Source organism: Lactobacillus sp. ESL0703, from assembly GCF_029433435.1.
GTDB lineage: Bacteria > Bacillota > Bacilli > Lactobacillales > Lactobacillaceae > Lactobacillus.
The window spans coordinates 57,672-173,014 of the sequence record NZ_JAQTIB010000001.1 but is presented as its reverse complement, the minus strand read 5'-3'; the positions used below and the strand labels follow the sequence as shown (position 1 = coordinate 173,014).

Genomic DNA, 115,343 nt, shown 5'->3' with positions numbered 1-115,343 from the left:
AATTCTGCAAGATTTGCAAACTTGATTTCGCCTCGCGTATACTTGTACCATTTGATAATCATCTTTTCCCCGTATGCTTCTTGATCGAAGCCAAACAGGTTAGATTCAATAAAAATACGTTTACCTTCATTAATAGTAACATTGTAGCCAACACTGGTCATGGAATCATACCATTTGCCGCCAATGTTTGTTTTAGTTGCATAAACGCCCACTTTAGGTAAAACCTTGTTCTCAGTCCAAACCAAATTAGCAGTTGGATAGCCGAGCTTGTGACCATTTCGTAAGCCATGGCCAACAATTCCAGACATCACATACGGCGAACCTAAAAGCTGTGCTGCCAGCTTCATATCACCGCTACTAATTGCTCGTCTAATTTCCGTTGAACCAATTTTTTGACCATCATAAGTTTGCTTTGGCACATCAATAATCTTGAATCTACCCTTAGCAAATTTAGGAAAATTCTTCATATTGGCAATGTCTTTGGGGCCATAAGTGTAATCAAAGCCAGCAACAACAGTATCCGCTTTTAGCCGTACAATAATTTGATCGACGAATTCCTGTGCTGACAATTTACTAAAGCCGGTATTAAAATGCATCACAAGTAGGTAATCTACACCTAATTGTTCCATTTTGTAAGCTTTTTCATCTAGACTATCAATATAAACAACTTGTGACTTTTGATAAACTTCTTTTGGATGACGATCAAATGTCATTACGACAAGCGGCAACTGCTTCTCGCGTGCTGTTGTACGGGCTAATTCAATCAAGTGCTGGTGCCCGCGATGAACACCATCAAAAAAGCCCAACGCTAACACAATTTTACTTGGAATTAAATTTTCTTTAACTGGATGAGTTAAATGGATAATTTGCACAATAAGACCTTCATTTCACCTATTCATTTTGCAAGAGCATCAAGTCGGGACGGTACTTTTCTGCATCCTTTTGATAAATTGCCTTAACCTTATTATTGTATCGTAATGCAACCTGATTTGCATCAGTTTCTAAAGCAATCGCAGCGCCATTTTTCACTTTTAACCACTGACCTGTAGTCAAATCAACTTGCGGATAATTTTTAAAAAAAGCATCAATCGGCTGAATTAGTTGTTCAGCTTTCGCCGGATCGGCAATAATCTCATCCAAGCTAACTGCCTGATTAATGTCAAATCCTGAACTGGCTGTTCGCCGCAACTTACTCATCACAGCTGGCACACCCAGCTTCTGCCCCAAATCATTGACTAATGAACGTACGTAAGTCCCCTTACTGCATTCAATTGCAAAGCTGAATTCTTCTTGACCTTTTTCCGGATCAAAACTTGGTTGCCCCGTTAAATTATAAGCTAGAACGTCAACTTGTCTTTTAGGTCGTTCAACTTCAATTCCCGCACGTGCATATTCATATAAGTGCTTGCCATTAACACGTACTGCCGAGTAAATCGGTGGTACCTGCTCAATTCTACCAATGAACGACTGCATCCCTTGCTTAATCACATCTGCTGAAATTGGTTCAGTTACATTTTTAGTTGCTAGAGTTTTACCACTAATATCATAGCTATCAGTAGCATAGCCCAAAATGCCAGTACCCTCATACTTTTTGTTTTGCGCATGCATTAATTCAATCAGCTTAGTTGCTTGACCAATCGCAATTGGCAATACCCCAGTAACATCGGGATCAAGTGTTCCAGCATGTCCAATTTTTTTGATGTGCAAGGCCTTACGCAAATGATACACGACATCAGCGCTCGTCATTCCCGTAGCCTTATCAATTACTAAAATTCCGTTTAACATTTTTCAAACCTGTCTTCATTAAAAAAGCGCCACAAAGGCGCCCTTTTTAATTATTACGATCTGCTTCTTGCTTTTTTAAATCAGCAATTAACTTATCGATTTTACTACCATATTTAACAGAGTTGTCGCGCTTAAAAATCAATTCAGGAACTTTGTAAACCGTCAAAATTTGCCCAAGCAAGTGACGCATCATTCCCTTAGCCTTTTCTAAGCCGGCAGCAGCTTCTTCTTCTTTCTTAGGATTATCAGAGAGAATACTGTAATAAATAGTTGCATATGATAAATCATTAGTACATTCAACCGCAGTAATTGTAACATCATTGACACGCGGATCACGAATGTTTTTCCGCAAAATTTTGGTTAATTCACGGAGGATTTCTCCTTCAACACGACCAATTCTGTGCTTCATACTTTCCTCCCAGTAAAATTACTAATTAGGTTTAACCTCTTGTTGCTCGATTGCTTCAAGCTGATCACCAATCTTAATATCATTGTAGCCTTCAATTGTCAAACCACAATCGAATCCTTGCTTAACGATCTTGGTATCATCCTTAAAGCGCTTAAGTGATGCAACCTTACCTGAGTAAATTACAACACCGTCACGAATTAAGTTAACACTAGAGTCGCGAGTAACATAACCAGAATCAACAAATGAACCGGCAATTGTACCAACCTTAGAAACTTTCCAAGTTTCACGAACAGTCAAGTTACCAACAACCTTATCTTCATAAGTTGGTTCCAGCATACCTTGCATAGCGGCCTTCACGTCATCAATTGCCTTGTAAATAATGCTGTAAAGACGAATATCAACACCATCAGCTTCAGCTTGTGACTTAGCAGTTGCAGTTGGACGAACATTGAACCCAATGATGAAACCGTTAGAAGCTCCAGCCAAGGTAACGTCTGATTCGTTTACGGCACCAACACCTGAGTGAATAATGTTAACCCGAACACCTTCAACTTCAATCTTTTCAAGAGATTGTTGCAGAGCTTCTGCAGAACCTTGAACATCAGCCTTTAAGACAATGTCAACTTCCTTCATATTTTCTCTCTTCATTGTATCAAAGAGGTTATCTAAAGTAATATGTTGAACATTTTCACGTGATTGTTGCAATGCTTGTTGCGCTCTTTGTTCACCGACGCTACGAGCCGTCTTTTCATCGTCAAAGACAACTAACTTGTCAGCAGATTCAGGTACATCATTCAACCCAGTAATTTCAACCGGCATTGAAGGTGTTGCCTTTTCAATTTGTCGACCACGATCGTTAGTCATTACCCGAACACGGCCAAAGCGGTTACCAACAACAATTGGATCACCTGTATGCAAGGTACCTTGTTGGATCAGTAAATCGGCAACTGGACCGCGACCACGAGAAAGACGAGCTTCAACAACCGTACCGATTGCTTGTTGCTTAGGATCAGCCTTTAATTCCATCATGTCAGCTTGAAGCAAAATCATTTGCAATAATTCATCAACATTGTCGCCGGTCTTGGCAGAAATATTAACAAAGATTGTGTCGCCACCGTAGTCTTCTGGAATCAAGTTGTACTTCATCAACTGTTCAGTAACGTGTTGTGGGTTAGCTCCTGGTGCATCCATCTTGTTAATTGCAACAATGATTGGCACCTTAGCACTCTTAGCGTGATCGATTGCCTCAATTGTCTGCGGCATAACACCATCGTCAGCTGCAACAACCAAGACAACAATATCAGTTATTTCAGCTCCACGTTCACGCATGTTTGAAAAGGCAGCGTGTCCTGGAGTATCCAAGAAGGTAATCAAATGGTCATCAACATGAACTTGGTATGCACCAATCTTCTGGGTAATACCACCGGCTTCATGAGCTGAAACATGAGTATGACGTAACCGGTCAAGCAAGGTGGTTTTACCATGGTCAACGTGACCCATGATGGTAACAACTGGTGGACGCTTAATTTGGTTCTTTGATTCTTTAGAAGCATCCATCCGCTTGCTGTAAAGAGTGTCAATATCTGAAATATCTTCGTGAACCTTTTCTTCTGCGTTAATCCCATATTCAGCAGCGACCAATTCAATCGCATCTTTATCAAGAGATTGGTTTTGGTTGGTCATTACACCCAGCATAAATAATTTCTTAACGATTTCTGCTGGCTCACGGTGCAAAATTTTACCTAAATCTTGCGCATTCATCCCAACTTCGTATACCAAAGTTTCTGGTAATGGACGTTCTTTTCTTTGAGTAGGCTGCTTTTTAGGTGTTTGCTCTACTTGACGACGCTTATTCTTACGCTTACGTCTTTCTTGACGGTCAGAATGGTTATTATTGCCGCCAAAGGTTTGGTTTTTGCCCTTACGACCAGGTTTGCCAGAATTACGTGAAGTATAACCATTACCGCGACGCTTTTCTTCTTTAACTGGTTCAGGACCGGCATTATTAGCAGCTACTGGATGTTCTTGTTTAGCAGCTGGTTCATTATTCTGCTTCATTCGCGCTGGCGAAGGCTTAATAATCTTTGGACCAATCACTTTTGTTTCAGTTGCCTTTTCCTTAGCAGCTGGTTTAACTTCAGCTGCCTTATCACTAGCTTCAGTGGTTGCCTTAGGATTTTGCAAATGCTCATGATAAGCCTTGCGTGCCTGGTCGGCTTGCTCGTTTAAACTGCTTTGTTCAACACGTTGCTTTTGCTTTAATTGCTTGAGCAAGTCTTGTGCTGCTGGCTTTGCAGAGTGAGCACTTGAATTATTTGAGCGGCGATCCTGATTACGGTCTTGTGAATGACGATTGCGATCATCGCGATTGTTTGAACGGCGGTTGCCTTTGCGGTGATTATTAGTCTTATTACTAGTTTCGCCATCCTGCTTTTTCTCATTTTTACGAATGGAATTAACAGAAACTTTGATTTTACTGCTCTTTTTAGCAGTCTTCTCTTGCTTTTTAGCGGGAGCGGAGCTATGGAAACTACCCTTTAATTGACTTACTTGTGAATCTTCTAGTGATGACATATGATTTGTAACATCAAAGCCGAGGTCCTTTGCTTTTTTAACCACAACTTTATTATCGATGTCTAATTCTTTTGCAATTTCGTAAATTCTTTTTTTAGCCATCCAATCACACTCCTTCATTAATCTTTTGTACTAATGCCTTACAAAAACCCGCATCGGTTAAACCCAATACTTTACGTTCTTTACCAATTGTATGTGAAATCTCATCGCTGCTAAATTCAGTAATAACTTGAACGTCATTCTGCTCAGCTGCTCTAGTGATCTTCTCACTTGTATCGGCATGACTGTCATTAGCCAAAATAACTACCTTTATTTGCTTTGCTTTCAGGCCAACTAACACAATTTCAAGCCCAGAAACTAATTTTCCAGCTCTTTGTGCCAGACCCAGCAAATTTAATGCTTTTTGTCTATTTTGCAAATCTATTTATCACCAAACAATTCTTTTCTTGCCTTTTGATGATCTACATAGGAATAAAGCTCTTCATAAAACGAATCTGGTATTTTAGCCCCTAGACTTCGCTCTAAGACGCCTTTATCTTGTGCAAATTTAATTTTACTTGGATCTAATGATACATAGGCACCACGACCTGGCTTTTTACCGCTAGGATCAACTGCGACGTTCTTGTCCTTGTCAATCACAATCCGTACCAGCTCTTTTTTCGGCTGCATCGTATCAGTTAATAGATCTTTCCGCATTGGAATTTTTCTTTTTTTCAAAAGAACTCACCCCTAGACTTATTCTTCGTCTGGTTCTTCTTCAGACTCAGTAATATCTGCTTGCTCTTGTGCAGTATCAGCTTCTAAATTATCATCAGTAGCTTCGACTTCTTCTGCAACAGCTTCAGTTTCAAGATTTTCATCAATTGCATTGTCAGCTTCAACTTCTGCAGCTGCCTCATTGTCTTCATTGGCAGCCTTACTGCTTTCATCAACGAATTCAACTTCAGACTCTGGTCTAATATCAATCTTGTAACCAGTTAAGCGCGCAGCTAAACGAACGTTCTGACCTTTTTTACCAATTGCTAGTGATAATTGATAATCAGGAACAATTACAAGTGCACTCTTCTCATCTTCATTATCGCCAAATTGAACAGCAATTACCTCAGCTGGATTTAATGCATTGGCAATAAAGTCTGACGGATCTTCTTCGTACTTAACAACGTCGATGTTTTCACCGTCAAGTTCATTAACCACGTTTTGAACCCGGGCACCGCGTTGACCAACACAAGTACCAACAGGATCAATATTAGGATCGTTTGACTTCACTGCAATCTTAGTCCGATCGCCAGCTTCACGTGCAATTGAAACAATTTCAACGGTACCGTCAAAAATCTCAGGTACTTCTTGCTCAAATAGACGCTTGACCATATTGGGAGCAGTCCGTGAAACCGTAATTTGTGCACCCTTAGCATCAGAACCAACATGGGTTACTAAGACACGAATTTGGTCTTGAGGATTGTAAGTCTCGTTAGGCATTTGGTCATTATGCGGCATAACGGCTTCAACATTACCAATTTTAACATAAACGAAGCGATTATCACGTCTTTCGACTGTACCAGTAATCAGTTCATCCTCATATTGTGAATATTCATCAATAATATGATTCCGTTCTGCTTCACGTAAATGCTGCATAATAACTTGTTTAGCTGTTTGCGCAGCAATTCGGCCAAAGTCTTTTGGTGCAACTTCAAAACGAATTTCATCGCCAACTTCATAAGCCTTATTGATGTTCAAAGCATCTTTTAAACTATATTCAAGTCGTTCATCATGAACCTCATCAACAACAGTTTTAACTGCTAATAACTTGAAGTTACCCTTGCGTTCATCAAATTCAACTTCAACATTTTGTGCTTGATTATAGTTCTTTTTATAAGCAGCAACAAGAGCTGCCTTAATTGCTTCGACAATAACGTCTTGCTTGATACCTTTTGTCTTCTCTAAAGTAGCAAACGCCTCTAGCATTTCTTTAGACATAAGTTTAATCAGCCTTTCTAAAATTCAATTGCAAAACGGATATTTGCAATCAACTTGCGGGGAATAGTTAATCGTTTCCGTCTCGTCTTAATCTTTATTTCTAACTCGATTTCATCATCATTAAATGATTTGAGCGTTCCCTCATAATTCTTTTCACCATCGACCTTCTGATAAAGACCAACGTGAATATAATTATCAAGTGCTTTTTGCCAATCCTTTTTCGTCTTAATTGGTCGCTCAACACCGGGTGAAGATATTTCTAAAACGTAAGGTTCTGGGAATGGATCAGGCGTAATCTCATCAAGTTTAGCTGAAACTAATTCGCTAAGCCCAACAATTTCATCCATATCAATTCCGTTTTCACGGTCAACATATATTCTTAAATAATTTTGGCCTTTTTCTTTTACGTATTCAATGTCCACCAACTCATCGCTGCGCTGCGCAATTATCGGTTCAATTTCTGTAAGAACAAGATCTGTAACTTTCGCCAAATATTTTCCTCCGTAATAAAAAGAGTGAGCAAAAAAACCTGCTCACTCGAATTAATTATCCGAACTTCTTATTTACTATATCATATTTTGGCAGTAATCACAATTAATAGAACAAATTATTGCAATTGTTATCCCTCACGCATTGCCTTTATAGTTTTGATCTATTAATTAAAAAATACAATGATTAGGTTTATTTGGTATAGCATTATTTTCATTTTTTCTTGCACTAATATTCAATATCAAGATATAATTAGCTTTGAACATGTGGTGAAAGTCCTAAGGGCGGTGACTACTTGCTTTCTGAAAGAAGATGATGCCTATGGCATTTACTGGATTGATAATCCAATCTCTTAAAAAGAAAGGAGTAGTTAGGTATTCAATGAATACCCTTATAACAATCTATTTAAGCCTTTTTATTGTAGTTAATGCTTTGATACCAGTCATTCACTGTTTAAGTGACTTGACCGACGAAGCTACTAACTTAATTAGCTCGCTTGATAGATTGAAAATTGCTGTAAAGAAATTTAAAGCAAAAAAATAAGCCGTCTAGACTTGGAAGACTGACGGTTTATTCTAAAAATATAACCTATGGTAGTCACCGCTCTTAATGCGGGAACCCCTGTTTAGAAGTCCTATTGATAGTAGGACTTCTTTTTATTTACAGTAGTATTGTATCACAGTATGTAATATTTTGTAGTACAAATATTACTTTTACGTATAAAATAGCCAACTACAGTCACCATCATGCCTTGTAATTAGTTATCTTGTATGCAGTTATTGTAGCAGAACTTGACTATCATTAATAATCCCTTGATCCGACTTGGCAGCTTCGCCAAAGGACGCTTGAAATCACTTGTCGATTTAACGCCAGAATTTAATTCTTGATTAATCTACTCATTGCTACTTCGACATCTGCGTACGGCAGATAATTATCGCGGAACTTCTTGGCCTCACTCATCATTTGCAAGTGCTGGTCGGCAATGTCTTTTTCGGCCTTTTCAGTCTTAATATTCAATTGATTAGCCAAGTAGCACAGCATCGGCGCACAGTGAACGTGGTTATAAGCATACTTAAAATCTTTTTCAGGTCCATCTTCCTGCTCTATTTTGGTCAAATAATCCAGCCAATGCTGCTTTTCTGCTTTTGATTAGGAAAAGCAATCTGATTAGCAATCTTTTTGGTTGTAAAAAATGACCGCTTAGTCGTTAAAGCTTGAGTATTGTTGTTTGAATTAGCAAAATTACCGATAATCTGCTTTGCTTCTTTAATTGATAACATTTTTGTCAACCTCCTTAAAGTTACTCTTAACGCAAAAAGGTGCTTAGCAAAAGCTACGCACCTTTTAATTAAAATAATGATAACTGATTTTGGTCGGGCATTCCTTCCAAAACCCCATTATCTTCCAAATAATCCATAATTGTTTGCGAAACTTTGCCTCGTTTAGACAAATCTTCTTTCGACAAGAATTTTTGTTCCGTTCTAGCGGCAACAATCTGCTTAGCCGCATTGTTACCCAGTCCCGGTACGGCATTGAATGGTGCCAAAATTGTATGTTGATCGAGAATCTTAAAATTAGTTGCTTCTGATTGATTAATGTCAACCATCTTAATCTTAATTCCCCGCTCCAAACATTCATTGGCAATTTCCAATACTGTCAATAGACTCTTGTCTTTAGCAGAAGCATCATTACCCTTATTCTGAATATCAGCCATTGCTTTTTTGACCGTGTTTTTGCCATGGCTCATGGCAACTAAGTCAAATAAGTCAGCACGTACAGAAAAGTAAGCCGTGTAATAAATTTCTGGATAATACACTTTAAACCAAGCAATTCTGAGCGCCATCAAGATATAAGCTGTCGCGTGTGCCTTCGGAAACATGTACTTGATTTTAAGACATGACGGGATATACCAATCTGGAATCTTATCATTTTTCTTCAGAACGGCCATATCCTCATCACTAATTCCGCGACCATGACGCACCGATTCCATTGTTGAAAACGCAACTTCCGGCTTAACACCCCAGTGGATCAAGTCCATCATGATGTTGTCCCGACAACCAATTACATTTTTCAACTTGCAGGTTCCATCGTTAATTAGTTCTTCAGCGTTACCCAGCCATACATCCGTCCCGTGTGACAGACCAGAAATCTGTAATAATTCAGAGAACGTCGTCGGCTTTGTTTCTTCAAGCATTCCCCGAACAAATCTGGTACCAAATTCCGGAACACCTAGTGTTCCGGTTTCTGATTGAATTTGTTCCGGCTTCACGCCCAAAATCTTAGGACTAGAAAACAGCGACATCACACCAGGATCATCTGGCGGAATGGTCAAAGGATCAATTCCCGACAAATCTTGCAGCATTCTGATCATTGTTGGGTCATCATGACCCAAAATATCAAATTTTAAAATGTTATCGTGAATTGAGTGGAAATCAAAGTGAGTGGTCAGCCAAGCTGCATGCACATCATCAGCTGGATATTGAACCGGCGTAAAATCATAAATGTCCATATCATCAGGAACAACAACAATTCCCGCGGGGTGTTGTCCAGTAGTCCGTTTAACCCCACTGACCCCTGCTGCCAATCGGTCAAGTTCAGCACTGCGTAAGTTAAGCTCTTTTTCCTCATCATAGTGCTTGGCATAACCATAAGCGGTCTTGTCTGCCACCGTCGCAATTGTTCCCGCACGATAAGAATTATCCGGTCCAAACATAACCCGAATAAAGTTATGTGCTACTGGCTGATAGTCACCTGAAAAGTTCAAATCGATATCAGGAACCTTGTCACCATGGAAACCTAAGAAAGTCGCAAACGGAATATCTTGACCATCTTTGACTAATTCTGCACCACATTTTGGACACTTATCATCAGGCAAGTCATAGCCTGAACCATATTCACCATTTTCAAAGAACTTGGAATACTTACATTGCGGACACCGATAATGCGGCGCCAGTGGATTAACTTCCGTAATTCCAGACATTGTTGCAACTAAACTTGAACCAACAGAACCCCGCGAACCAACCAAGTAACCGTCCTTATTCGACTTGGCAACCAAACGCTGTGAAATCAAATAAATAACTGCATAACCATTAGAAATAATCGAATTTAATTCCATTTCCAACCGGTCTTGTACAATTTTAGGCAATGGCTTGCCGTAAAGTTCATAAGCCTTATCGTAAGTCAGTCGCTTCATTTCTTCATCGGCATTATCAATGTGCGGTGGGAACAAACCATCCTTGATTGGTGCGATTTCTTCAGTTGACGCCGCAATCTTGTTCGGATTAGTAATCACAATCTCTTTAGCAGCATCTTCACCCAGAAAACTAAAGGCATCTAACATTTCCTGTGTACTATAAAAATGCAGGTCAGGCTGCGGTTTATTCCGATCCGGATTACTTCTTTGAGCAGAAATCAAAATCGTGCGGTAAATGGCATCATGCTCTTCAACATAATGGGCATCCCCCGTAGCCACAACCGGCTTATTCAATTCCTTACCCAGCTTATAGATATTAGTTAAAATTTCTTCTAGTTCAGCTTCATCGCTAATCAAATGATCCACAATCATCTGCGCGTAATTTGCCGGTGGTTGAACCTCAAGATAATCATAAAACTTGGCCTTTTTACGTGCCTCATCATAACCTTTTTGCATCATCGCCACAAAAACGTCACCCTGCAGACAACCAGAACCATACAGTAAGCCCTCATGATATTGGGCGAGGTCAGATTTTGGTGTTCGCGGTATCCGGTAAAAGTCTTTGGTGCTGGCGATTGAAACCAGCCGGTACATATTTTTAAGTCCCGCCTGATTTTTAGCTAAAATTGTCATGTGTGACGGCCGCGCCCGCTTAAAGACTTGACCGCGTGCGGCATAATCATTCATCTTACCTAGGTCATCTTCATCAAACTTAGCCTTAAAGGCATCAAGCAGTTTAAACATCAAATAACCTGTTGCTTCGGCATCTTGATTAGCGCGGTGGTGATGTTCCAGTACAACATTGTACTTCTTAGCCAGCGAATCTAATGTATGTCTTGTCTGTTCTGGGTGCAATAAGCGCGATACTTCCAATGTATCAACAACTGGTTGGGTAATTTCCTCAAGGCCAGTTCTTCTTAACGCCGCGTTAACAAAACCAACATCGAATTGAACATTGTGGCCACATAATGGCCTGTCACCATAAAAATCTTGAAATTGTTTGATAACAACCGCTTCATCATCAGCTGCACTAACCATATCATCAGTAATCGAAGTCAAATTAATCGTTTGCTCACTTAATGGGTGGTGCGGATTAATGAACTTATCGAACCGGTCAATGACTTCACCGTCTTTCATCTTGACGGCACCAATTTCAATAATTGTGTCATAAACCGATGATAAACCAGTCGTTTCCACGTCAAAAATGACAAATTCTCGGTTTTCATACGTCATTGGCGCTGGATTTAGTACCAATAAAGCATGATCATCAATCATATTGGCTTCAACGCCGTAAACAATCTTAATCCCGTTTTTCTTACCAACGTTATAAGCTTCAGGGAAGGACTGCACATCGGCATGGTCAGTGATTGCAATTGCTTTTTGGCCAAATTTTTTGGCAGCTAAAATAAAGTCAGTTGCCGTATTCGTAGCATCAAGCTGGCTCATATTAGTATGAAGATGCAATTCAACCCGCTTTTCATCGCCCTGATACTTTTCGGTTCTGCCGACATGTTCGACAACTTCAAAGCTAGAAATATTGAACACAACATCATGCTGCCACTGATCGTCAGCAGCTGACCCCTGCATTTTAGCCCAAGTGCCGGGCTTCAAGTCCGCAACACTTTTAATTTGCTCTTTATCAGAGACAAACTTCTTAAAAGAAATCGAATCGGTATAATCTGTAATTTCACCAGTAAAAATAATTGCGCCAGATTTTAATTCCCGACTTTCGGTATTAAAAATATTACCTTCGATAACGACATTTCTAGTGCCGTCAACGACATCCTTAATTTGCGTGATTGGCAGGCTTTCATCCAGCTTGCGGTTGCCGTAGCGCGTCTTCTTTGTCGGATAAGCTTGCGATTTTGGCTTTTCTTTAGGTGGTGCCGCATTATACGCTTCTTGCATACTTTGTTCATGCTGCTCCTGCAATTGCTGCAGACTAGCCAAATTGCTTTGCGTGTTTTGCTCATCCAGCTGCGTTACAAATTTTAGGTTAAAGAAACCAAAGTCACGCATTTCTTCAGCTAACTGATCCAAGAATTTTTGCTCAATTAAACCATCAACCACTAGATTGTCAACGGGAATAATCCAACGCCCATCTTCTTTTTTGGGCTCGTGACTAGAGATAAATTCACGCGCTACCGGCTGTAAAATTTGTGAATTTTGAACCGCGTAACGCCAATAATCAGTCAGGTAATCGTCAGCACCATCTTGGGTACGGACAAAAAGACGCGTTTTGACAAATGAGGCAAAACTTGCATTAATTGCCTTGTTCAAAGCCGCATAGGTTTCAAATTTTAACGGCGTATTAAAAAGAACATGGATATCCCACTTATGTTCCTTAGCGTATACATCCACGTTCTCAATTTCACCTTTTTGAAGCAAATCATTATCTGCAAATTGCTCAGGAAAATGAATCTGCTCTAAAAGGTGTAAAAAAAGTTTGTTTTTATCAGTCACGAAAAATTATCCTAACTCTTTATTTACAAAACTATCTAATTCAGTAACTGCAATTTCACTAGACTTCTCATCGGTTGGGCGCTTAACTTCGACAATGCCCTCGCTAGCCTTTTTACCAATTATAATTCGAATTGGTGCACCAACCAAGTCAGCATCAGCGAACTTAACACCCGCACGTTCATTACGATCATCATACAATACATCATAATTAGCGCTGTATTTTTGCTCTAATTCTTCAGCTAGTTTAGTTTGTGCTTCATCCTTCATCTTCATTTGGACAATGTGCAAACTAAATGGCGCAATTTCTTTAGGCCAAGCAATACCGTGTTCTGTCGCATGTTGTTCTACAGCAGCTGACAACATTCTAGTAACACCGATACCGTATGATCCCATGATTACTGGCTGCGTCTTACCGTTCTGATCTAAGAAGTCAGCACCCATGGTCTCAGTATAATAAGTACCTAACTTGAAAATATGTCCAACTTCAATAGAAGTTGTAAATTTCAATGGTAAATGATCGACTGGATCAGGTTCACCTTCGTTAGCTACGCGAATGTCACCAAATTGATCGACCTTAAAGTCACGATCAAGGTTGACATTCTTTAATTGGTAACCAGTCTTATTAGCACCAACAACTACGTTGTAAAGGTTCTTCACTGTGTCATCAGCAACAATCTTATCAGCCCAATCAGCCTTAACTGGACCAACGCCGCCCTTGTTAGCACCAGTAATTGCTAGTAATTCTTCATCAGTTGCTGTTCTTAATGAATCAGCATCAAGTAAGTGCGTCAACTTGACTTCATTTACTTGCTTATCACCACGAATCAAAACTAGTACGTGTTCTTTTTCGTTAACAATGTAGAGAACACTTTTAACAATTCTGGTTGCAGGAACGTTCATAAAATCAACTAAATCAGCAATTGTTTCTTGATCTGGTGTAGCAACCTCAGACATTTCTTGCAATTCTTCTTGCTCTTGCTTAAAGGTATCGTCACTAATCGCCATTTCAAGGTTAGCTGAATAAGTACCAGTTTCATTAGTTGCAATAGTATCCTCACCAATTGCAGCAGGAGCTTGAAATTCAGTTGAGTTTTTACCACCCATTGTACCGGAATCGGCAATTACTGGGTTTACTTGAACGCCGCAGCGACGATAGATTGCTTCAAAAGCCCGCTTCTCATCATCAAATTGTTCATCAAGTTGTTCGCGAGTTGCTGCAAAGCTATATGCATCAAGCATGATAAATTCACGTCCCCGCAATAGACCAAAGCGTGGACGATTTTCATCACGGTACTTAGTTTGAATTTGGTACAGTGCAATCGGCATCTGCTTGTAGCTCTTAATGTTTTTAGCGACAATCTCGGTAAAAGTTTCTTCGTGAGTAGGTCCCAATAAACTTTCACGACCATGACGATCCTTTAAACGGAACATTTCTGGACCATACTTTTGTAACCGGCCTGATTCTTCCCAAAGTGAAGCCGGCAAAAAATGTGGCATGGACATTTCTGGCACATTAATCTTAGCCATTTCTTCTTCCATAATGTTCTCAGCCTTGCGTAAAACGCGATAGCCTAATGGTAAGTATGCATAAACACCAGCTGTAACTTGGCGAATATAGCCACCGCGCAACATTAATTGGTGACTTTTAGCCACAGCATCAGAAGGTGCCTCTTTCAATGTTGGCATAAATAATTTAGATTGACGCATTAATTTTCTCCCAAGAAAAATAAAAATTTTCTATTTAATAAATTTTCTATTTAATAAAGTAACGATAAATATCATTACCAGTAACCGCAATAATTAGAACTAACAATAAACCAAAGCCGATTAGTTCAACAATTGCTTCGTGATCTTCAGAAATTGGCTTTCTGCGGATAATTTCAATAATATTGAGCAAGAACTTACCACCATCAAGACCGGGAATTGGAATTAGATTGACAATTCCTAAGTTGATTGAAATCATTGCCAAGAAGGCAAGAATGTAAGAAAAGCCCATTTTAGAAACTTGTGAAGTTTCCGAATAAATACCAACTGGACCAGATAACTTGTTTAAACTAAAGTGTCTAAATAAGCCACCGACAGCATTAAAAATCATTCCTGTGGTAGATACAGCAGTATCCCAGCCACGCTTCAATTTTGCACTTGCATGCTCATCACCGCGTGCTAAAATCCCAATTTGATAGCTTGTTTGTCCCTGAGACTTAACAGCCTTTGGGCGCACCTTAACGACTTTCTTTTGGCCGTTTTCGATCAGAGTAATTGCAATTGTTTTTCCCTTACTTTGATCGACTTGTGCTGCAAGGTCGTTAAAAGAAGACGTTTGATGACCATTGATTGCAACAAACTTATCTCCGGGCTTAATCTTAGCAACTTGTGCCGGTGATCCCGGATTAACCTGCCCAATTGTTGTCGTTGCAGGGCCAGGAACTGTAAATGTCCAAATTAAAAAAACTATAAAGCCCAAAATGATATTCATTAAGGGACCAGCTATGTTAGTCGCAAGTTTTTGCCAGACATTTGCCTGTTGAAATTGAGTATCCCGCGGGGCAATTACTAATTCAGTCTTAGATTGATCGATGATTGTAGCATTATGATTAACCTGATACGTAACCAGCTTTTCTTCATCACCATTTTCATATCCAGTAATGACCAACTCGTCGACTAAGTCAGACTTAGTAACTTGAACAGGAATACCTTCAATTGGAATATCAGATTCTGAAGCATCAATTTTTACCACTTCATTCTGTTCGTTCAATTGTAAGATAACCGTCATCCCTGGATCTAATTTGGCCTCATCATCTTTACTTGCCAAACGTACATATCCGCCTAACGGCAGCCAACGAATTGTATAAGTAGTTGGATTGCGCCGCACTTGAAAAAGCTTCGGTCCCATTCCAATGGAAAATTCCCGCACCAAAATACCGCATTTTTTAGCGACAATAAAGTGACCAAATTCATGAACAAAAACAAGAATGCCAAATACAACTAAAAAGATTAGTATGCCCTTCAATAGAATTCTCCTAGTGCATAATACCTAACAAAGCAGCAACTACTGGTAATACAAATAGCATACTGTCGAACCGGTCCAAGATACCACCGTGGCCCGGCAAAATTTTACCAGAATCTTTTACACCGTAATAACGTTTATAAGCAGATTCTACCAAGTCCCCCATTTGTCCTACAATTGAAAGGAAGAAGGCAATGATAATCATTTGTACTTGTGGGTAACCTACTTTAACACAGTAGACGTAAATTGCCGCACAAATAACGGCACAAATAATTCCGCCGATTGAACCTTCCCAGGTCTTGTTCGGACTAATTACTGGCCATAGCTTATGCTTACCAGCCTTGCGGCCGATCATGTACGCACCAGTATCGGTCAACCAAACCACAACAAAGACATAGCACAAAAGGGCTAACCCGTTGTTACTGTTTCTAATGGCTGCCATATAGTGAAAACCTGTCCCAATGTACAGTGATGCCAATGTATAAACACCCACGTCATCAAAAGTCGTTTTATTTTTGGATAAAACTGTCCATGTCAGCATTAACATAATAACGGCAAAGTACATACCGTACTTTGACCAATGCCATGGCATTCCCTTAATGAAACTATCCGGCACAGCCCAAATAATGGTTGCTAATAATGCCAGCAAAAAATTAACTGACACCAGGATTTGTTTTTTCATTAAGAAAACTTCACTGATACCCACTGCAGCAAAAGCCACAGTCAGCCAGTCCATCCAAAGACCACCAGCGATAACAATCGGAATAAATAAAATTAAAGCAATAACTGCTGTAATAACACGTTGTTTCATATAAACTACCTAACTATCTGATTCATCAACTTTACCAAATCGGCGGTTGCGATTTTGAAACTCACTTACAAATTCTTGTAAGTCTTCTTCATTAAAGTCCGGCCAATTTTTAGGACTGAAGGCTAATTCCGAATAGGCTAACTGCCAAAGCAAAAAATTAGAAATCCGTTGTTCTCCTGAAGTTCTAATAAGCAAGTCAGGATCACGAAAAGCACCAAACTTAGCTGTCATCAAGCGCTGTGAGATCATTTCTTCGTCAATTTGCTCGCTAGAAATCGCGCCGCTTTCAATCATGCCGCCTAATTCCTTAACCGCCGAAGTAATTTCGCTGCGTGAGCCATAATTAAAGGCGAAGTTCAAAATTAAGCCGGTGTTATCAGCAGTTTCAGCCATTGCCCGTTGAACAACCTTATAAGTCTTGGGCGGTAATTGATCCAGGTAACCCATAATGTTCACCTTAACATTATTCGCCATTAACGTTGGCATAAACTTGTCAAAAAAGCGAACGGGTAAGTTCATCAAATAAGCAACTTCTTCTTTAGGACGAGCCCAATTTTCAGTAGAAAATGCATATAGCGACAAAACCTTAATGCCTAATTTGTCGGCAGCAAGTGTAATCCGCTCAACATTATTCATTCCCTCATGATGCCCAGCAACTCGCGGCTTACCTTGTTTGCGAGCCCAGCGGCCATTACCATCCATGATAATCGCAAGGTGATTTAATTGATTCTTTTCTGCCATTCTGCTTACTAACCTTCAGTAATTTCCGTCCGCTTTTTGTCAGCTACTTCATCAATTTTCTTAGTTGCATTGTCCGTAGCCTTTTGCACTTGCTTTTCTAAATTACGTTGTTCATCTTCAGTAATTTCGTCATCTTTTTGTTGCTTCTTCAAACTATTCATCGCATCGCGGCGAACGTTTCTGACAGCAATTTTTGCTTCTTCGGCTAACTTATTAACTTCCTTGGCGATTTCTTGACGTCTCTCACCAGTTAATTGCGGAATAACCAATCTGATTACCTTACCATCGTTAGCAGGTGTTAATCCTAAGTTTGAAGCAAGCAAGGCATGTTCAATATCGTCTAAACTGCTTTGGTCATATGGTGTAATCAATAATACACGTGGTTCCGGAATAGTCACACTGGACATTTGCGTAAGTGGCGTTGGCGCACCATAATAGTCAACCTTAACACTTTCTAAAATTGCGGCATTCGCAACCCCAGCCCGAATTGAGCCAAGATTCTTTTGAAAAACCGTAATTGACTTGTCCATATTTTCTTGGGCTTTTTTAATTGTTTCGTTATTCATTATTTACCACCTTCAATAACAGTCCCAATTGGTTCACCCATGACTGCCTTCTTAATATTTCCTTCAGTATTAACGTTAAACACAATAAGCGGTATGTTTGTATCCATTGATAGAGAGCTTGCTGTCCGATCCATTACCTTTAAATCTTTGGCAATTAAATCAAGCTGCGTTAGTTCTTGATACTTCTTAGCATTAGGATCAAGCTTAGGGTCAGCTGAGTAAACTCCGTCAACACCATTCTTGGCCATCAAAATGACATCGGCATTAATTTCAGCAGCACGCAATGCAGCTGTTGTATCGGTTGAAAAGTATGGGTTGCCTGTTCCACCACCCATAATTACAACGCGGCCCTTTTCTAAATGACGAATTGCCTTTCTTCTAATGTACGGCTCAGCAATTTGCCGCATTTCAATCGAGGTCTGTAATCTAGTTGGCACGCCAACATGTTCTAAACCATCTTGAAGAGCTAACCCGTTCATGATGGTTGCAAGCATTCCCATGTAATCAGCTTGTGAGCGTTCCATTCCTAGCTTTTCACCAGTTTCACCGCGCCACATGTTGCCGCCGCCGCAGACAATACCAATATCAACGCCTAAATCGTGAACCGACTTAATTTCTTGAGCTAAATGACTGATAACTGTGGGATCAATTCCTGATCCCTTATCACCAGCAAGAGCTTCACCGGAAATTTTTAAAATAACACGCTTATATTTAACTTTAGTCATAGTGACCTCCTCATCATCTAAATATTTTACCATATTAAGCATTAAATTGTCTGACGACAAAATAAAAGACAACAATTTTATCCAGAAAAAAAGAGAAGGCATTTACCCTCTCTTTTTAATTAACAAATAAATTACTTCATTTGTTCTTGTACTTCAGCAGCAAAGTCTTCTTGCTTCTTTTCGATACCTTCGCCAACTTCGTAACGGGTAAAGCTAACAACTTCGCCGCCTTCTGACTTAGCATATTCAGCAACAGTCTTGTCAGAATCTTTAACGTAAGGTTGGTCAACTAAACAAATTTCACTTAAGTACTTGTTTACACGACCTTCAACGATCTTAGGAATAATGTTGGCAGGCTTGCCTTCATTTTCAGTTTCCTTAGTAAAGACATCTTTTTGACGGTCAAAGTCAGCCTTTGGTACAGAATCTTTGTTCAAGTATTCTGGGTTGATTGCAGCAACGTGCATTGCAATGTTCTTAGCTGCTTCTTCATTTGCACCCTTTAAGGTAGCAAGAGCAACAATTGAACCACCGTTGTGCTTGTAAGCACCGAATACTTCGTCATCGTTCTTAGTCACTAAGTCGAATCTTCTTAAAGTAATCTTTTCACCGATAACTGCAGTCAAATTGGTGATTTCTTCACCAATTGTTGAGTCACCCATTGGTGCCTTTAATGCTTCTTCAACATTAGCTGGCTTAGCAGCAAGGATTGCTTTAGTCACATCATCAACTAACTTAATGAACTTGTCATTTGAAGAAACAAAGTCAGTTTCTGAATTGATTTCAACTAAAGCAGCAGTGTTGCCACTAAATGCATATTCAGCTAAACCTTCAGCAGCAATTCTGCCTGACTTCTTAGCAGCTTTAGCAACACCGTTTTCTCTTAAAATATCGATTGCCTTTTCAACGTCTCCATCAGCCTTTACTAAAGCCTTCTTGGAGTCCATCATACCAGCACCGGTACGATCACGTAATTCTTTAACTTGCTTAGCAGTAATATTTGCCATTGATGTGTCCTCCTAGTTTAGAAACAGTAACTTATTCTTTGTCTGAATCTTCTTCAGTAGTTTCTGCTTCTTCAACGTTTTCATCGTCAGCAGCACCGTTAGCCATTTCAACTTCAACGCTCTCGTCGTCATCGTCTTGACCTTGCTTACCTTCGATAACTGCGTCAGCCATCGCACCTGAAATAAGGCGGATAGCACGGATAGCATCATCGTTTGAAGGGATAACAACGTCAACTGGAGTTGGGTCAGTATTAGTGTCAACCATTGCGACAACAGGAATACCTAAAATGTTAGCTTCGTGAACAGCGATCTTTTCCTTCTTAGGATCAACTACGAACAAAACATCTGGGATTCTAGGCATATCTTCGATACCACCTAAGAATCTTTCAAGCTTGTCCATTTCCTTAGTCAAAAGTGAAGCTTCCTTCTTTGGCAGTACTTCAAAAGTACCGTCTTCTGACATCTTCTTTAAGTCCTTTAATCTTTGTACTCGGCTTTGGATAGTCTTCCAGTTAGTCAAAGTACCACCTAACCAACGTTGGTTAACGAAGTATTGACCAGCACGAGTTGCTTCTTCAGCGATTGAATCTTGAGCTTGCTTCTTAGTTCCTACAAAAAGAACTACGCCACCTTGTTGAGCAACAGCTCTAACAAAAGCATAAGCATCATCCAACATCTTGATTGTCTTTTGCAAGTCAATGATGTAGATACCATTTCTTTGAGTAAAAATGTAAGGAGCCATCTTTGGATCCCATCTTCTAGTTTGGTGACCGAAGTGGACACCAGCTTCAAGTAATTGTTTCATTGAAACTACTGACATAATAAATTCCTCCTATGGTTTTTTTCCTCTCAAGCGGTCATTTCAATATCTCGCCAAGTGTATGGCACCAAAATATTGATCGCTCTTGATGTGTTTTACCTGCATGCTCTATTTAGCACACCATAATAGAATACTAGATTTAGCTGTAAGATGCAAGACTAAAAATCTACTCTATGCTCGCGTAAAAATTTTTCTTTCCATTGTCTTGGATGATGTTTGAACCAATATTCGCGTTTAAGGGCTAAATTCTTATCAGTGAACTTCTCATGATAAATCATTTTAACAGGGCGTCTTACCTTAGTATATTTCGCACCCTTACCTGAATTATGGGCTGCCAGCCGCTTTTGTAAATTATCAGTAAAACCACCGTAAAAACTGCCGTCGCTGCATAATAAAACATAAAAGAAATAATCTTTACTCTTTTGTCTTTGTGCGCGATCCTCAGGCGTTTCACGAATAATACGCTGAATTGACGGCAAATAATTGCCTGCCCTGTCGTGAACTTCAATTGCGTCTTTTAAAACCAAACCATCACTAGCTGTATGCTTAACTGCTTCGATGATAATCAAATTGCTGTCATCGCCGCGATGCGAAACGAAAGGCTGAACAACTTTAATACTTAAATCGTGCTTCATACAAAAGTAGGCAATTTCGTTTAACCGCTCAGGCCGATGCACCATAAACAGCTTGCCCTTCATTTTTAATAAGCCACTAGCAACGGCAATTATTTCTTCAAGATTAATTAGAATTTCATGACGCGCAATTGCCTTTTTCGGATCCGGATTGACATCATGACCTTCTGGCACCTTAAAATACGGCGGATTAACAACCACTACATCATAAGAATCTTTGCGTAAAAAGTCGACCGCATCCTTAACATTTTTTTGGAAAACAGTTATTCGGTTTTCCATTTGGTTAAGCTCAACAGAACGCCGTGCTTGTGAAGCTGCCTCTGGCTGAATTTCTACCGCATCATATTTTGCCCGATTAAAATATGCCATATAAATGCTAGCCGCACAATTGCCCGCACATAAGTCAGCAACTTTTGAGCGATCTCGGATTGCTTCCTTAGCTAGTGATGCCAAAAGCAAAGTATCAAGTGAAAAACTAAATGCTGTTTTATCCTGAATAATCTTCAAGTCATCACTATACATATAATCAATTCGTTCATTATTGGCCAATTTCACCATAAAATTTTGTCCTCTCCCTGAGCTTTGTTATAATATTTTACAACAACTGGAGGAGTTTAATCATGTTTTATCATTTTATTCGCGCCGTTGCGCGATTTGTTATCTGGATTCTTAACGGTCATTTACATGTTTATCACAAAGAAAACATCCCCGAAGGCAACTATATCCTAGCTGCTCCACACCGAACTTGGTGGGAACCAATTTTATTCGCCTTAGCTGCCAGTCCGAAGGAATTCATGTTCATGGCCAAAATCGAATTATTTAAAAATCCAATTTTACGGTTCATTTTAACCCATGCACATGCTTTTGCCGTTGACCGCAAACATCCCGGCCCTTCAGCATTAAAAATTCCAATTAAGGGTTTAAAAAAAGGCGATTACTCATTAATTATTTTCCCATCGGGAACAAGACATTCAGCTGAACTCAAAGGTGGAACCTTGGCAATTGCCAAATTATCGGGAACGCCAATTGTTCCTGTTGTCTATCAAGGGCCGCTTACTTTCAAGGGATTGTTGAAACGCCAGCCGCTTGATGTCTGCTTTGGTAAGCCAATTCAAGTTGATCGCAAAACCAAATTAACTCACGAAAACGAAGCTGTCTTTGATGAACAATTAAAAAATGCTTGGGATCAAATCGATCACGAACACAATCCTAATTTTCATTACATTGCCAAATAAAAAAGATTGAATTCATTACGAGTTCAATCTTTTTTTGTTAGTGCTAGAATTAATAATATTTAAATGAACGGAGGAATTTTAAGTTGTTAGAAAAAACTTTTTACAAAATGATGCTCAACAAGTCATTTCCTTTTCCAATTAAGGTGACTTACTGGGACGGTAAAAGTGAAACCTACGGTAATGGCAATCCTGATATTGAAATTATTTTTAATGAAAAAATTCCAATGTCAGCAATCTCACGTAATGCTTCCCTAGCTCTAGGCGAAGCATACATGGATAAAAAAATCGAAGTTAAAGGCAGCCTGCAAAAATTGATTTGTGGTGCCTACGAAAGTTCAGAGAGCTTTTTACGGTCAAACAAGTTTCGCAAATTTTTGCCCGAACAAAATCATAATGAGGAACAAAGTGAAAAAGATGTCCAAAGTCATTATGATATTGGCAACGACTTCTATCAATTATGGCTTGATCCGACACTGACGTATTCTTGTGCGTACTTTACCAGTGACAATCATGATAATCTTGAGCAAGCACAAATTGCGAAGATCCATCATATCTTAAACAAACTGCATCCCGAAAAAGGCAAAACACTATTAGATATTGGCTGCGGCTGGGGCACGTTGATGCTCACTGCTGCTAAGGAATACGGCTTAAAGGTAACTGGCGTTACACTTAGCGAAGAGCAATACAAATTAGTACAAAAGAAAATCTACGACGAAAATTTGCAAGACGTAGCTGAAGTTAAACTTGAAGATTACCGTGAACTTGGTGACCAGCAATGGGATTACATTACTTCTGTCGGCATGTTTGAACACGTGGGCAAAGAAAACTTGGCCCAATATTTCAATGATGTTGCCAAATACCTGAAAAAAGACGGTGTTGCCTTAATCCATGGCATTACTCGTCAACAAGGCGGTGCAACTAACGCTTGGCTTAATAAGTACATTTTCCCAGGTGGTTATGTTCCCGGTCTAAATGAAAATATTTCGCACATTATTGCCAGCGGTATGCAGGTTGACGATGTCGAAATGCTTCGGCGCCATTATCAACGCACAATAGAAATTTGGGACAGTAACTTTAACGCACACCGTGAACAAATTCAAAAGCTGATGGGCGAGCGTTTTACCCGCATGTGGGACTTATACTTACAAGCCTGTGCTGCCTCATTTAAATCCGGTAATATTGACGTCATTCAATATTTGATTACCAAAGGGCCATCTGGTAAAAACCTGCCATTAACCCGCGATTACATGTTAAATAAATAGACTAACCAAAAAACTAGCAGCCCGATTGGACTGCTAGTTTTTTTGTTTAATTACATTTTGAAAATTTTACCTGGATTCAAAACATCATTTGGATCGAACAAGGTCTTAACTTTCCGTAATAATTCGGTATAGTCATGACCGTAAAAGTCTTCAAAGTTGTCAGCACGGGCATAACCAATTCCGTGTTCACCAGACATATTACCGTCAAGAGCTTTAGCTGTCTTGTACAGTTCGTCAATTACCTTTTTGCTCGTCTCAGCATATTCCACGTCATTCATTTCATCTGAGCAAAGGTAAATGTGCAAATTACCGTCTCCTGCATGACCAAAGTTAGGAATTCTGATGTGCAATTCGTTTTCCAATTCTTCAATTCTATCCAGAACATCCGGAATATGATTAATTGGCACACAAATGTCAATTTCATCCATTTTCGGCGTTGATTTTTGAATAGCTAAAAGCAAAGCTTCACGACATTCCCAAATCTTCTTGGCCTCATCGGAATCAGCACTCAAAACAACTGCTTCTTCGGCCTTAAAATCCTTAACTGTTGTCAAAGTTTGCTCTAATTCAGCCTTTAATTCTTCATCTGTAAAGGCATCAAGCCCAAGAATAATAAAACCGTCGCCATCTTTAATTGGGAATTGGTCACCAGCATATTTTTCCCACAAGTTAATTACTTTCCGGCCCATAAATTCAACTGTTGTTGGCACAACACCGGATTTTAAAATTGCAGGTACTGATTTAATGGCATCATTTAAGGTTGGATAAGGAATAATTGCATTGATTGACTTACGAGGTTTTGGATAAAGCCGCAAAGTTACTTCGGTAATCACACCTAATGTCCCTTCTGCCCCAATAATCAAGTCTTTAAGTGAATATCCAGAAGCTGACTTAACGGCCTTAGAACCAAACTTATACAGTTTGCCGTCAGTTAAAACAACCTTTAATTCACGGATATGTTCTCTAGTAACACCATATTTAATCGCCTTCAAACCGCCGGCATTAGTTGAAACATTACCACCAATTGTTGCCCAGTGCATTGCTGGAGCTGGCATATATGTAAATGGCTTATCTGCCAAGTAGTCTTCAATATCCTTTAGTCTAATTCCTGCTTGAACAGTCATTGTCAAACTTTCAGGATCATAATCGAGCACATGATTCATTTTAACCATGTCAAGCGAAATACCAGCATCAACGTTCAAGTTGGCACCCATTAAACCAGTCGAATTACCACGAGGTACTACCGGAATATTGTTATCACTAGCGTACTTAACAATATTTTTAACTTCATCATTATTTACTGGTTGAATTACCAATTCTGGCATTGCTCTAACAGTCTTGAACTGGTCGTGATCCCAATGCTCAGTTGGCTTAGTAATAAACCTCTCTGGCTCAGAAACAAATTTACTTAAATTTTCACGATCAGTTTGATCGATTACATGATATTCCATTGCAATTTCCTTTCTTATTGTAAAATTACAGATGTGATAAAAATCAACATAGACTAAATTTACGCCACTGTGTAATCGCTGTCAACTTTTATAATAAAAAAAGCGAAGACTTACGGTTAAGTCCTCGCTCACATTATTTTTGATTTTGCAAAGTATACAAATTGTAATAGTAGCCTTTTTGAGCCAATAATTCTTGATGGGTGCCGCGTTCAATAATTCTTCCCTGATTTAGAACAATAATCTGATCGGCATCAACGATCGTTGATAAGCGGTGAGCGATTGCAAGGGTCGTCCGACCTTGGCGCAAGCGATGAAGTCCCGCCTGAATTAACGTTTCCGTTTCGGTATCGACATTTGCTGTTGCTTCATCCAACACCAAAATTTTCGGATCCGTTACGAGAGTTCGGGCAAACGAAATCAGCTGTCTCTGTCCCTGACTAAATTCGCTGCCGCCCTCACCAACTGCCGTATGATATTTGCCCGGCAACTTTTCAATAAAATCAGCAGCCTGCACTGTCTCTGCAGCCCGTTTAATCTGCTGATCCGTAATTTGCTCATTATACAGGCGAATATTAGAACTAATATCGCCATAAAACATGAAGGGATCCTGTAAGACCAGTCCTAATTTCTTTCGTAATTCTGCCTTAGGGTATTTTTTAATATCAACGCCATCAATCAGCACTTCTCCCTGATAAAATTCATAAAACCGCATCATTACGTTAATAATCGAGCTTTTACCCGATCCCGTATGACCGACAATTCCCAGAGTTTCGCCTGGATTAACGGTAAAAGAAATATCGTGCAGAATTTCGTTTTTCCCATCATAGGAGAAACTAACATGCTTAAATTCAATCTTACCCTGCGTAATTGTTAGCCCCGGTTGTTCATCCTGCTTGGGCTCATAATTAGTATCATCTAAAATGCGAAAAATTCTTTTACCTGCAACAATCCCATCCTGAAAGAAGGTCATCTGATCCATCATATTTGAAATTGGATTAAAGAACTGCGAAATATACTGTGAAAAGGCATAGACGACCCCAGCAGGTACAAAAGTTTTTTGCAGTGGGAAACCAAAATACATTAAGGTTAACGCTAGAGCCAGCGAATAAAGCAGACTGGTCAACGGGGACAGCAGTAAGGAATTCAGATTAATCATGCTGAAGCGCGTTTTCATTAGCGCCGCATTTTCATGCTCAAAATTACCGGTCATACGCTTTTCTTGTTTAAACTGCTGAATTAACGAGACCCCCTCAATTGATTCGTTCAAGTTGGTATTAATTCGGCTTAACCGCTCGCGATAATTACGGTAAAGTTTGGAACTGCGCTTGGAGTATTGCCAAATAACCAGTAAGGAAATTGGTAAGAAGGCTAACATGATAAGCCCAGCAAAGGCATTAGTGGTAAACATTGCCACCAATGCCGAAACAATTGAAAATAATGACAAGACAACACTTGATAGAACTGTCAAGAAATTGCTCAACGTCATGGTATCATTGGTCACCCGCGAAACAATTGAACCAGCTGGTGTTTGGTCAAAATAACGCATCCCCAACGTATGCAGTTTTTTATATAATTCGGCGCGCAAGCCCTCAAGAGACTTTTCTGATCCCAACGCAAAAAAGTATTCATACGTAAACTGCAAAATACCCTTGATAACTGAGCCGCCAGCATATAACAAGCCGGCAAAAATAATCACTTGCGTTGTAACATTGGCCTTAACCAAATAATTATCAAGGAAAAATTGCAAGCCATACGGCAGCAGGATATTGATAATACTGACAAGCAAGGCACCGATCCCAGCAATAATCATTTCATTTTTAAAGCGCAGTACAAAGCGAACAAGCCGCTTAAAAATATCAAATTGTTCTTTAACCGGAATCTCTTTGGACCAAACCGATTCATTCTGTTCATCCATCTTACTCACCTACCTTTTCTTCTAATTCCTGCCGCCGCCACATTTCCGCATACCAGCCATCTGCCGCCAGCAGCTGCTCGTGTCTGCCGCGCTCGACAATTGCGCCATCTTTTAAAACCAAAATCAAATCGGCATTCATGACCGACGTCAACCGGTGAGTTGCAATCATTGTTGTCTTACCAGCACGCTCTTTACGCAATGATTGTAAAATTGCCATTTCGGTTCGCGCATCAACTGCCGACAGAGCATCATCCAAGACCAAAATCTGACTTTGCTTCAGTAGTGCCCGTGCAATTGACATCCGTTGCTTTTGCCCTCCAGAAAGCGAAACCCCGTTTTCACCGACCAGTGTCTTGTAGCCAGCCGGCATTTGCAAGATATCCTCATGCAGATCACTCTTTTTGGCAGCATTAATAATTGCACCCTCAGACGCATCAGCCTGTGAAAAGGCAATATTCTTTTGAATTGTCGTTGAAAACAAGTAATTATTTTGCGGTACATAAGATATTTGGCGCAAAAGGACATTGAGCGGAATTGTCCTGATATCATAACCATTTAACGTTATCTGCCCATCATACTTATCAAATTCGCGCAAAAGCAATTGAATAATCGTTGTTTTTCCTGAGCCGACCTTACCAACAAGACCTAAGGTCTGGCCTTTTTTAAGGGTAAAATCAATTTGGTGCAGAACTGGCAGTTGTGGTTCATCCGGATAAGCAAACGAATTAATCTGATAATTCAAATCACCTGCTAAATCGTCAGCTGTTAGGCTTTCATCGGCATGCTGATCGGTAATTTGCGGCTGCTCATCCAGCAATTTTTCAACCCGGTCATAACTGGCACTGCCCCGCTCCAAAATATTGAATAGGTAGCCAATGGCAAACATCGGCCAAACCATGTTGCCGATGTAGGCAATAAAGGAAACTAACTGCCCAATTGTTAGAACCTTGTTAACAACCAGCAAGCCGCCGTAAATAATCGTAATTGTGTATGTTAGCCCAATAATAATTGTGCCTAGCGGATCAAACAAAGCATCCCACTTGAAGACTTTTTTATTAATCTTGATCGTATCATCAACCATCTGGTCAAATGCGGCAGTATCTTCGTCTCCTTGACCAAAAGTTTTGATAACTTTCATTCCCGAAACGGACTCCTGCGTCTTATTATTTAACCGCGAAAAAGCCGCCTGCGACTCATCAAAGGCATCATGCAGATGATTACCCAATTGCCATGCACCCCAGGCTAAAAATGGTAAGGGCAATAAAGCCACAATTGTCAGCCGCCAGTCAACAAAAATAATCATCGCAATCATGGTTGACACGCCCATAATTAACGAATCGACCAAAGTCAAAACACCAGCCCCAGCAACATCTTGGATTGCAGAAACGTCATTTGTTGCGTGCGCCATCAAGTCACCAGTTCTGTGCCGCTGGTAAAATGTCTGGTCCATTACCATAAAATGTTTAAACAATTTTGAACGTAATTGCCGTTCAAGTTCAGCTGCACCACCCCAAATTTGTTTACGCCAAAAATAGCGAAAACCATATAACAGTAGGGCAGCCGCGATAATCGCTAAAATTAATCCGCCATACTGCAGCCAACTAATATGACCTTGGTCAAGCTGATCCGCCATCAAACCTAAAATCCGCGGCGGTACTAAATTTACGATTGAAGTTAGTGCTAAAAAGGTTACACCAATTAAATAGCGCTTCTTTTCCTTTTTAAAAAACCAACCTAATTTTAAAAAAATTCCCATCTTTATTCCTATCTGACTTGCACCAAACTAAAAAAAGACGGGGAACAATCCCCGTCTTTTTAGTCAATCTTAAGATTAATTATTTTGATGCTTCATCATGTTCATCACTTGGTTAACCTTCTTTGCAGAAGGTTTTTGTCCCATTTGTGACATCATCGCAACAATCATATCTTCACTGATTGGTGGATTTTCCTTAAAATATTTTTTCATGTATGATCTTGCACCGTAAAAGCCGCCAATTAAGCCGACTAATAGCGCAACAATAATTAAAACAATTGCTAATGCCAAATTCATAAAAACTAACTCCTCAAAATATCCAATAGTTATATCTTACCTAAACTTGCATAAAATTTAAAGGTTAAAATTAATCTTTTCTTAAACCTTTGCGTCTTTGTGCCTCTTTAGCCTTTTCAGATGTGACTTCCTTACCGTCTTTATCGATAATTACCATATCTTCGACGTTTTGCTTAAAACTAGCCCGGAAATTCTTTAAAAATTCTTGGTGCAGCTTCTTGCGTTCCTCTTCCTCTTGCTCAGTCAGATTACCCGCCTTTTTCTTACGGTATAGTTCATTAATTCGGTCAATTGTTTGCTTTTCTTTATCTTGATTCATTTTTGACACCTCTTATTAAAAAAGTCTACCTTATTTGTCACCAGAAAAAAAGTTTTAGTTCTTAGAACGTTTGTTTGTATTTAGCACAAATCTTTGGTAAACTTACCTTATAGAAATTTTATCTTATAGTAATGGGGAGAAATTATGCCTGTTAATCATGATTCTAAACAATTAGAAATATTACGCTATATCTATGAAACCGTGGCGGACCGTGGTTTTCCCCCAACTGTTCGTGAAATTTGTGCCGCAGTTAATCTTTCTTCTACGTCAACTGTTCACGGACACCTGGCTCGCTTAGAGAGAAAAGGACTGCTAATTAAAGATGCAACTAAGCCACGTGCTTTAGAGATCACAGCAGAAGGTAAAAGAGCATTAGGTATTAAACCCAACGAAATTCCAGTTGTTGGCATTGTTACTGCCGGTCAGCCAATTTTAGCGGTTGAAGATGTTGAAGATTACTTTCCCTTGCCGCCAGATTTAGCCAACGATGCTGGTGACCTGTTCATGCTAAAAGTTCACGGCGAAAGCATGATTAATGCTGGTATTTTAGATGGTGATAATGTCATCGTCCGCAAGCAAAGTTCCGCAATTAATGGTGAAATTGTGGTTGCAATGACTGAAGAAAACGAAGCAACCGTCAAACGATTTTATAAAGAAAAAGATCATTACCGCCTGCAGCCGGAAAATGATACGATGGCGCCAATTATCCTTGACCAAGTGCAAATCTTGGGTAAGGTAGTTGGTCTTTACCGTAATAATATCAACTAATCAAAAAGACTAGAATTTAAATTCTAGTCTTTTTCTATGTCTAAATACGGCTTCAAAGCCAGCCAATCTTCTTTAATGGTTTCCGTTAACTTGCGATTATAAAAAACCGCTGCCGGATGATATTCCATAATCAAGGTATATTTTTCTTTCGACCATTCATAACCATCTTCAGCTGCATTTAATTGCAAAATCGGTGTCTGCTTAATCACCTGACCATGTTCACGTGAAATACTGTATCCCGGTCCCAGCAAACGTTCAATTGCAGTCCCGCCAACCGTGACAATAATCTTTGGCTGGACATGGGCAACCTCATAATCAAAGAATGGTGCATGAGCTAATACTTCTTTTTTAGTCGGTTTTCGGTTCGGATGCTTAATAACATCCTTGTTTTCTTTTTTACTAAAAACTGTTTTGGTTGCATAAGGGCGGCTGCGAACCACGCTGGTAATATAAACATCATCGCGAGTTAAGCCGATTAATGCCAATGATTTCATTAATTCCTTACCCGAACTGCCATGAAACGGGACATGCGAGACAATTTCATCTCGACCGGGAGCCTCACCGACAATCATTAGCGCTGGATGTTGCGGTCCAGCTCCTTCATTTAGCCCCTCTAATTTCATTCCTTGTGCTCTTTTTTGCACTTTTTTAATCAGCCATTCTGGATACTTCATCACGTATTATCGCTTTCATTTCAAGACATTTACGAGTTTCCACATCTACTCGCTAGTTTTGCTTCACAAACTTTTTGACCTTAAATATAAATAATCATTGATATTTAAGCATTTATATTTTTATTTGTGAAATTTAACGTAGTTTCACATCAGTTTCACACCACAGATTTTCACAAGCATTATGCTAGATTTTTGCTAAAATTTGTGCAGCTAATTGTAAAGCTAGTTCATGTGCATCCCTGCCCCAGCCGCGGTCTTCATGCTTTTCCAAATCACTTAAAGAGTCCGCCGTAAACAAGATTTGCGCAAAATCTACCTGGCGAAAGTTTGCGCACGCAGCTAAGGCTGCACATTCCATTTCAACGCAAGAAGCACCCAACTCTTTAAATTGCTTAACCTTAGCTGGCGTTTCTCGGAAAAAGCCATCGGTTGTCCAAGTAGTAACTTCTTTTACCTTAAAATTATTTTGCTGCATTAGCTCTTCTACTCGCCCTAAATAAGGACCTTCTAAACTAATAAAATTACCTGCTGACGCGTAATGAAATGAAGTTCCTTCATCTCGAATTGCCTTAATTGGCACCAAAAAGTAATTTTCCGGCAAATCAACCAGTACGCCGGCAGAACCAATGGCTATGACCTGCCTCACACCATAACCGAGTAACCAATCAAGCAATTCGACAGCTGCCGCTGCACCGATCTTGGCCTGACAAAAGGTGACTGTTTCATTTTCTAATTGCACCTCATAAATTTTGGTTGCCCCTTCAAAGCATTCAAATACACCAATTTCGCGGTGCTCATGTTTTGCCAAAAATTCAGCAATTGCCTCAGAGGTAATGAAGGCAAATAATAATTTCTTAGGAAAATGATAATTAAGCTCAGTCCGCTCATGATCGGGATCTAATACTGCACGTGGATTTGAATCAAATTGCATTAAAAACTGTTTACTCATTTTATCACCTTCCAATTATAGAAACATGGTTTTATAGTACCACAGGAAACAAAAAAAGAACCACCTTTTTTAAAAGATGGTTCTTTTTCAATGGTAAAGCGTGAATTAACGACGCTTTTCTGCGATTCTTGCAGACTTACCATGACGTTCACGTAAGTAGTAAAGCTTAGCACGACGTACACGACCGTGACGTAATACTTCAACCTTAGCAACACGTGGGTCGTTAACTGGGAAAGTACGTTCAACACCAACACCAGAAGCAATCTTACGAACAGTGTAAGTTGCAGCAATGCCAGCACCCTTTCTCTTAATTACGACACCTTCGAACATCTGAATACGTTCGTGAGTACCTTCAACAACGCGAACGTGAACACGAACAGTGTCACCAGCGCGGAAGTCAGGAATATCATCACGTAATTGTTCTTTAGTCAATTCTTGAATTAATGGATCCATAATTTTTTCTCCTCTTGCGGCATTCATCAACGCTACCTGCGCCAGCGGAACACCCATAACTCTTAGTGCAGCTAAATGCCAACACCTTTAATATCTTAGCAAATTCGCCGTATTAACGCAAGCTTAATCCTCTTTTTTAAATTCAGCAAGCCAGTCCCGTTCTTGAGCACTCAAATCATAATTTTCGAGCATATCTGGCCGAGCTAAATAAGTTGCTCTAAGTGCTTCTTTGTGCCGCCATTCGGCAATTTTTTGGTGGTTGCCTGAGGTCAATACTTCCGGCACCTTCAAGCCTTCAAAGTCGACCGGTCTCGTATACTGCGGATATTCAAGTAATCCATGAGAGAAACTTTCTTCAACTGGGGAAGCTGCATTACCCAAAATCCCCGGAAGCAGCCGCACTGTTGCATCAATCATACTCATGGTTGGTAATTCGCCGCCGGTTAAGACATAATCACCAATTGAAACAGTTTCATCAGCCAAATCATAAATTCGTTGGTCAAAGCCCTCATAATGACCACAAATAAAAGTTAGATTTTCTTCATTAGACCAGCGTTGAGCCGTTTGCTGGTTGAAGGTTTGGCCCTGCGGTGCAGTAATAATCACTTTACCCTTATTAGTCAGTGAATCCAATGCCTTCTTAATCGGCATAATTTGTAAGACCATTCCCGCGCCGCCGCCATACGGTGTATCATCAACGTGATGGTGCACATCACTGGTAAAATCGCGAAAATTAACTAGATTAAGTGCCCATTTACCGTCTTCTAATCCGCGCCCCAGCATTGAAGTCTGCAGTGGGGTAAACATATCTGGAAAAAGCGTTAACACGTTAATCTTCATCGCGCAGACCCTCCATTAATTCAACATAAACCTCTTTAGCAGCAATATCGACTTTTTTAACCACATCATCAATATAAGGAATTAGGTATTCCTTGCCTGATTCTTCGGTTACCTGCCAGACATCGTTAGCACCAGGAGACATAATATCGGTGATTTTCCCCAAAATTTCGCCAGTTTGATTATCTAAAACTGTGCAGCCAAGAATATCACGATAATAATAAACCCCATCGGGCAAGTCGTGTTGAGCATCTTCACTTACAACCAAGGTTTTGCCCTTTAATTTTTCAGCTTGATCGATATCGGTAACTTCCGCAAACTGAACCAGCCACGACTGCTTAAATGGCCGCCCGCTTGTGACTGTTAAGACACGGTCTTGATCGTCTTTGAGAGTTAATTTACTGCCAGCAGAAAAGCGTTCCCCGGGAAAGTCAGTTATCAAGTTAACCTTAACCTCACCCTTCAGTCCGTGTGTTGTCACAATCTGCGCTACATCATAATATTGCATTTGCCCTCCTAAATCTAAGTAAGAAAAAAGTTTGAAGCTTCTAACTTCAAACTTTCTACCTTTGCAAATTAATTATTTGCTTTGCTTTGATTCGTGCAACTTCTTCATTAAGCCAGCACCTGAAAGAAGTGATCTAACAGTGTCTGAAGGTTGTGCACCCTTCTTAAGCCATTCAAAGATTTTGTCTTCATCAAGCTTTAATTGCTTTGGTTCTGCAACTGGGTTGTAAAAACCTACTTCTTCGATGAAACGACCATCGCGTGGCATTCTTGAGTCTGCAACAACGATTCTGTAGAAAGGCTTTCTTTTAGCACCCATGCGGCGCATACGAATTTTTACTGACATAAATTAATATCCTCCTAAAACTTAACGATTAATAATATAGCATTTTTTCAAGCAGGTGTAAAGTGTTTTTACTTAACAGGTAATTATGAGTGATAACGCTTGATCTTCATGCGTTTTTTCTTGTTCTTTTTGAACTTCTTACCCATCCGCCGCATTGCCATTTTTGCCATTGGTGAGTCCATGCCTGGCAAATTGCTCATGCCCTTAAAATTACCTTTGGTAATCTTACTCATCATATCGCGAGCCTGTTTAAACTGCTTAATCATGCGGTTAACTTCAACAACTGGCCGACCAGATCCAGTTGCAATTCTTCTGCGCCGGCTGGGATTAAGCAATTCAGGGTCTTCGCGTTCCTCAGGCGTCATTGATGACACAATTGCCTTAACGTGCAGAATTTGCTTTTTATCAATATTAATATCTTTTAGCTGCGGATTGTTGGCAAGTCCCGGAATCATCTTCATGACTTGATCGAGCGGCCCCATCTTTTCAACTTGGTCAAGCTGATCGACAAAGTCGTTAAAGTCGAAGGTATTTTCCTTCATCTTCTCCGCAACTTCTTCAGCCTTTTTGGCGTCGTAATCTTCTTGGGCCTTTTCAATCAAGGTTAACATGTCGCCCATGCCCAAGATTCGCGAAGCCATCCGGTCAGGGTGGAACTGCTCAAGGTCAGTTAACTTTTCACCTTGACCAGTGAAGATAATCGGCTTACCCGTAACTGCTCTAATTGACAGTGCCGCACCACCACGGGTATCACCATCAAGCTTAGTTAGAATAATCCCAGTAATATCTAAGCGGCTGTCAAAGCCTTTGGCAACATCAGTCGCGGCTTGACCGGTCATCGCGTCAACGACCAGCAGAATATTATCAGGCTGAGAAATTTCTTTAACCTGCTCAAGTTCTTCCATTAATGGTTCGTCAATTTCCAGACGACCGGCCGTATCAATAATTACATAGTCATTTTTATTGGTTTCAGCTTGTTGTAACCCATTTTTGACGATTTGAGCAACGTCTGACTGATCTTTTTCGCTATAAACTGGAACCTTCAATTCGGCACCGATTTGTTCAAGCTGGTCAATTGCGGCCGGACGATAAATATCACCGGCAATTAACAGCGGCCGAGCTTTTTCTTTTTGCATCAGCCGATTGGCCAACTTACCAACGGTGGTTGTCTTACCAGTACCTTGCAGACCGACCATCATAATAATGGTTGGAATATGCTTGGACTTATTCAGACCAACAGCACTCTCACCCATCATCTTGGTTAATTCATCATTAACAATTTTAATGACTTGTTGGCCCGGATTTAAACTTTCCTGGACTTCCTTACCTAAGGCCTCTTCCTTGATTTTCTTGATAAAATCTTTAACGACCTTAAAGTTAACGTCGGCTTCAAGCAGTGCCAGCCGAATTTCACGGCTGGCATTATTAATGTCTTCTTCAGAAATTTTGCCCTTGCCAGTTAAATTCCGCAACGCTTTTTGAATTCGTTCACTTAAATTTTCAAAAGCCATTGAGTCATTCTCCCCTCATTTTTCCTAATAATTGCTTAATTTTAATTAATGCTTCTTCATGCTGATCCTGAGCGACCTCATCAGCGATTGCCGAGAGCTTTTGCTCTATTTCATTATAGTCTTTTTGCATGTGCAATTTTGCTTCATAATTGGTTAAAAGTTTTCGGCAGCGACGCAGATTATCATAGACTGCCTGCCGTGACACGTTGTGGTTAGCGGCAATTTCACCCAAAGATAGATCATTATAATAATAATCCTCAAAATAGCTTTGCTGGCCCTTAGTTAAGAGCTGACCATAATATGCGTATAAATCGCCCAATAATTCATTTTTAACGAGTTCGTCCATTACTTTCACCTTGAACCAGTATAGCAAAAAAGCGCCAGTTTGACGATTGCCAGCAGCAACTCTTCGCAAATTTTATTATTTTTTGATAAAAAAGCATTTACAATTATCTGGCAGTTTTTTTATGATAATTAAACTTGCACACTTAGAAGCATTTGTGTAAGCTTCTTTATATTGATTTAAGAATTCTAAGGAGAATAAAAAGTGAATTTATGGAAAAAAATTAACCGTAAGGAAGACCCGCGGGTCTATGAACAAAAAGATGGCCAGCTAGTTCGCTCGCTTACTGTGAAAGACTTTCTAGCACTGGGTGTTGGAACCATCGTTTCCACCTCCATCTTCACGCTGCCTGGGGAAGTGGCGGCGCTGCATACAGGTCCAGCTGTTGCCATTTCTTGCGTCTTAGCAGCCATTGTTGCCGGCATTGTTTCTTTTGCTTATGCGGAAATGGCGGCTGCCATGCCTTTCGCCGGCTCTGCATATTCTTGGATTAATGTTGTCTTTGGCGAAGTATGGGGCTGGATTGCCGGTTGGGCACTTTTAGCGGAATATTTTATCGCCATGTCATTTATCGGTTCGGGGATTTCGGCTAATTTTCGTGCCCTTATCGCACCCTTAGGCTTAAAATTGCCGGCTGCTTTATCTAATCCCTTTGGTGTTCATGGCGGCGTTGTCGACCTCATTTCAATTGTATCGATCTTCTTAGTTTCCCTATTAATTAGTCATGGGGTATCCGAAGCATCTCGAGTTGAGAACGCCCTTGTTGCCTTGAAGGTCTTTGCCATTCTGCTCTTCGTTATTGTTGGTATGACCGCCATTAAAAAGGCTAACTTTATGCCATTTATTCCGCATTACCGGGCAACTGCCAATGGTCCTTTTGGCGGCTGGCAGGGAATTTACGCTGGTGTATCTATGATTTTCGTATCATATTTGGGCTTTGACGCAATCGCCGCTAATTCGGCCGAAGCTAAAAATCCGGAAAAGACCATGCCCCGCGGAATTGTCGGTTCATTATTAATTGCCGTTGTCTTATTTGTCGCTGTTAGCCTCGTTCTAATTGGCGTCGTTCCTTACCAAAAGTATCTTGGTTCAGCCGAACCAGTTGGTCTTGCTCTGCGGTCAATTGGCCACGGAACAATTGCCACAATCGTGCAGACAATTGCTGTTTTTGGTATGTTTACTGCACTAATTGGTCTTTGCATGTCAAGCTCAAGATTAGTCTACTCCTTTGGCCGCGACGGCATGCTGCCAAAGAAATTGGGTAAATTAAATAATGATAAAAGACCTAACAACGCTCTCTGGACAATTACCATCATAGCAATTTTAATTAGTGCCTTCTTACCATTTTCATTCTTAACACAGCTAGTCTCAGCGGGAACACTGATTGCTTTCATGTTTGTTTCCCTGGGTATTTATCGCCTAAGACCACGTGAAGGCGTTGATATTTCTAAACCCGCATTTAAAATGCCCTGGTATCCTGTACTGCCATTCTTAGGATTTCTGGGATCGCTCATTGTCTTTATGGGACTTGATACACAGGCTAAAATTTACGCAATTATCTGGTTTATTATTGGGCTAATTATTTATTTCGCTTATGGACTAAAACATTCAACAATGAACCAAAAAAATTAACTTTCAAAAAGCGCAGCTAGACAACTTAGCTGCGTTTTTTCTTTGTTAAAAGGGTGAAATTTGACGATTAAAATATTTTGCATTAGTATTAATTATTATTTAATTTTATTATCAAAAAATAATATTATCCTATGGAGGTAATTTAGTTGAAGCTTTGGCAAACTATGAATCGTAAGGAAGATCCTAATATTTATCAAGAAAAGGATGGTCATTTGGTACGGACCTTAAAAGTCCGTGACTTCTTGGCTCTTGGTGTTGGAACAATTGTTTCCACCTCAATCTTCACATTGCCAGGAGAAGTTGCGGCACTACATACGGGACCAGCGGTGGCCATCTCTTGTGTTATTGCCTCAATTGTTGCCGGACTAGTAGCTTTTGCCTATGCCGAAATGGCAGCAGCAATGCCGTTTGCCGGTTCAGTCTATTCATGGATTAATGTCGTCTTTGGCGAATTTTGGGGCTGGATTTCTGGCTGGGCGCTTTTAGCCGAATATTTAATTGGTATGGCCTTTGTTAGTTCAGGCTTATCAGCTAACTTGCGGGCACTGATTGCCCCCTTAGGCTGGAAGTTGCCGGCAGCCTTAGCCAACCCACTAGGTGTTAATGGCGGTGTAGTTGACCTGGTAGCACTAATCGCTATCATGCTTGCCGCAATTTTAGTCAGTTTTGGGGTATCCAAGGCATCCCGTGTTGAAAATGTCTTAGTTGTTGTTAAAGTTCTGGCAATCGTACTCTTTGTTGTTGTCGGTTTAACAGCAATTAAGGCTGCTAATTTCGTGCCGTTCATCCCACATTATCGTGCAACTGCACACGGACCTTTCGGCGGCTGGCAGGGAATTTATGCCGGTGTCTCAATGATTTATATTTCTTTCTTGGGATTTGACACAATCGCCTCTAATTCTGCCGAAGCAATTAACCCGCAAAAGACCATGCCTCACGGAATTATTGGTTCCTTATTAATTGCCGTTGTCTTGTTTGTCGCTGTGAGCCTAGTGCTTGTCGGCATGGTTCCCTACCACCAATACCTTAACTCTGCCGAACCTGTCGGCTATGCTTTGCGCCAAACCGGTCATGGCGGTGTTGCAATTATTGTTCAATCCGTCGCAGTTCTAGGTATGTTTACCGCCTTAATTGGCTTATGTATGGCAAGTTCACGGCTAGTCTATTCTTTTGGTCGTGACGGCATGTTGCCAAAGAAACTGGGCAAGCTTAATCAGGACCGCCGCCCAGCAACAGCATTATGGACAGTAGCAATTATTTCCATTATTATTTCTGCTTTCATTCCTTTCGCCTTTTTAACCCAATTAGTATCTGCGGGAACATTAATTGCCTTTATGTTTGTGTCAATTGGTATTTATCGCTTACGGCCACGCGAAGGTCACGATATTGCCGATCCAGCATTTAAAATGCCGCTTTATCCGGTTTTGCCATTCCTCGCATTCCTAGGATCATTTGCGGTCTTCTTAGGTTTGGATAATCAAGCAAAGGAGTACATGCTAGTTTGGACAATAGTTGGTATCATTATCTATTACCTCTATGGCATGCACCATTCCGCAATGAACAAGCAATAACTTCAAACTAAAAAAGCCTTAACCATCACGGTTAAGGCTTTTTAATTTGCTATAAATTCTCATCCATATTAAAGGTCAACTTCGACATGTTAATTGAATCAATCATCATTTGACCCCACAATTTTTCTGATTGTTTGCGGGTATAAGCAACTGTTTCTTGGTTTGCCTTAGTCAAATAATCTGTCAATTCACTGCCGCTCTTAGCTTCAGCACCAGCAATAACATCTTCAACGCGGCGACGGAAGTATTGGTTCAAATCCTTCAAGTAGTCAGTATCCAATTGTACAAATTGTGGATAATGGCTTTCAACGATTGCAGCCAATGACTTGTAATACCACCAAGCGTCACTCATGTTGTAGTCCATTGAGGTATTGCTGTATGAAGGGTCTGTGTCGTTCATATTTGCAAAGAACGGAACAAACGGTGTAAAGGTTGGCCCACCAATACATAACCACATAATTGCGGCCTTGTCGTGGTCAACATCATTTCTAATTTGTAAAATATGCGAATTTTGCGTTCTGTTCAAACCAATTGGACGGAAACGGTGCTTTTCTTCTTCAGTACCCTTGCCAAATGGATCGTAAGGTGTGTCTTGGTAATGACTGCCTAATACAAATTCGATATCTTCACGCGTAATTTTCTTGGCTGCACGACGAATGAATGGCAAGTCACCATCAGTTGGGTCTTGTTCAATTTCTGGATTGAAGTACTTTTGACCATACCAAACACGATTAGTATTGTAATGACGGTCTTGTTCTGTATAAGTACCAAAGATGTGCCGGAAGTTCCAACCCTCATGATCGGTGTTTAAGTGATGAGCGGTCACAAACTCTTGGATGCCTTGACTCCACATAAAGTCAGCTGGGTCATTAAAATCGACTTGTTCAATCGAAACCCGGTTAGCTGCAATTGCATAAGCATCATCTGGTATTCTCTGAGCAACCCAGTGGTGACCAGTAACGATTTCCATGTACCAAACTTCGTCTTGGTCACTGAACAGAACTGAGTTACCAGCAGGTGAACCATACTTAGCAATCAATTTGCCTAAATATTCAACCCCATGCTTGGCTGAATGAATATATGGCAAAACAACGGATTGCATACAATCCTCGTCTAAACCATCTTTAACCAGTGGATCAAAGGCCAAGGCACGTTCATTACCATAGGTTGACTCCGTACAAGACATGGCAACATTCTCTTGATTAATACCACTCTCGTCATAATAGCCGCGGTGTTGGTAGTCAACGTTAGGAACAGCTGGTACAGCTTGCGCATCCTCAGGCAAGTCCATGGTAAATTTATTCAACCAAGATTTAATCTTACGTCCTTTTTCACCATGAGCAGCAGGATGAACAATAAACTTTTGCGGCGTAATTGGCCGGAAAGTATCATCGTTGCGGGCAATCATTGTTGAGCCGTCAATTGAAGCATTTTTACCAACCAAAATGGTTGTACATGCACTATATTCTTTCATAATTTTCTCCTTTTGTTTTGATTATTATACCAAATCATGGAAAAGACCAACAGCATAATTTGCTGCATCAAAGTCAGCAAGATCTTCGGGCTTCTCGCCTAAACCAACTAGTTTTACCGGCAGCTTCATTTCGTTGCGAATTGCTAAAACCACGCCACCTTTTGAAGAGCCGTCCAATTTTGTCAAAACTAAGCCTGTCAGTTTAGTCGTTTTGTCAAAGTCCTTTGCCTGCAACAAGGCATTTTGTCCCGTTGAACCATCTAAAACCAAGAGAGTTTCTGTTGGTTCATCTGGAGCTTGCTTTTTAATAATGCGCTCAATTTTTTCAAGTTCGCTCATCAAGTTTTTCTTATTCTGCAGACGGCCGGCAGTATCAACCAATAAGTAGTCCGCATGTTCCTTGATTGCTCTTGCTGTTGCATCATAAACAACCGATGCTGGGTCTGCTTGCTCTTGCCCTGTTACTACGGGAACATCAACGCGCTTGCCCCATTCAACCAGCTGCTCAACGGCACCGGCTCTAAAAGTATCAGCTGCCGCCATTAAGACTGACTTACCTTGGTCCTTAAAGCGTTTCGCAAGTTTACCAATCGTGGTTGTCTTACCGGCACCATTGACCCCGACAAAAAGATAAATGTTAGGTTGTCCGTCTTGATGTGAACGCAACTTCTCATTTTCGGCATCCCCATTCTTGTCGTAAAGGTCGACCAGCTTTTTCACGATTAATTTCTTTAAATCATCGTGAGACTTAGCCTTTTGGAGTTTGGCTTCATCTTTTAATTCAGTCGTCAATTCTTCGGCTGTTTCAAAGCCAACATCTGATTCAATCAACAATTCTTCCAAATCATCAAAGAAATCTTCATCAACTGATCTAAATTTCGCGAAAAATTGGTTCAATCTTGCACCAAAGCCCTTATTGGTCTTGGCAAGTCCCTTTTCGTACAATTCAGTCTGATCTTGTTCTTCTTGGGTTTCAGCTTCTGGCTCTGCTTCTTCACTTGCAGACATACTTGCCACAGTTGATTCACTTGGTGCAGCAGACATTGTTTGGCTTACAGAAATTGATTCTGATGCAGATTCTTTTTCAGAAATACTTTTACTTTCTGACACAGATTCATTCTTTGATTCAGATTCACTTACAGAAGTACTTGCGCTCTCTGAAATGGATACAGACTGTGACTCAACTTCACTTTCGGATGTACTTTCAGTAGCCGAACTAGATTCGGATTGTGATTCAGTTTCTTCTTCAGAAGTACTTTCACTCGCTAGTGAAACTGGCGCTACTGGTTTTTCAGTTTCACTTTCGACAATATCAGTGTCCGCGTTAGATCCTAGTTCAGAATTAGCAGTTTCATCCTGCTTTTCCAGCTCGGTCTTCGGCTCTACCTCTGCTTCTTTTTCCTTATTACCAAACAGTGATTTCTTAATTTTATCAAATAAGCCCACTCTTAGTTCACCTCATTCTTTAATTGCTTTAACGATACTGAAAAGACTTGCGAAACGCCAGACTCCTGCATAACTACACCATATAGTTGGTCAGCTCGTTCCATTGTTCCGCGACGGTGCGTTATCACAATAAATTGTGTATGCATGTCGTATTTTTCTAAAAATTGCGCAAACCGCGTCACATTTGCATCATCAAGTGCGGCTTCTACCTCATCCAAAACGCAAAACGGGACTGGCTTAACTTTCAACATCGCAAATAATAGCGTAATTGCCGTCAATGCCCGTTCACCACCAGACAACAGACTTAGGCGCTGCAGCTTTTTGCCAGGCGGCTGAGCAATGATTTCAACACCCGTTGTCAACAAGTCATCGGGATCGGTCAAGACCAGCTTGGCATTCCCGCCGCCAAACACAAGTGGGAACAGCTCCTTAAAGCTCTTGGCAACCGCCGTAAAAGTTTTACTAAAGCGACTGCCGACTTCTTGGTTCAATTCAGTCATTGACTGCTGCAAATCATCGCGCGCTTTTAACAAATCATTTTGCTGATTATTCAAAAAGTCATACCGCCTTTTAACTTCTTCGTATTCTTCAATCGACTTTAAGTTAACGGGACCAATATCTTCAAGTGACATCCGGTGCAATTTAACTTCTTTTTGCAGCTGCTTACGAGTAATCTCATCATTTTTACCTTCAGCCTGAGCCAAGGCAGCCTCATAAGTCAGCGAGTAATCCTTGTTCAAAGTTTCAAGGCGCTGGTCAATCTTACTGGCAAATTGAGCAATGTTAACTGACAGTCCCTCTTGCTCAGTTGCCGCATCCTTACGCAAATCATAATTGCGGCTGGCAACTTGGTCTAACTGGTTAATTTGTGCATCAAATTGCCCTAATTGTGAGCTCAAAACATTAAGCTGCTCTTGCAGTTCAGACTTTTGCTTAACTCCAGCCTGACTTTCCTGATGAAGCTGCTGCTTCTTCTGGTGGTCAAGCTGACCGTTATGCTCTAAGGTCGCCAACTTAGCTGTCAAAGTCTTAATTTGCTTTTGCTGGTCAGCTAATTTTGCCTGATTTGCCTGCTGCTGACTAGCAAGATTTTCTAATTTATTAGTATAAACCGCAATTTGGGGATCAAGTTCAGCTAACTTGTCCTGAACCTTTTGGTTTAAAGTTGTAAAGTTCTTAATTCGTTCCTGAAGCCGACTAATTTTAGCTTTCTGGCCAGCAATTTCAGTAACAAAATGTTCTTTTTGCTCATCAGCCTGCTTAATCTTCTCAGTTAATGCCGTAATTTGCTTGTCGCGTTCTTCTCTGCGTGATTCAAACAACTGATTGGCAGCTTTTAGCCGGTTAACTTCCTTATCCTGATTTTGATAAGAAAGCACAGCCTCGCCCAAATCACGACTAACTTCTTGCAGCTTTTGCTTAACATCAGCCAAATCTTGAGCAACTTCTTCATCTTGCTTAACCAACTCAGTTAAATCTGCCTGGTCAGTAGTCAAAGTTGTCTTTAACTCTTCAAGCTTTTGTTTGAGTTGCGTTAATTCAGCAGTTGTTTGCAGTGGCGAATTGTTCTTTTGGTTACGCACGCCACCAGTCATTGAACCGCCTGGTGAAATAATATCACCGTCTAAAGTTACAATGCGGTAGCGACCGATGCGCTGCGAAATTTTTAGGGCATTATCAATCGTATCAACAATCACCGTGCTGCCAAGAAGGTAATTAATTGCCGGACTAATATCTTGCTTACTGGAAGTCTCTACCAAATCACTGGCAATACCTTGATAACCTGCAAAAGACTGCAGACTGCGCACAGTTGAAGCCGGAATCGAATACTGCTTTAAGCCGTCAAGCGGTAAAAAGGTAGCTCGCCCAGCATGACGCTGCTTTAACTGATTAATCGCATCCCGTGCATCTGACCTAGTCACAGCAACTAAGTCTTGCACGCCGCCGCCAAGTGCTGTTGCCATTGCAGCTTCAAGCTCTGCCGGAAATGTAATCAACTCACCAATTGCGCCAATAATTCCTGGATAATCGGCAATATTATTCAAAACATTCCGAACGCCATAATAGTAACCTTCATGACGCTTGCGGATATTTTCTAGAGCTTCATACCTTGCACTGACTTGATTTAGCTGACGTGTAGTTTCACCGACGACTTGGCGTAAATTAGATAATTTTTCTTGAACGTCAGCCTGTTTAGCTGTTAATTCCGCAGCCTGCTCCTGCTTTTTGGTCCGCTTGTCTTTAAGTGATTGGCCCTCTGCTTTCAGCCTGCTCAACTCAGTCGTTGCCTTAGTTAATTCGGCCGTTACGTCATTATTTTGATAACTGCTGTCGTCACGGGTTCTCTTTAATTCAGAATTAAGATAAACAATTTCATTATTATTGGAAGTTTGATCCTGTAATAACTGAATATAATCTGAACGTAAATCATCCAATTTTTGATTAAGATCCGCGGGATTTTCATTTAATTCAGCCGTTAACTCAGCCCGCTTTTTTTGTAAGAGCTGCTGCTGATTAATTAAAGCTGTCTGTTGCCCAGCTAGCTTCTCATCATCAATCTGACGTTGAGCCACCTGCTCGTTTAAACTATTTAGTTCAGACTGATATTCCTTCTTGGTCGCTTCACTATATTGCTTACTCTGTTCCGAAACTTGCAAATTAGCATTCAAATCCGATAACTTCTTCGTCAATGCCAAGAGATCGGCTTGCACTTGCTCGCGCTGATCGCTAAGCTGCTTATACTCATTTCGCTTAGTTGTGACCGCACTCTGTGATTCTTTTACTTCACGATCAAGCTTAGAAAGCAGGACTTGATTCTCATCCGCCTTTTTTTGTATCTGTGCTTTTTGCTGGTCCAAATCGGCAATTTCAAAGGCCAAGAGAGTTTTTAATTTTTGGTCAAGACCCTGCTTTTGAAATTGGTACTCCTTGGCTAGCGAACTCTGCTCATGTAACGGCTCAATTCGCTGCTCTAATTCCTTAACCAAATCATTAATTCTAACCAAGTTATCGGTTGTTTGGTCAAGCTGTTGACTGGCAGCTTCCTTTTGCTTCTTAAAATGAAGTACGCCCGCAGCTTCTTCAAAGAGAACTCGACGCGCCTCTGGCCGTGAATTTAGGATTTGATCGACACGCCCCTGAGAAATAATCGCCAGACTATCTTGCGAAATCCCGGAGTCCAAAAAAAGTGCGCGAACATCGCGCTGTCTAACTGAATGCTTGTTAATGAGGTACTCATTATCACCAGAAAGCAAAATTCGCCTTGTAACCGTCACCTGATCGTCATCAAAGTTGAGCTGCCGATCTTGATTATCAAAAACCAGCGTCACTTCAGCGTGATTGGCACCCTTACGAAACTCACTCCCGGCAAAAATGACGTCCTTCATGTTCGAGCCACGCAGCGACTTAGCCCGTGACTCACCCATCACCCAACGAATAGCCTCAGTAATGTTACTTTTACCACTACCGTTCGGACCGACAATACCGGTGATTCCCGCACCAAATTCAATCTTTGTCTTTTCGGCGAAAGATTTAAAACCGTCAATTATTAGTTCTGTTAATGGCACAAGCTACCCCCTAGCGCTTCTTAGCCAAGGCAACCTTTGCCGCGTCTTGCTCTGCAGACTTTTTGTTGTGACCTGTACCTTGGGAGACATCTTGACCGTTAACGCGCAATTGAACCGTAAAGCGCGACGGAAGCTGCTCTTCCTTAATTACTTGATATTCGATTTTAACAGGACCATCTTGCTGTAAAAATTCCTGCAAGTCAGTCTTATAATCGCGTGATGCATCAAACTTGCCAGCATCAATCAGCGGATAAACAGTTAAATGGAGAAAATATTCAACTGCATTCATGCCTTGATCAAGGAAAAGCGCACCATTGAAGGCTTCAAACACGTCTTCAAGCAATGTCTTGCGCGAACGTGCACCAGCTTTTTCTTCACCATGACCTAAATTAATTTCTGCAGGAAAGCCAAATTTTTTGGCAAATTCCGCAAAGCCCTCAGTATCAACGATATTAGACCGCATCCGCGTTAATTCACCCTCATTTAATTCGGTAAAATGGCGGTATAAGTAATCGGAAATCGCTAGTTCCAATACCGCATCTCCCAAAAATTCCAGCTTTTCATAATCGCGCACACCATCCTGCGGATGCTCATTGGCATACGAAGAATGAGTGAATGCTTCTTCCAATAATTTAGGATTATTAAATTTAATTTTGTATTTGTCATTTAATTGATTAACAAATTTCGTGCTTACCATCTTTTCAGCCCCTTTATCCTTTGATTATACCAGTTTTTGCCCGATAAAATGAAAAAGAAAGCAATTACAACAATAAGTTATCCTTAAAAATCACAAAAAGCACGCGGCTGATACGTCCACGTGCTTTTAGCGATATTATATTAATTTTTAATTATTACGTTTACTATTTAGCAAATGCAACCCGACCCCATAGTTGGTGGCCATTATTCATTAATGATGGCTTCAATGAGTAACCAGTAAGCTTGTTGTTAACAGCATCAATCTGGTACGAATTGTCCATTGGAATTACATAAGCTTGATCGAACATGTATTGTTGCCATTCATGGAACTTCTGTACCCGATACTTGTGGTTGAAGGCTTTTTGTGAGTCCATTTCTTCGAGCAATTTGTTGTTTTCTGGAGTAACAAATCTTGTGTAGTTGGACATTGTTCCTTCACTATACAATTGCGTTTGTGACGGTTCACTAGATAAAGTCCAGCCAGCATCAAACATGTCAATTCCTGCCGCATCATGTTGAACCTTATCGTAGAACGAGTTCATTTCGGTTAAACGACCGCCAACCATCTTAACATTCAGGCCAATCTTATGCCATTGTTGAATATAGTTCTGAGTGATTGACTCTTTAATCGAACCAAGCTGCGCATTAGTTTTAGCCAAGTAGTTAATGGTTAATGGCTTGCCATTAGGTTGAACACGCCACTTACCCTTCTTCTTGTAGCCAGCCTTATCCAAAATCTCATTGGCCTTCTTTAAGTTATATGAATAGCCTTTAACATCCTTATCGAAGTAATCGCCAAATTGTGCTGGAATTAAAGTTGGTACTTGGAAGCTCAAACCTTGAGTATAACGCTTATCAACAGCATTGATGTTCATGGCATAACCAATCGCCTGACGCAATGGCTTAGTCATCTTAGGATTCTTCTCCATTACGTTCTTTGATTGCTTACCATCCCACTTACCGACTTTAAAGCCAAGGTAGTAGTAAGATAGCGGCACTGTAGCGACAAAGTTCACACCCTTGGAGTTCTTAACCTGATTCCACTGTGCGTTTACAACTCGAGTTACGTCAAACTTTTGACTCTTAATTGATTGCGAAGCTGAGTTAGGCGAAACAACTTGGTAAATAATCTTGTCTAGTTTTGGTTTACCACGCCAGTAATACTTGTTTGGTACCCAGCTGACTGATTGACCACGGACAATCTTTTGAACCTTATATGGGCCAAAGTACAGTGGCTTCTTTCTAATTTGGTCAGAGGATTGCAGCTTCTTAAATGGAACATCCTTTAAGTAGTGGTATGGTGCAGCCATTTCCCAAATATAGCCGTTACCAGCATTAGTCATACCTGGCTTCAATTCAGTACAGTGCAATACGGCTACACGACCATTTTCACCATCGGGCATTTCAATTCCTGAAATAGTCTTGGCCTTGCCTTCATGGTATTCTTTCATACCTTTAATAACATTAAATTGGCTGGAATATCTTTGTGATTGAGTGTCCTTGTTGGCGATAATTTCATAAGCGTATTCAACATCTTTAGCTGTTACTTGCTTACCATCAGACCACTTAACGCCTTTTTTAACCGTAATTGTTGCCGTGTTAGCTTTACGATCAAGTTTCAAAGTAGCTGGACCCTTATCATTGATCTTATAGTGATCGTCAGTATCAAATAATGATTCTTGACCAGGACTAGCAATATCACTATCAACTTGACTCATTGCGAGTTCTTCATTAAAAATTCCTGTAAAAGGTGTGTCTGTTTCTTCGGCAACTTTAATTGTACCACCCTGTTTAGCAGTTTTAACTGGTGCCTGTTCTGGGAATTTACTTGCAGTCTTAGTATTGTCGTCATTATTACTCTTACCACAAGCTACCAGTGTTAAGGCAGCTGCTGTTACTACTCCGATTGAGCCTAAAATTTTGTTTGTTTTCATAATAAGCTACCCTTCCTTATTATTTAATTATTTTCTCGAAACAAGTTAATAGTTAAATATTACCATGAAAAATTAAAAAATCAATATAATTATTAATATTAATTTAATAAAAAGCAAACAAAAAATCCTAAGAACTTAATCTTAGGATTTAGAGATTTATAATTACTTGGTGAAGGCAACTTTATACCATAATGGATAACCATTATTATCTTGTGATGGCTTCAATGAGTAACCAGTTATTTTATCATTAATTGCGTTAACTGAGTAATAGTTATATGTTGGCACAACATATGCTTCATCATTCATATATTTTTGCCATTCATGGAACTTCTGTACCCGATACTTGTGGTTAAAGGCCTTTTGTGAGTCCATTTCTTCCAATAATTTGTTGTTTTCTGGAGTAACAAATCTTGAGTAGTTGGACATTGTACCTTCACTATACAACTGTTGTTGTGAAGGTTCAGAAGACATTGTCCAGCCAGCCATAAACATATCTACACCTGGGTCGTCATGTTGAACCTTGTCATAGAAGGAATTAAATTCAGTTAGTCGACCACCAACTAATTTAACATTTAAACCAATCTTATTCCACTGTTGGATATAATTTTGCATAATTGGCTCTTGGGTAGCCTTACCTGACATTGCCAAGAAATGAATAATTAACGGCTTACCATTAGGTTGAACACGCCATTTACCCTTCTTCTTGTAGCCAGCCTTATCCAAAATTTCATTGGCCTTCTTGATGTTATAAGTATATCCCTTAACATCCTTATCGAAGTAATCACCAAATTGTGCTGGAATTAAAGTTGGCACTTGGAAACTCAAGCCGTGGGTATAATGCTTATAAACTGAATCAGTATTCATTGCATATGCCATCGCTTGACGCAAAGATTTATTATTCATCTTAGCATTAGGGTTCATAACATTTTTAGCCTTCTTGGCATCCCATTTACCAACCTTAAATGCTAAATAGTAATATGCTAAAGGAATTTTGGCAACAAAGTTAACATTCTTAGTATTCTTGACATCATTCCATTGATCGTTAACAACTTCTGCAATATCAAATTTGTGGCTCTTGATTGATTGCGTAACTGAAGTTGGTGCAACAACTTGGTAAATAATTTTGTCTAGTTTTGGTTTACCGCGCCAGTAATACTTGTTAGGTACCCAACTAACTGATTGGCCTCTAACTAGCTTGCCCAGCTTAAATGGTCCAAAGAATAATGGATGTTTACGAATTTGATCAGAAGATTGTAGTTTCTTAAATGGCACATTCTTTAAGTAATGATATGGAACAGCCTCTTCCCAAATATAACCATTACCACTGTTAGTCATACCTGGTTTTAATTGGGTACAGTGCAATACAACTACACGACCAGTTTCACCATCTGGCATTTCAATTCCTGAGATAGTCTTAGCCTTGCCCTCATGATATTCCTTCATACCCTTAATAATATTAAATTGGCTAGAATATCTTTGTGATTGAGTATCCTTATTGGCAATGATCTCATAAGCATATTCAATGTCCTTAGCAGTTACTTGCTTACCATCAGACCACTTAACACCCTTCTTAACCGTAATTGTTGCAGTGTTAGCTTTACGGTCTAACTTTAATGTTGCTGCTCCTGAATCATTAATTTTATAATGATCGTCGGTACCAAACAGCGATTCAGAACCTGGGCTCATGATATCAGTATCAATTTGACTCATTGTTAGTTCTGGACTAAAGACGCCAGTAAATGGGGTATCTGTTGATTCAGCAATCTTTAAAGTACCGCCTTGTTTAGCCGTTTTAACAGGAGTTGCTGCTGGGAACTTACTTGCAGTCTTGGCATTTTCGTTACTGTCATTGTTGCTCTTACCGCAAGCTACTAATGTTAAAGCAGCTGCCGTAACAACTCCAATGGAGCCTAATATTTTGTTTTTTTTCATAAACATACACCTTCTAATGTAATATCTCTCTTTCGAAACAAGCTAATAATTAAATCTTAGCATGATTTATTAAAAAATCAATAGGTTTATTAATACATGATTAAATATACTTTTAGATATTTAACAAAAGCTAACAAAAAATCCTAAGATTTTACTCTTAGGATTCTTGAAAATTATGTTTAATTATTTAACAAAACCAACTTGACCCCATAATTGGTGGCCGTTGCTATTTTGCGAAGGTCTTAGTGAATAACCCGTAATCTTGTCATTGATTGCATAAATCGTGTATGAATTATCAGTAGGAATAGTGTATGCTTGGTCATTCATGTACTCCTGCCATTCATGGAATTTTTGAACACGGTACTTATGATTGAATGACTTGGTTGAATCAATTTCAGACAATAACTTAGTATTCTCTGGCGTCACAAACCGTGAATAGTTCATCGGTGATGTTTCACCATACAAATTATTAGGTGACGGCTCACTGGCTAACCCCCAGCCAGCTTCAAACATGTCAACACTTGGATCATCATGTTGCAGCTTATCTTCAAAGGAGTTGAACTCAGTTGGTCGGCCGCCAAGTAATTTAACATTCAGACCAATTTTATGCCATTGTTGAATGTAATTCTGCTGAATTGGCTCTTTAGTAGAATCACCTTGTCTAGTCATGTAATTAATAACTAGCGGCTTACCATTAGGTTGCACCCGCCATTTACCCTTCTTCTTATATCCAGCCTTATCTAAGATTTCATTGGCCTTCTTTAAGTTGTAAGAATAGCTTTTGGCATTTTTATCAAAGTAATCGCCAAATTGTGCCGGAATTAGGGTTGGCACGCGGAAACTTAAGCCCTCAGTATAACGCTTGTCAACGGCATCAACATTCATCGCGTAACCAATTGCTTGGCGCAAGGCCTTATTATTCATCTTAGACTTCGGATCCATCACGTTCTTGTCTTTTTTGGCATCCCACTTACCAACCTTAAAGCCAAGATAATTATATTGAATTGGAATTTGGGCAACAAAATTTACATCCTTGGTATCTTTAACCTGATCCCATTGAGCATTGATTGCATTAACGACATCAAACTTGTGGTCCTTAATTGATTGTGAGGTCGAATTAGAAGAAAGGACTGAAATTACAATTTTATCCAGCTTTGGTGTGCCACGCCAGTAATACTTGTTAGGTACCCAAGTTGCTGATTCGCCGCGAACCAACTTAGCCAGCTTAAACGGACCAAAGTACATTGGGTGCTTTCTAATCTTATCTGAAGATTGCAGTTTAGCAAACGGCACATCCTTGAGATAATGATATGGTGCGGCAGTTTCCCAGAAGTAGCCATTACCACTGTTGTACATTCCTGGCTTCATTTGCTTAAAGTGCAGTACAATTTGGCGACCATTCTCACCATCTGGCATTTCAATACCTGAAATAGTCTTGGCTTGACCATTATGGTATTCCTTCATGCCCTCAATATTCTCTAATTGGCTACTGTAACGTTGTGATGCAGTCTTCTTGTTAGCTAGAATTTCATAGGAATATTCCAAATCCTTAGCAGTTACCTGCTTGCCATCAGACCACTTAACACCCTTTTTAACCGTAATTGTCGCTGTTTTATCCTGAACATCCAGCTTCAAGGTTGCGGCACCTTTATCATTAATCTTAAAATTATCATCTGTATCAAACAGGGCTTCTTCACCAGGTTCAGCAACCTGCGCGTCGGTTTGAACAGTATATAATTCATCCGAAAAAATGCCAGTAAAAGGAGTATCACTTCTAACAGCAACTTTTAAAGTACCGCCTTGTTTAGCGGTTTTCTTAGGTACTGACTCAGAAAACTTGCTGGCTGTGTTTGCACCTTGATTGCTACTGTCATTACTACCTTTACCACAAGCTACTAAGGTTAATGCAGCTGCCGTAACAACTCCAATTGAACTAAGTATTTTGGACTTTTTCATAAAATAATTACTCCTAACCATTCTATTCTCTATCTACATGTAATTGGAATAAGTTAATACATAGATTTTAGCATATCTGGATAGTATACTAAAGAATTTTATCGTGCTTTAATTTTAGTCTTATAATTGCTTAATATCTTTATATTTTAAGCAACAAAAAAAGCTTTACTTTCAAAGTAAAGCTTTTAATTAAACTAATTTTCTCGTTGACGAGCATCCCCTGCACGCTGCAAAGCACGACCAACATAGTTAATACTTAATGAAATCATTAATAACAATATTGTCGCTGGCAGCCACAGCCATGGACGGTTAACAACGTTAACTGGGTCGTTAGCAAATCCAATCAACGTACCAAGTGATGGCGTCGTTGTTGGCAGTCCATAACCAATGAAGGATAATGTTGTTTCAACACCGATGTTTCCGGCAATTGTCAATACCACGTCAATAATAATCATTGATGTAATATTTGGCAAAACTTCTCTAAACATGATCTTCAAGTCAGAAGAACCCGAAGTCTTAGAAGCTAGGACGTAATCACGTTCACGCTGTGACAAGATAAAGGCACGGAAGTAACGTGCTGTCGCTGGCCACGCAAACATTGAAATAATCCAAACCAAGCTAACTGCATTGTAGTTAGGAATAACAGTTACAAGAACAATCATGATTGGCCATTTAGGCAAAACTTGGATGAAGTCAACAATTCTCATGATAATTGAATCAATGTAGCCACCGTAATAGCCGGATACAAGTCCAACTAACAAACCAACAATTTCAACAACCGCGGTAACAGCAACCCCAATCATAATTGAGTTACGGCCACCCATCATCAGCAGCTTCAAAATGTCACGACCACCGTCATCAGTACCAAAGATGTGACCATTTTGACCCCAACCATAGTAGGCGTCAACAATGTTAATCTCTGTGACTTGTGACTTGTGTAAGAACAGCGACCCACCAAAGGTGAATAGTAAAATTAAAATGATAATAATTGCAGCAGTAAAGGCAACCTTATCATGTCTAATCTCACGCATTGCAATCTTAAATCCAGATGCAGGAGTTGGGCGTGTTTGGTCTTTTTGTGTTTTTTCTTTATTTTTAGCCATTGTACTCGCTCCTCCCTACTTAACCCGAATTCTTGGGTCAACAATACTCATAATAATATCTGAGAGCAAGTTGCCTAATAAAGTTAAAATACCAAAAATCAAAATCAAGGCAGTCAATGTCGTGTAATCACGTTGAGAAATTGAATCAAGGAAGAGTTTACCCATTCCTGGATAACTAAAGACAGATTCAACAATCATTGATCCACTAAGTAGACCAGTAATTACTGTCCCAAAGTTAGAAGCGATTGGCAATAATGAGTTACGCAAAATATGCTTGTTAAAGACAACATTTTCAGGAACACCCTTACTGTGTGCGGTCCGAACATAATCTTCAACCTTATTATCAACAATTCCTGTCCGCAGGTACTGCACGATACTGGTAGTTGTTACGACCGCAGTCAAAATTGCCGGCAGCAGCATGTGGTAGAATTGACTGCCAATTGTGCCCCAGAAGCCTGATGCATTAGCGGCAACTGACCCTGAAATTGGGAACCAGCCTAACGTGAAGCCAAACAGCCAAATAGCCAAAATGTAAAAAACAAATGGCGGTACTGCATAGGTAACGTAGTTAAAGATTTCAACTGCTTGGTCTTGCCATTCATCTTGGTGACGACCAGCAGTAATTCCCATTGGAATTGAAATTGCATAGGTAATAATAGTTGATAATAATGACAGCCAGAAGGTATTAACCGCACGGTCAGCAATTAATGAAACAACCGGCACGTGCTGGATATAACTCGTTCCTAAGTCTCCCCGGAATAAGTTGCCAACCCAGCGGCCATATTGCACTGGAATTGGATCATTCAAGCCTGCTGCCTGCTTTAAGGCTGCTAATTGTTTAGGGTCAGTATTTGGATTGATTTGTCCACTGAATGGGTCACCAGGCATCATTTTAGCCAAAACAAAGACTAAAAAGCTCAAGATAATAATTTGCGGAATCATAACCAAAAAACGTCTCAGAATTGTTTTCCACATTTTTAGTCACTCTCCTTTTCTTGATTTACTTGCTCTGGTGGCAGGGCAACAAAGTGCTTGCCAGAAACGTGTTGTAACGGATAAACACGCCCGTCTTTATCATACCAAGCACTTTGGTCATTTTGAAATTCCTGCTCAACCCGATTACGTTCCTGCTTGTGTTCCTCGCGGTGTTCAACATCAACCTTAGGAATTGCAGAAAGCAGACGCTTAGTATAAATATGGATTGGATTATTATAGATATCTTCACGGGTACCAATCTCAACTAAACGGCCACGGTGCATGATTGCCAAGTTCTCAGACATGTGCTTAACAACACCCAAATCGTGAGAAATAAACAGGTAAGCAATATTATATTGTTGTTGAATATGCTTCATAAAGTTTAAAACCTGAGCTTGAACCGACAAATCCAAAGCACTGGTAGGTTCATCCGCTACAATCAACCTTGGATTTGTCGCTACGGCACGGGCAACTCCGATTCTCTGTCTTTGACCACCGGAAAATTCATGCGGATACTTGTAAATGGCATCACTCGGCATCCCAACAATATCCAGCAATTCCTGTACGCGATCACGTTCTTGATCCGTTGTTAAGTTCTCAAAGTTACGGATTGGTTCTGCAATAATATCTTCAATTCGTTTACGGGGGTTCAAACTAGACATTGAATCCTGGAAAATCATTTGAACATCTTTATTGTAGTTCAAACGGCGTCTATTCTTAGCTTTAGTAACGTCAACGCCTTTATAAATAATTTGACCACTAGTGACAGGTTCAACCCCGACAATTGCCTTACCGGTAGTTGATTTACCAGAACCAGATTCACCAATTAGACCGTAAGTTTCACCTTCATTAATCGTGATACTAATGTCATCAACGGCGCGCACATAATCAGTAACCCTATTCCAAAAGCCACTCCGAATAGGATAGTGAACCTTTAGGTTTTTTATTTGAATAATTTCTTTAGCCATAAATTACTCCCCACTTACTGCAGCATCTTGATCTTGGAAGTGGAAGTTCTTCCAGCATGTACATCTGACCCAGTGTCCAGATTCAACTTCGTGCATCACTGGATTTTCTTCATGATCGCTTTCAGGAATCCATGGGATTCTCGGTGCAAACCGATCACCAGTCCGCCGCATATTTTGCAATGACGGAACCGTTCCTTGGATAACGTGCAAATCTTCACTCTCATCATCTGATTGTGGCATTGAGTTCAATAACGAACGTGTATATGGATGCAATGGATTATTAAAAATCGTCTTGACATCAGCTTTTTCAACAACTTGGCCGCCGTACATAACAGCAACTTCGTCAGCTGTTTCTGCAACAACACCTAAGTCGTGCGTAATCAAAATAATGCCGGAATGTGATTGCTTTTGAATATCTTCCAAAAGATCCAAAATTTGGGCCTGAATTGTTACGTCAAGAGCAGTTGTCGGCTCATCGGCAATAATGATTTCGGGCTTACATGCAACAGCCATCGCAATTACGACCCGCTGACGCAGACCACCTGATAATTCATGTGGGTACATTGAATACATTTCTTCAGGCTTAGGCATACCAACCTGATTAAACAATTCAATAACGCGTGCATGACGTTCCTTTTCATTCATATCAGTATGGTAATACAACGTTTCAGCCACCTGGTCGCCAACCCGCATTAACGGATTAAGACTTGCCAATGGATCTTGGAAAATCATTCCAATCTTGTTACCACGAATCTTATTAAACAGCGCTTCATTCAGCCCAACTAGGTTCAATTCATTATAGAGAATATCCCCAGTTACTTTTGTATTTTTATGGTCGTACAAACCAATAATACTTGCGGCAATTGTACTCTTACCACAACCAGATTCACCTACGACTGATAAAATTTCGTCACGCTTCAGAGTAATATTTATATCATCAGCAGCATCATAAAATTTCCCATGCAGACGGTATGCCGTATGCAAATGCTGGATATCTAGCAAGAGATCACTTTGTTTTTCCAAAGGTCATTTCCCCTCTCAATTTTTGTAAAATTTATTAGAGATATTTAATAAATTTATTTAATTTCTAATTATATACATCAAGCAGGCTTCATGCAAATATCAAAATCACTTTTTAGAAATTAATTTTGGTGTGCAGCTACATAACTAACGGCGTCGCCAACTGTTTTGATTTGTTCAGCGTCTTCATCAGAAATTTCGGCGCCAAATTCATCTTCCAATTGCAAAATAAATTCTACCAAATCAATGGAATCAGCGTCTAAATCACTAGTAAAGTTAGTGTCCTTGGTGATTTTATCTTTATCAACCTCAAAATTTTCGGCCAACATATCTTTAATCTTTGAAAAAATTTGCTCTTCTGTCATTCTTTTATCTCCTTGTTATTCTTAATTATACCTTAATTAATTATTCAGCAGCGGAAAATTCTGCTTTAAATTCATCAATAATTTTTTCGGACAAGATTTTATCAATCTGTTTAAGAGTGAAATAGATTGCTCGTTGATCCGAACGGCCGTGAGTTTTAACTACTGGCGCATTTACACCAAGTAAAACAGCACCACCGTATTTAGCTGTATCAAACTTGGAAATTAAGCCCTTCAATGCATTCTTAATTAATAACGCACCAACTTTTGCTTTAAGACCATTATTTAACAAGCTGTCTTTAAGCAGATGAATTAAGACACTGGAAGTACCTTCGATGTTCTTCAAAACTGCATTTCCAGTAAAACCATCGGTAGCCACAACATCGGCATTACCTTCAAGTAACTCATTGCCTTCAATATTACCAACAAAGTTCAGATCGCTGTCGAGCAAGAGTTGGTATGCGGCTTGGTGGACATCATCGCCCTTGTCGCTTTCAGCACCATTATTTAACAAGGCAACCCGCGGATTGGCAATGCCGCGAACCTTTTCTGCATAATAAACGGCCATGCGTGCCCAAGCCAAAATGTATTCGGGCTTACTCTTAGCGTTGGCACCAACATCAATCATGTTAAAGCCATCATCAGAATTTTTAACTGGTAGAGTTGGCATCAGACCCGGACGCGCAATCCCCTTAATTCTGCCAATAATAAAAATCCCGCAGGATAATAATGCCCCAGTATTACCTAAAGATAGCAATGCATCAGCCTTGCCCTCCTTAACATAACGAGCGGCCACTACCAAAGAGGAATCCTTCTTGCTGCGGATTGCCTTTACTGGTTCGTCTTCATCGTTGATAACTTCAGTTGTCGCAACTACTTCAACTCTGTCCTTATCAGAACCAACTAATTTATTAATCTGCTTGGCATTACCAAACAAAATAAACTTTGTTTCGGTTAACTCTGCCTTTGCTTGTAAAACGGCCTTCACGATTGCCTTAGGGGCATTCTCGCCGCCCATCGCATCTATTGCAATTATTCTCATTTATCTACCACAATCTTTTCTATGTTCGTTCTTGCTGCAGCTGCTTATAATCCAGCACTTCTTTTAAAGTCTGATGATCGGCAGCTTTCAATTCCGGATCCTGTTCAATCAGGGATTTTGCCATATTTTGGGCAACTACCAGCGTCTCATAATTATTAACGACATTGCCAACCTGAAATTCGGGCAACCCTGATTGGGCCTTGCCAAACAAGTCTCCTTCGCCCCGCATTTTCAAATCTTCTTCAGCTAATTCAAAACCATCAGTTGTTGAGGAAATAATCTGCATTCGGGCCTTGCCAGCGTCAGTTTTCGGATCAGCCATAAAGACACAATAACTTTGCGTCTTACCCCGACCAATTCGACCGCGCAATTGGTGCAGCTGACTAATGCCAAAACGATCAGCATTGTAAATTATCATCATATTGGCGTTAGCCACGTCAACCCCGACTTCAATTACACTCGTTGCAACCAAAATATTAATCTTACCGGCCGCAAATTCCGTCATAATCTCGTCTTTTTTAGCTCCCGGCATTTGTCCATGCAGCAGCACTACTTTCTGCTTAGGAAAATCATGGCTAAGCTTGGCATATAGCTGCTCGGCATTTTTTAAGTCAACTGCCTCAGACTCAGTAATCAGCGGTGTTACCGCATAAATCTGAAAGCCTTGCTCAAGCTGCTGGCGCATCAATTGGTAAACTTCATCCATTTGACTGCTGGTCTTCCAAGTCGAAATAATCTGTTTGCGACCAGCGGGCAGGTGGCGGATTTCCGACACCGTTGTTTCGCCATAAACAGTTAAGGCTAATGTCCGCGGAATTGGCGTTGCTGTCATTGTCAGCACATCTGGACTTGCTCCCTTATTAATCAACGCTTGCCGCTGACCAACGCCAAAGCGGTGCTGCTCATCAATAATTACTAAGCCTAGTTTTTTAAAAATTACCTTAGACTGAATTAAAGCATGTGTCCCGATCACGACATTAATTGTGCCATCGGTTAACTCGCGATAAATTTCTCGCCGTTCCAGTGTCTTGGTTGTTCCTGTCAATAAGGCAACACGAACGCCCAAAGGTCTAAGCAATTCATCAATTTTCTTGAAATGCTGCGTTGCCAAAATTTCAGTCGGCACCATTAGAGCTGCTTGAAAGCCAGCAGTCACTGCAGCGAAAATTGCATAAACTGCAACCACGGTCTTACCAGAACCAACATCTCCCTGCAGCAGTCTTTGCATCTGCTTAGTTGAATGTAAATCCGCAAAAATTTCGTTAACTACCTGCTTTTGATCGTCTGAAAGCTCAAAAGGCAATAATTCTGTCAATTTGGCAACTTCTGTCAGGTCATATTTTTTAGCAATTCCCTGATGTTTTGCATTGCCGTGAGCAAGCTGGGCTAATTCAATTTGAAAAATGAAAAATTCCCGAAAAATTGCACTTCTTTTGGCTAATTCTGCCTCGCGGCCATTCTTGGGATGGTGCATTTTGGCAACAATTACCTGGTCTGATAACAGGCGGTATTTTTGCCTAACCTCGTCAGGTACCACATCCTCAACCAGTGGCAAATAATCAGTGATTGCTAAATTAATCAGTTCAACTAATTTTTTCTGACGCAAATTCCGGTTAACTGGGTAAATTGGCGCCATGCCGCTGTCATTCTCCTTAGCAGCAATAAACTTGAAGCCCGATAGACTTTGCCGCGCTACAGTGTACTTACCGTAAACAGCAACTTCCTTGCCAACTTCAATCTTATCCTTTAACCATGGCTGATTAAAAAAATTGACCATGACAATATCATGGTCAATCCGCATTTTAAAACTAAGCCGGCTCTTTTTATAACCAAAACGGCTAACAAAAGCTTCTGTAGCTACAATGCCTTTTAACATTACCTTCTGGCCATCCATGATCTGGTCAAGAGGCATTGTTTGAAGTTCATCATAACGAAACGGAAAATAGAATAGCAGGTCATAGATACTATAGATGCCCAAACTGCCCAAGGCAGCAGCTGTCTTAGTGCCTACTCCTTTCAAATCTGTTACCGGAGCAAACAATGCTTTTGTGTTCATCTTTTATTCAACAGAAATCAAGAAATTATAAACTGGCTGACCACCATCATGAACTTCAAATTCCAGATCATCATGCTTGGCTTCTAAATTAGCTACAACTTCATCAGCCTGCTTCTTGTTAGAATCGCGGCCAAACATGATTGTAATAATTTCAGAATCTTCATCGAGCATCTTCTCAACCATGTTGACTGTCGCAGTTACTAGGTCAGGATGGTCTACTTCAATATCGCCGTCAATAATTCCAAGATAGTCATTGGCATGAACTTCAACATCGTTGATTGTTGTATCACGGTTAGCTTGCGTAACTTCACCAGAAACAACAGCTTCAAGGTCTTCGGTCATACTGTCAACGTTTTCTTCAACTGACAAGTCTGGATCAAAGGAAAGCATTGCCGTTAACCCTTGTGAAATGGTCTTGGTTGGCACAATGCCAACAGGAATATCACTGACTTCAGCAGCCTGCTTAGCAGCCATCACGATATTGCCGTTGTTTGGCAGAACGATTGCCTTTTGCGCACCAGACTTTTTAATTGCGTCAATAATATCTTGCGTTGATGGGTTCATTGTTTGACCACCAGAGATAATTCGGTTGACGCCTTCGCTTTCGAATAACTTGCGCACCCCATTACCAGAAGCAACAGCAATTACCGCAAAGTCAACACTTTCTTGTTGTTCATCACTATCATTGACAATTGTTTCGTGCTGAATTCGCATGTTATCAATCTTGATTTTGCCTAATTGACCAAACTGACTGCCGTATGCAAAAACTTCACCGGGGTGTTCAGTATGAACGTGCACCTTAGCAACTTCATCATCAGAAACAGCTAACAGTGAATCACCAATTTCAGACAAATGATTTCTAAATTCTTCAAGATTAAACGGCTTTTTATTAGGAATATCAGCAGTCAAATCAACCATGATTTCAGTACAATAGCCATTTTCAATATCTTGCGTTGATAATTGCGTCTGCACTGATTGGTGGTGCATTGCATTAATCATTTCATCCATTTCGCCTTCATCTGGTTGGTAACGATCAGCGAAGTTTTCGCCTAAGATACCTTCCAAAAAGCCTTCATAGATAAAGAGCAGGCCTTGACCACCGGAGTCAACAACACCAACTTGCTTTAAGACAGGCAACAGATCTGGTGTGGTCTTCAAAGACTTCTTTGCACCATCAACAATTGCTTCCATGACTTCTTCAACGTCATCCGTCTCATTAGCCTTATTTGCCCCTTCTTGAGCGGCTACACGTGCAACCGTCAAGATGGTTCCTTCAACAGGCTTCATGACAGCCTTATAAGCTGTTGCAACACCATTAGAAAACGCATTGGCTAATTCCTGAGCGTTTAAAGTCTTCATGCCCTGAGTTGCCTTATAGATTCCTCTAAAGAGCTGTGAAGAAATAACACCACTGTTGCCCCGCGCTCCCATGAGCATTCCTTTGGCTAAACTTTCAGTTAGATCGCCCACACTCGTACTGGGATTTTCGGCAACGACCTTTGCACCACTTTCAATAGTTAAATTCATGTTAGTACCAGTATCGCCATCGGGAACTGGGAACACATTAAGTGAGTTGACAAACTCAGCATTGCGACCCATTCGGTGAGTAGCTACCCGCACCATATCTCTAAATTTGTTACTATCTATTTCCTTTAAAACCAATATTCTAAACCTCCGACTGAGTTACTCGTCAAGTACCTTAACACTTTGAACGATCACGTTAACAGCTCTTGTATCAATTCCAAGTTGATTCTTCAAACTGAATTTAACGCTGTCTTGTACATTACGACTAACTTCAGAAATCTTCAAGCCGTAACCGACAATAATATAAACATCAACCGTAATTTCATTATCTTCTGACTTAACAACAACGCCGCGTTTATAATTCGCACGGTTCAAAATGACATCAACGCCATCACGAATTGCGTTTTTGGACGCCATTCCGACAACACCATAATTAGACGTAGCTGCGCTACCAACGACAGTTGCGATTACTCCGTTTGAAATATCAATCAATCCGTTTTTTGTTTTGATTTTAACAGCCATGTTTATCCTCCGTCTCATTGCTTCTTTTATATGAGTCTATTTTATCATAGTAAACCAAGATGAAGGCAAAATCCATTCATAAAAAATACTTTTCCGGTTGCATTACGGTAAAAGTTATGCTATCTTAAGTAAGTATGAAAACACAAATAAAGGAGGTTTAGCAAATGGCAAAAGATTATATTACAGGTAAAAAGACCACTTTTGGTAACACACGTTCTCACTCATTGAATTCAGCTCGTCGTGCTTGGAAGCCAAACCTTCAAAAAGTTCGTATTCTTGTTGATGGTAAACCAAAGCGTGTATGGGTTTCAACTAAGACTTTGAAGTCTGGTAAAGTGACTCGTGTCTAATATGCTTAAGAGACTGCTAGATTAACTTCCAGCAGTTTTTTTTTATCCTAAATTAAAAAGCCAATCTTAGTATTACTAAGAATTGGCTTTTTTTGTTAAATATTTTGATAGCGGTCAATGTCTTTGGCCTGGATAACAGCAACTGTCCCCTTGGTAAAAGATAAATTAAATGAATCTGCCTGCGATAAAAATTCATTGGAACCAAACGATACAGGATAAGAATTATTATAATCAGCCAAGTTGTATTTGGCATTAGCAATCTTAAGTTGCGCCACTGCTGTTAATGGTGCAACGCCAAAATAGGTATAGCCCTTTTGCCGCGGGACTACATGCTTGCCAGGATTATAAAAATTAATCAGGTTTTGTCGGTCTAAAATTTGAACTTGCTCTGCAAACTGGTTAACTGCTGGATTCAGCAGCATTAATAAATTTACAAGAAAATGATCGATTCGCCCGCCAGTCGCACCTAACAGGGTTAGCTTCTCAACCTGATAATCATTGAAGACATCTCTAATCATTAATTCTGTATCAGTAAAATCTTTTTCGGGAACCGAATAACGCACATCTGGCACATCACAGGCAATCTTAGTTAATTCCTGTCTTTTTAAGGAATCAAAATCACCAACTGCTAAATCAGGTGTAAAGCCTAACTGTTCAAGCAGAATACTGCCGCGATCAACACCGATTAACAGATCCCCTTGTTCTTGAGCTGTTGACAAAATCTGTTCAATCTCCTGCGGCCATTCTGCTTCTGGACCACCCAGTAACGCAACCGCCCTCATCGTAAAGCCTCCGTCAATTCCGCAACTTGTTTAGCAATCTGGCCCTTGCCAAACAAATACGAACCAGCAACAAAAACACTTGCCCCAGCAGCTTGGGCAACTTTTGCTGTTTCAGCATTAATACCACCATCAACTTCAATTGGCAGCTGACCTTGCAATAATTCGTTAGTCTCTTTAATTTTAGCGGTCATTTCAGGTATAAATTTTTGACCGCCAAAGCCAGGGTAGACCGTCATTAGTAATACTTGGGCAAGCTTGGGCGCAAACTCAGACAAAACGGCAGCTGGTGTATCAGGACTAAGGACTAGTCCAGCCTTAACATGGTGGTCATTCAAATAAGTAAGCCACTTAGTTAATTCTGCTTCAGACATGGCTTCATAATGAAGCTCAACTATATCAGCTCCAGCTTCGACAAAGGCCGGAACAAGCACTTCCGGATTGTCACTCATCAGGTGAACTTCTGCAGTAATATCAGGAAATTCGCGCTTAAAGTCGCTCACCAATTGTGGTCCAAAAGATAAATTCGGCACAAAATGACCATCCATAATATCAATATGAAAGCGACTAATTCCCGCAGCAACCGCTGCTGTTATCTCACTTTTTAGGTTTAAATTGTCGGCATTTAAAATCGAGGGGGCAATTAACATTCTTTCTCCTTATTTCAAATATTCTGGCATGCGGCCATTGGCAATTTCATTGCGCATTAACAAATAATCATCATAGCGGCTCTGGCGAATCTTGCCTTCCTGTACAAGCTCTTTAACCGCACAGCGAGGCTCTTTAAGGTGTTGACAACCACGAAACTTACAATTGACGCTAGCCTTTTTAAATTCGCTAAAATAATTGCAGAGTTCATTCAGCTTTATCGGTGTGAAGTCAATCGCAGAAAAGCCTGGCGTATCAGCTAAAAAGCCCTCACCTAGACTAAATAATTGCACCGTTCTTGTCGTATGCTTACCACGGTTTAAACTGGTTGAAATTGCGGCAGTTTCTTGCTTTAAATCCTTTTTTAGATGATTAATCAAGGTTGACTTACCGGCACCTGACTGCCCCGCCAGTGTCCAAATCTGGTCTTGGGTGATTGCCTTAGGCAACTCAGCAGCTAGCTTAGCCCAATCATCATAAACCGGATAACCAATTGAAGCATAATAATCAAGCTCATGGCGAATTTCTTGCAGCTTATCGGCAGCAAGAATATCACTTTTAGACAAGTAAATACTGACTGCAACCTTTTGCCACGAAAAGAACGTCAAATACCGATCGAGCAGCTGCAGAGAAAAGTCCGGCTCAACAGCAGACACAACTAGCAGAACGTGACTTACATTTGCCAAAGCTGGACGCCCAATCAGATTTTGCCGCGGCATAATTGCAACCAAATAACTGGTGCCTTGCTCATCAATCTGAACTTGAACATGATCGCCAACAGTTGGCTTTTCCTTATTTTTGCGAAAAACGCCACGTGCTCTTGTGCGCACAATTCCGGATTCTGTCTGCACGTCGTAAAAGCCAGCAATCAGACCCATAACAATTCCTTCGACTTGCTTAGTCATTTATTTCACCTTTTCATTTAATACGGTTTGACCATCACGCACGACCCGCAAGCTCCCAGTACCGTCTTTTAGCGAAAACGGAATTGAAAAGTTAGTATTGCGCTTAATATACAAGTCGCGATAAATATCACTCAGAGAATGATTATCATCAGAAACGTAAATTTGAACGTGATTGCCGTGACTGCCAGTGGTATTTTCAGAATCATAGTTAACGGTAAACGTCTTAATCGTTGACGAATCTTTTTCTTCCTTTGGTCCCTCTGACAGGCTCACTGTAACCGTGCTATTACGCAATACTTGCGTCCCAGCAGCCGGACTCATCGAAATAATTCTTCCCTTTTTAACTTTATCAGAATACGTTGAGGTTACTTGCAAAGTCAAACCATACTTATGGGCATATTCCTGCGCTTCTTTTAGCGTATAATTCTTCAAATTCCCCAGCTTAATCGAATCACGCTTAATGCCGTCATCGCGGCCCTTAGATACCACCAAGGTCACTGTTGTCTGGCTTGGCTTAACTTCGACATCAGCAGCAATGCTTTGACTAATTACGTGATCGGGCGGTACATTAGGCGAATACTGACTGTCTTTGATAACGTCAAAGCCCAGTTTTTGCAGTTTAAAAACTGCAGTATCATAGTCTTCACCCGTTACATCAGGCACCCGCACCATCCCGGCACCATCGGAAACATAGAGGTCGACTGCACGCCCCTTTTTGCTTTGCGAGCCAGCAGGCGGTGAAGTTTCGATTATTCGGCCCCGATTAATACTGTCAGAACTTTTATGTTTAACATGACCGACCTTTAAGCCAACTTTTTCCAGTTGGACGCGTGCGCTTTTTTCGGTTAAATTAGTCACATCTGGAATGCGAACATCTTCATGACTATTAAGAGCCAACAATAATAAGCCAACAACTACTACTGCAGCTATGGCAATAAACAGCCACCACCACTTATTTTGGCGTAAATTAGCTAGTAGATCGCCTTTTTTAGTTGGCTGCTTCTCCGGCTCTTGATCTGTAGCTTGAGTTTGTGTAGCCCCTAATTTTCGACTTGGCTTAAAATTAGGCAACACGATAGTTTCGTCGTTGTTCAGGCCATGATTGGGGACAAAAATCTTCTCATCTTCACGGCTGGGATCAAGACTAGTATCCAAGTCTGCCTTCATCTCTTTGGCAGTGCTGTAGCGATCGCGCGGATCCTTAGCAGTTGCCTTCAAGACCACATTTTCTAATGCTTGGGGAACCTTAGGGTCTTTGGCTTTAATTGATGGAATTGGTTCTTGAGCATGCTTTAAGGCAATGGCAACAGCGGTATCACCGTTAAAGGGCACTGTCCCAGTAATCAATTCATAAAGGATAATCCCTAGCGAATAGATGTCAGACTGCTTGGTTACCAGGCCTCCGCGCGTTTGCTCTGGGGACATATAATGAACTGAGCCGATTGCAGAGTTGGTCTGGGTAATAGAATTTTGATTCAAAGCGACCGCAATGCCAAAGTCGGCAATCTTAATATTGCCGCGCTTATCCATCAGAATATTCTGCGGCTTTAGATCGCGATGAATAACATTATGCTTGTGAGCCAGGGTCATGGCACTCAATATTTGGTCCATAATCCGAATTACATCATGCAAATCAAGCGGGGAATTTTGCCGGATGTACTCTTTTAAATCCGGCCCCGAGACATATTCCATTACCATATAAGGCAGGCCATGATCGGTACCCACATCAAGCACCATGACGATATTCGGGTGACTTAACTCACTCGTAGCTAATGCCTCACGCTGAAATCGCGCTAGAGTTTGCGGCTCACGCTGCAGGTCCATTCGCAAAATTTTAACTGCGACTTTTCGCTGCAAAATAATATCTTCAGCTAAGTAAACATTAGCCATCCCGCCTTCGCCCAGTGTGTCAATAATTCGATAGCGGTCGCCTAACAAATACCCCTTATCAATCACTGCTTGTCACCGCCCTCATTAACGACAAGACAGACTGTAATATTGTCGCCGCCGCCTAAACGGTTAGCTTCATTGATTAACTTACGGCAACGCTCCTTTAAGGACAATTCTTTAGTCGCCAAAATTTGTTGGATCTGGGGGTCACTTAAGGAATTGGTTAACCCATCTGTACACAGCAAAATCACGTCATTATCATGCAGTTCTATTTGCTTAAATTCCGGTTCAATCGTGCTGGAAACACCAAGTGCTTGAGTGATGATATTTTTTTGAGGGTGGTGCTTTGCCTGCTGCCTGGTAATTTGTCCCATTTTGACAAGTTCATTAACCAGCGAATGATCTTCAACTAATTGGCTAAACTTCTCTCCAGTATAACTATAGGCACGCGAATCACCCAAATGCGCAATCAGCGCTTCTTCAGCAAAAACAACCGCCAAAACAATTGTCGTCCCCATCCCATTGAGATCGGGAAAACGATCAGCGGTTTTTAAGATTGTTTCGTTTTCAGAATTAAGCTGCACATCAAGCCATTTACGGGCACTTTCGCAGTCTGTAAAATCAGTTGTGCTAAAGCTGTGACCCAAATGGCTAACGGCCATCGTGGACGCAACGTCTCCCCCTTGGTGACCGCCCATGCCGTCACAGACGATTGCCATAGTTGCGCCACTTTTATTTTGAAAAACTCGTACAAAATCTTGATTACTTTTTCGTATTCGACCAATACTTGAAGCGTATGCTGTTTTAATCAAAACTCTAACCTCGCATTACAAATTTAGCAATGAAAAAGCCGTCACTGCCGTAACTATCAGGTAAAATCTTAAGCATCCCTTCAGGTGCATCAATTTCGCCCGCCTTAAATGCCTGCAATTCAAATTCAGGATGCTGCTTTAAAAATTCCTTGACGACTGCTTCATCTTCTTCAACAGCAATTGTACAAGTGGAATAAACAAGTTCACCGGCTGCTTGCACCAAACCACTTAAATGATCTAGTAGTGCCAGCTGCACCTTTTGCAAGTTAGTCAAATCACTCAAACTCTTAGTATAACGAATTTCGGGCTTACGCCGCAAAAGACCTAGGCCTGAACATGGCGCATCAACCAAAATCTTGGCAAATTGTCCTTGTTCAAAAACTTGGTCAGCCTTGCGTGCATCCATTGCCTTGGTAATAACCTGATCTTTGACATTCATCCGGTCGGCATTTTGCTTAACCAACCGCAACTTGTTTTCATGAATATCGAGCGCCGTCACATGACCGGTCGTTAAATGCTCTGCAATCTGAACGGTTTTGCCGCCAGGAGCACTACAGGCATCTAAGACTTCCTCTTCTCCTGTAAAATTGAAAGCACTTACCGCTAAACTAGCAGCTTCATCTTGAATTGTCAATTTACCATCTTTAAATAATGAAGTTTCACTAACGCCGCCGCAAGCTAAAACCAACTCATCAGTTGCAATAGCTGATTTTTCTGACTCAAAGCCTAATTCTGCCAATTTCTTAACTACTTCTTCAAAATCAGCTGCGCGCGCCACACGCACCGTGTTTTGGGCTGGCAAATTGATGCTGGTCAAAATACTGCTTGTGCGTTCAATTCCCCAGTTAGTAATTAAATATTGAACTAGCCATTCGGGCACACTTTCTTTCACACTTAGATATTGAACTGTATCCTGCTCATCTGGCAATACTGGTCCACGGCGAATTAAGGCATGCAAAATACCATTAACGATTTTAAAGCCAGTTGAATGGGGCTTACCGAATTGCTTAGCCAAGAGATTAGCCTCATTAACTGCAGCCCGATTAGGCACCTTATCCAGAAATAAAATCTGGTAGGCTGACATTAATAATAATGGCAGCAGATAATCTTCTTTAAGCTTAGTTTTAACTAAGTCATGCAGCTGGTATTCTAGGTAAATTTTATACTGAATTGTCCCATAAACTAACCTAGTACAAAAATTACGGTCAGCCTGACTAAGTTGCGAATGCTGCAGACTATTATTCAAGCTGATGTTTGAGTATGAGCCATCGCGCAAAACGCGAATTAGGGTTTCTAGCGCAACTGCTCGCGCACTTTTAGTCGTCGACAATTTTTTCTCCTACCGTATACTTACTGCCTTGACCGTTTAAAAAGTTGTTAACGGTCATTTTCTTTTTGCCTGCTGGTTGGACTTCAATTAAGTTAAGCACAGTGCCTTCCGCAAAGCTAATCGCAAACCGGCCGTCCTTAGCAACTAGCTTACCAGCTGCTAGATCTGTTGTTTCTTGACTAACCTCTGCCTGCCAGACCTTTAGACGTTGGCCGGCAACTGACAGATAAGCTCCGGGATCAGGATTAAGTCCGCGAATTAAATTGTTCGCCTGCGTTGCTGTCTGCGTTAATTTGATTTGCTCCTGCTGCTTTTGAATATTAGGTGAAAAGACAACCTTGCTAGCATCCTGCGGCGTCTTTTGGTCTGGATTGGCAATAATTTGCGGCAAAGTTGCCAGCAACAAATCACGACCTAATAATGATAACTTCGCGAACACGCTGCCAGTGGTGTCTTCTGGTTCAATTTTCAATGCCTTTTGCGCATAAATATCGCCAGCATCCATTTGCTTAACCATTTCCATAATCGTAATTCCAGTTTCAGAATCACCATTGATTAGCGAATATTGAATTGGCGCACCACCGCGGTATTTTGGCAATAAGGAGCCGTGGACATTAACCGCTGCAATTTTAACTGATTCTAAAAACTTGCTCGGCAAAAATTGCCCATAGGCAGCCGTAATAATTAGGTCAGCATGCAAAGCAATTAATTCCGCTACTTCTGGTGAACCCGACAATTTAACTGGTTGAAAAATAGGCAGGTTAAGTTCCTCTGCAGCCACCTTAACTGGAGTCGGGGTAATCTTTTGCTTACGTCCAACCTTCTTGTCAGGCTGCGTAACAACCGCCTGAATATCGTAATTATTGTCTACCAATGCCCGTAAAATCGGCACTGCAAAATCGGGCGTCCCCATAAAAATAACTGATGTCATTGCGATTCTCCTTTACATAATTCGCTCAGGCTCGTTGTCGATATACACATTTAAGCCGTACTTTTTTACTTCCTGTGCTGAGTCCTGAATTTGGTGTAATAAATTATTTAAGTTAGCTTCTTTTTTATATTTTACCAGTATTTGATAATAATATTGGTTTTTTAGGCGAGAAATTGCACTCGGGGTTGGACCCAAGACAATTGTTGCCGGATGCAAATTAGCCTGCAGCCGGCGTTTAATCTTAAATGCCTCCCGAGCCGCATTTTGTTCTTTTTTGGCTGCAACCGAAATTAAAACGGTGTAAAAATACGGCGGATAGTTGCCGGCATGCCGCATCTGCATTTCGTAGGCATAAAAGCGTTCATAATCCTGCGTTTGTGCCAGCGCAATTGCATAGTGATCCGGATTAAAGGTCTGAATCATCACTTCACCCTTTTTTTCAGCCCGGCCGGCCCGGCCAGCAACCTGCGTTAACAATTCAAATGTGCGCTCAGAGGCATTATAATCCGGCAGCCAAAGCCCAGTATCGGCATTGACCACCCCAACTAGTGTAACATTAGGAAAGTCTAACCCCTTGGCAATCATTTGGGTACCCAGCAGGATATCTGCCTTATGCTCGCCAAATGAATCCAAAATCCGCTTAAATGCCCCCTTGCGCCGCGTTGTATCAACGTCCATCCGCAAAATTCTTGCTCCCGGCAATAATTCGTTCAATTCTTCCTGAACCTTTTGCGTGCCTGTACCCAAAAAACGAATCTTAGTACTCTGACAGTTAGGACATTTTGTCGGGATTTGTATTGTATAACCACAATAATGACACTGCATTTGTCCAGTATCCTTGTGCATTGTCAGCGACAAGTCACAATTAGGACATTTCATAACGTAACCACATTCGCGGCATAGCATAAAATTGGCAAAACCGCGCCGGTTAAGCATTAAAATAACTTGTTCCTTCTTAGCAAGCCTAGCCTTGATTGCATCAACCAATTCCACAGTCAGATCTAATTGCCCACCAGCAAAGTCAGCCTGCTTCAAGTCAATTAACTTAACTTCAGGCAAGTTTTTTTGATTAGCTCTCTTAGTCAATTTTAGTAATTGATAAACGCCCTTTTGTGCACGTGCACGGCTGTCAAGTGACGGCGTGGCACTGCCCAGTACCAACGGACAAGAATTGTACTTACTGCGCCAAATAGCAACATCACGGGCATGGTAGCGGGGATTATCCTCCTGCTTGTATGAAGATTCATGCTCTTCGTCAATGACGATTAAGCCAATATTAGTTAGGGGCGCAAACACGGCACTGCGGGCACCAACAACCACGCGAACCTCGCCGCGGCGAATTCGCCGCCACTCATCATACAGTTCGCCTTCAGACAAGCCACTGTGCAATACCGCTACTTGTTCGCCAAAGCGGTCTTTAACTTGCGTCACCATCTGCGGCGTTAACGAAATTTCTGGCACCAACATTAGCGCATTTTTACCACTAGCTAACGTCTGACTGATTGCATGCAAATAAACCTCAGTCTTGCCACTGCCAGTGATACCCTCAAGTAAAAAAGTCTGCGGCTTAGCCGTTTGGATGGTCGGCACAATCTGGTCTAGTGCAGCTTGTTGCTCATCATTCAAGTTAATTTTATGATGCTTGTCGCTCGTAGTAACATCGGCTAATGGATCACGATAAACTTCTACAGGCTCCTTTTTAAGCCAGCCTTTTTTGACAGCACTAGTCAATGTTGCCGTATTAACTCGTGCCGCCTGCTCTAGCTGCTGCTGTAACATCGGAAAGGCAGAATAATTCTCAATTATTGCCATTAATAGCTGCTTTTGCTTAATTGCATTTTGCCGTAATGATTCGTAAAGATCAATGTAGTCTTTTTTAGATAACGGCAACGCATATTGGTTCTGCGTTTTAACCTTAGCCCGATTTTCTACCACATATTCAATCTTAGCGTCATCACTACGCAATAATTTACGAATAGCGGCAATTTCTTTTGGAGCAGTAATCTTAGTTAAATCTATCGGTTCGCCTTGAAAAAAGGGCATTGCCTTGGCTTTAGCAGTTACTGGTACTAAAATTTTGCGATAATTTGCGCGCATCACTCGGGGCAACATCGCTTTTAAAATCGTAATGCGATACGAAAAAATCCGGTCTGCCAGTGCCTTGGATAATGATACTAATTCTGGAGTCAGCGGCGGCATTTCATCGACAACTAGCAAAAGGTCCTTTAATTTTCCTTGAAACTGGCTATTCTTAGTCAAGCCAACCACAAAGCCCTGCAATTTACGTGGACCAAACGGCACAAAAACTCGTGAGCCAACTTCAACATCACCAACGTCATCTGGAATATGATATTCAAAAATCCGATCAGTTTGTTTGGCTGCAATATCTACAATTACTTGCGCAATCATTTAATCACCTTGAAAAAAATGACCTCCATCACTTGCGGATGAAGGTCATAAAATTTAACCAACTTATTGATTAACCTCGCGATGTTCGGGATCAACGGTAACTTTACCGGCTTCGATTTCTTCCAGCGCCTTACCGACAGCCTTTTGCGACTTGTAGCTCTTCAATGCTTCAGGATCGCCAGCCTCTAATTCGTGTGCTCTCTTTGCTGCCAGCACTGATAACGAATAACGCGAATCAACGCGTGCTAATAATTTGTCAATTGATGGATATGTAACTCTCATAAATTAGTCCTCCCTGACCATTTTCCGGTAAGTATCAATTACCCGTTTAACGCTAACATGCTCGGCATCAACAATTGCCTTGATATGATGAACAGCATTTGCCACTTGATCGTTGACAACTGCATAATCATAATCCTGCATTACCAAGATTTCCTGTCTGGCTTGCTTAATGCGCCCCATAATAACGTCTTCTGATTCTGTACCGCGATTTTCCAAACGTTCATGCAAAGTGTGCAGATCCGGTGGTGTTAAGAAAATAAAGACACCATCCGGCATTTTTTCACGCACTTTTCGTGCCCCATTAACGTCAATCTCTAACAAAACATCTTTTCCCTGCTCCAGCATTTCTTCAACCGGTGCAAGAGGTGTCCCATAATAATGGTTCACATATCTATTATATTCTAGAAGTTCGCCATGGTTAATAGCTTGCTTAAAACGTTCTTCTGAAACAAAAAAATAATCTTTGCCATTAACTTCGCCCGGCCGCGGCTTGCGCGTTGTCATTGACACCGAATATTCAAACGGAAAAACTTTATTCTCAACTATTGCACTTTTAACGGTTCCTTTACCAACTCCAGAAGGACCCGAAAGGACAAGTAACAAACCCTTATCTGCCATGCCATACTCCCCTATAAAAAGCTATTAAGTCTATTTAAAACTAAATGTAACAGTTTTTCAAGTTAATAAGTTTTTCACGCAAATTTAGACCAAACACTTGTTTCCTTAAACAGATGTTCGTATAATGTGATTATCAAACTAATGTTCGCCAGTTTTGAGGGGTACTTTATGAAAAACTCACTTAAAAAAATTTACCACTATCTATTTACCTATGACGATGACAGACTGAGCATTTATAGCCAAGCATATCGCCATATTTTAACATCATTAAATTTCGCGCTACTTCACCGCGATTTCGTTATGCTGACTTACCCAAATGACACCAGCGAAATCGGCCAGATTGTCAAACGCCTTTCTACTGGACGCTTTGTTTTACGTTCTAGTGACCAGAAGGTGTTAAAAATAATTGACGTCAGTAATATTTTTCGGGTAGATTTAGCCTAAATTAAAGTACAAAAAAGCTCAAGGATAATTAATTCTTGAGCTTTTATTTATTAAACTTTTGCAAACACTTCGCAGACAACTGGCGTTTCTTCATTAAAAGTCCAATGATTTTGCTTGCATTCCTTAATAAAGAAATCAACATTAGCCTTACGCCAATATGCATAGGTTCGATCGCCTTCACCCTCATGATAAGCATGTTCTTGCGATACCTGCTTAAAGGGCATTATTTCGCAGACCTTATTTTGAATAACACAAACCGGCTTTCCAGATCCATTCAGAATAATACAGTATTTACCAACTTTTGCCAGGCTATTACTTGGATCATAAAGGCTAGTTGTCGCCGTTTTTATTCCCCGATTAACTAAATCCGCTAGCTCGTCAGCCATTTGTTCGGTATCGCCAAAGGCAAAGGCCTCATCCAATTCGCTGGGGTCAATTTTATTTTTTATACAAAATTCATCCCAATATTGTTCTACTTGTTCATTCATTTTTTCACCAAATAATCTACTTCGCTCGTGATTTTGAACCCCGCATTCTGATAGACATGAATTGCCGCTAAATTACTACAATCAACTTCGATCGAAAAATCCCGGCTGCCCTGCTTGTGCAAAATTGCCATCATTTGCTTAATAAAGAAAGTCGCAAAGCCGCGGCCACGAAAACTTTCTGCAATAAATAAGCCAAAGAAATAATCGGTTTGGCCACAATCGACGCCGCAATAACCGACAATCTTGTCTTGATAGAGCAAGACAAAGCTTAAGCCAGTTGGATCTTGCAACCCCTGAACCAAATAATTCATTGTTGTCGTCAGCGGTTCTTCAAAAGACGCACTATAACTTTTAGCAACTTCGGCAACATCAGCTTCTGTCATTTGCCGCACAGTCAGTCCTTGAAGGGGCAGAACATCAATTGCCTTGCTTGTCTTCATAAAATATTCAGAATCAGTAATCGTTAAAGCAGTATTCTTTAAAAAATCTGGATTCTGCTGTAAAAAGATTTTTTCAGAGACAAAACTATATTGAGAATAGCCATACTTTTGGGAAATTCTAACCGCATGTTCAAACATTTCAGTAGCAATACCCTGCCTGCGCAAAGTAGGAGCAACAATCATGCTCAACTCGACTTCACTGCCTGGTTCTTCATCGGCATACAGCATGGTTAAGCCAACTAGCCGCTGGTCACGATATGCAAGCACAAAGGCCGGCATTTGTGAAAAATAATTATATCTATTGCTCAAATAAGGTTCTTTAGCTGTGTGGTCAAACTGCTGACTTGCGGCAATTAACTCGTGCGCTCTTTTAAGTTCACTATTAGTTAGGGCTATCTTTTCAACAATCATTATTTCTTTTTAAAACTCTTCATTAAATCTTCAGCGTTTTGCTTAGCTGCTTCTGTGACATCACTGCCGGCCATCATTTCTGCAATCGCAGTGATTGTTTCCTCTTGGGTCAATGGACCAATTTGCGTGTAAGTAGCGCCATCCTTAACTTGTTTAGCCACCAAGTATTTCTGGTCACCAGCAGCCGCCACTTGCGGCGAGTGCGTAATCGCAATTACCTGCTTATTCTCGCCAATTGAATGCATTTTTGCACCAATTGCCGCCGATACTCGCCCAGAAACACCGGTATCAATTTCATCAAAAATCATTGTCCCAACTGGTTCTACTCGGCTAAAAATTGCTTTCAATGCCAAAATCAGCCGTGACTGCTCACCACCAGAAACAATTTTAACCAGCGGCATTAAATCTTCGCCCGGATTTGGCGCAATTAAGAAGACAATCTCATCGGTACCCTTGCTGGTAAAAGTTGTCGTACTCGAAAAGTCAATGGCAAAGCGCGCCTTTGCCATATACAGGTCAGCTAATTCCTGCTTGATTTTTTCTTCAAGACTGCGGGCAACTTGTTCACGGGTATCGTGCAAACCGCGAGCTTCTTGCGTCAGCTTTTCTTCAATTTCGGCAACCTGCTTCTGCAGTTCTTCTTCGTCAAGGCCACCAGTTTCATATTGCCCCAATTCTTTTTGCACTTTTGTATAAAACGCAAAAACATCTTCAAGATCTGGGCCATACTTTTTCTTGAGCGAATTCAAGGTATCTAACCGGCTAGAAACATACTGGTAACGTTCCTCATCAAAGTCCATTTCATCTAGGACATTCGATAATTCTCCGCGGGCATCGCTTAAAGCATACACACCGTCATCAATTGTCTTGGCAATATCCTTAAACTTAGAGCCATATTCGCTTAATTCATTAGCCGCATTTTGCGCATCACCAATAAGTGTTTCAATGCCGTGTTCATCGTCATCATATAATTGCATCAAATAATTGGCTGTATCCACAATTTTTTGATAATTATTCAGCTCATTAAATTCTTCTTCAAGCTGTTCATCTTCATGCGGATCAGTCAAATTAGCCGCAGCTAATTCATCATTTTGAAATTTTAAAATATCTTGTTTCTGCGCCAATTCTTGAGCATCTTTACGCAAATGATTGAGGCGCGAAGTTAAAGTTTGCCACGTGGCAAAATCTTCTTGATAAGCTGCTAAAGCTGTCTTAAAACTTGCGGGTGCGTAATTGTCAACTAAGTCAATTTGACGATCCTGATCCATTAATATCTGCTGGTCATTCTGACCATGAATATCAACTAGATAATTGCCTAGTTCACGCAAAACATTAATCGTTGTCAACTGGCCATTAATACGGACAACATTACGGCCTTTAACAGCCAATTCACGACTAATAATCAATTGACCATCAGAATCCGGCAGGCCATATTTTTCACACAACTTAGTGATTTTATTAGTACCCTGGTTAACCTCAAATAAGCCCGTCACAACGGCTTTTTTTTCACCACTGCGGACCATTTCTTTTTGACCGCGGCCACCCATCAGCAGCGATACAGCATCAATAATAATTGATTTACCGGCACCAGTTTCACCAATCAGCACCGTCATATTTTCTTGAAAGCGAACCTTCAACGCCTTAATAATAGCGAAGTTCTTAATATCCAGCTCAACTAACATTATTTACTCCTAAAGCTCATGAACCGCGCGTTCTACAACCTCTTCTGGCGTACCTGACCATAATCTTTGGCCACCACTTTGTTCCTCTTTTTGTAAATGAATTAAAAATTCAATGTTGCCCTTACCGCCCTTAATTGGCGAATAATCAACATCAAGAACGTTGAAGCCAACTTTCAGTGCTTGTTCAATCGTATGCTCAATAACAGCGCAATGAATCGCATGGTCGTGCACAATGCCATGTTTACCCACATTTTCGGGACCAGCTTCAAATTGAGGCTTAATTAGACAGACTGCATCACAGCCATCCTTTAAAATGTCAAACATCGGCGGCATAATTAAATCCAGCGAAATAAAGGAAACATCGGTCATCGCGAAGTCAGGCAGTCCTTGGGTAAAATCTTCTGGCTTACTGTAACGGAAGTTTTGCTTTTCCATGACGACAACACGGTCATCATCCCGCAACTGCCACGCCAATTGGTTATAACCCACATCAAGTGCATACACCATTTGGGCACCATTTTGCAGTGCCACATCGGTAAAGCCACCAGTTGACGCACCAATATCCAAACAAATTTTATCTGTTAAATTAATCTGAAAAGACTTCAGGGCTTTTTCTAATTTAAAGCCGCCGCGTGAGACGTACTTTTTGCCGTCATCCTTAATGTAAAACTGTTCGTCTTCGGGAAAGCTAGTCCCACTCTTATCAATTCGTTGGTGATTATGGTCGGACACTAGTCCCGCCATAATTGCTCGTTGCGCCTGCGTTCTTGAATGAAAAAGTCCCTGCTCAGCCAATAAAATATCTGCTCTTTTTTTCGTCATTTACAGCACCTTTTGGTATAAATCAAGAAAGCCGGCTAAAACATCACCATTCAGTCCGGTTAAGCTAGTTTGAGCATGCTCAATTAAACCGACTAATTCTTGCCGGCTTTGCTTAATTCCAAGCAAGGTCAAAGTGTTGTTTTTGCCTTCTTCTTGATCCTTGTGTGTTGCCTTGCCGGCTTCCTCGCTTGTCTCAACAACATCAACTAAGTCATCATAAATTTGGTATGAACGGCCAAAATCATGCGCAAAGGTTAACAGCTGCTCTTTTTTGTCAGAAGCTGCTTTGGCATATGTGGCAGCCATTTCAACGCAAGCCAAAATAAGGCAGCCTGTCTTCAGCCATTCCATTCGATTAATGAATTGCTCATCATCAGCAACACTAGCATTATTAGTTGAATCAATATCCAGGTATTGTCCGCCAACCATGCCGTTAGGGCCAACTGCCTGCGTAATAATTTTAACCAGTTCAGCAGAATGGCTGCCTGATGCAATCCATTCAATTCCCATTGGCAATAATGCATCCCCAGCCAAAATCGCTTCGGCCTCGCCCCATTTTTTATGGCTCGTCAACTTGCCGCGGCGATAATCATCATTGTCCATTGCTGGCAAATCATCATGAATTAATGAATAAGTATGAATTAATTCAATCCCGCAGGCAATACGAATTTCTTGTTCACTAATTTCCTTATTCAAAGCGTCTAACGTTGCTAAAAAAAGCAGCGGCCGTAATCTTTTACCGCCAGCCATTACTGAATAAGTCATAATTTGGCTAATCTTTTGGTCTTCAACTTCGCTTGCCAAATGTTCAGTTAAATACTCATCAACAACTGGCGTCCATTTAGTTCTAAATTCTTTAAAAGTCATATTATTCCTCTGGTGCTGCTGCGTTATTCGGATCCAACTTATGTTCTGTTCCGTCACTATCAATTAACTTAGCAACTGTTTCTTCGGCCGCCGTTAATTTTTGGTTCAAATCACGGCTCAACTTAACACCTGCTTGGAACTCCTTTAGGGCATCCTCTAGTGGGACATTGCCGTTTTCTAAATTTGCCACGATTTTTTGTAATTCCGTTAATTGCTCTTCAAAATTATTTTTCTTGGTTGCCATTATTTGTTCTCCTGACTGACTTTACAATTGCCTTCGCGTTACCATCTTTAAAGTGTAATTTGATTTCATCTTTTGCTTTAAGCTGTGTAACCGAGCTAACCGTCTCTTCTTGAGCGTTAGTGGCATACACAAAGCCGCGATCTAACGTTTTTAAGGGACTATAATCATTTAATTGCTGGCCAATTTGCCCTAATTGGTGGCGCTTTTCACGCAGCATACTCGTCATATTAGCCTGCAATTTTTGATAATAAAAATCTTCCTGCTGCAGCATCTGCTTAATTCGACCAGTCGGTATTACTGCCGTCAACTTTTGGGTAGTAAGCTGGTATTTCTGCCGTGCCCATTCTAGTTGGTGCAGCATATTATTGTTTAAACGCTGCTTCAAAATATCCAATGTTTGTGCTTGTTCATCATAAAGCCGAGTTGGCTCACGCATGATAACCGAATTATTGATACGATTTAGGGCATCACGACGAACCCGAATCACATTTTGCATGCTTGATAACAGACTGCTTTGTAGCTGGTGAATATTTGCTAGTTCGTTAGCTAGATTGGGAGTCGCGTATTCTGCAGCAGCCGTTGGGGTTGCCGCGCGACTATCAGCTACTAAGTCACACAAGGTTGTGTCAGTCTCATGCCCAACCGAAGAAATCACGGGCATTGACATCGCATAAACTTGGCGAACAACTGCTTCTTCATTGAACGGCCACAGGTCTTCAAGTGAGCCACCACCACGACCAATAATCAGGACATCATATTTGTCACCATAAGATTCAATTTGCTTCATTGCCGCAACAAGAGAAGCTGCTGCTCGATCACCCTGAACTTGTGCCGGAAACAAATCAACTTCCGCGTGCGGAAAGCGCCGATTGGCAGTTACTAAAATATCGTGAATGACAGCACCTGATGCACTCGTAATTACAGCAATATGATCCGGAAAGTGCGGCAGGGGCCGTTTATGGTCTTGGGCAAACAAGCCTTCCTGAGCCAGCTTAGCTTGCAACTGCTGCAATTGTTCATACAGTGCCCCTAACCCAGCAGGCTCCATTGATTCAGCGTAAAATTGGTAGGAGCCTTGTGGCCCATAGACGCTAACATAACCGGTCACAAAGACCTTCATGCCTTCTTCCGGTCGAAATTTAACCTTATCAAAATATGACCGAAACATGACCACATTGATTTTAGATTTTTCATCTTTTAATGAAAAGTATTGGTGCGAATTACGCCGAAAACGAAAATTTGATAGTTCACCTTGCAGAAAAACTTTATGTAAGTACGGGTCATTCTTAAATTTTTGCGTAATATAATAATTTAAATCCGTAACAGTAAGATATTGATTATCTGCCATGATTTCTCCTTGTTAATTTAACCACCTGTTCCATCAGTGATTCAACTGTTAGTGGACCAATGCCACCAGGAACTGGTGTAATATAACTGGCCTTAGGCGCAACTGTCTTAAAGTCAACGTCACCGACAGTGTGGCCATTGACCTGATTAATGCCAACATCAACGACAACAGTACCTGGTTTAATCATCTCAGAAGTCACTAGGTTAGCCTGACCGGCTGCCGATACCAAAATATCTGCTCTCTTAGTATATTCGGAAAGGTTCTTAGTCTTCAAGTGCAAAATGGAAACTGTTGCATCTTGTTCCAGCATCAGGGCAGCTAAAGGCTTACCAACAATACTGCTGCGGCCAATAATGACAACATTCTTACCCCGCAAATTAATTTTATAATGTTTTAATAATGCTAAAATACCGTGGGCAGTTGCCGGCTCAACGAAATGATCGCCGCGCCATAACCGTCCTACATTACTTGGGGTTAAACAATCAACATCTTTTTCAGGATTAATATGTTCCAATGCCTCGTTTACATCAATCTGCTCAGGGACTGGCAATTGGATCATAATACCGTTAATTCTTGAGTCCTCATTCAACTGGTCAATTAAGGCTAACAAGTCAGCCTGGCTTTCATTAGCCGGCAATTGGTAAATTCTTTGCGCAATTCCAATTTCTTGCGCACGCTTTTTCTTAGTTCGCAAATAAATCTTACTGCTTGGATCATCACCAATATTAATTACGCAAAATAATGGCTTAATTCCCTGCTCCTTTAAGTCGGCAACCTCTTCTTGCAGCTTACCGGCCAGTAAATCAGCTAATCCTTTACCATCCAGAATTTGCCCCATTAATAATTTCCTTTTCTATCAAAATAGCCGGCCTCACAGCCGACTATCAGTTATTTTTCAACAAAATTTGCCAAAACGCCATTAATAAATGGTTTAGTCTTAGGATCAGCAAATTCATCACATAAATTTAAAGCTTCATTTACTGCTGCCTTAGGCTCAATTTCATCACTATACTTGATTTCGTATAAGGCAACTTCCAGAATAGCAAGGGTAATTTGGTTAACCCGGTTAATCCGCCAGTTCTTCTTTAAGTGACTGGCAAGTTCACCTTTCAGCTCATCACGCTTAGTAATTATCCCCTCAATTAGAGTTTTCGAATAAGCAGAAAGTTCCTTCAAATCAAGCGCTGTAACAGCTTTAGCTTCAACATCTGCCGGCAGCATCTTGGCATCTTGATTAGCCAAATAAACCGCCTGCATCGCAACTCTACGACTCTCGTGTTGATTCATTTTTACTCTTTTCATCAATGTCGGAAAACAGTTCTGAAGTTTCACTGTCATCCTGGTATTCGTCCTCTGGGAAAACTAACCCGGTTACGTGAACGTTAATTTCTGTAAAGTCTAAGTCAGTCATTTGCTTAACTTGTTGCTGCAAAGTTGTTTGCAAAGCCATCGCAACTTTAGGCACATAACTGCCTGCTTCAACGTTAATATAAACGTCAGCAATTAGGTTATTGTCCTCATCAAGACCAACTGATACGCCCTTACTGCGATCCTCACGTCCTAAAACCCGGTTAATCCCAGATCTGACACTGCCACGCATTCCGGCAACACCGTCAACTTTTTCGGCAGCAATGCCCATGATAACTTCAAGAACACTAGGATCAATTTCGATTTCTTCACCGTTATTTTTATCGTCTAAGACAATTTTTGAACTATCTGCCATTTTGTTTACCTCGAAAAAACTACTTATTTGCGCGAGATACGTATGTACCATCGGCTGTATTAATAGTTAAAACATCGCCTTCATTAATGAAGAACGGTACGTTAACTACTAATCCAGTTTCCATAGTTGCTGGCTTACCACCACCGGAAGAAGTGTCACCCTTGATGTTAGGCTCTGTTTTAGCAACTGCCAAATCAACAGTGTTAGGAAGTTGAATTCCCAAAGTCTTACCATCGTGCATGATAACACTAACATCCATATTTTCCTTCAGATAATTAGCTTCATCTGTAACTTGTTCGTTAGCAATAGCTAATTGGTCGTAAGTCGTGGTATCCATGAAAACATAACTTGAACCATCATTGTACAAGTATTGCATACTCTTGGTTTCAATTTCTGCAGTTTCTACCTTAGCAGTTGAACGGAAAGTATTTTCTTGAACTGCACCTGTAGTCAAGCTCTTAAGCTTTGAACGAACAAAAGCACTACCCTTACCTGGCTTTACGTGTTGAAATTCAACAATGCGCCATAAGTCATTATTAAATTGAATGGTTAGGCCGTTCTTAAATTCGTTAACTGAAATCATTGTCATATTGAGTACCTCATCTCCATAATATATCTTACCAATTTGCGCATAATTTTACTATTAATAATATTTAAATTTACAAAGAAATTAATTCGTCTTTAGGCAATGTAGATAAGGTTTCTGGTGTTTGATCGTGGACCAAGATATCATCTTCAATCCTGACGCCACCTTTATTTGGCAAATAAATTCCGGGTTCAACAGTATGAACCATGTTGTTAATCAACTTTTGCTTGCCAAATGGCAAGGCTGGCTGACACAATTCATGAATTTCTAAGCCGATGCCGTGACCAATCCCATGACCAAAGTATTCACCATAACCCTGCTGCGTAATATAATCACGAGCTGCCTTGTCAACATCGCGGCCGTAATTGCCGGCAACGGCGGCCGCAATGCCACGTCTTTGTGCTTCATGCACAATATCGTATATTTTGTGCATTTCACGGTCAACCTTACCCACTGACACAGTCCGCGTAATGTCTGCAGCATAACCATGATAAAAGGCACCAAAGTCAACAACAACCATGTCGCCGTCTTCAATCATCTTGTCGCTGGCAACACCGTGTGCCCAAGCTGAACGCACACCAGAAGCGATGATAGTATCAAAACTTGGGCCATCACCGCCATTAACCTTAAACAAATAATCAAGTTTGGCACCAATGTTACGCTCAATTGCGCCGGGTTGAATTAACGGCAAGATCCCATTAAAACTATCCATTGAGATATTGATTGCCTGCCGCAAAGCCGCAAGTTCTAAGTCATCTTTAACATTGCGGACACGTTCAACTAATTCCTCACAAATGACAAATTCAATTTCTGGATTCAATTTTTGCAAGTTGGCAAATTCAACCGCTGAAACGAATTCGCCTTCAACTAAGACCTTTTTTAGATTAGCTTGCTTTAACTGCTTGCTAATTTCATCATCTTGACTGCCGCGCTTCATAATTACGGTTAATTCACCGGGAGCCTGCGACTTAATTTGACCAGCAAATCTTGAGTCCGACAATAAAATCCGGTCCCCTTCAGCTGTCAAAATCAGCTGTGCTTCTTCACCAGTAAAGTTGGTCAAGTAGCGATAGTTAGCTTGATTAAAGATTAATAAGCCGTCGGCGTCCTGCTCCTTAATCAGCTTGGCAACTTCTGCAATTCGTCTATTTAAAAGTGTTAATAATTGGTTTTGTTCGTCCATTGCTTGCCTCTTTTACGAAAAATACTTGCCTCTATTTTACCGCTAAAGATTCATGTTTGACTATCTATTTAAATATTAAATTATATAAAATTAAAAACGCATAAAAAAGACGAGAAGCACGTGCTTTTCGTCTTTTTCTTAAGAACTAAATTACTTAGCTTCTTCTTCGACTGGGATAACAGAAACTTGCTTTCTGTACTTGTCCAACCGTTCAAACTTAACAACACCGTTTACTAATGCAAATAAAGTGTCGTCGCCACCCTTACCAACATTTTGGCCTGGGTGAATGTGCGTACCACGTTGACGGTAAATAATAGTACCTGCGTGGATAGTTTGACCATCAGCAGCCTTAGCGCCTAAACGACGACCAGCTGAGTCACGACCGTTAGCAGTAGAACCTCCACCCTTGTGGTGGGCAAATAATTTAAGACCTAAAATATTCATATCATTTCACCTCTGAATTAAGCTTCAATTTTTTCAACTGTAACCTTAGTATAAGGTTGACGGTGACCATATTTTGAATGTGAGTGCTTCTTAGGCTTGTACTTGAAAGTTACAACTTTCTTTTCCTTGCCTTGCTTTTCAACTTTAGCAGTTACTTTAGCACCCTTAACTAATGGGCTGCCGATTTTAACATCTTTGCCATCAGAAACAAGAACAACTTCATCAAAGGTAACTTCTTTGCCTTCTTCTACATCAAGCTTTTCTACAAAAATAGCGTCGCCTTCAGCAACTTTGTATTGCTTACCACCGGTTTTAATAATTGCGTACATTACTGCACCTCCAAAAAATACTTAGACTCGCCAATCGGGGTGCTTTTTTATAAAAGGCTTCTTACCCCGAAATGTGCGGTTGCAGATGTGGAGGTCTCCACAAATACAACTACTTTATGATACTCCCCTTAGCTGCAGAAGGCAAATAAAAACTTTATTTGCCTTCTGATATGTTCATTGCTCCATATAATCCTCTGTGAAACACCATTTGACTATCTAAAGACAATTTAGCTCTTGGCGATTTATGTTTAAAAATATATGGACTATTAGCATTCAGCCGCTGTCCTATATATCCCTCATTAAACATTCTATATAACAAAGTTTTTATGGCATCTTCTGAAAATTTAGAATTTATTTCTGTAAAGGCGTTCACAAAAGCTTGATATTTAAATCCATTTTTTCCTAGAATTGGGAAAGCTCGTTCTATATTGCTTATTAACTCTTCGTCAACAAATCCAGAAAGCTCATTTTTCATTTCATCAAAGAAAAATGATTGAGAAAAAGTTGATAATTCTGTACGAAAATCTGAATAGTAAATGGATTCATTATTAGGATAATTATCACTTACCTGTTTTAAAAAATGAATTATATCTCTTGGCCTATATAAAGTATGTTCAAGAAAAAAGTTCCAAGATGATATTTCATGATTTTTAGACACATTACTTGAAATAACATCTGGGAAAAAGTGGTTCCATAATATTAAAGATTCATTTTCTTCACCCATGAACTCTCTTAGCTTTTGTGACGTTGACATTCTTTTATTCATCAATTTAACTAAATTTAAGTTTTCACCAGAAGTATACCAATCTAAATTTATTGACATACTAGATATAACTTTATTTATATCAGGATCATTTATAGTATTTATAATATCTTCTCTAATTGCTAAAATCACCTTTAAATTAATATTCATTTTTTTAAAGTGTATATTCAGATCTTTAATGGCGCGTAACAATGCACCCAAAACTTCACTTTGATTAACATTAGTTCTCATAATGTCATCTACTCCGTCTAGCAATATATATGTATTTTCACTAAGACTGACTTTAGAAAACAAGTCCATTAAATAAAAGCAAAGATCAGAAATTCCTTCTATTGCTCCATTCTTTTGAGTAGATTTAGAAAACTCAGCAGAAATTCCTTTTATCTTTAAAGATAATTTATTATTTGATATGGTTTGAATATCTTTGACTAAATTCGAATTTTGTCCTAAGCCCATCTTTTCAAGTATCTTTTTAATTTTTTTGATTTCTGAATTCCCTTCAGTAATATATGGTTCCTTAATTAGCTTCATAGATTGGGCAATTATTAAAATTTTCCAAATATCTAAATACCTTAATCCTCCAAAATTTTTACTATTTTTAATTCCTTGAATTTTAGAAAAACGATAATATGGAATTTGACCCATATCTACAATTTTTGAAGTTTCCTTATATTTTAAATTTATTTTTGTTAAATATGCAGTCTTTCCAACACCTTTTCTTCCAATTATAATTGAAGTAGGAGAATTAATATCATTTAACCTTTCCATATAATTATTAAAATCATAAAAGCCGTGAGTTAAATTTTCTGGTGCATACTCTGCCTCAATACTTGCATCTTCAAATCCTTTAGGAATATCAGAAAACGTTATCTTTTTCATATACTGCCTCTTATTTCAATTATGCATTAAACTAATTATAATCATATAAAATTTTATATAATTTAGTTTTATCATTCAGTAAAGTATAAGTCAAATTTGCCACTTGCCGCCGTGCACTTTGGCAATATTTTCGGTAATAATAAATGCTTCACCGTCAATCGCGCGTACTTTGGCTACCAACTGACCATATTCGTTAGGGTCAACAACAATCACCAATTGCTGCTTATCCTCAGAACTATAACCGCCGACAACATTGTAGACAGTCAGGCCATCATAATCCTGCTGCAGCATTTGCTTAATCTGGGCGAGGTGATTATTACTCATAATTCGCACCTGATACTTTTTATCCAGACCCGTTTCGGTGTAACGCATCGTTATCGTCGTAATAATTTGTGAAAATGCCGCTAATAGAACCGCCTCAATGCCGTCAACGAAGATATTTAAAATAATAATTATCATATCAAGTGCCAGCAGTGTTATCGCTGGGTCAAGATAAAAATATTTTTTAAAAATCAACGGTGGAATCGTGGTCCCGCCAGCCGAAGCATCAATTCGATACAGCATTGCCACGCCAACACCCATTAAAATACCGCCATAAATAACTGCCAGCATATTATTGCTGGTCAATTTAAAGCTTGGCGTTATTGCCATTAAAATTGGCAATAGTAAACTACCCAAAGCCACCTTTTTTAACGTTTCTTTACCTAAGAAGACTGTTGCCAAAATCAGCAGCAACGAGTTAACAACCAAAACCGTTATTGAACGGTTAATCCCCCAAACGGCATCAACCAGTATCGCAATTCCCGTCGAACCACCAGCCGCAATATTAATTGGCGCGTAAAAGAAGTTAATTGCAATCGTAATTATTTCTAATCCACCTAGGAAAAATAGCCAGTACTGCCAAGTGTGTGTTTGTTTCTTAATTGTCATCTCATCTTCCTTCCAAAATAAAATCGTTGTTTCCTAATTATAATAAGAAATAACGATTAGCTTCAAGGAATATGTAAAAATGATTAGTCTTCTGTCTCATATTTAATGGTTTGATTGCCCTCGTATGCAGGTAAACCCTTTGCGGCGCGGTACAATGCCCGCTCAAAGGCTTGGTAACCTTTGCTTGAGCTGACCGCAAATTTAACATTATACTTGCTGGCAAATTCTCGAATATTCCACGTACTATCATGGGCTGCAAACGCGGTCACCAGAATCACAATATCTAAATCCTTAATTTGGTTTTCCATCATTTTTTTCTTGCCCTGAAAAGCATCTATTGGTATTGGAATTCCGTGATAACGATTAACAATACTTTCCAGCATTGCCTCATTCTGATTATCGCCAATAGCAATTCCCACACGCTGATAATGTAAGTCCAGCGCTAATTTGGTAATCGCAGTCTCATCTTGAACCGCCTTAACCTTTTTCTTTTTAACAGCAGGCTTAGATTTTGGTTGGTCAACTTGATAGACCCACCGCAATTTAATAGCATCGGCTGGATTCTTCTTTAAACGCACATCCCCGTCATACCAAGCTAAATCCACAATTGAGCCGTCAACTAACTGAACATTGCTTTCTTGATATTGACTTGAGTCAACTGGCAATAACACTGACTTTCCCCGAATGCGCAATTTTTGTCCCTTGATATTGCGGCTAACCGATAAATGCCCTGTTCGACCCTGGACAACGGCATATTTAAAGGTAGAAATTTTATCTACTTCTGTTGATGGCAGCTTTTTAAAACCGACAACACGTAAAATCGTTGCTTCATAATTCGAATTAATATCTTCAGGCACCGCTTCAACAATATCGCCACTCTTTAAATTGAGCGAGTGAATTTGCGATTCCTTTAGGGTATAGACACGCTGATTATTATCATTAATCAAATCGCAGCCGCTAAGTAATCTAATTACCGTATACCGCTTGCCCTTACGATAGTCACGCTTGGGCTTTTCTTTAGGTTGCATTGCCTGCTCAAAAATTTTCTTATTAATGACATCTTTCGTCGTGTTCGAAGCTTGGATTGCCTTTTCCAATTGGCCTAAATTCTTACCATACTTACTACCGATTTGAGGTGTAAAAGTCAACTGGTGAATTGCCGACAGAGCCGTATTTTTAGCTGCTGGATCACCTGGCGTAGCAATTAAGTCGGCTAATCCAGTCAGAAGGAGTTTAACTTGTTTAGTATCAACTTGTGGCTCACGCATAGGCTCAGGAGCAGCGGTATCGTCACCTGCCATACCCAGTATCATCTTAATTGCAGCTAGGCCATTGCGCAGACTTTTGTCATCGCCAGCGGTATTATTTAAAATTCTTTTTAAATTATTACGGTAATCAAACATCTTTTTTCTCAACTTTTCTAATCTGATTGTTCTAGTATATACCAAATCAAAAAGCCCTGGCATTTGCCAGAGCTTGATAATTTATCTTATTTAAAAGGCACCGCCGCCTGAGCCGCCACCAAAGCCACCTGATGAACCACTAGAAAAGCCGCCAGACGAACCTGCACTTGATGATCCCATAGAAATTCCATGAGTAAAGCTTGAATTAAAACTTGTCACGAAACTATTATGACCACCACTGTAAAGCCAAAGATAAGTATTAAAACTGTTAGTAGCTAGTTCTTCTTGACTAAACTCAATTTGCAGTTCTTTTGCTACCTTAGCAGCCAAATCAAAAGCTACTGCATAAGGCATAATATCTGCCCATAAAATAATATCACCAACATTGCGCATTTTAAAATTACCAATATCAGACAACATTTTCTTAAAGCCACGGACTTTTTCTGTTTGTTCAGCACCTAAAGACGTATAAATTCCTATTTGTTTGTTAACCCGAAAGTAGGCAGCAATTCCTAATAAAATAACAATTACTTCACATGCAATTAATTGTAAAGTAAATTGTTGATAAACTATATTAGCAATCAATTCCAAAACAAAGCTAACAAATATCAGAGCAAGAATTACATAGCTAATCGCATCACGCTTTTTACGCAAATTACGATCAATATAGCCTTGAGTTTCAACTTTTTGGTACTCATCCTTAATCCAATCATCAAACTTAGAACCTAACTTCTTACTATGATAATTTTGCAAATCTTTAGTTGTAACTGACTGACCATCACCAACTTGAGTAAACAAAAACTGCAGTAATTCATTATCAGCTAAAATTTCATTGTTAAGAATGGTTATCCGATAATATGTCTTTCGGTGAACTTGATAATCCTTAATTGCCAGCTTTTTCTGACCCACAAGTTGCATTAAGTAAGCCGTAAATGCATGACTATCAGGCTTATGACTGCTATCTAGAATTTGAGCAATAACCGGTGAAACTGTTGGAATTTCATAATTATGAGTTAAAGCCGACATCTTTTTCGGGGGTAACACCTTGTTTTTTAACACTGAAGCCCTTAATAATTGCAGCTAAACCACTAATTAAACCTAACACAATCAATATCCAGTTAATTATCCGACCTCGCAGTCTCTTTTGATTTGCTTCATTAGCTAATTTTGCTTCTTGCCTTAATACTGCTTGACGATGCTTATGCCTAACAATATTTTTATTAGCCGCTGTTACTGATACTGGAAAAATCGTATGCACTTCAATCCCCGTCTTGCCATTCAGATTATCAGCAGTCATGATAATTTTACCCTGATTTGGTAAAACACGAATTGCGCCATTAAGCGAGCCATGTGCCCATGCCTTTAATTGTTTCACCGGTCCTGGAAAAATCACACTAGCCGTAACATGGTCTAAGTCAGTATTCCAATTATTGCCAATTATCATAAAATTAAGCTCAGCAGTATCTTGATAGTTAGTAATTGCGTTGGTAATGCGATAATCATACGTTACTGTCAATCGACTATCTTCAGAAACAGGGTGATAAACTTTGAAGCGATCACCTTCAGCAGTCTGTTTAACTGAATAATTTGTGGCAGCTTGCGGCTCTTCATTATTGTCCTGCACAGCAATATGAAGGTCTTTAATTTCTTGATGCTTAGCTAAATTTTGCTGGTAATACACGCCATGAACATCATCATTAAAGTCATAGGTGATCTGCCGCTTCATTATAAGTGAACCATCGGATTTTACCCATGCGGTTGCCACCACCTTGGTTATGTCATAGGCTTCTTCAGCCTTAACTTGTTGGTTTAGCGTCACTCCCAGAATAACTAACTCAACCAGCAGCAATAATTTAAGTAATTTGTGCTTCATCAGCTTCTCCTATATAGTTAGATGTCCTTTAATTATAAATGAAAAAACCAAACAAAAAAGCATTCCAATCAAACTCGATTAGAATGCTTTTTCAAATTAATTACTTAATATTACTTTTCTTAACTTCTCTATTTTGACCAATTAGATAGAACTTTTTACCGTGAATCGAAATTTGATTACCATAAATTGTTATCTTGTGGTTCTTCTTCATAACCTTCTTTTCAACTCGTTGACCATACTGATTATATGTATATGCCGCACGTTTCAATATAACTTTTTTACCAATAATATTACCAGAAGCAATATAGTAGCCATCAGCGACTGCAAAATATTGCCGGCCAGCAATTATCTTAGTACCAAAGGTATTAACGATTGAGCCAGCCTTCAAGATTACACCATTAGCTCGTTGACCTTGGGCATTGTAAAGATAGGCATCATGCATCATCTTCTTGGCAGTGGCACCTGCAGGAAGCGTTACTGCAGATGAACTAGCAGCTGCTTGATGTCCGCCAGTCAAGTTAGCAGCTCTGACATATTGATCCTTGCCAATAATATAATATGACTTGCCATGAATTGAAACACTGCTGCCGTATGTACGAATCATCCGACCCGCTCTAAGCACACGCTTATTTGTCCGCATACCATACTTATCGTAAACATAAGCATTATGCTTAACTTGTCTTTGCGTACTAATGACATTGCCTACTGCTAGGTAATATTTACCCTTTTGAACAATATAATATTTGCGACCGTTGATTGTGGTAATTCCGTAAGTTGCAACCACTGAATCTGCCCTTAAAATCGCCTTGCTTGCCTGTTTGCCTTCAGCATTATAAAGGTAAGCATTGTGCTTTAAGGTTACATTAGTTGCTTTGTCTTTAGCAGGTGTTGGTGCTGGCGTGGCACTTGCAAATGGATAAGCGGCAGCCACTTGAGCAACATGTTCAGGACTAGTAATTTGTGCTAATTCATTTAAAGCATTGTCTTTGGCCGTGTCAACACCAGGCCTATCAATTGCGTGATCGATTGTACCCTGATTGCCATTAGCAGCATTGACTAATTTATCAACTTCATCTCGTAAATGTTGTTTAGCTTCTTCACTGCAGTCCAAATGATTAATCTTATCCTTAGCCTTATCTGCAGCTCCCTGAACCGTTAACTTGGCAATTTCTTTTTCACCAGCTAATTCATGTTCTTTAGCTGCTTCTTTATCGCCAGTTTGCAGGTCATGCTTAATTTGCTTGGCTGTATCATCACGAATCTGTTGAACCTTGTGTTGATCGGCACCACCGGCAACAGCAGTATCATGAGCCTTGTCAATCTGGACTACCTTATCATTATCAATAATGTTATTAATTGTATCCTTGTCGGAATGAATTCCCTTAATCTTATCAATCGCATCATTGCGGGCATCACTAACCCCAGTTGAATGATGAGCTTGGTCAATTGTACCATTGTCATCTTCGTTGGCTTCATTAAGCAGACCTTGGGCAGCCTCTAATAAGGCATTCTTCTTATCTTTAGCAGTTTGTGAATTATCATCCGACCACATTTGTTCAATCTTCTTAGCTGCCGTATCGTATGCACTTTGAACTGCACCCTTACCAATCAGGCGTTCGCCAGCTAGTTCTGACTTGTTAAGTTCATCATCGGTATCACCCTGCAGGTTATTGAGTGCCAATTGATAACTTCTATCCAGGGCTGAAAAATCAGCATTAGCACCTAATTTTTGTTTAGCTGCGTCGTAGGCTGCCTTTAATTTATCCGCAGCCTTTTGCTTAGCAGCAGCAACTTTACCTGCATGATAGGCATCCTTAATCGCATTTTGCTTGCCAGTAACATTATCACGGTTGGTGTCACTGCTTGAAATGGCATCAAGTGCTGCTGAGTTACCACCGAGTTCTTCCTTAACGGTATTCTTTTCAGCTTCAACGATATTTCCTAAACCTGAATTTTCAGCAGCTGTGTACTTGCCATTAGTTACCTGATCAATCGCATTCAATGCATCTTGCTCTGCCTTGTCAATTGCAGCTGCTTCTTTACTGCCCTTGGCAACGCCTAAATCTTTGCGCGCTTTGTCGGCAGCTGCAGAAACATTATCACGAGCCGTTTGCTTATCTTTTCGTTCTTTTTGGACAGCTGAATTGTCATTAATAATAGGTGTTAATGAATTTTCATCATTGTTCTTACTATCATCTTTGAACTTGTTAATCGCATTCAAGGCATTGTTTTTAGCCGTGTCAACATCAGCAGCTGTATTAGCCTTATCAATAGTACCCTGATTTGTGCTGGTACCATTAGCTTTGTCAACTTCATGTTGGATAGCGTCCTTAATTGCCTGCTTTTCAGCGTCAGTATAAGGTGTGCCATCTTTGTGATTGGTTAACTTGTCAACTGCAGCAGTGGCATCCTTGCCAGCCTGGATAACATCTTGCTTAGCCTTGTCTTTTGCATCTGCTACAAGATTTGCATCAGTATTTAATGCCGTTTGGTCAGCATCAGAGTTACCTGAACCATTTGCGGCAATAGTATTCAAAGCGTTATTTAAAGCACCACTGACAATGGCATTATCGTTAGACTTAGATGCCTCTAATTCTGACAAGTTGCTTGGATTGGCACTAGCAGCATCAATTGTTCCTGGCTTTGCGGCAGTTCCATTTGCGGCAGCAGCGTTCTGATCAATTAAATTGTTCAAAGCAGCCTGCTCATCAAAAGTGTAAGCTGAACCATCCTTGTGCTTCAAATTCTTAATGTTGTTCTTGGCAGCATTAGCTGCATCCTTGATGGCACCCTTGGCAATATCCTGCTCAGCCTTTTTGGCAGCTTCTTTAATTGCTGCAACACTATCACCAGTAATTGGTGCATGATGATTGAATGCATTATCAAGGTTAGTAGTATCAGCACCATTAGGTAGGTTATTTTTAGCAGCATTATAGACAGTTTGCAAATCTTTTTCGGCTTGGTCCTTAGCAACTTGCAATTCACGATCATGTTGAACAGTTGCATCATCATTTAAAGCTGCTTGGTTCTTGCCAGTTCCGTCAGTCACCGTCTCAAGAATATCTTGCATTGCATCCTGGCGAGCTTTATCAACATCATCAGTTGTATCAATTGAGCCGTGCTTGCCGTTAGCCTTATCAACTGCAGCTTGAACAGCATTAGTTAAAGCTGCCTGTTCATCAGCGGTATATGGCTTGTTGGTATCTGAATGCTTAATATTGTGAATTAACTTACCTGCCGCTGTTTGGGCATCTTCAACTACACCCTTAGAAATTTCCTTTTCCCCAGCTGTTTCTGCATTATGAATATCATCTATATTAGCATTAGCGTCTAAACCATCAATTGCTTTTTGAGCAGCATCATTAGCAGCGTCAACTTTAGAAGTATCAGCATCTTTGCCAAACTTGTCATGCAATTCTTGAACAGCCTTATCATGACTTGTTTGTAGTTTGGCCTTAGCACGTTCTTTTTGTACCACTGGATCATTGGCTAATGCAGTATTATCTGCAGTACTATTACCATCACTATCACCAGCAATTGTTGCTAATTGATCGTTTAAAGTACCACTAACTGTACCATCACCAGTTGCAGCTTCAGCTTCGTCCTTGCTAATACCGTCTCGATCAGCACTTGCTTGGTCAAGTGCACGATTAGCAGCGGCGGCATCTTGATCAATTTGATTCTTCAATGCTTGTTTTTCAGCAGCGGTATAGCTAGTGCCGTCTTGATGTTTCAAGCCATCAATTCGCTTCTTCGCAGCCGTTGCCGCTGCTTGAATCGCACCCTTCGCAACATCTTGTTGTGCCTTTTGCGCATTCTTCTTCACTTCATCGGCATTGGTTCCAAGAATCACTTTGTTCTTATTATAGGCAGCATCAAGCGCACTAGTATCAGCACCAGCCGGCAAATTAGCCTTGGCAGCTTCATAAACAGCTGCCAAATCCTTTTGGGCTTGCTCTTTAACACGGTCAAGACTAACTGCTGGATCATTAGCTAAAATATCTTCAATTTTATCTTGATTTGTATAATCATCCTTAAGCTGATCAATTGCATGATCGCGTGCAGTTGATGCCGTATCTGGTACAACAGTTGCCTGATTAATTGCATCTTTACCAGCTGCTTGATCCTTAGCTACTTGATGTTTTAAAGCCTGCTTTTCATCATCAGTATAACTAGAGCCATCTTGATGTTTTAAGTTGTCAATTTGGTCATTAGCATAGCTAGCAGCATCATCTACAGCACCCTGATCCACATTCTTGATAGCTGCGGTTTGATCTTGAAGGGCATCATATGACAAGCCTGGTAATTTGGCTAATTCATGCTCATGTGCCTTATCAAGAGCACCACCTGGCTGATAAGCATTGCCTAGCTTTTGCTTAGCGACATTATAGGCGTCATCAATTGCTTTCTTAGCTTTTTGACGGGCATCAGCTAAGGCTCCAGCATTTGCCGTACCAGCGGCGTTAACAATTTTATCAATATCATTTTGCTTGGCAGTATCAATCTTATCTTGATTACCTGGCTGGTCACTGGCAGTTGGAACAACCCCATTGATATCAGCAATAGTCTTATCTGCATTTTGCTTAACTTGATCCTTGTAAGCTTGCTTCTGCTTATCTGTCAAATTAGTCTTGTCAATTGCCTCATTGGCTGCAGCTTCTGCATCTTCAACGCCCTTGATTGCCTTGAGCTTGTTCAAAGCTGTTAAGCCGTTATCATAGGCGTTAGTTGCATCGGCAATTGAAGTCTTGTGACCAGTTTGCGATTTATCAAGTTGCGCAATGCTGTTATTGACAGTATCAATTAAATTCTTGTACTTGTTCTTCTGCTTATCAGACAAGCTACCTTCAAAATCATGCCACTTATCACTCAAGTCCTGATGAGCATTGTCTGCCTCATTATCAAACCAAGGATAATGAGCTCCATCTGTATTCTCACCCAAAACGCGATTAATCAATGTTTGATAGTCATGATTAATTTGCTTAACTGCTTCATTATAGGCACTGGCCGACAAGTCTTGACCATTCTCATCTTTAGTAGCGCTATTTAAGCGGCTGACCATTTCATCATATAAGTCTTGCAATTTCTTATGAGCTGCAGCTTTTTGTTCACTAGTTAATTGTGAACGATCAATAGTCTCATCAGCATCAGCTTTTTCACTTGCTAGTTGCTTTTGTGCTGCATCCTTGTCTTGACCCTTCTTAGAATCATTAACAAGCTTGTCAATTTTTTGTTTAGCAGCTGCAGTAATTGCTTCCGGTGAGTTAGCAGCTTCTGGATCTGATGGAGCCTTACTGATATCTTGTTCAGCATCATGAACAATCTTATCAATTGCGGCTTGATCTACTGCTGGATTCTTGTCTTTAGCAGCTTCACCATAATCATCAAGATCATTAATCGCATGTTGCTTACGACTATTCAATTTTGCTTCATTTAAAAGCCGGTCAATTTCAGCTTCACCATAATCAGCTATCTCACCATTCGTTGGTTTACCTTGTTCAGCATTCGCAATGTCATTAAGAGCATGATCACGATCTGCCACACTTGGATTTTGCGGTAAGTTAGTGTTGGTAATCTTATCAGCAGCCTTCTTACGAGCAGCTTCAATCTTATCCTGATAGTTTTGTTTTTGAGCTGCAGATAATCCTGGTAAATCATTAATTGCTGCAGCTTGATCCTTGGCATGTTGATTTAATTTAGCAATTTCCTTGCTCTTTTCATTGGCTAAATCATATTTCCAAAGTGCTTTGTCAATATTGTTTTCAGCATTGTGCTCGACTGTATCAAGGTTGTCCGTCTTGCCTGCACCAAAGATATCTTCTTTACCTTGGTGAAAGGCTGCTTCAACTTCCTGCAAGGCATCTGCTAAGTCGCTATCACTTAAGTTAGGGTACTTATCATGAGTTAAACCATTCTCAACATCTTTAGCATGTTCAGTAAGTTTATTAACAGCATCATTCTTCGAATTCCACCGGTTAGTAAGTTGGTCTAACTTCTTCTTACCACTGGCCAATGCATCATTCATGTTATTGATGGCATTAGTTGCATCTTGGCGGTGAGAATTAATTGCATTGTTTGTACTATTTAAAATGTTAGCTACTTCATCTTTAAGATGCTTAATTTGCTCAGGAGTCATCCCCGGATGATCTTTTACATATTGGGCAATCTTGTCATTAGCAGCATTAGCGGCAGCGGCAATCGCATCAAGGTCAGCTTTCTGGGCTTCGTCTTTATTAATATTGCTACTATCATTATCTAATGCCAACTTGCCAATATCTTCAGCAGCTTGGACGGCATCTTGATTTGTAGCGTTATCGATTTTGTCATTAGCGGCAGTTAAATCATGATTAATAGCTGCAAGTAAGTCATCAGCTTGGGTAGAACTTAATTTACCAGCAGTTCGATCATTATTGATCTGCTTATTAAGCTTATCAGCAATTGCTTTCAGGCGATTTTTAGCATCAGTTTTTGCTTCTTGCAAGGCATCATCTTTAGCACTATTAATAATATTGTCAAAATTATTCTTAGTATTATCAACAATCGCATCAATGGCCGTTTGATCCTTAGAATTATCAACTTGGTACTTGCCACCATTAAATTCTTCAGAAGCAGCATTATTAATCTTATCAATCGCATCTTGCTTCTGCTTGTCTGTCAAATTGGCATCATGATTAACCTTGTCAATGGCATCTTGACGGGCTTGCTCAATTTGCTTATTAGCACCATTTTTATGATCTTGCAATTTGGCAGCCTGCAAAGCCTCATTAATCTTATTAATACCGGCATCACGATCTGCATGGATCTTATCGACATTATCGTCACCGTTAACATTATCAACGTAATCATCATGAGCATCTTTAGCTTGTTGTTCATACTTAGCTTTTTCAGTACTGCTTAAGTTAGGCAATTTTTCGATTTCATTAATTGCGCCATCAGTCGTACTATCACCATTCAAAGCATGATCTAAATCGTGAATAGCATCTTGTTTAGCATTATTGATTTCTTCTTGGTGATCTGAATCAGCAGTATTCTTAATTCCATCGATCAACTTGTGATACTTAGCAACGCTAGCTGCAACTGCTTCTGGTGTCTGGTCATCATCAATTTCATCACAACCATTAGCTACCAACTTATCTACTTGGTCACGATACTTACCTTCTGCTGGCAATTGGTTCTTAATTTGCTCACCATAATCATGAAGTGCTTGCTTACCCTTCTCCTTAGTTGAAGCTAAAAAGGCTGACTTCTTGGCTTCAATCACAGCAAGGTTGGTCTGATTAGTTGCTTGATTAATCTCATCTGGGGTTTTAGCAGTATTAACATCATTATGCCCTTGAGTTCTAGACGACTCAATATCTTTATGAGCTTGGTCAAATGCCGGCTTAGCTGCTGCTTGCTCCGCCTCATTCAAGCTATTCCATTCGTCATTAAGAGCAGTGTTGGCTGCATCACTGATTTCGTCAATCTTATTGTTGGCTTGCTGCTTTAAGCCATCAAGATAATCCTTATTTGCAGCAGCTTCAGCAGCGGCAATTGCATCTAAGCCTGTTTTCTTTTTATTATTAGCATCAGCAAGACTAGTTGCACCATTGATTTTTTCTTTAGCATCATTGGCAGCTTGATTAATAGCCTGATGAGCAGCCTGCTTCTGTTGGTCACTTAAGTCGGACTTATCAACGCGATCGTTGGCAGCTTGGGCAGCATTAGCAATATCCTGTTTGTCATTAGTCTTAACTTGGTCTAGTCCTTGTGCTTGATTAAGAATATCATCCATTGCATCAACGCCAGCTTGAGCATCCTTACCAACCTGAGCTGTCGTTGCTGGATTAGGATTTTTAATATGATTAATAGCTGAATTATAAGCATTATTAACATCTTGCTTCAGTGCATCTAAACTGGCCTGGTCAAGGTTTTGTAGACCATCCAAAGCTTGATTGACACGAGATTTTTCAGCATCAAGCTTTTGCTTAGCGGCATTCTGGGCATCTTGCAAATCAGCATTGTTGGCAATAGTTGCGAGGTTATTTTGCCCAACTTGCGAAGCTGTATTAGCATCAGCCGGTATCTTAGTACTATTAACGGCATCGTGGGCAGCATCTAGGGCATTATCAACATCCTGCTTAAGTTTATTCTTCTCATCAATGCCGAGATTTGGTAACCCATCAATATGATTCTTAATATCAGTTGCCAGAGCATCTAAATCATTATTTGCCTTATCATGAGCATTAGCTAAGGCTGTATTGTCAATTCCGTTGACAACGTTATCCATCTTGTTAATTGCTGTATCCTGAGCCAATGAAATGTCATTAGAATCCGCAGCATTGTTAATATCTTCAACACCGTCATTGTAAAAGCCATCAATTTTATCCTTCATGGCCTTTTGCTGCTGCGGTGTTATCTTGCCGTCTTTAGCAGCTTGGTCAACCGCGTTTTTATCCTGGTCACGCTGCTTGCCTAAAGCATTAAGTGCCGCAGACTTATCTGCTTCAAGACTAGCCTTTCCTGCATCATTACCAATTGTCACTGCACCATTTTGCTCAGCATTAGTAATGTCCGTATTATTAGTGGCAGTATTGATTGCATTCTTAGCAGCTTCATAATCCTTATCAATCTGATTGAGAATGGCATTTTTCTTTTCCTGACTAACTTGGTCGTCAGAATACTTATTAACGCGATCATGAGCCTGCTGTTTAGCAGCAGCTAAGTCTTGTAATGCCTGCTGCCGAGCTGCTTCAAGCTCTTTACCATGACCAGCATCAATTGAGCTAGCGTTATTTAGAAGATTATCAAGATTTTTTTCAGCCGTATTTTTATTAGTATCAACATCAGTATCTTTGCCGTTTAAAATACTGTCTGCACCTTGTTTAGCAGTATCAGTAGCTTGGTCAATTAAATCTTGACGTTCTCGATCACTTAAATGTGGGTACTTCTGATGATCGTTAATGTCCTTAATTACCTGATCGCGTTTTTGATTAACTTCATTTACTGCCTGCTGCTTCTTATCATGATTAGTTGCGGTCAACAAGAAATGATTAAGATCGGCTAATCCATCTTGCAGTGCATTCTTAACACCATCTTTATCATTAGCTGCATTCACATGATCTTGTGAGCCATTGCCCGCACCATTATGAAGCAGATCTTTTGCTTCTTGCTTTGCAGCAGCTAGGTCATCACCAGTTAATGTTGGTAACTTATCAAGCGCATCTTCAACTGTTTGTTCTTTATCAGCTAGTTGCTTATCAGCGTTTTTCTTAGCAGCAGCCAAAATATTGTTCTTAGCTGCCTGTTCAGCACTAGCAATATCGTTATCATTAGATACACCTGAATCAGGGTTAATCTGATCGATAGCGTCTTCACCAGCTGCTGTCGCCGCGGCAATATCATCGTCAGAACTAATCCCCAAATCATGCTTAACGTCTTCTGCATACCCATCAAGATCTGCCTTACCAGCTGCTGCTTTCATCTTATTGATAGCACTCTGCTTGCGATGATTAATCTCATCAGGCTTGTCAGCAACATTTGGTGCATAAATTGATGATTTATCATCACTATCAGCTTGCCCATTTAATGCAGCATTCTTAGCAGCATCAATTGCTTGATTGTACTTATCCTTTTGTTTTTGAGTAGCATGTGACTTGTTAACACTATCGTGCGCTGCTGCAGCCGCATTTTCAATTTCTTCTTTAGCACTACTATATTTAATAACGTTATCAATTGCAGTTTTGCCCTTGTTAAGAGCATCCGTAATTGGCGTTTTTCCTGCTTCATCCTTAGGAGCCTTGAAGATATCTTTAGCAGCATCAATTAAAGCTTGATCGACTTTAGATTTATTCTGTTGATTCTTATTAGCAGCATCTGCAGCGTATTTTTCTAATTCTTTTAATGCAGCAAGTCGATGGTTAACATCATCAAGCAGGTCTTGCGCCTTTTGGTGGGCAGCATCAGTTGCAGCGCCATCTTTACCCTTGTCAATTGCCCCAGCATCTTCTGGATCACCAGCAGTTACTTGATCTTGACCTTTAGCAATTGCTGCTGCTTCGGCCAATTCATCGGCTAAATCTTTAAAACCATTGGCAATATCAGAATTGCCACTTGCGCCATGATTATTTAACAGATTTTGAAGATCGGCAAGTTCTTTATTTAAATCATCGTGCTGTTGGTTAATATTATTTTGCAGACCTTGCTTATAAGTTTTCACAACATTGTCGATATTGCTTATTCCAACCTGGTCATCAGGGACGTTAGCGCGATTGGCGTCAGTTGCTTCAGCAGGTTGAGCGGGATCAGTAATACTGTCTTGCAAGTTGCTGTCATTAGTTTCATTTTGAATAACAGCTTCTTGCTTGGCAGATGCCGCATTAATTTCATCTGCTAATTTTGGATATTTCTTAGTAACACTATCACGATAATTACGCAAAGCAGACGTTGCTCTCGCCTTCCGATAGGTTGTATCGATTTGCTTATAAGCTGCTAAAATTGCCGCGCTATTATTAAACTCAGTTCCGTCACCCTTATAAGCCAAGTCATTAAAGCTAGTGGCACTATTAATGGCAGCTTGATAAGTTGCTTTTTGTGAATCCGACAAGTTTAACTTGGCAAAGTCTGCATCTGCAGGAGAGTGATAATTCTTCAGGGCAGCTTGAACTGCTTGTTGATAATCACCTAAAATTCCCTTCTTGGCAGTTGTCTCTGCCGTATTAACTGCAGCCTGATCGGTCGCATCATCAATTGCCGCAATTGAAGTTTGAGTAGCTGCAGAAGGGATTGCATCATCAGCTGCTTGAGCATTGTGCAAGTCATTCTTAGCAGCAGTTAAATACTGTTGGACATCGCCATATGCTTGGGACTTAGCGGCATTAAGATTAATCTTATCCAGAGCTGCTTGTTTACGATGGTTAATCTCACTAATATCATTGTTAGGATTATAAATTGAAGCCGGATCATCAGCCGTCGTTGGTGTTTTTAAAGCATCCCCTTGCGCCTTATTAATTGCATCTTTATAATCTTGATATTTTTGTTGGTGCGCTGGCGTTTGGTCTGGATCAGCTTTAGCAGCCGCATCAACCTTAGCAATTGCCTCTTGCGCTGACTGGTTAATTGCCTCTTGCGCAGCACTTTGAGCATCTTGAATTGTAAGAATATCTAAATCAAGAACGGTCGGAACATCTTGCGGACCATAACTAATGAAGTTAGCATTTGGCGTTAATTTGATAACGTCGCCTTTTTCCAAACCAGCAGTAAACTTAGCTGGTAAGGTAAAGCTGAAACTACCGTCGGGATTAACTTTAGCTGCGAAAGTCATCTTCTTAGGTAAATCAGGATCACTGTCTCTTGATGGATAAGTTACATTGATCTTGTCAGTTGTAAAGCCGTTATTCATATTCGCAAGATCAGTATTGCCATAAGGATCATCGCTAAGTTTTGAATCAGCCCAAATTCCCTTGCTCTTAGACTGAGCGTTATTTAAAATTTCCGCAGTAATATAAACATAAGTACCACCAGGTAAAATTCCTTGGAACATGCCATCACTTGCCGGGCCGTCTTTTGCTTCATTGTAATTAATGACTTGACCACTAACTGTTCTTGAACCATCATCAAGCTCTGGTTTAGATACATGAGCATTGGTAATGTTTAAAAAGCCGTCGGGATTGGCAGGACCAAAGGCAATGTTGTTATATCCCATGCTAGTTGGATCCAGAAAGGCTGCTTCAATAATCTCAGCAAAAATTTCGTCAAAAGTCTCATCTTTAAAACTGTCTAATTTGTCACCAAGGCCGGGAATTTTACCCAGCATTGCACCTAAACGCGGATCCTTCTTTAAAGCGTTAATAATGTCGCCGGTTAATTTTTTCTTACCATTAAGTAATTCAAGCTGGTCAACTAAAATTTGGTTCATGCCATACTCATCATAATGATGAACTACTAACTTATGAAACGGCGGTAATGACAGATTCATGCCGCCAAGATTCAAGTTCTGGCGCACATTTTGAATAGTGATCTTATTGCTGCCAATAATCGCCGTATCGCTATTGGTATTCAGGTGCGCGTCCAAAATCAATGAGGACGGGTTGTTAACCGTCAGTCCTGCTGTAGAAGAATCAATTAACGTAATTTTACCAGTACCACCTGTTGCGGCACCCTTATTATCTGTACCACTGGGATCAGTAAGTTTAATATTGAAGGCACCGTTTTCCAAATCAGCTTTACCACCAATTGAAACCAAAGTTCCCGAGTAATTTTGCATGTTGGTACCAGTGATATTCAATGCAGCATGCGGATTAATTATTAAATTACCACGGTCATTGACCAAATTGCCATAATAGCTAATATCGCCATTCGTATTAATATTGACAGTACCATCAACACTAATAGTTCCCCCGTTAACAGTAAGATCAATTGCGGTAGCGCGGTGACGATCAAGCGTACCGTTAAAAGAGGTAAATGAACCATTCTCGTCAGCACCGACATTAATTGTCAAAACGGCATTTTGATTAACAACAATGTTGCCGTAACCGCTACGGAAAACTATCCCGCTGGCTTTGCCTGTATCTTCGGCATTTTCGTCCCATCTACCCGGATTTTTACGCGGATTTAGGGTGACATGTGCCCCTTCTTTAATGATGACCTGACTAATCATACTAATCGGATTACCATTAGCGTCTAAGTAATAGCTGTCGACTGCATTGGCATTGTAGGCACTGTTACCCATTTGAATAACATTACCATCACTGGTTGAAAGAACGGCATTGGCATTTGCCTCAAAAGTAATCTTTTCACCATTCTCACTTAATTGGAAAGCCTGTTGACCATTACTACCTTCAGTTATCCAATCAGCTGTATCTGTTTGATCCAAAGGATTCTTATACGAAGCAACCACATCAGCCATAAAGTTATTCTTAATATGAACATCTGTATACTGTCCAGAATACAGCACCTGACTACCAGTATATTGAACGTTATCAAAAGTAACCCTTGATGGACTGTTAGTCTGATCGATTGTGTTCATAACACTCAAATAAGTCTGTGAGTACAGCCGCAGGTTTTGGTAGGTGATATCCATTGCCCCTTGTCTGCTATTGTCACTATCTTCAGGGTCATACATTCGAAAATCAATAATATAACCGCCAGCAGGAACTTTATTGCCACCAGACCTAATAATAATTTTACGTGCCGGCATAATAATCCGATTTTCGCCGGTCATTCCGGGAACGCCGGGAGCCTGAAGATTATTCATGACTTCAATGTCATGAATATTATTATTCTTCAGTGCGGCTTTAAAATCAGTCCAATTGGCAACATAAACGGTTGAATCAGTTGTATCTGAAAATTTCTTACCGTCTGTTGGCGGTTGCGATTCTGTATTAAAGGTCAACTTGTCTTGCTGACCAGTAACCTTATTCTTATCATCTGTTGCACCCGTAGCAGTATTGCCACTAACTGCCTGACTAGGCTTAACCTGACTATCTGAAGTAATATTATCCGTTGCATTCGGCTTAGAATTGCCAGTAGCTGCTGCTGGATTTTCATTAGTTGCACCAGTTTCATTAGCAGCTGGCTGATTCACCGGTTTATCTGCAGTAGGTGTTTGTCCTGCAGCGTTATTAGCTGGGTCAGCCGGCGCATTGTCAGCCGGCTTGGAATCAGGCTTAGAAGCATTATTATCGGCTGGTGCAGAATCACTATCATCGCGCAAGAATTTACTTAATTTATCATAAGTATCAAGTTTGGCTGCACCTTTAGTCGCTGGCTTAGCCTTAGATTGAGCTGGCGTTGATACATCAGTTGTATTTTGCTTAGCATCTCGAGCCGCATCACTTGCTTGAGAATTTTGCTCAACTTCCTTAGTCTGTGCACTAGGATCAACTGTATCAGCTTGAACGTTTTGTCCACCCATAGTGAAGAAAGTAAAGCCTAGCAGGACTGAAGTTGCCCCAACACTTAATTTACGAATTGAAAAACGGTCATGCTTGGCTTGCATGTCCATTTTGTTAATTCTTTCAGAGAAATTGTTTTTTCCTAACATTCTACCCCTCTTTATAAAAAGCATATAAAATTTAATAGTTACATTAACAAAAAATTATTTTATAACGAGAAATAAGCGTTGTACACTTTATTTATCCGATATTCAAAGAGGGTATTATTGTTTAAAGAATGTAAAGCGTTTGTAATAAATAAGTCTGCCCTTGTCTTTAGGCGATTAAAGCAGTTAATACGTGATAATTTTGCTTCAATGTCATCAATTAGTTAATAATATATAATCATAATTAAAATTTTATATTTAAATTCTTTCGTAGCTAAAAATATACATATTTATGATTGTATAGCTTAGATAATTGACAAAACTGCAAGACCAAAATCAAATCAATATAACTTGAAAATTAGGCAGATTTTCAAACTAATTATTAGCATTAATTCACAGATCGCTACTGAAGGCAAAAATAATTAAAAATTTTTGTTGCAATTAGGAATTTTTTACTCTATAATAGTTAATGTTCTGTTGAGGAACAAACAAACATACAATGGTCTGGTAGCTCAGCTGGATAGAGCAACGGTCTTCTAAACCGTGGGTCGTGGGTTCGAATCTCACCCGGATCATTAAATAGAAAAAGCAGTTAAGATTACGATGCAAGAATCTTAACTGCTTTTTTGTTTTTAAAATTATCTACGTACCATTGGCTAAAAAGCGTATACTACAATTACCACTAGCCCAGCAAATCTGCTATTGAATTTGCTATTACTAATCATAACTTTGGCTCTCAGCCTGTATTTTTTATACCCTCTCTATGACTTTTTCAAAAAGCGGCGGCAACATCAGCCTCCTAAGTACAAAACATTAAGAATTTGGCTTAGCAGCTTTTTCGGTGTCCTGTTTCTGCTGTATTCAATTAATGAAATCGATGTAGTATTTACCTTATTTCAATACCTTCACAACTAGAAATTTGCCATGAAACAACTAACCCTGAATAAATTTAAGCAAAAATATTTTTATAAAACTGAACTTCAAGACTTATGCAGACAATATGGACTGCCAACTTCTGGAACCAAAGCTGAACTTAATTCCTATCTAGAAGCTTTTTTATCTGGGACACCTAAAGAGCAAATTAAGCCAGCCAGAAAAAAGCAACAGCTGCGGCAATTAACAGCAAGTGGAATTACTTTGTCAACGCCAATTGGTGACTCAGGCTTTTCCTTTAATGATGCCAGTCGGCAATTTTTTGCGCAATACTTTCATGTTGAACATTTTTCCTTCAAAAAAGAAATGGCGATTATTAAGCGTGCAGCCGAGGCTCGCTGCGACACAGACATGACCGTTGCCGACTTAATTACTCAATATCAAGAATTAACTTCAGCTAAACAGCACCAACAGATTATTAACCGCACTGCTGAAGAACAAACTTATCAATGGAATAACTTCGTCCATGACTTTTGCCAAGACCCAGTTAGCCAACAGTTTAGCAGTAAGCTAAAAGTTGCGGCTATCTTATGGCACCATGTCAAAAATTCAGCTAACCCCAAAAGATTTACATCTGACTTAGTTAAGACTTATGCCGCAGAGATTAAACAATTCCAGAAAAAATAAATAGGAACCTCCTAATGTAGGAAGGTTCCTATTTATTTACTATTTTTTAAAGATTGTTGGTTTACCCAGTGCTGGTTCGGTCATTATTTCCAACCCATTCTCGGTAAACTTGAGTGGCAATAGAGTGTCATAAATTTTAATTTCGACAAACATCTCGCCCTTGTCATTAGCAATAATTGGGAATGGCCACGGGCCAATTGCTGCCATCAATTTGCCATCTTGCTCACTAATTGTGACAATGCCATAACCAGGATTACGGTAATCTCCTATCAGCTCCTGCTTAGCCTCAACAGGTTGCGGATTATCGCCTTCTGCTTCACTAAACTTACCTTGTTTAGTTGCCAATCTTTGCGACATAAAGTCCGAAGAAGCCTTAATCCAGTCATGTTGTTCAAGCCCGGCAAAGGTATCAATCGTTTGGTATGCCAGAGCAAAAATCGCATCGGTAGAATCCAAGTTCATCGTGGAAACAAAGGCCAAATCAAGCTCCGGAACAAAACCTAAGAATGAACAATAGCCAACATATGAACCACTATGGAACAGATATTTGTAACCATGGTAGTCTTCCATCATCATGCCCAAGCCATAATTAGAGAAGTGCGCGCCACCATAAGAACGATCAACTGGCATAATTGATTGCGGCTCATAACGCTGCATGGTAACGCCTTTACCAGACTGTGCGGTCTTCAACTGGAATTTGCCCCATTCGAGCAAATCAGAAATACTTGCAAGCATACTGCTGGCACCACCAACTTTGCCCGGCGCAATAAACGGTACCTCACGCAAGTTGCCGTGATCCAGCAAATATGGCTTGGCAATCCGACTGCGCTCACATTCATGGTGATTAATAAACGTATTCTCTAAATGCAGCGGCTTTAATAAGTTCTCACGAATATATGAGCCATAGTCCTTATTAATTACCTGCTCCATTACATAGGTTGCCACCGCAAAAATCAAATTGCTGTACTGCATTTCAACTCGTAATTCATGGTTAGGCTCTAAGTGGCCAACGGCTTCAGCCTTTTGTGCTAATGTCAAATCCTGCTTATTCCAATTAGTAAACCGCATCCAGTCATGAGCTGGCAGACCACTTTGGTGGCTCAAGGCATCCCGCCATGTCAAATGCTCGGCAACATACGGATCAACCATATTAAATCCAGGCCAATACTTCTTAAGTGGCTCATCCAAATCAATCTTGCCTTCATCAGCTAACTTGCAAATCGCTGTTGCCAAAAAGGTCTTAGAAATTGAAGCAAGAGGATATAGCGTATCTTGCTCAGCATCGCCATAGACGTGGCTGTAAGTTTCCCCTTTGTAATAAATTCCCAGACCCAAACTCGGCAAGCGGAAGTTTTGGCGGACTTTTTCAGCATAATTATCGATTTCTTGGGTTTTCATTAACTAATTCCTCCTTATATTATGTTCAAATTATAGCATTTATTATCTAGTTTAAATTAAAATTTTCATAAAAATTTTCTTTTTGACAACTATTGCAGTTTAGCTAGTAAGCTCACACTATTATCAACAAATTTAACTTTTCTATCATTTCTCTTGCCTTTTTATCAATACTTTAGTATGATACTCATTAAATATTTATGAGAGGTAGCCAATGATGACGACAAGTAAACAATTAAATCAACTACAAGTTAAATATTATTTTCGGTACTTTAGCAATTTGATCTGAGTGCCGTATTTGCCATTACATTAGGACACGCAGGTCTAGTACATCTGACAACTGCGCGGCCTTAAGTACTTTCTTCTTAAAAAAGCTCACACAGTTGTCGTCCTGTGTGAGTTTTTTTATTTAGGAGAATGTCAATGAAAACTGTTAAAGAAATTGTTTTAAATACTCTAAACGGCTTATCCACGGGAATTGTCGTCGCGTTAATTCCCGGCGCCTTGGTCAACCAGCTAGTCAAGGCACTAGTTCCCACTTGGCCGGGGCTGAGTTTTATTCTGGCGTTAACCGCATTTGCGGCGGGACTTTTGCCCGCAATCAGCGCCGTGTGTGTAGGTATGACTGGGAAATTAACCCCCATTCAAACATCTTCTCTAGCCCTCGCTGCAACTGCTGGCGCCGGTAATTTCGTAATGAAAAACGGCAAAATTGCCGTCAATGGCAGTGGTGACGTCATTAATACTGCCATCACTATTATGATTGGCTACGCCTTGGTTTTATTTTTAGGTAAAAAACTCAAGGCTTACACAATTTTATTAGTTCCACTGCTAGTCTTGATAATCGCTGGCGGCATTGGCTGCCTGACCAAAGTTCCAGTTGGCCAATTAACCACCTTAATTGGTATCGGTATTGAGCACCTAACTAATCTGCAGCCAATCCTAATGGGCATTATCATGGGTATTGTCTTCGCTTTACTGATTGTTTCGCCGATTTCTTCTGTTGGGATTGCCACAGCTATCAGTCTTGCTGGCATCGCTTCCGGTTCAGCCAATCTAGGTATTACTGCCGCCAGCTTCAGCCTAGCAATCTTTGGTTGGCAGGCTAATTCTGTTGGTACCTCAATTGCTCACTTCCTCGGTTCACCCAAAATGCAAATGGCTAACCTAATGACTAAGCCTAAGCTGCTGGTGCCCGTATTAATTAATGCCGGAATTGCCGGCGGTCTTGGGGCAATTTTTAAAATCAGCGGTACACCAATGAGTGCTGGCTTTGGTTTTTCTGGTTTAATTGGACCACTGGCCGCAATGGCTTCTCGTCCAGCAAATGCAGCTAATATCATCTTGATAACCGTCCTTTTCGTAGTCGTACCTGTTAGTCTGGGATTGTTAATGAATTACATCTTCAACCACCAATTACATTACTTCACTAGCAAAGACTTCGAATTAGATTTCAGTTAATTTTAAAACCCCGTTTCAATTTATGAAGCGGGGTTTATTATTTTTTATTCTTGCCACGGGTCGGTCACTAATTTTGGACCCGTCATTGTTTTTAATAAAATTGTATCTGCTCGCTGCTGGGCAAATTCTTCTAGAGAAAAGCCATTTTGGCCGTTAACAACCTGAATATCAGTATGAACTGCTGGACAAACTGCTTGCAATTGGCCAATTAAATCACTTGCTTCACTACGGGACATTCTAGGCAAATCCGACAAAATAATATCAATATCTGAAGCCGCATTAACAACCGGTATTCCTGTGACCAGCTCAAATTGCAAACTGCCGCTGATCCCCCAATGATAACCATTGAGCAGTGGCATAATTTTCCGCAATTTTATAAATGCCGCAAGCTCTGCCCGCTCTTTTGCCAGGCTGGGTAAGTACATTAGTGCTTGTTGCGGGCTAATTAACTTTTGCCACTGACCTGATGGCAAAAAAGCCGCAAAGCGTTGACTTCTATTAAAGCCCCGAATTCCCACTGGGATTTGCGCACCTTGCTCACCACGCCGCACAATTACATAAGGTGCCTGAGCAAGCATTTTTTGTGCCCAAAGCGGTAATTCTTGCGGCACTAGTGCGTCAAGATTGGCTATCTTAATTAAAGTATGCGGCAGAATTAGTCCCATTCTTCAGCCAGCAATTTTCTAACTTGATTAGTAGCTTTGCGACCACCAGCCACGCCATTCACGGCAATCTCGTTAATATAGCGAAAAGACAAGTCAGTTGGAGAATCTTCCAAACTGGCAAAAGCATCATCTAAAGCTGCTTTAACCGTTGCAACAGCTTGCTTATCATGGTCATAACCCTTAACTTGCGGAATTAAGTGGTACAAGGCACCTAACTTTTGATAATTTTCAATATCATAGGCCATGGCTGGCACATGTTTAGTCGCTGCTTCAACTTCGGCAATCGTCCGCTGGGTAATCCGCGCGCTGGAAGCCTTACTCATGGCCTGAACTGTTATTGCCAGATCATCTAATGCCACTAAACGATTGGACTGCAGACCGTGTGCCAAAAAGCCGCCAGAAACTGCATCCCCAACAATTAATGCCACGATTTTGTGACCACCTTGCCGTGCTCTCGCGTATGCACTGGCACTAGCTGCTAGTGCCAGATGAATGCCGATTAATTCTTCTTTATAACCATAGGCCTGACTAGGCACATCAACCACTAACACAATTGGTGTCTTCTCAGCTTTTTCCTTATCCTGTTCAATCAAGTCATTAACCACACTAGCAACCGTGAATCCTTCTTCAAGACCCACTTCACCTTGGCGAACCCGCGGAAAACGATTCTGCTCATCCGGCACAATCGCAATGTATTCACGATTATCCTTCTGCGCATGTAAGACAGTAGCCACCTGACTTGAAGCATTTTGAATGCCAGTCAATAACTCGAACCAATTGCGACCGCGAGACTTAGTTTGAGCTTCAGTACCGGCAATTGCGGGTGCCAAGTGGTGCGGCTTAACTGCAACTTCTTGATATAGCTCATTGTAAGTGGCAATAGTTAGTGGCTGCTGTAAGTCCAATTGATCGAGCAATGATAAATAAAAGTCACTGCGTTGATCGCGGTGGGTATCCTTTTTCCTGCAGATTGCTTCATTGATTGCCTGCTTAATTGAAGTAACATCATCTGTCACAACCTCATCAATAATACCGGTCTTTTGCCGCTGCTTGGTACCCAAAGTGTCCCAAATCAGATTCTTATCAGAAGCATCCCACTCACGCACGCCAGCTTCCTGTTCAATTACCTCAGGACCATTTAGACCAATTCTTGCCTTGTCCGTGCCGATTAAGTAAGACAATAACGCACTGGTAATTGACATCCCGCCAAAAGAACCAACACGTCCCGGTACTAGCCCAATTACTGGGACATATTTCTTCAAGGCAATTACCATGTTTTGAATTTCAGAAATTGCCAATAGCCCATAATTCGCTTCCTGCAGTCGAACACCGCCCGTATCCAAGATTAAAATGGGGTAGATTATTTTACCTGCTTGATTGTCGACTAGTGCGTGCTCTAATGCCGCCACAATCTTTGCACCAGAGACCTCACCAATGCCGCCGCCCTGAAATGAACCTTCAATTGAAATAATCACCACTTGTTGATTATTCATAGTTCCTCGCATAATTACGACACCGTCATCCGATTCGGGCACGATATTTTGCGGCTCTAAATGTGGTGAAATCATGCCGTCAAATGGCCCAACTAATTCACGTCCAGTACCTTGATCGAGCAATGCCTCTGCTCTTTGGCGGGCATGCAATTCCACAAAACTATTGTTCATCTTTTAACGCCTCCATTGCCTGTGTCAAACGTAAATTTACAACACCGGGAGTTGCGCCGTAATCATTAATCTCAAAATTTGCTAGTAGCGGATAACGTGCAAAAAAGCGTTCCAAAACGTTTTGCCAGACTTTTTTGAAGCCATCACTGCCAGTAATAATTTTAAGATCTGCTTGCTTTTCTGAAGTAGGACGCATGATTATTTCCAAATCGCCAGAAGCAACAACACCAACATGAACCGGGTGCGTGATTGGCTGACTAGCGGCAAAAGTAAAATGTAACTTTTCCATAATTTTAATTCTCCTCTACTAAACTTAACTCCAGCTGCGGAACTTAGCTGGCGGCGTGTACAAGCCCTTAGACCACTCAACAAGGTCTTCCATATTTTGCGCTGCTAGAAGTGAACGCGTTGCCTGATTTCTTTTCACGCCTAAGTCCTCTGGAAAGGCAACAATGCCGCGCTGACGTAAATCTTCAACTACTACCGGATTTGAGCGCAAGCCAACTGGCGTGACACCCGCGATTGCCTCAATTGCAGCCTGACGTTCAGCCATACTGTCGGTTTTGTAGAGATAGGCAATGCCTTCCTCAGTAACAATATGGGTTGTATCTTCAGAATAAATCATTATTGGTACGTTTTTCAGTTTAGCTTCCTTTTGGACCTCAACGGCATCTAGTTGATTAACAAAAACCGGCTTCTTATTAGCACCGAAGGTTTCAACCATTTGAACTACTAACTTTTGCCCCTTGCCTAGCGGATCATCATCAGGACGTAAACTTTGCCAAGCTGGGGTAGAATGCCGTCGACCTGTTGGGTTCGAGCCCATATTAGGGGCCCCACCAAAGCCAGATAACCGTCCATGAGTTACCGTCGATGAATTGCCATATTGGTCAATTTGTAAGGTTGAACCAACGAACATATCAAGCGCATATTGTCCCGCCATTTGACCGTAAGCCCGATTCGAACGCATGGTACCATCAGCGCCAACAAAGAAAACATCAGGACGAGCCGCAATGTATTTTTCCATGCCAACTTCACCGCCAAACGAGTGAATTGACTCAATCCAACCTGATTCAATTGCTGGAATCAGTGTCGGGGTTGGGTTGACCTCCCAGTTAGGTACAATTTTTCCTTTTAGGCCCAATTGCTCACCATAAGTTGGCAATAGCAGCTCAATTGCAGCAGTGTTAAAGCCAACACCGTGGTTAACAGACTGCACGTTGTGCTTTTCATAAATACCACGAATTGCCATCATTGCCATCAAAATTTGCAGCTCGGTAATGTTTTGCGGATCACGCGTGAACAGTGGCTCCAATTGATACGGCTCATCAGCCGGAATAATCACATCAACCCAATCTCCCGGAATATCAACTCTGGGAACTCGATCAACAATTTCATTCGCCTGAACAATCACAATCCCATCATGAAACGCGGCAGCTTCAACAATTACCGGTGTTTCTTCAGTGTTGTAACCCGTATACAGGTTCCCCGACCGATCCACTTGATCGGCTGCAACTAAAACAACATTAGGGATCAAGTCAATGTATAATCTCGCATATAATTCCAAATATGTATGAATGTCGCCAACCTGCAAAGTGCCGTCAGCAATCATCTGCGACACACGTGTACTCTGCGGACCTGCATAGGAAAAGTCAATTTTGCTGGCAATCCCATCCTCAAAAATATCCAAATGTTCAGGTCGCGAAATACTGCTCATAATCATGTGCAAATGATTAACTTTTTCGGGATCAACACTAGCCAAAGTTTTTGATAAAAAACTGGCCTGCTTTTGGTTGTCGCCTTCCAAAACAACCTTGTCGCCAGAATTAATCAATGTTTCCAAAACTGCCGTTGCATCTTCAGTTTTGGCAAACTTACCATTCAATAACCTGCTCGCATTAGTCAATTTTTGAAGTTTAGCCGCACGGTGTGTGGCCCAATTTCGTTTTTCACTCATTTTTACTACCTCTTGTTCCATTTGTTTAATAAGTAGATTGCATCTTCAATGCCTGTCTGATTAAGGTTAATTTGTTTTATATCGCCAAATTTTTGCCGCAAAATCGCCTTAAATGGCATTCCCGGGGCAAAGTTGATAATTACTTCTGGTTGGTAATCGCCGGCAACATTCATCATTTTTTCAAAATAAACCGGATAAACCAAATTATTAATTAAATCTTCACCAACAAACTTTGCCTGTCGAACACTGCGACCTGAATAGTTAGTTAAATAGCGACACTGCGGCTTACTAATCGTAATCTGATTAATTTCCTGCTGCAATTGTCCTGCTACCTTATTCATTAGCGGTGAATGCGATGGAACCGGTACCTGCAAGCGTTGAGCGATCGCCGCGCCATTTTGTTTAGCTAACTGCAATACTTGGTCAATTGCTGTCAATTTTCCTGATACACAAATCTGATTAGCAGCGTTTTGATTTGATAGAAAAACTGGCTCTTTGCGAGTATTTACTTCTTCGACTAATGGTGCCAGCTGGTCTCTAGTCAAGCCAACTACTACGCCCATGCCAAAGCCGCTTGGATAAGCATCTTGCATTAAACCAGCACGATGTTTAACAACCCAAAATAAATCATCCTGCTTGATCGCGCCAGCTGCATAAGCCGCCGCAAAGGCTCCCAAACTATGACCTGCCACTAAGTCTGGCCTAATTCCAACAGCTAATAGTTGATTAATCTGATCAACTTGCAATAAGGCAATACTGACCTGCAATTGAACTGAATCTTGGTAGCCCTCGATTGTGTCCAATAACTTTAAATTTAATAATTGCTCAACATGTTCTTTTAATTCTGGCGTAACACCAGCCAGCATCCCAGCAAATTGATTACCTTGTCCCGGAAATAGCCATAATGCGCGCAAACAATCATCTTCTTTCAATTACGACATTAATTTTAAACTTTATTATCTCCTGAAAAAAGGCTTTATTGTCTACTTAAATTTAAAAACATTAATATTTTAATACATCTTAATTGATAATCATCTTAAGATTATAGGTATACTTAACTATTTTAAATTATTAATAATCCATAAATATTAAAAATATTTCGCAATTATTAATTTAATATGCTAAAATTTATAACAAATTTATTAAATAAAAATTAAATATTAAGGAGCAAAATTATGCGTAAAACCAAAATATTGAGTTCCCTGGGAATTGTAACTGCAGCCGCACTTGCTTTGACTGCTTGTGGTAAAAGCAACGACACTGCAAATGAAAGCAAATCCGTTAGCAAATTGCCGGAATCAACACCAGTGAAGACTGCTAAACAAGGTGGCACCTTGAAGTTGGCATTGGAAACTGACACCCCGTTTTCTGGTATCTTTTCTAATGAATTATCAACTAGTGACATCGATTCTGCTGTTGCTAGTCCTGGAGCTGAGACCCTCTTTGACACTGATAATCATTACAAAATCACCGACAAGGGCCCTGCTACTTTAAAACTTAACCGAAAAGATAATACAGTAACTATTACTGTCAAAAAAGGTGTCAAATGGTCTGATGGTAAGCAAGTAACAGCAAAGGATTTGGAATACCCTTATGAGATTATTGCCAACAAGGATTCTAAATCTGAGCGCTATAACAAAAACTTGGAAAACATTAAGGGCTTAAAGGAATATCATAATGGCAAAGCCCGCAGTATTTCCGGAATCGAAATGCCTGACGGCGATAACGGCCGAACAATTGTTATTCACTTTTACGAATTAAAACCCGGCATGTATAACAGTGGCAACCGCTACTTTTGGGAATCTGCTGAACCGTACCATTACTTAAAGAACATCCCGTTTAGCAAACTGGTATCTTCTGACCAAATTAGAAAAAAACCGCTCTTTTTCGGTCCGTTTAAGGCTGCTAAAGTTACTCGTGGCCAATCAGTTACCTGGACGCCTAATAAGTATTACTGGCGCGGACAACCGAAGTTAAATAAAATCATCCTGCAGGTTGTGGCTCCTAATTCTGCCACACAGGCAATTAAAAGCCACAAGTTCGATGTAGCTGATATTGTGCCAACTCAATGGATGCAAGTTAAAGATACCAAAAACGTTAACTTTGTAGCGCAAATTCCCCTGGCTTACCACTACATCGGCTTCAAAGTCGGTAAATGGAATGCCAAAGAGAATAAGAATGTCATGAACAAAAATTCTAAGATGAACAATAAGGCATTACGTGAAGCTATTGGTTACGCAATGAACGTTGACCAAGTAGACAAGCACTACACTCATGGCATTAAGTTCCGGGTACCAACCTTAATTCCAGCACAATACGGTGATTATTCAGACAAAACCAATCCTGGCTTTAATTATGATTTGAAAAAGGCCAATAATATTTTGGATAAGGCTGGCTTCAAAAAGAAGGGCAAGTGGCGTGTCCAACCAAATGGTAAGCCATTGACAATTACTTTTGCGGCAATGAGTGGTGATACCAACCAAGAGCCAATTGTTCAAAATTACTTGCAACAATGGCACAAGATTGGCTTAAACGTTAAGTTGGCTGGCGGTCGTCTAACTGAATTTAATTCATTCTATGACAAGATTCAAAACGATGACCCATCAATTGACATGTATATGGCTGGTTGGGGCCTGCCAAGTGAACCATCGCCGCAATCATACTATAGTGAAACTTCAATTTTGAATTACATGCGTTACGTAACACCTGAAAACAATAAACTATTACGCGAAATCGACTCTCCTAAGGCATTTAACCACAAATATCGGGTACAAAAGTTCCACGAATGGCAAAAATACATGACTGATGAGGCATGGGCTATTCCAATCGATAACGCTTATACAATTACTGCTGTTAACTCCGATATTACGGGCTATTCAAAAGAACCGGCACAATCAAATAATAACCACCCCTTATGGTACAAGGTAGGCTATGTTAAATAAGTGATTTTAAAGCTTCTGTACTGTCACTAATATCTTATAAAAATCAAAAAATTCGACTTTAGTTATATAACCAAAGTCGAATTTTTTGATTAACGTCGATAAACGATTTTACCATCGGAAATTGTCATGTCTACTTTAGCAAAACGAATATCCATTGGATCAATCTTAAATAAATTACAATCTAAAACAATAATATCAGCTAACTTACCAGCTGCAATCGTTCCTAAATCATCTTCAAAAGTTTCTGCATAAGCTGACCACTTGGTATGAG

96 protein-coding genes, 1 tRNA gene and 1 other annotated feature (2 of these 98 cut by a window edge) are annotated in these 115,343 nt (G+C 40.3%); of the genes, 11 read left to right on the top strand and 86 right to left on the bottom strand.

Features of this window, described 5'->3' with window-relative positions; translation table 11 throughout:
* From ribF to PT278_RS00610, 20 genes are all read right to left on the bottom strand, one after another.
* Positions 1–872 carry the 5' portion of a riboflavin biosynthesis protein RibF gene (gene ribF, locus PT278_RS00705; RefSeq protein ID WP_277129530.1) on the bottom strand. The gene continues 58 nt to the left of window position 1, outside the view, so the window shows 872 of its 930 coding nt (coding positions 1–872); its start codon is at positions 870–872; its stop codon lies beyond the left edge, outside the window.
* Positions 873–891: 19 nt separating this feature from the next.
* On the bottom strand, positions 892–1,785 hold the full coding sequence (gene truB, locus PT278_RS00700) for a tRNA pseudouridine(55) synthase TruB (protein ID WP_277129529.1): 894 nt from the start codon (positions 1,783–1,785) through the stop codon (positions 892–894).
* Between the two features lie 46 nt (positions 1,786–1,831).
* Positions 1,832–2,194 carry a ribosome-binding factor A gene (locus tag PT278_RS00695; RefSeq protein WP_277129528.1) on the bottom strand — a complete coding sequence of 121 codons (363 nt, stop codon included), beginning with the start codon at positions 2,192–2,194 and terminating at the stop codon, positions 1,832–1,834.
* A gap of 21 nt (positions 2,195–2,215) precedes the next feature.
* Entirely contained in the window at positions 2,216–4,870 is a 2,655-nt protein-coding gene (infB, locus tag PT278_RS00690; protein WP_277129527.1) for a translation initiation factor IF-2, read from the bottom strand.
* A 4-nt stretch (positions 4,871–4,874) separates the two neighbouring features.
* Positions 4,875–5,186: a ribosomal L7Ae/L30e/S12e/Gadd45 family protein gene (locus PT278_RS00685; RefSeq protein ID WP_277129526.1), complete on the bottom strand. Its 312-nt coding sequence runs from the start codon at positions 5,184–5,186 to the stop codon at positions 4,875–4,877.
* A gap of 2 nt (positions 5,187–5,188) precedes the next feature.
* Positions 5,189–5,485 carry a YlxR family protein gene (locus PT278_RS00680; protein WP_277129525.1) on the bottom strand — a complete coding sequence of 99 codons (297 nt, stop codon included), beginning with the start codon at positions 5,483–5,485 and terminating at the stop codon, positions 5,189–5,191.
* Between the two features lie 18 nt (positions 5,486–5,503).
* Entirely contained in the window at positions 5,504–6,742 is a 1,239-nt protein-coding gene (nusA, locus tag PT278_RS00675; protein ID WP_277129524.1) for a transcription termination factor NusA, read from the bottom strand.
* Positions 6,743–6,759: 17 nt separating this feature from the next.
* Positions 6,760–7,233 (bottom strand): ribosome maturation factor RimP, encoded by a 474-nt coding sequence (rimP, locus tag PT278_RS00670; protein ID WP_277129523.1) that lies wholly within the window; start codon positions 7,231–7,233, stop codon positions 6,760–6,762.
* 874 nt (positions 7,234–8,107) lie between these two features.
* Positions 8,108–8,347: a hypothetical protein gene (locus tag PT278_RS00665; protein WP_277129522.1), complete on the bottom strand. Its 240-nt coding sequence runs from the start codon at positions 8,345–8,347 to the stop codon at positions 8,108–8,110.
* Positions 8,344–8,511, bottom strand: a complete 168-nt coding sequence (locus PT278_RS00660) for a hypothetical protein (protein WP_277129521.1) — start codon at positions 8,509–8,511, stop codon at positions 8,344–8,346. The genes PT278_RS00665 and PT278_RS00660 overlap by 4 nt, the downstream gene beginning before the upstream one ends.
* 68 nt (positions 8,512–8,579) lie before the next feature.
* A complete protein-coding gene (locus PT278_RS00655) occupies positions 8,580–12,887 on the bottom strand; it encodes a PolC-type DNA polymerase III (RefSeq protein ID WP_277129520.1) in 4,308 nt (1,435 codons plus the stop codon).
* A 6-nt stretch (positions 12,888–12,893) separates the two neighbouring features.
* Positions 12,894–14,594: a proline--tRNA ligase gene (locus PT278_RS00650; RefSeq protein WP_277129519.1), complete on the bottom strand. Its 1,701-nt coding sequence runs from the start codon at positions 14,592–14,594 to the stop codon at positions 12,894–12,896.
* Positions 14,595–14,640: 46 nt separating this feature from the next.
* Positions 14,641–15,897 carry an RIP metalloprotease RseP gene (rseP, locus tag PT278_RS00645; RefSeq protein WP_277129518.1) on the bottom strand — a complete coding sequence of 419 codons (1,257 nt, stop codon included), beginning with the start codon at positions 15,895–15,897 and terminating at the stop codon, positions 14,641–14,643.
* 10 nt (positions 15,898–15,907) lie between these two features.
* Positions 15,908–16,705, bottom strand: coding sequence for a phosphatidate cytidylyltransferase (locus PT278_RS00640; RefSeq protein WP_277129517.1), 798 nt, complete (start codon positions 16,703–16,705; stop codon positions 15,908–15,910).
* A gap of 9 nt (positions 16,706–16,714) precedes the next feature.
* Complete coding sequence (locus PT278_RS00635) at positions 16,715–17,446, bottom strand: isoprenyl transferase (protein ID WP_277129516.1); 732 nt, start codon at positions 17,444–17,446, stop codon at positions 16,715–16,717.
* Between the two features lie 8 nt (positions 17,447–17,454).
* The gene (gene frr, locus PT278_RS00630; RefSeq protein ID WP_277129515.1) at positions 17,455–18,012 is read right to left on the bottom strand and encodes a ribosome recycling factor; all 558 of its coding nucleotides are present in this window, start codon (positions 18,010–18,012) and stop codon (positions 17,455–17,457) included.
* Positions 18,012–18,737: a UMP kinase gene (gene pyrH / locus PT278_RS00625; protein ID WP_277129514.1), complete on the bottom strand. Its 726-nt coding sequence runs from the start codon at positions 18,735–18,737 to the stop codon at positions 18,012–18,014. The genes frr and pyrH overlap by 1 nt, the downstream gene beginning before the upstream one ends.
* A 131-nt stretch (positions 18,738–18,868) precedes the next feature.
* Complete coding sequence (gene tsf, locus PT278_RS00620; RefSeq protein ID WP_277129513.1) at positions 18,869–19,744, bottom strand: translation elongation factor Ts; 876 nt, start codon at positions 19,742–19,744, stop codon at positions 18,869–18,871.
* 31 nt (positions 19,745–19,775) lie between these two features.
* On the bottom strand, positions 19,776–20,564 hold the full coding sequence (rpsB, locus tag PT278_RS00615; RefSeq protein WP_277129512.1) for a 30S ribosomal protein S2: 789 nt from the start codon (positions 20,562–20,564) through the stop codon (positions 19,776–19,778).
* A gap of 158 nt (positions 20,565–20,722) precedes the next feature.
* Positions 20,723–21,754 carry a GIY-YIG nuclease family protein gene (locus PT278_RS00610; protein ID WP_277129511.1) on the bottom strand — a complete coding sequence of 344 codons (1,032 nt, stop codon included), beginning with the start codon at positions 21,752–21,754 and terminating at the stop codon, positions 20,723–20,725.
* Positions 21,755–21,816: 62 nt separating this feature from the next.
* On the opposite strand from PT278_RS00610, the gene PT278_RS00605 reads away from it, so the two are divergent.
* Both PT278_RS00605 and PT278_RS00600 read left to right on the top strand, forming a co-directional pair.
* Positions 21,817–22,431, top strand: a complete 615-nt coding sequence (locus PT278_RS00605) for a 1-acyl-sn-glycerol-3-phosphate acyltransferase (RefSeq protein WP_277129510.1) — start codon at positions 21,817–21,819, stop codon at positions 22,429–22,431.
* Positions 22,432–22,514: 83 nt separating this feature from the next.
* Entirely contained in the window at positions 22,515–23,693 is a 1,179-nt protein-coding gene (locus PT278_RS00600) for a cyclopropane-fatty-acyl-phospholipid synthase family protein (RefSeq protein ID WP_277129509.1), read from the top strand.
* A 50-nt stretch (positions 23,694–23,743) separates the two neighbouring features.
* Here the strand turns inward: PT278_RS00600 and PT278_RS00595 are convergent, their stop codons facing one another.
* The 5 genes from PT278_RS00595 to PT278_RS00575 form a co-directional block, all read right to left on the bottom strand.
* Positions 23,744–25,144: an FAD-binding oxidoreductase gene (locus PT278_RS00595; RefSeq protein WP_277129508.1), complete on the bottom strand. Its 1,401-nt coding sequence runs from the start codon at positions 25,142–25,144 to the stop codon at positions 23,744–23,746.
* Positions 25,145–25,277: 133 nt separating this feature from the next.
* On the bottom strand, positions 25,278–27,059 hold the full coding sequence (locus PT278_RS00590) for an ABC transporter ATP-binding protein (RefSeq protein ID WP_277129950.1): 1,782 nt from the start codon (positions 27,057–27,059) through the stop codon (positions 25,278–25,280).
* A gap of 1 nt (position 27,060) precedes the next feature.
* The gene (locus PT278_RS00585) at positions 27,061–28,815 is read right to left on the bottom strand and encodes an ABC transporter transmembrane domain-containing protein (protein WP_277129507.1); all 1,755 of its coding nucleotides are present in this window, start codon (positions 28,813–28,815) and stop codon (positions 27,061–27,063) included.
* A gap of 75 nt (positions 28,816–28,890) precedes the next feature.
* A complete protein-coding gene (locus PT278_RS00580; RefSeq protein WP_277129506.1) occupies positions 28,891–29,109 on the bottom strand; it encodes a YneF family protein in 219 nt (72 codons plus the stop codon).
* A 70-nt stretch (positions 29,110–29,179) separates the two neighbouring features.
* The gene (locus PT278_RS00575) at positions 29,180–29,428 is read right to left on the bottom strand and encodes a DUF896 domain-containing protein (RefSeq protein WP_277129505.1); all 249 of its coding nucleotides are present in this window, start codon (positions 29,426–29,428) and stop codon (positions 29,180–29,182) included.
* Positions 29,429–29,572: 144 nt separating this feature from the next.
* Between PT278_RS00575 and lexA the strand changes: the two genes are divergently transcribed.
* Complete coding sequence (lexA, locus tag PT278_RS00570) at positions 29,573–30,196, top strand: transcriptional repressor LexA (RefSeq protein WP_277129504.1); 624 nt, start codon at positions 29,573–29,575, stop codon at positions 30,194–30,196.
* Between the two features lie 23 nt (positions 30,197–30,219).
* Here the strand turns inward: lexA and PT278_RS00565 are convergent, their stop codons facing one another.
* From PT278_RS00565 to ylxM, 8 genes are all read right to left on the bottom strand, one after another.
* Complete coding sequence (locus tag PT278_RS00565) at positions 30,220–30,870, bottom strand: uracil-DNA glycosylase (protein ID WP_277129503.1); 651 nt, start codon at positions 30,868–30,870, stop codon at positions 30,220–30,222.
* A 184-nt stretch (positions 30,871–31,054) separates the two neighbouring features.
* Positions 31,055–31,819: a nucleoside phosphorylase gene (locus tag PT278_RS00560; RefSeq protein WP_277129502.1), complete on the bottom strand. Its 765-nt coding sequence runs from the start codon at positions 31,817–31,819 to the stop codon at positions 31,055–31,057.
* Between the two features lie 105 nt (positions 31,820–31,924).
* On the bottom strand, positions 31,925–32,272 hold the full coding sequence (gene rplS, locus PT278_RS00555) for a 50S ribosomal protein L19 (protein WP_277129501.1): 348 nt from the start codon (positions 32,270–32,272) through the stop codon (positions 31,925–31,927).
* A gap of 123 nt (positions 32,273–32,395) precedes the next feature.
* Positions 32,396–33,112: a tRNA (guanosine(37)-N1)-methyltransferase TrmD gene (gene trmD / locus PT278_RS00550; protein ID WP_277129500.1), complete on the bottom strand. Its 717-nt coding sequence runs from the start codon at positions 33,110–33,112 to the stop codon at positions 32,396–32,398.
* Positions 33,102–33,617, bottom strand: coding sequence for a ribosome maturation factor RimM (gene rimM / locus PT278_RS00545; protein WP_277129499.1), 516 nt, complete (start codon positions 33,615–33,617; stop codon positions 33,102–33,104). The genes trmD and rimM overlap by 11 nt, the downstream gene beginning before the upstream one ends.
* 72 nt (positions 33,618–33,689) lie before the next feature.
* Complete coding sequence (gene rpsP / locus PT278_RS00540) at positions 33,690–33,962, bottom strand: 30S ribosomal protein S16 (protein WP_277129498.1); 273 nt, start codon at positions 33,960–33,962, stop codon at positions 33,690–33,692.
* 83 nt (positions 33,963–34,045) lie between these two features.
* Positions 34,046–35,473 (bottom strand): signal recognition particle protein, encoded by a 1,428-nt coding sequence (gene ffh, locus PT278_RS00535; protein ID WP_277129497.1) that lies wholly within the window; start codon positions 35,471–35,473, stop codon positions 34,046–34,048.
* Positions 35,474–35,477: 4 nt separating this feature from the next.
* Positions 35,478–35,819: a YlxM family DNA-binding protein gene (ylxM, locus tag PT278_RS00530; RefSeq protein ID WP_277129496.1), complete on the bottom strand. Its 342-nt coding sequence runs from the start codon at positions 35,817–35,819 to the stop codon at positions 35,478–35,480.
* Between the two features lie 201 nt (positions 35,820–36,020).
* Between ylxM and PT278_RS00525 the strand changes: the two genes are divergently transcribed.
* Both PT278_RS00525 and PT278_RS00520 read left to right on the top strand, forming a co-directional pair.
* Positions 36,021–37,448, top strand: coding sequence for an amino acid permease (locus PT278_RS00525; protein WP_277129495.1), 1,428 nt, complete (start codon positions 36,021–36,023; stop codon positions 37,446–37,448).
* A 146-nt stretch (positions 37,449–37,594) separates the two neighbouring features.
* The gene (locus PT278_RS00520) at positions 37,595–39,019 is read left to right on the top strand and encodes an amino acid permease (RefSeq protein ID WP_277129494.1); all 1,425 of its coding nucleotides are present in this window, start codon (positions 37,595–37,597) and stop codon (positions 39,017–39,019) included.
* Between the two features lie 49 nt (positions 39,020–39,068).
* On the opposite strand, the gene PT278_RS00515 is transcribed toward PT278_RS00520, so the two are convergent.
* The 16 genes from PT278_RS00515 to PT278_RS00440 all read right to left on the bottom strand — a co-directional run bounded on the left by PT278_RS00515 (position 39,069) and on the right by PT278_RS00440 (position 61,595).
* On the bottom strand, positions 39,069–40,493 hold the full coding sequence (locus PT278_RS00515) for a C69 family dipeptidase (protein ID WP_277129493.1): 1,425 nt from the start codon (positions 40,491–40,493) through the stop codon (positions 39,069–39,071).
* A 24-nt stretch (positions 40,494–40,517) separates the two neighbouring features.
* Entirely contained in the window at positions 40,518–41,939 is a 1,422-nt protein-coding gene (gene ftsY, locus PT278_RS00510; protein WP_277129492.1) for a signal recognition particle-docking protein FtsY, read from the bottom strand.
* Positions 41,940–41,941: 2 nt separating this feature from the next.
* A complete protein-coding gene (gene smc / locus PT278_RS00505; RefSeq protein WP_277129491.1) occupies positions 41,942–45,505 on the bottom strand; it encodes a chromosome segregation protein SMC in 3,564 nt (1,187 codons plus the stop codon).
* A gap of 10 nt (positions 45,506–45,515) precedes the next feature.
* A complete protein-coding gene (gene rnc / locus PT278_RS00500; protein WP_277129490.1) occupies positions 45,516–46,202 on the bottom strand; it encodes a ribonuclease III in 687 nt (228 codons plus the stop codon).
* A gap of 163 nt (positions 46,203–46,365) precedes the next feature.
* Positions 46,366–48,135, bottom strand: a complete 1,770-nt coding sequence (locus PT278_RS00495) for an oligopeptide ABC transporter substrate-binding protein (protein WP_277129489.1) — start codon at positions 48,133–48,135, stop codon at positions 46,366–46,368.
* A gap of 162 nt (positions 48,136–48,297) precedes the next feature.
* The gene (locus PT278_RS00490) at positions 48,298–50,067 is read right to left on the bottom strand and encodes an oligopeptide ABC transporter substrate-binding protein (protein WP_277129488.1); all 1,770 of its coding nucleotides are present in this window, start codon (positions 50,065–50,067) and stop codon (positions 48,298–48,300) included.
* 183 nt (positions 50,068–50,250) lie between these two features.
* Positions 50,251–52,023, bottom strand: a complete 1,773-nt coding sequence (locus tag PT278_RS00485; protein ID WP_277129487.1) for an oligopeptide ABC transporter substrate-binding protein — start codon at positions 52,021–52,023, stop codon at positions 50,251–50,253.
* A gap of 194 nt (positions 52,024–52,217) precedes the next feature.
* Positions 52,218–53,126 carry an ABC transporter permease gene (locus PT278_RS00480; RefSeq protein ID WP_277129486.1) on the bottom strand — a complete coding sequence of 303 codons (909 nt, stop codon included), beginning with the start codon at positions 53,124–53,126 and terminating at the stop codon, positions 52,218–52,220.
* 15 nt (positions 53,127–53,141) lie between these two features.
* The gene (gene opp4B, locus PT278_RS00475) at positions 53,142–54,101 is read right to left on the bottom strand and encodes an oligopeptide ABC transporter permease (RefSeq protein ID WP_277129485.1); all 960 of its coding nucleotides are present in this window, start codon (positions 54,099–54,101) and stop codon (positions 53,142–53,144) included.
* Positions 54,102–54,103: 2 nt separating this feature from the next.
* Positions 54,104–55,069, bottom strand: a complete 966-nt coding sequence (locus PT278_RS00470; protein ID WP_277129484.1) for an ATP-binding cassette domain-containing protein — start codon at positions 55,067–55,069, stop codon at positions 54,104–54,106.
* A 3-nt stretch (positions 55,070–55,072) separates the two neighbouring features.
* Complete coding sequence (locus PT278_RS00465; protein ID WP_277129483.1) at positions 55,073–56,092, bottom strand: ABC transporter ATP-binding protein; 1,020 nt, start codon at positions 56,090–56,092, stop codon at positions 55,073–55,075.
* A 119-nt stretch (positions 56,093–56,211) separates the two neighbouring features.
* Positions 56,212–56,454 (bottom strand): acyl carrier protein, encoded by a 243-nt coding sequence (gene acpP / locus PT278_RS00460; protein WP_277129482.1) that lies wholly within the window; start codon positions 56,452–56,454, stop codon positions 56,212–56,214.
* A gap of 40 nt (positions 56,455–56,494) precedes the next feature.
* A complete protein-coding gene (plsX, locus tag PT278_RS00455) occupies positions 56,495–57,493 on the bottom strand; it encodes a phosphate acyltransferase PlsX (RefSeq protein ID WP_277129481.1) in 999 nt (332 codons plus the stop codon).
* Between the two features lie 19 nt (positions 57,494–57,512).
* A complete protein-coding gene (gene recG / locus PT278_RS00450) occupies positions 57,513–59,549 on the bottom strand; it encodes an ATP-dependent DNA helicase RecG (protein ID WP_277129480.1) in 2,037 nt (678 codons plus the stop codon).
* A 3-nt stretch (positions 59,550–59,552) separates the two neighbouring features.
* The gene (locus PT278_RS00445) at positions 59,553–61,211 is read right to left on the bottom strand and encodes a DAK2 domain-containing protein (RefSeq protein WP_277129479.1); all 1,659 of its coding nucleotides are present in this window, start codon (positions 61,209–61,211) and stop codon (positions 59,553–59,555) included.
* Between the two features lie 21 nt (positions 61,212–61,232).
* Positions 61,233–61,595: an Asp23/Gls24 family envelope stress response protein gene (locus PT278_RS00440; RefSeq protein WP_277129478.1), complete on the bottom strand. Its 363-nt coding sequence runs from the start codon at positions 61,593–61,595 to the stop codon at positions 61,233–61,235.
* Positions 61,596–61,759: 164 nt separating this feature from the next.
* On the opposite strand from PT278_RS00440, the gene rpmB reads away from it, so the two are divergent.
* Positions 61,760–61,945: a 50S ribosomal protein L28 gene (gene rpmB / locus PT278_RS00435; RefSeq protein ID WP_277129477.1), complete on the top strand. Its 186-nt coding sequence runs from the start codon at positions 61,760–61,762 to the stop codon at positions 61,943–61,945.
* Between the two features lie 95 nt (positions 61,946–62,040).
* On the opposite strand, the gene PT278_RS00430 is transcribed toward rpmB, so the two are convergent.
* The 10 genes from PT278_RS00430 to gmk form a co-directional block, all read right to left on the bottom strand.
* Positions 62,041–62,727 carry a thiamine diphosphokinase gene (locus PT278_RS00430; protein WP_277129476.1) on the bottom strand — a complete coding sequence of 229 codons (687 nt, stop codon included), beginning with the start codon at positions 62,725–62,727 and terminating at the stop codon, positions 62,041–62,043.
* Entirely contained in the window at positions 62,724–63,374 is a 651-nt protein-coding gene (rpe, locus tag PT278_RS00425; RefSeq protein WP_277129475.1) for a ribulose-phosphate 3-epimerase, read from the bottom strand. Before rpe ends, PT278_RS00430 begins: the two co-directional genes overlap by 4 nt.
* A gap of 9 nt (positions 63,375–63,383) precedes the next feature.
* Positions 63,384–64,277: a ribosome small subunit-dependent GTPase A gene (gene rsgA, locus PT278_RS00420; protein ID WP_277129474.1), complete on the bottom strand. Its 894-nt coding sequence runs from the start codon at positions 64,275–64,277 to the stop codon at positions 63,384–63,386.
* The gene (gene pknB / locus PT278_RS00415; RefSeq protein ID WP_277129473.1) at positions 64,278–66,233 is read right to left on the bottom strand and encodes a Stk1 family PASTA domain-containing Ser/Thr kinase; all 1,956 of its coding nucleotides are present in this window, start codon (positions 66,231–66,233) and stop codon (positions 64,278–64,280) included.
* A complete protein-coding gene (locus PT278_RS00410) occupies positions 66,230–66,979 on the bottom strand; it encodes a Stp1/IreP family PP2C-type Ser/Thr phosphatase (RefSeq protein ID WP_277129472.1) in 750 nt (249 codons plus the stop codon). The genes pknB and PT278_RS00410 overlap by 4 nt, the downstream gene beginning before the upstream one ends.
* A 4-nt stretch (positions 66,980–66,983) precedes the next feature.
* Entirely contained in the window at positions 66,984–68,309 is a 1,326-nt protein-coding gene (rsmB, locus tag PT278_RS00405; RefSeq protein ID WP_277129471.1) for a 16S rRNA (cytosine(967)-C(5))-methyltransferase RsmB, read from the bottom strand.
* Positions 68,296–69,240, bottom strand: a complete 945-nt coding sequence (gene fmt, locus PT278_RS00400) for a methionyl-tRNA formyltransferase (protein ID WP_277129470.1) — start codon at positions 69,238–69,240, stop codon at positions 68,296–68,298. Before fmt ends, rsmB begins: the two co-directional genes overlap by 14 nt.
* Positions 69,241–69,252: 12 nt before the next feature.
* The gene (gene priA, locus PT278_RS00395; protein WP_277129469.1) at positions 69,253–71,649 is read right to left on the bottom strand and encodes a primosomal protein N'; all 2,397 of its coding nucleotides are present in this window, start codon (positions 71,647–71,649) and stop codon (positions 69,253–69,255) included.
* Positions 71,650–71,712: 63 nt separating this feature from the next.
* Positions 71,713–71,931 (bottom strand): DNA-directed RNA polymerase subunit omega, encoded by a 219-nt coding sequence (rpoZ, locus tag PT278_RS00390; RefSeq protein WP_277129468.1) that lies wholly within the window; start codon positions 71,929–71,931, stop codon positions 71,713–71,715.
* A gap of 3 nt (positions 71,932–71,934) precedes the next feature.
* Positions 71,935–72,549 carry a guanylate kinase gene (gene gmk, locus PT278_RS00385; RefSeq protein ID WP_277129467.1) on the bottom strand — a complete coding sequence of 205 codons (615 nt, stop codon included), beginning with the start codon at positions 72,547–72,549 and terminating at the stop codon, positions 71,935–71,937.
* A 168-nt stretch (positions 72,550–72,717) separates the two neighbouring features.
* Here gmk and PT278_RS00380 point away from each other — a divergent pair, with 168 nt between their 5' ends.
* Positions 72,718–72,993 (top strand): hypothetical protein, encoded by a 276-nt coding sequence (locus tag PT278_RS00380; RefSeq protein ID WP_277129466.1) that lies wholly within the window; start codon positions 72,718–72,720, stop codon positions 72,991–72,993.
* Between the two features lie 50 nt (positions 72,994–73,043).
* Here the strand turns inward: PT278_RS00380 and PT278_RS00375 are convergent, their stop codons facing one another.
* The 20 genes from PT278_RS00375 to PT278_RS00280 form a co-directional block, all read right to left on the bottom strand.
* A complete protein-coding gene (locus PT278_RS00375; protein ID WP_277129465.1) occupies positions 73,044–73,481 on the bottom strand; it encodes an ASCH domain-containing protein in 438 nt (145 codons plus the stop codon).
* Positions 73,478–74,332 carry a GNAT family N-acetyltransferase gene (locus PT278_RS00370; protein ID WP_277129464.1) on the bottom strand — a complete coding sequence of 285 codons (855 nt, stop codon included), beginning with the start codon at positions 74,330–74,332 and terminating at the stop codon, positions 73,478–73,480. Before PT278_RS00370 ends, PT278_RS00375 begins: the two co-directional genes overlap by 4 nt.
* On the bottom strand, positions 74,332–76,014 hold the full coding sequence (gene recN / locus PT278_RS00365; RefSeq protein ID WP_277129463.1) for a DNA repair protein RecN: 1,683 nt from the start codon (positions 76,012–76,014) through the stop codon (positions 74,332–74,334). Before recN ends, PT278_RS00370 begins: the two co-directional genes overlap by 1 nt.
* Before the next feature lie 9 nt (positions 76,015–76,023).
* Positions 76,024–76,836 carry a TlyA family RNA methyltransferase gene (locus tag PT278_RS00360; protein WP_277129462.1) on the bottom strand — a complete coding sequence of 271 codons (813 nt, stop codon included), beginning with the start codon at positions 76,834–76,836 and terminating at the stop codon, positions 76,024–76,026.
* Positions 76,837–77,703, bottom strand: coding sequence for a polyprenyl synthetase family protein (locus PT278_RS00355; RefSeq protein WP_277129461.1), 867 nt, complete (start codon positions 77,701–77,703; stop codon positions 76,837–76,839).
* A 1-nt stretch (position 77,704) separates the two neighbouring features.
* A complete protein-coding gene (locus tag PT278_RS00350) occupies positions 77,705–77,947 on the bottom strand; it encodes an exodeoxyribonuclease VII small subunit (RefSeq protein ID WP_277129460.1) in 243 nt (80 codons plus the stop codon).
* Positions 77,928–79,295, bottom strand: coding sequence for an exodeoxyribonuclease VII large subunit (gene xseA / locus PT278_RS00345; RefSeq protein WP_277129459.1), 1,368 nt, complete (start codon positions 79,293–79,295; stop codon positions 77,928–77,930). Before xseA ends, PT278_RS00350 begins: the two co-directional genes overlap by 20 nt.
* Positions 79,285–80,133 (bottom strand): tetrahydrofolate dehydrogenase/cyclohydrolase catalytic domain-containing protein, encoded by an 849-nt coding sequence (locus PT278_RS00340; protein WP_277129458.1) that lies wholly within the window; start codon positions 80,131–80,133, stop codon positions 79,285–79,287. Before PT278_RS00340 ends, xseA begins: the two co-directional genes overlap by 11 nt.
* Before the next feature lie 50 nt (positions 80,134–80,183).
* Complete coding sequence (gene nusB, locus PT278_RS00335; RefSeq protein ID WP_277129457.1) at positions 80,184–80,582, bottom strand: transcription antitermination factor NusB; 399 nt, start codon at positions 80,580–80,582, stop codon at positions 80,184–80,186.
* On the bottom strand, positions 80,560–81,018 hold the full coding sequence (locus tag PT278_RS00330) for an Asp23/Gls24 family envelope stress response protein (protein ID WP_277129456.1): 459 nt from the start codon (positions 81,016–81,018) through the stop codon (positions 80,560–80,562). Before PT278_RS00330 ends, nusB begins: the two co-directional genes overlap by 23 nt.
* 19 nt (positions 81,019–81,037) lie before the next feature.
* The gene (gene efp, locus PT278_RS00325) at positions 81,038–81,607 is read right to left on the bottom strand and encodes an elongation factor P (RefSeq protein WP_277129455.1); all 570 of its coding nucleotides are present in this window, start codon (positions 81,605–81,607) and stop codon (positions 81,038–81,040) included.
* A gap of 70 nt (positions 81,608–81,677) precedes the next feature.
* Positions 81,678–82,787: a Xaa-Pro peptidase family protein gene (locus tag PT278_RS00320; protein ID WP_277129454.1), complete on the bottom strand. Its 1,110-nt coding sequence runs from the start codon at positions 82,785–82,787 to the stop codon at positions 81,678–81,680.
* Between the two features lie 150 nt (positions 82,788–82,937).
* Positions 82,938–83,231 carry a 50S ribosomal protein L27 gene (gene rpmA / locus PT278_RS00315; RefSeq protein WP_277129453.1) on the bottom strand — a complete coding sequence of 98 codons (294 nt, stop codon included), beginning with the start codon at positions 83,229–83,231 and terminating at the stop codon, positions 82,938–82,940.
* 17 nt (positions 83,232–83,248) lie between these two features.
* Complete coding sequence (gene rplU / locus PT278_RS00310) at positions 83,249–83,560, bottom strand: 50S ribosomal protein L21 (RefSeq protein WP_277129452.1); 312 nt, start codon at positions 83,558–83,560, stop codon at positions 83,249–83,251.
* Between the two features lie 13 nt (positions 83,561–83,573).
* Positions 83,574–83,651: a sequence feature (ribosomal protein L21 leader region), on the bottom strand.
* A 63-nt stretch (positions 83,652–83,714) separates the two neighbouring features.
* Positions 83,715–85,202, bottom strand: coding sequence for a hypothetical protein (locus PT278_RS00305; RefSeq protein ID WP_277129451.1), 1,488 nt, complete (start codon positions 85,200–85,202; stop codon positions 83,715–83,717).
* 90 nt (positions 85,203–85,292) lie between these two features.
* The gene (locus PT278_RS00300) at positions 85,293–86,132 is read right to left on the bottom strand and encodes a YitT family protein (RefSeq protein ID WP_277129450.1); all 840 of its coding nucleotides are present in this window, start codon (positions 86,130–86,132) and stop codon (positions 85,293–85,295) included.
* 83 nt (positions 86,133–86,215) lie between these two features.
* A complete protein-coding gene (locus PT278_RS00295) occupies positions 86,216–87,535 on the bottom strand; it encodes a DUF2325 domain-containing protein (protein WP_277129449.1) in 1,320 nt (439 codons plus the stop codon).
* 90 nt (positions 87,536–87,625) lie between these two features.
* Positions 87,626–88,561 (bottom strand): DUF2207 domain-containing protein, encoded by a 936-nt coding sequence (locus PT278_RS00290; protein WP_277129448.1) that lies wholly within the window; start codon positions 88,559–88,561, stop codon positions 87,626–87,628.
* Positions 88,542–89,408, bottom strand: coding sequence for a DUF2207 domain-containing protein (locus tag PT278_RS00285; RefSeq protein WP_277129447.1), 867 nt, complete (start codon positions 89,406–89,408; stop codon positions 88,542–88,544). The genes PT278_RS00290 and PT278_RS00285 overlap by 20 nt, the downstream gene beginning before the upstream one ends.
* Before the next feature lie 100 nt (positions 89,409–89,508).
* Positions 89,509–103,431, bottom strand: coding sequence for an SLAP domain-containing protein (locus PT278_RS00280; protein WP_277129446.1), 13,923 nt, complete (start codon positions 103,429–103,431; stop codon positions 89,509–89,511).
* Between the two features lie 498 nt (positions 103,432–103,929).
* Here PT278_RS00280 and PT278_RS00275 point away from each other — a divergent pair.
* Both PT278_RS00275 and PT278_RS00270 read left to right on the top strand, forming a co-directional pair.
* Positions 103,930–104,003 (top strand) — tRNA-Arg (locus tag PT278_RS00275).
* Positions 104,004–104,352: 349 nt separating this feature from the next.
* The gene (locus PT278_RS00270) at positions 104,353–104,988 is read left to right on the top strand and encodes an SAP domain-containing protein (RefSeq protein ID WP_277129445.1); all 636 of its coding nucleotides are present in this window, start codon (positions 104,353–104,355) and stop codon (positions 104,986–104,988) included.
* A gap of 39 nt (positions 104,989–105,027) precedes the next feature.
* Here the strand turns inward: PT278_RS00270 and PT278_RS00265 are convergent, their stop codons facing one another.
* The gene (locus PT278_RS00265) at positions 105,028–106,386 is read right to left on the bottom strand and encodes a serine hydrolase domain-containing protein (RefSeq protein ID WP_277129444.1); all 1,359 of its coding nucleotides are present in this window, start codon (positions 106,384–106,386) and stop codon (positions 105,028–105,030) included.
* A gap of 420 nt (positions 106,387–106,806) precedes the next feature.
* Between PT278_RS00265 and PT278_RS00260 the strand changes: the two genes are divergently transcribed.
* Positions 106,807–107,844, top strand: coding sequence for a PTS sugar transporter subunit IIC (locus tag PT278_RS00260; protein ID WP_277129443.1), 1,038 nt, complete (start codon positions 106,807–106,809; stop codon positions 107,842–107,844).
* 44 nt (positions 107,845–107,888) lie between these two features.
* Here the strand turns inward: PT278_RS00260 and PT278_RS00255 are convergent, their stop codons facing one another.
* From PT278_RS00255 to PT278_RS00235, 5 genes are read right to left on the bottom strand one after another with little or no spacing between them, the layout of a single operon-like run.
* Positions 107,889–108,509, bottom strand: a complete 621-nt coding sequence (locus tag PT278_RS00255; protein ID WP_277129442.1) for a malonate decarboxylase holo-ACP synthase — start codon at positions 108,507–108,509, stop codon at positions 107,889–107,891.
* Positions 108,500–110,173, bottom strand: a complete 1,674-nt coding sequence (gene mdcD, locus PT278_RS00250) for a biotin-independent malonate decarboxylase subunit beta (RefSeq protein ID WP_277129441.1) — start codon at positions 110,171–110,173, stop codon at positions 108,500–108,502. The genes PT278_RS00255 and mdcD overlap by 10 nt, the downstream gene beginning before the upstream one ends.
* Positions 110,163–110,462: a malonate decarboxylase subunit delta gene (locus PT278_RS00245; RefSeq protein WP_277129440.1), complete on the bottom strand. Its 300-nt coding sequence runs from the start codon at positions 110,460–110,462 to the stop codon at positions 110,163–110,165. The genes mdcD and PT278_RS00245 overlap by 11 nt, the downstream gene beginning before the upstream one ends.
* Before the next feature lie 24 nt (positions 110,463–110,486).
* Positions 110,487–112,130 carry a malonate decarboxylase subunit alpha gene (gene mdcA, locus PT278_RS00240; RefSeq protein WP_277129439.1) on the bottom strand — a complete coding sequence of 548 codons (1,644 nt, stop codon included), beginning with the start codon at positions 112,128–112,130 and terminating at the stop codon, positions 110,487–110,489.
* Positions 112,131–112,135: 5 nt separating this feature from the next.
* On the bottom strand, positions 112,136–113,044 hold the full coding sequence (locus PT278_RS00235) for an acyltransferase domain-containing protein (protein ID WP_277129438.1): 909 nt from the start codon (positions 113,042–113,044) through the stop codon (positions 112,136–112,138).
* A gap of 261 nt (positions 113,045–113,305) precedes the next feature.
* On the opposite strand from PT278_RS00235, the gene PT278_RS00230 reads away from it, so the two are divergent.
* On the top strand, positions 113,306–115,072 hold the full coding sequence (locus PT278_RS00230; RefSeq protein WP_277129437.1) for an oligopeptide ABC transporter substrate-binding protein: 1,767 nt from the start codon (positions 113,306–113,308) through the stop codon (positions 115,070–115,072).
* An 89-nt stretch (positions 115,073–115,161) separates the two neighbouring features.
* Here the strand turns inward: PT278_RS00230 and PT278_RS00225 are convergent, their stop codons facing one another.
* On the bottom strand, positions 115,162–115,343 hold the 3' end of the coding sequence (locus PT278_RS00225; protein WP_277129436.1) for an amidohydrolase. 1,444 nt of this gene lie beyond the right edge of the window; 182 of the gene's 1,626 nt are visible here — the last part of the coding sequence; its start codon lies off the right edge, out of view — the gene reads right to left on this strand; its stop codon occupies positions 115,162–115,164.

Coding starts and splice junctions, on each gene's coding strand:
- truB (WP_277129529.1), bottom strand. CDS start 1,785: ATGTTAAACGGAATTTTAGTAATTGATAAGGCTACGGGAATGACGAGC.
- PT278_RS00695 (WP_277129528.1), bottom strand. CDS start 2,194: ATGAAGCACAGAATTGGTCGTGTTGAAGGAGAAATCCTCCGTGAATTA.
- infB (WP_277129527.1), bottom strand. CDS start 4,870: ATGGCTAAAAAAAGAATTTACGAAATTGCAAAAGAATTAGACATCGAT.
- nusA (WP_277129524.1), bottom strand. CDS start 6,742: ATGTCTAAAGAAATGCTAGAGGCGTTTGCTACTTTAGAGAAGACAAAA.
- PT278_RS00660 (WP_277129521.1), bottom strand. CDS start 8,511: ATGTTATCAATTAAAGAAGCAAAGCAGATTATCGGTAATTTTGCTAAT.
- PT278_RS00650 (WP_277129519.1), bottom strand. CDS start 14,594: ATGCGTCAATCTAAATTATTTATGCCAACATTGAAAGAGGCACCTTCT.
- PT278_RS00640 (WP_277129517.1), bottom strand. CDS start 16,705: ATGAAACAACGTGTTATTACAGCAGTTATTGCTTTAATTTTATTTATT.
- PT278_RS00635 (WP_277129516.1), bottom strand. CDS start 17,446: ATGGCAGAAAAGAATCAATTAAATCACCTTGCGATTATCATGGATGGT.
- frr (WP_277129515.1), bottom strand. CDS start 18,012: ATGAATAACGAAACAATTAAAAAAGCCCAAGAAAATATGGACAAGTCA.
- pyrH (WP_277129514.1), bottom strand. CDS start 18,737: ATGACTAAAGTTAAATATAAGCGTGTTATTTTAAAAATTTCCGGTGAA.
- tsf (WP_277129513.1), bottom strand. CDS start 19,744: ATGGCAAATATTACTGCTAAGCAAGTTAAAGAATTACGTGATCGTACC.
- rpsB (WP_277129512.1), bottom strand. CDS start 20,564: ATGTCAGTAGTTTCAATGAAACAATTACTTGAAGCTGGTGTCCACTTC.
- PT278_RS00610 (WP_277129511.1), bottom strand. CDS start 21,754: ATGGTGAAATTGGCCAATAATGAACGAATTGATTATATGTATAGTGAT.
- PT278_RS00605 (WP_277129510.1), top strand. CDS start 21,817: ATGTTTTATCATTTTATTCGCGCCGTTGCGCGATTTGTTATCTGGATT.
- PT278_RS00595 (WP_277129508.1), bottom strand. CDS start 25,144: ATGGAATATCATGTAATCGATCAAACTGATCGTGAAAATTTAAGTAAA.
- PT278_RS00590 (WP_277129950.1), bottom strand. CDS start 27,059: ATGGATGAACAGAATGAATCGGTTTGGTCCAAAGAGATTCCGGTTAAA.
- PT278_RS00585 (WP_277129507.1), bottom strand. CDS start 28,815: ATGGGAATTTTTTTAAAATTAGGTTGGTTTTTTAAAAAGGAAAAGAAG.
- PT278_RS00580 (WP_277129506.1), bottom strand. CDS start 29,109: ATGAATTTGGCATTAGCAATTGTTTTAATTATTGTTGCGCTATTAGTC.
- PT278_RS00575 (WP_277129505.1), bottom strand. CDS start 29,428: ATGAATCAAGATAAAGAAAAGCAAACAATTGACCGAATTAATGAACTA.
- lexA (WP_277129504.1), top strand. CDS start 29,573: ATGCCTGTTAATCATGATTCTAAACAATTAGAAATATTACGCTATATC.
- PT278_RS00565 (WP_277129503.1), bottom strand. CDS start 30,870: ATGAAGTATCCAGAATGGCTGATTAAAAAAGTGCAAAAAAGAGCACAA.
- PT278_RS00560 (WP_277129502.1), bottom strand. CDS start 31,819: ATGAGTAAACAGTTTTTAATGCAATTTGATTCAAATCCACGTGCAGTA.
- rplS (WP_277129501.1), bottom strand. CDS start 32,272: ATGGATCCATTAATTCAAGAATTGACTAAAGAACAATTACGTGATGAT.
- trmD (WP_277129500.1), bottom strand. CDS start 33,112: ATGAAGATTAACGTGTTAACGCTTTTTCCAGATATGTTTACCCCACTG.
- rimM (WP_277129499.1), bottom strand. CDS start 33,617: ATGCAATATTATGATGTAGCGCAGATTGTGACAACACACGGACTGAAG.
- rpsP (WP_277129498.1), bottom strand. CDS start 33,962: ATGTCAGTAAAAATTCGTATGCGCCGCATGGGTGCTAAAAGAAAGCCT.
- ffh (WP_277129497.1), bottom strand. CDS start 35,473: ATGGCTTTTGAAAATTTAAGTGAACGAATTCAAAAAGCGTTGCGGAAT.
- ylxM (WP_277129496.1), bottom strand. CDS start 35,819: ATGGACGAACTCGTTAAAAATGAATTATTGGGCGATTTATACGCATAT.
- PT278_RS00515 (WP_277129493.1), bottom strand. CDS start 40,493: ATGAAAGAATATAGTGCATGTACAACCATTTTGGTTGGTAAAAATGCT.
- rnc (WP_277129490.1), bottom strand. CDS start 46,202: ATGGTAAGCACGAAATTTGTTAATCAATTAAATGACAAATACAAAATT.
- PT278_RS00495 (WP_277129489.1), bottom strand. CDS start 48,135: ATGAAAACAAACAAAATTTTAGGCTCAATCGGAGTAGTAACAGCAGCT.
- PT278_RS00490 (WP_277129488.1), bottom strand. CDS start 50,067: ATGAAAAAAAACAAAATATTAGGCTCCATTGGAGTTGTTACGGCAGCT.
- PT278_RS00485 (WP_277129487.1), bottom strand. CDS start 52,023: ATGAAAAAGTCCAAAATACTTAGTTCAATTGGAGTTGTTACGGCAGCT.
- PT278_RS00480 (WP_277129486.1), bottom strand. CDS start 53,126: ATGGCTAAAAATAAAGAAAAAACACAAAAAGACCAAACACGCCCAACT.
- opp4B (WP_277129485.1), bottom strand. CDS start 54,101: ATGTGGAAAACAATTCTGAGACGTTTTTTGGTTATGATTCCGCAAATT.
- PT278_RS00470 (WP_277129484.1), bottom strand. CDS start 55,069: ATGGCTAAAGAAATTATTCAAATAAAAAACCTAAAGGTTCACTATCCT.
- acpP (WP_277129482.1), bottom strand. CDS start 56,454: ATGACAGAAGAGCAAATTTTTTCAAAGATTAAAGATATGTTGGCCGAA.
- plsX (WP_277129481.1), bottom strand. CDS start 57,493: ATGAGAATAATTGCAATAGATGCGATGGGCGGCGAGAATGCCCCTAAG.
- recG (WP_277129480.1), bottom strand. CDS start 59,549: ATGAACACAAAAGCATTGTTTGCTCCGGTAACAGATTTGAAAGGAGTA.
- PT278_RS00440 (WP_277129478.1), bottom strand. CDS start 61,595: ATGGCTGTTAAAATCAAAACAAAAAACGGATTGATTGATATTTCAAAC.
- rpmB (WP_277129477.1), top strand. CDS start 61,760: ATGGCAAAAGATTATATTACAGGTAAAAAGACCACTTTTGGTAACACA.
- PT278_RS00430 (WP_277129476.1), bottom strand. CDS start 62,727: ATGAGGGCGGTTGCGTTACTGGGTGGTCCAGAAGCAGAATGGCCGCAG.
- rpe (WP_277129475.1), bottom strand. CDS start 63,374: ATGTTAATTGCCCCCTCGATTTTAAATGCCGACAATTTAAACCTAAAA.
- rsgA (WP_277129474.1), bottom strand. CDS start 64,277: ATGACTAAGCAAGTCGAAGGAATTGTTATGGGTCTGATTGCTGGCTTT.
- fmt (WP_277129470.1), bottom strand. CDS start 69,240: ATGACATCAGTTATTTTTATGGGGACGCCCGATTTTGCAGTGCCGATT.
- priA (WP_277129469.1), bottom strand. CDS start 71,649: ATGATTGCGCAAGTAATTGTAGATATTGCAGCCAAACAAACTGATCGG.
- rpoZ (WP_277129468.1), bottom strand. CDS start 71,931: ATGAGAGTTACATATCCATCAATTGACAAATTATTAGCACGCGTTGAT.
- gmk (WP_277129467.1), bottom strand. CDS start 72,549: ATGGCAGATAAGGGTTTGTTACTTGTCCTTTCGGGTCCTTCTGGAGTT.
- PT278_RS00380 (WP_277129466.1), top strand. CDS start 72,718: ATGAAAAACTCACTTAAAAAAATTTACCACTATCTATTTACCTATGAC.
- PT278_RS00375 (WP_277129465.1), bottom strand. CDS start 73,481: ATGAATGAACAAGTAGAACAATATTGGGATGAATTTTGTATAAAAAAT.
- PT278_RS00370 (WP_277129464.1), bottom strand. CDS start 74,332: ATGATTGTTGAAAAGATAGCCCTAACTAATAGTGAACTTAAAAGAGCG.
- recN (WP_277129463.1), bottom strand. CDS start 76,014: ATGTTAGTTGAGCTGGATATTAAGAACTTCGCTATTATTAAGGCGTTG.
- PT278_RS00360 (WP_277129462.1), bottom strand. CDS start 76,836: ATGACGAAAAAAAGAGCAGATATTTTATTGGCTGAGCAGGGACTTTTT.
- PT278_RS00355 (WP_277129461.1), bottom strand. CDS start 77,703: ATGACTTTTAAAGAATTTAGAACTAAATGGACGCCAGTTGTTGATGAG.
- PT278_RS00350 (WP_277129460.1), bottom strand. CDS start 77,947: ATGGCAACCAAGAAAAATAATTTTGAAGAGCAATTAACGGAATTACAA.
- xseA (WP_277129459.1), bottom strand. CDS start 79,295: ATGGCAGATAATCAATATCTTACTGTTACGGATTTAAATTATTATATT.
- PT278_RS00340 (WP_277129458.1), bottom strand. CDS start 80,133: ATGGGGCAAATTCTGGATGGTAAAGGATTAGCTGATTTACTGGCCGGT.
- nusB (WP_277129457.1), bottom strand. CDS start 80,582: ATGAATCAACACGAGAGTCGTAGAGTTGCGATGCAGGCGGTTTATTTG.
- PT278_RS00330 (WP_277129456.1), bottom strand. CDS start 81,018: ATGGCAGATAGTTCAAAAATTGTCTTAGACGATAAAAATAACGGTGAA.
- efp (WP_277129455.1), bottom strand. CDS start 81,607: ATGACAATGATTTCAGTTAACGAATTTAAGAACGGCCTAACCATTCAA.
- PT278_RS00320 (WP_277129454.1), bottom strand. CDS start 82,787: ATGGACGAACAAAACCAATTATTAACACTTTTAAATAGACGAATTGCA.
- rpmA (WP_277129453.1), bottom strand. CDS start 83,231: ATGAATATTTTAGGTCTTAAATTATTTGCCCACCACAAGGGTGGAGGT.
- rplU (WP_277129452.1), bottom strand. CDS start 83,560: ATGTACGCAATTATTAAAACCGGTGGTAAGCAATACAAAGTTGCTGAA.
- PT278_RS00305 (WP_277129451.1), bottom strand. CDS start 85,202: ATGAAAAAGATAACGTTTTCTGATATTCCTAAAGGATTTGAAGATGCA.
- PT278_RS00300 (WP_277129450.1), bottom strand. CDS start 86,132: ATGACAATTAAGAAACAAACACACACTTGGCAGTACTGGCTATTTTTC.
- PT278_RS00295 (WP_277129449.1), bottom strand. CDS start 87,535: ATGTTTGATTACCGTAATAATTTAAAAAGAATTTTAAATAATACCGCT.
- PT278_RS00290 (WP_277129448.1), bottom strand. CDS start 88,561: ATGTCGGCTTTAACTCATAATTATGAAATTCCAACAGTTTCACCGGTT.
- PT278_RS00285 (WP_277129447.1), bottom strand. CDS start 89,408: ATGAAGCACAAATTACTTAAATTATTGCTGCTGGTTGAGTTAGTTATT.
- PT278_RS00280 (WP_277129446.1), bottom strand. CDS start 103,431: ATGTTAGGAAAAAACAATTTCTCTGAAAGAATTAACAAAATGGACATG.
- PT278_RS00270 (WP_277129445.1), top strand. CDS start 104,353: ATGAAACAACTAACCCTGAATAAATTTAAGCAAAAATATTTTTATAAA.
- PT278_RS00265 (WP_277129444.1), bottom strand. CDS start 106,386: ATGAAAACCCAAGAAATCGATAATTATGCTGAAAAAGTCCGCCAAAAC.
- PT278_RS00260 (WP_277129443.1), top strand. CDS start 106,807: ATGAAAACTGTTAAAGAAATTGTTTTAAATACTCTAAACGGCTTATCC.
- PT278_RS00255 (WP_277129442.1), bottom strand. CDS start 108,509: ATGGGACTAATTCTGCCGCATACTTTAATTAAGATAGCCAATCTTGAC.
- mdcD (WP_277129441.1), bottom strand. CDS start 110,173: ATGAACAATAGTTTTGTGGAATTGCATGCCCGCCAAAGAGCAGAGGCA.
- PT278_RS00245 (WP_277129440.1), bottom strand. CDS start 110,462: ATGGAAAAGTTACATTTTACTTTTGCCGCTAGTCAGCCAATCACGCAC.
- mdcA (WP_277129439.1), bottom strand. CDS start 112,130: ATGAGTGAAAAACGAAATTGGGCCACACACCGTGCGGCTAAACTTCAA.
- PT278_RS00230 (WP_277129437.1), top strand. CDS start 113,306: ATGCGTAAAACCAAAATATTGAGTTCCCTGGGAATTGTAACTGCAGCC.